We start from the raw sequence: 113,282 nt of genomic DNA on the forward strand, positions 1-113,282 counted from the left end.
ACCGGCCTCGAAGAGAGCGAATCCGTGCACGGCCTCGCCTCTGTCGGCGCGGTGAAAAACTATCGCGGCTTCATCTTCGCCCGCCTCAATGCGGAAGGGCCGGACTTCGAGAGCTTCTTCGGCGAGGCGCTGAGTTCCTTCGACAACATGGTCGACCGCTCGCCCGAGGGCCGTCTGGAAGTGGCCGGTCCGCCGCTGCGCTACATGCATCGCTGCAACTGGAAAATGCTGGTCGAGAACCAGACCGACACCTGCCATCCCATGGTCGCGCATGAAAGCTCCGCCGGCACGGCCATCGATCTGTGGGAGAAGATGGACAAGCCCGAGGGCACGCAAAAGCCCATGGCCATGGAAGTGATCGCTCCCTTCATGAGCCCCTATGAGTTCTTCGAGAACATGGGCATCCGCACCTGGCCGAACGGCCACGGCCACACCGGCGTGCATCACTCGATCCACTCCGACTATTCGGCCATCCCCGGTTATTACGAGCAGATGGTCGAGGCCTATGGCGAGGAGCGCACAAAGGCCATCCTCGGCGAGAACCGGCACAACACGGTCTATTTCCCCAACATCATGATCAAGGGGCCGATCCAGCAATTGCGGCTGTTCACCCCGATCGCCGCCGACAAAACCCTGGTCGAAAGCTACATTTACCGGCTGGTGGGCGCGCCCGACATGCTTCTGGAGCGCACCGCCATGTACAACCGCATGATCAACGCGCCCACTTCCATGGTCGGCCATGACGATCTGGAAATGTATGAGCGCGCGCAGGAAGGCCTGCACTCCGATGGCCTCGAATGGGTCAACGTCCAGCGCCTTTATCAGGAAGGCGAGAATTTCGACGAGATCGCCGTCGAGAACGGCACCACGGAACGGCAGATGCGCAACCAGTTCCACGCATGGGAAAAATACATGACGATGACGATGGAAGGAGACGCGTGATGAAGGCCCCCACCCGCGATGACCTGATCGATTTCGTCTATGAAGAAGCCCGCATGCTGGACGATGGCCGGTTCGACGAATGGCTCGATCTGTGGACCCATGACAGCTTCTACTGGATGCCGCTCGACTACAATCAGCAGGACGAGAAACACGTTACCTCCCTGCTGCATGAAGACGCCTTCATGCGCAAGCTGCGCGTCGAGCGCTTCAAGGGCGAGCGCACCTTTTCGCAGAAGCCGAAGACCCGCTGCCACCACGTTCTAAACCGCCCCTTCATCGACCTCATGGACGAGGAGAAAGGCGAATACGCGACCCACACGGCGTTTCACTATGTGGAGACGCGGCTCGACGACCAGATCCTGCTCGCCGCCACCGCGCGCCACGAGCTGAAGCTCATCGACGGCAGGCTGAAGATCACCCACAAGCGCGTCGATCTGCTCAATTCCGACGCCGCCTTCGGCAATATCCAGATGTTCCTTTAAAGGCGCAGCAGATGAAATCGCAGATCCCGCCGTTCGACACCGTGTTCGCGGCCTTTGCCGACACCGCCGGGCGCTGGCCGGACCGCCCGTTCCTGCACGTGCTGGAGGAAACGGCCACGGTCTACGACATTCCCGCCGGCGAACTCTCCTATGGCGCAGCCCTCGCCGAGATCGAGCGGTTGAGGAACGCCTATGCTGCCGGGGGCTATCGCGCCGGCATGCGCGTCATGCTCCTGATGGAAAACCGGCCGGGCTTCTTCCTGCACTGGTTCGCCCTCAATGCGCTCGGGCTCTCGGTCGTGCCGGTCAATCCCGACCTGCAATCGGCGGAACTGGAATACATGGCCGGGCACGCGCGCCCGGTTCTGGCCGTGGCGATCGCCAGCCGCGTGGCGGATCTCGAACAGGCGGCTGCCGCCTCCGGCGTCGGCTTTCCGGTCGTCACGCCCGAGGCGGACACCCCGCCGCTCGATCCACGCTTTGCCGGCATGGAGACGCCGCAGGGCGCATCGCTCACCCGCGAAGCGGCGATGCTCTACACCTCCGGCACCACGGGCAAGCCCAAGGGCTGCGTCCTGTCGAACCTCTATTTCCTGCATTCGGGCCGCTGGTACGCGAAATCGGGCGGCCTTTGCGCCATGAACGAAGACGGCGAGCGCATGATCACGCCACTGCCCATCTTCCACATGAACGCCATGGCGTATTCGCTGATGGCGATGGTCACGGTCGGCGGCTGCCTCATCGCGCTCGACCGTTTCCACCCGCGCAGCTGGTGGCAGAGCGTGCGTGACAGCCGCGCCACCTGCCTGCATTATCTGGGCGTCATGCCGTCCATTCTCATGAAGGCCGAACCCACGGAACAGGACAGGGCGCACAATGTGCGCTTCGGTTTCGGCGCGGGCATCGATCCCAAGCTGCACGGCCCCTTCGAGGAGCGCTTCGGCATCCCGCTGATCGAGGGCTGGGCGATGACGGAGACGGGGGCCGGCGCGGTCATCGTCGCCAATCACGAGCCCCGCAAGCGCGGCACAAACTGCCTCGGCCAGCCCGGCCCGGACATCGAGGCCCGCGTGGTCGCGGACGATGGCAGCGAGGCAGCCCCCGGCGCGCCCGGCGAACTTCTGGTGCGCCATGCGGGCGAGGATCCGCGTTTCGGCTTCTTCTCCGAATATTACGCCAACCCCGAGGCCACCGCCGAAGCGTGGGAAGGCGGCTGGTTCCACACCGGCGACATCGTCATGCGCGACGCCGATGGCGATTTCTTCTTCGTCGACCGCAAGAAGAACGTGATCCGCCGTTCCGGCGAGAACATCGCCGCCGTGGAAGTGGAATCCTTCCTCATGCAGCATCCCGACATCAAGGCCGCTGCGGTTGCCGCAGCACCCGACGAACTGCGCGGCGACGAGGTCTTCGCCTGTCTCGTGGTCGAGAGCGGCGAACGCGATGAGGCCCGCGCCCGCGAGATCGCCGAATGGTGTCTGGATCGCGTGGCCTATTACAAGGTTCCCGGCTACATCGCCTTTGTCGACGCCCTGCCCCTGACCTCGACGCAGAAGATCCAGCGCGGCGAACTGAAAACACTGGTCGCCCGGCTTCTCACCGATCCTGGAACGGTCGACACACGCTCCATGAAGAAAAGGCGCGCGGCCTGATGGCGGGCCGCACCTCAAGACGGATGGGCTATGAGGGCGTGGTGCTCGCCGCGCCCGCCACCGCGCCCTATCAGCGCTTCTCCAAGGAAACGGCGCATTGGTGGATCGCCCGCGCGCTGCGTCAGTCGCTTCAAAGCGCCGGCCTCAGCCCCCGCGATGTCGACGGCTTCTCGGTGGCAAGCTTCACGCTCTTTCCCGACACGGCGGTGGGCCTGACCCAGCATCTCGGCCTCACGCCACGCTGGCTCGATCACATCCCCATGGGCGGGGCGAGCGGCGTCGTGGCGCTCAGGCGTGCAGCCCGCGCGGTGCAGGCGGGCGACGCCGACATCGTCGCCTGCGTTGCCGGCGACACCAATCATGTCGACAGTTTCCGGCGCATGCTCTCAAGCTTCAGCCGCTTCGCGCAGGACGCCTCATACCCTTACGGAGCAGGCGGACCGAATGCCTGTTTCGCGCTCCTGACCGACCACTATATGAGCGCCTATGGTGCGACCCGTGAGGATTTCGGCCGCATCTGCGTCGCCCAGCGCGACAATGCGCTCCGGAACCCGCATGCGGTGATGAAAAAGCCGCTCACCATGGATCAGTATCTCGGCGCGCGCATGATCTCCGATCCCATCGCGCTGTTCGATTGCGTCATGCCCGTCAGCGGCGCAGAAGCGTTTCTCGTGATGCGGGAGGAGGACGCCCGCGCCGCCAGCCTTCCTTACGCACATATTCGCGGCAGCATCGAACGTCACAACGCCTTTCCCGAAGACCCGATCCAGATGCGCGGCGGCTGGGCCATGGATATCGACGAGCTTTACGCCATGGCAGACGCCACGCCCGACGACATGGACCTGTTGCAGACCTATGACGACTACCCGGTCATCTCCATGATGCAGTTCGAGGATCTGGGGTTCTGCGGGAAAGGCGAGGGCCCGGCCTTCGTGCGCGAGCGCGATCTCACCATTGTCGGCGACTTTCCGCACAACACGTCGGGCGGTCAGCTTTCAGCCGGACAGGCAGGAGCCGCCGGCGGCTTCATCGGCATGGTCGAGGCCATCCGCCAGGTCACCGGCGCAGCCGGCCCCACCCAGGTGAAAGGGGCGACGACCGCCATGGTCTCGGGCTTCGGCATGATCAATTACGACCGTGGCGTCTGCTCCAGCGCCGCCATCATTTCGGGAGCGGGCACATGACCGACGCCATCCTGCCACCGCCGAAGAAAGACCCACAGAAGCGCACCCGCACACAGACACTGCCTTCGGGCCTCAGAAGCCGCGCGGCGCTGGGGCTCACGGCGGCTGCCGCCGAGGGGCGCTTCATGCTGCAGGTCTGCGGCGAATGCGGCGCGCTGCAATATCCGCCGCGCGACGCCTGCTCCACCTGCCTGTCGACCGACCTGCCATGGCGCGACATCGACCCGGCGGGCGAACTCATCGCCGAAACCACCGTGCGCACCAGCACCAACACCTATTTCCGCGAACGCACCCCATGGCGTGTCGGCACCGTCCGGCTCGACGCCGGCCCCTCCGTCATGTGCCATGTCCATGGCGACGCGCCACGCGGCGGGCGGGTGCGCATCATCAACCGGCTCGACAAGTCGGGCCAGGGCGTTCTCTACGCCCTGCCTCCCGAAGGGACGCCCAACATGGAAGACGATCCGCAACTGCGCGAAATCACCGCCGATCCGAAATTCCGCCGCGTGCTCATCACCGACGCACGCAGCGAAAGCACACCGGCGCTGGCCGAGGCCTTCGCGAAGGCCGGCGCGTCGATCATCTTCATCGGCGAGCCCGAAGGCTGGCGGCCCTATCCGCACCGCGCCGCGCTCGAAGCGATCCCCAATGTCCAGATCGTGCCGCTCGACGTCACCGACACCGCGTCGGTCGCCGAGCTTGCCGGCGAGATCGGCGGCAAGACGGACATTCTCGTCAACAATGCCCGCTTCGTGCGCCCCGGCGGCATCATGGACCGTGGAGACACCGTGTTCGCCCGCGACGAGATGGAAGTGAATTATCTCGGCCTGATGCGGCTTGCCCAGTCCTTCGGCCCGGCCATGCGCGGGCGCGGCGCAGACGGCGACAACAGCGCCGCCGCCTGGGTCAACATCCTGTCGGTCTACGCTTATTCCAACATGCCGGCCTTTGGCGCGTTCTCCGCGTCCAACGCCGCCGCCTACTCGCTGTCACAGTGCCTGCGCGCGGAGATGCGGCCCGGCGGCGTGCGCGTGATGAACGTCTATACGGGCCCGACAGACGACGCATGGCACCAGCCCCTGCCGCCACCCAAGGTCGCGCCCGCAGCACTTGCCCGGGCCATCGTCTCCGGCCTCAAAGACGGGCTGGAAGACGTGTTCGTCGGCGATGTGGCGAAGGACCTGATCGAGCGCTGGCGCGCCAGCGCAAAAGTGCTGGAGCGCGAGATGAGCGAAACCGACGGAGGCGGCGCATGAACGTCCACGCAACCGACCCATCCGCCCTTCTGGGCAATCTGGCGGAGGCGCTCGCCACCGGCGCCATTGAGGTGGTGGACCTCACCCACACGCTCGATCAGGATTTTCCGGTCATCGTGCTGCCGCCCGAGTTCGGCCAGTGCGCCCGCTTCCGCATGGAAGAAGTGTCCGCCTATGACCATCGCGGCCCGGCGTGGAAATGGCACAACTTCACCTGCAGCGAGCACACCGGCACCCATTTCGATGCGCCCTCGCACTGGATCTCCGGCCGCGACGTGCCCAATGGCAGCGTCGACGAGATTGCCGCCGAGCGCTTTATCGGCCCGGTCTGCGTGATCGACTGTTCTGACGGCGCTGCCGCCGATGAGGATTTCGAACTCACGCCGGAGATCATCGAGGCGTGGGAGGCCGAGCACGGCCGCATTCCCGCCGAGAGCTGGGTTCTGATGCGCACCGACTGGTCGAAGCGCCGGGGCGCGGCCTATCTCAACATGCGCGAGGACGGCGCACATTCCCCCGGCCCCACGCCGGCGGCGGTCCGGCTTCTCGTGGATGATCGCGGCATTCGTGGTTTCGGCACAGAAACGGTCGGCACCGACGCCGGTCAGGGATCGCACTACACGCCGCCCTACCCGGCCCATTTCTATCTTCACGGCGCAGGCCGCTACGGGCTGCAATGCCTCAACAATCTCGACCGGCTGCCGCCCACCGGGGCCATGCTGATCGCAACCCCGCTCAAGATCAAAAACGGCACCGGCAGCCCGCTGCGCGTGGTGGCGCTCGTGCCCGGCAGGAACTGACACGATGGACAAAGAGCTGACAGCCGTCATCACCGGCGGCAACAAGGGCATCGGCGCGGACCTCGCCCGGACCATGCTGGATGCGGGCTACCGCGTCGTCTCGGTTGCGCGCCGCGCGCCGGAGTTTTCGCATGAACGGCTGAGCTCGGTCGAAGCCGACCTGCTGGACGACACAGCCGTCAGCGCGGCCGCAGCCGAGATCGCCGGCAGGCACGACGTCACCCATTTCGTGCAGAATGCAGGCCTCATCTGGCCGAACCTCATCGAAGACGCCAGCGCCGAAGACATTACCGGCCTCGCCCAGCTTCACCTGGGTTCCGCCCTCACGCTCCTGAAAGCCTTCCTGCCTGCCATGAAGGAACGCCGCTTCGGCCGTGTTCTCTTCAACGGCTCGCGCGCAGCACTGGGCGCACAGACCCGCACCGCCTATGGCGCATCCAAGGCCGGCATGGTGGGCATGGCGCGCACCTGGGCGCTGGAGCTCGCCCCCCACGGCATCACCGTCAATGTGGTGGCGCCCGGCCCGATCCAGACCGACAATTTCTGGGGCATCATCCCGAAGGGCAGCGAGCGGGAGGCAGAGCTTGCCAAACGCATTCCCGTTGGCCGGCTCGGCGCGGTGGAAGACGTCACCAACGCCTTCATGTTCTTCGCCGATCCGAAGGCAAGCTTCGTCACCGGGCAGACGCTCTATGTGTGCGGCGGCGCAAGCGTCGGCAGCATGCAGCTCTGACGCACCCTGTCGTCAGAGCGTGGCGGTGACGATGGCGTTGGCCGCGCGCAGAAGCGGGTCGTCCACGCGCTCCCTGAGGCAGGCGAAAAGAAGCCGCGTCGCAGCCAGAGCCTCGCAGATCAGCTCCACCTCGCCAGCCGCCTCGGCCTCGCGCGCGGCGTCCGCATGCAACAGCCCGACCCCCACCCCGCCGGCGATCAGCGTCCGCGTGACCTGCTCCCGGTCAACGCTGATGATGCGCTCGGGGCGAAAATTGTACCGGCAAAAGAGCGCTTCCGCCGCCTCGCCGCAACATGTGTCCGGGGCCGGGCAGATCCACGGAAAATCCGCCAGCCTGCGCCAGTCGGGACCGTCTTTCGCCACCGCCATTCCCGGCGGGCCCGCAAGATAGATGGCGAACCGCGAAATCTCGACAACGCTCAGATCTGCTTCCGGCTCACCCGTCTCATTGTAGAAACCGGCATCGAGGCTGCCATTGCGAACGCCCTCGGCAATCGAGCGCGATGTGCCGTGCCGCAGCACCACATCCACCTGCGGATAGCGCTCGGCAAACCCCGTCATCAGATGGCCAAGCGCTTCCGTCCCGGAATTGCACCCCATGCCAAGCCGCAGACGTCCGGTCAGGGTGCTCTTGATCCGCGCCGCCTCCTCGAGAAGCGCACGATGCGCGGCCAGCGTCTGCTCGGCCCTTTCCAGCAGGCGTTCGCCGTCGCGCGTCAGATCCATGCCGCGCGGGGTCCGCTCGAACAGCGCAAGCCCCAGCGTATCCTCCATCGCCTTGATGTGAGCGCTGACGGCGGGCTGGCTGAGATGAACCCGCTCCGAGGCGCGCGTGATGCTTCCCTCGCGCGCAACGGCGACAAATGTTCTCAGCTGCTGGATGTCCATCACCGCGCTCCGCGCCAGATTGGTCTGCATTCATTCCTATACCAGTCCGAGCACATGCCACCACACAAGATCAAGCGGCAGGAGCACGACAAGGCCGATGACGAACAGGGCAAGACACAGGCGCGCGACAGCACCCGCTGGCAGATTGCCCAGCTGCATCGCCATGATCAACGGCGGGGCCTGATAGGGCAGGAACACATTGGAGAAGGCGAGAACCTGCGTCATCAAAACCGTCGTCAGCGGCAATCCCGTCAGCACGGCCAGTTTCTCCGCCATCGGCGTCATGACAGCGGGAACCCCCGGCAGATTGGTGATCATCGCCACCACCGTCGAGATGCCGGTGAGCATCACCACATTCCAGACCGGCCGGTCGACCGAGAAATCCGCATGCCCGCTCAGCCCCGCCACCACCGCCTCGCCAAGCCCGGTGGACGAGATCACCGCGCCAAGCCCCAGAATGCCGGCAACGAAGAAGAGCGATGCGTAATTCACCTCTTCATTGATGCACTTTTTCGATGTCAGCCCTGAAGCAGGCCACAGGCAATAAAGCGCCGCCGCCAGTGCAATCCAGCCCGGCGATATCTGATGAAGCGCATCCGTCAGCCACAGCGCGAGGCACAGCGCCAAAACCAGCGCAAGCCGCTTTTCCGCAGGCGTCATGGCCGTCGCCCGGTCATGCGCCGCCGGCTGGCGTTGCGGATCGCCATCGGGAAACATCTTCAGGATCAGCACGACCAGCACCCCGGTCTTGAGCAGGCCAAGCACGGGAAAATGCGCCAGCAGGTAGCCCCAATAGGAAAAGCGCGCGCCATAAAGCGTTTCCGCCATGCCGGCCATGATCATGTTCGGCGCGTTTGCAGGCAGGATCGTGAAGGCCGGCAGAAACGTGCCGAAGGCCGCAGCCGCAATCATCCCCGTGCGCCCGTTCGCGCCCGCGCCATAGCCCATGTGATCGGCAAGCCCGATGACGATCGGCAGAAGCAGCACGATCCGGCCAATGGAAGACGGCATCACGAAAGCCAGCGCCAGACTGAACGCCGTCACCCCCATGATCACCGTGGAATAGCGCGTTCCAAGCATGCCCGAGAGCGCCGCCGCCATGCGCGCGCCAAGCCCCGTGTAACGGATCGAGGCGCCCAGAATGATCCCGCCGAACAGCAGCCAGAAGGTCGATGAATAAAACCCGGAAAACACCGTCCGGGGCGGCGCGACGCCCGACAGCACCGCCACCAGAAAAAACACAAGCGCGGTCCAGTATTCCGGCGCAGCCGCCGTCGCCCACATGCCGATGCAGAAGACGGCGAGCCCCGCCGCAAGCGCCATCGGAACCGGCAGGGAAGAAGCGGTCAGCAGTCCCACAGCGCCTGCCGCAACCGCGATGCCGATTGATTTCAGCGTATTCCGCGCGGGTCCCCCACCCGGCTGCGCCGCTGCGGGTGCCCGCCCGCTCGCCCGCGATAAAGTCTGCTCCGACATGAAATGAACGCGCCTCGTGAAAATACAACGCGGCGACACTGCTCATTTCCGGCCCGCTCAATCCAATCGATTGTTCAGAGGGCCGCCCTCACGAAAACCGAACGCCCGGCCTCAGCCTATCCGGCAACCCACCGCATCAGCGTCTCCACCGGCCCGCGTTTGAAGGCGCGCGACCAGACAAAGGCGAACACCGCCGAGGCCGCGCAGAAGATCAGCGCCGCCAGAACCGCCGCCCCCGGCGTCTGCCCGCCCAGCATGCCAAGCGCCTCCAGCGCGCCCATGCCCACCACGATATGCGCGATGTAGAGCGTCAGCGTCTGCCGCCCCGCAGGCACCACCGCCCGCATCACCGGAGCCATTGCCGGCCGCTCGGCCAGCGAGAGGCAAAGCCCGATGACCAGGGACGCCACGCCCATCCCCGCCAGCGTGTAGAGCGGCATGGGCGGCACCGGCCCCGTTGCGACCAGATAGGCAAGCTCCGGGTCGATTGCGCCCAGAAGCGGCTGAAGCCGCGCCGCCAGCACTTCCGCCAGAAGAAACGCCGCCAGCCCGCCCAGCGCAAGCGCATTGCGGACGCGCCTTTCGCCAAGATCAAGCCGGCTCAGGATCACGCCGAACAGCAGAAAACCAAGCCACGGAATGACCGGATGCCAGCCATTGAAGAAGAGGTTTCGTACAAAGCCCGCCGGCGTCCAGAAATCGGCATAGCTGTAATCCACCCAGTCGCGCCCGGTATCGTAATCCAGCACAAAGTTCATCCCCACAAAGGCGATGTTGAGCGCCACGATCACCCAGACCAGCGTCCATGTGCGCAATGGAAGAAGGAAGACGCCGAACAGGAAGTAGAACGCGTAGTAATGCAGAATGTCCGCATCGAAGATGAGGCTGTTCAAGAGGCCGACGACCAGCAGAAACAGCGCCCGCCTGATCGTGTCGGAAACCGTGCGCTCCATGCCCCGCGATGCGGCGAGCCCCAGTCCCAGCCCGGCGAGCACCACGAAGGTCGCCGCCGCCCGCCCTTCCAGCAGCAGCGTCATTCCGGCCAGAAGCCCGCCACCGCCTTCAACACCGGCCTCAGCTCCGGCCCCGGTCTCAGCCCCAGCCCCCATCACAATCGTGAAATTCACGATCACCATGCCGACAAAGGCCAGAAAGCGCGCAAGGTCGAGCCCTTCGAGACGGGCGCGCGACCGCGCCGTCTCCATCACAACAGCGTCAGCCATGCCCCGCCACCCCTGCGCCCTGCCGCCACAAACCCATAAGATCCATCACCGCTTTCTCCAGCCTGCCTGAAACCGATGCACCGCCGAAATCCTGTGGCTATCGCCCCGGATCCCTTGCCGGATCCCTTGCCTCGCCCACCGTCATCCACCAATATATGAACGGTCGTTCGTTCATTTAGAGATCAAAAGCCGGGACTGCAAGATGGCCGAGAAGACAAAACCCGCCGCACATCCGCGCAGGCTGCAGATCGTGGAGGCCGCGCTGGCCTGCTTTCTGGAAGCCGGCTATCACCAGACAGGCGTGCGCGACATTGCCCGCCGCGCCGGCATCAGCCTTGGCAATCTCTACAATCATTTTTCGGGAAAAGAGGCCGTTCTGGCCGAGATCGCGCGGCTCGAAGCCGATGAGCTTCGGCCATTCTGCACGATTTTGACCGAAGGGCGCGATCCGCACGCAACGCTCAGGCGCTTCGTCAGCGACTACGCCGCCTATGCGTCACGCCCGGAGAATGCGGTGCTTGGCCTGGAAATACTGTCAGAAGCCATCCGCGCCCCCCGGATCGCCGCTCTTTTCTCCGACAACCGCGCAGCGCTGATAACGGCCCTGGCCGACCTGCTCGCCCGCGGTTCCGAGAGCGGCGCGTTCCGCCCCTTCGACACCCCAAAAGAAACCGCCCGCCTCCTTCTGGATGTCATCGAAGGCCGCGCGCTCAGAACCCTGCTGGAAGAAAAGCCCCAAGCCGGCAAGGCCGCGCTCTGGAGCTTTATCGAGGGGGCGATGGGTGTTTAGGCGGAGAGCGAAACCTGAGCTGCGCTCCTCCAAATTAAGAGAAGGGCGAATGGCTCCTATGGGCGGGAAACAGAAGCTCGCTGCAGGCGCGAACATATCGTTGCAAAGTAGGCCGAGCGGACATCCAGACGCTTCTTGTCTTCATGCTTGGCTCGCCGACCGAGCCCACAAAAAAGTGGTTCAGGCGCCTAACCTATCATTCTAACTTTTCGGTGGTTTTTCGGATCGTAATGGGTACTATCTCGTTACATGAGAAGAGTGACCGGATTTGCACAGAGATTTTCTAAAACTTGGTAATCCGATGAAGTTGGTCGGAATTCTTGACGGCCTCATCGAACCCGATCAGATCGAGCTAATAAACGAGCAGCAAAAGCTGCAGGCGCAAGCGATGTTTTACCTTGGCGTGAAGCACTATCGCTTCGCTAAAGTCCAGAACCATTCTCACTGGCGGCAGCGAGTTTCCCGTTTCTACTATGGCGCTTACAACGGGTCCAAGGCGATAAGATACTTGGTTCAGGGAACTCACTCAACCGATTCGTCAGACCATAAAAAGATCGGCGACCTGCCATCAGATTTTAACAATCGAGCGACCTACAGCACGCGATTGAAAGAGCTTAGGGACGACCGAAACAAATGTGATTATGACCATAGCGCCAGAGCTCAAGATCTATTCATCAGACAAGTCGATGCGGAAACTCTCACAAGAGACTTCCTCAGAGAAACAAAAGCGTATCTGGAAAGGCGCGGATTGAATCTTAGGGGGCAAATATGAATATCGGAATCCCAAAGCTTCTTGAGATAAAAGCAGAATTCGAAAAGCTGTCTGGGCTAAGGGGGCTTGATCACCAATTCAAGCCAACTTCACAAGGGACTGCAATCGTCATTTTCGTAAGTAGCCCAGAAGACCGGCTTTTTGACGACCTCTCCAGAGCAACGACGAACGTACTCGGCTCTGAAAGCGAATATATCATCGCCACTTTGAAGCAAGTCTCCAGAGATAAGATCGTTTCTGGGCCAGAAGTGAGATTGCTGCTCAAGCTGCTCTCTGAGAGCCAAACTGTGCATAAGCACAGTTTTGGAGACGAACTATTTTCTCGCTACATTGAAACGGTTTCTGGCGCTGAGGAGCAAATTGTTTCTAACGCAAATCACATCGTTTTTGGCCGGCGCGGTGCTGGAAAATCGATGCTCCTCTTGTACAGCCTAACTTCAAGGGAGCGAGAGAATCGACCTTCAGTTTGGCTAGATTTTCAAGCGTATTCGAGACGGAACGATGATGGAGTTATTGGAGATGTGCTCTCCGATCTAGTTTCTGAAATTGAAGCCAAATTTGGTCAGAGCAATCGCCTGACCGAACTACAGAACCTAGTAGAAAGATGCGCACCAGAATTTCTCGAGTACAAAAAATTGGCCGTAAGACTACGGCGCGAACTCGGAAAACTGACAAGGGAATCAGAAATTTTCCTGTTCGTTGATGATATACATGTTCTTGGCCGCGCACTCCAATCAAGAATACTTGATATTCTTTACTCGATCGCAAGGGGAAACCAGATTTTTCTAAAGATCAGCGCGATTGAGAACCTTACAAGAACTTATGACACCACCGAACGAATTGGACTCGAGCTACCGCATGATGCGCAAGCCATACATCTAGATTACAACCTGACGACACCAGAGAAAACAACGAGCCACATTGAAGCGATTCTCGATGCCCACGCTCGGTTTGCTGGGCTTTCATCAATCAGACGTCTGTGTAGTTCTGCTGAGGTTATACCTCGATTGACATGGGTTTCAGCAGGTGTCCCACGCGACGCAATTTACCTATTCTCCCAGGCAATACAGAAGGCTAACATAGAAAATAGGGGAAGAGTGACGGTTTCCAATGTCAATCAGGCAGCATCGGAAGCCTTAACTATCAAGCACCGCGATTTGGAACAGGACGCATCGGAGCAAGCCGATGACCTTAAGGCTGCCTTGGAGATTATCAAAAACTTCTGCATTAAGGAGAAAAGGCAGAACGCCTTCCTGATTGAGATCGACAACTCATCCAATCTGTTTAAGCAGGTAACTAGCCTAGTTCAACTGCGCTTTCTCCACGTTATCAGTGAAGGAATTACGCCGCATGAAGCGGGGCGAAAGTACTTGGCCCTGATCCTGGATTATGGCTTGTACATTGGCATAAGGGCTGCTCAAAGCGTAGAGCTGTTTAACAAATCTTTTGAAGATTCATCATCTGCAGCCTTGAGAAAGCTCCCAATTCTTCGCGAGAAATGAGCGCTGACGCCCCCCCCCCTGGCCCATGGTGATTAGGTCATAAGAAGTGCATCAACCAGAAAGTCTTTGCGCCCCTCCCTGCAATTATGGCCGATTTGATTTGGAATCTTCCGATTGGGTTTGATTGCAGGGATGCTTTTCAGCGATCTCAACCAACCGCAGTGCTTATTTTTTGCAAGCACAGCGAAGGTCCGCCTCCGGCACTGCTTATGTCGATAGATGGGTGCCCCAGAAACGACAGCTTATGGGAAGCCGCAGTGACCATGGGATGAAAGAATCAGTATCGACTGCGTCGCCCCTAAACCTCAAGACAGACGATGTGCATCGCAGAAACCCCAGCTCTCTGCGTCACTTGAAGGCGGCAAGATGATCAATGATAGCATCGCGCCCCAGAAGGGCATCAGCGATGTATGGCGGAGAGGGAGGGATTCGAACCCCCGATACCCTTGCGAGTATGCCGCATTTCGAGTGCGGTGCTTTCAACCACTCAGCCACCTCTCCGCGAGATGCTGGTCTGCTGTTGCCAGCGCGGCGCACTAGATAACCGGTCATCGCCTCCGACACAAGGGCCAATCTGCGGCATTTTCAACCCGTCAACTTGACCTTGTGCCAAGCTTCCGTTATGGACACGCGTCCTGCGACGTGGGAAAGCCCTGCGCCGCATGGCGTTTAACCCTCAGGACTGACAAAAAGACGGCAGGCCACAAAGTCGTGGACCAAAGCCGGACCGGACACCGAAAGGAAAAAAGATGTTCGCAGTCATTAAAACCGGCGGCAAGCAGTACCGCGTTTCCGCCAACGACCTGCTTCAGGTCGAACTCATCGCCGGCGAGCCCGGTGAGATCATTCAGTTTGCAGACGTTCTCGCCGTTGGCGAGGGCGAAGACGTGGCGTTCGGCGCGCCGCTCGTTGAAGGCGCCAGCGTGGCTGCCGAAGTGGTCGAGCAGGGCCGCGGCAAGAAGGTCATCGCGTTCAAGAAGCGTCGCCGCCAGAATTCGCGCCGCAAGCGCGGTCATCGTCAGCTTCTGACCACCGTGCGGATCTCCGAGATCCTGACGGGCGGAGCGAAGCCGTCGAAGAAGGCAGCCGCCAAGAAAGAAGCCGCGCCGAAGAAGGCCGAAGCAAAGACGGAAGCGCCCGCAGCGGCAGCTCCGCTCTTCACCGCTCCGGCAGGCGAGCCCGACGATCTGACGAAGATCAAGGGCATCGGCCCGGTCGCAGCCGGCCAGCTCGCCGAGCAGGGCATCACCACCTACGCTCAGGTGGCCGCCCTCACCGACGAGGACGTGGTGCGCATCGATGAGGCCATGCCGTTCAGCGCCGACCAGATCAAGGACTGGCGCGAGCAGGCCGCAGAACTGGCGAAATAATCGCCGCAGGGTTGAAATCGGGCGCCTGACGGCGCAATAGGAATACGAGCGCTCTCAAGGGCGCAAAGGAGCAAGCGAAATGGCACACAAAAAAGCTGGTGGTTCGTCGCGCAACGGTCGCGATTCCGAGTCCAAACGCCTTGGTGTGAAGAAGTTCGGCGGCGAGCAGGTTCGCGCCGGCAACATCATCATCCGTCAGCGCGGCACGAAATGGCATCCCGGCACCAATGTCGGCATGGGCAAAGATCATACGATTTTTGCGCTTGAGGCTGGTTCCGTGTCCTTTGCCAAGAAGGCAAACGGCCGAACGTACGTATCTGTAAACCCAATTCTGGAAGCCGCGGAATAGCCGGTCCGCGCACCAAACACCGGCGACCCATCTCGGGGACCGGTGTCTGGACATTCCGGAAATAGGTTCAAAAAGGGGAGATGGGTCGCCATCTCCCCTTTTCTATTGTCCGGAGGAAAAAATGGTCGCCGAAAGTGAAGACATCGAGGGTGAAAGTCCCAGCGTCAGCATAGATTGTCCCGTTCTGGTCACGGAACGCCTCGTCCTGCGCATCCCGCGCGATGACGATGTGACCGAGCTGGTGGAACTCGCCAACAACCGGCATCTGGCCGAAATGCTCGGCCGTCTGCCCAATCCCTATCGCGTTGCCGACGCACACAGTTTTCTGTCCAGCATTCGCGCCGGCGCGATCAGCGGCTGCACCTATGCCATCACCCTGTCCGAAAGCGGCGCCTTCATCGGTTGCGCGGGCCTGGAAAACCGCGCCCACGGTCTTGAGATGGGATACTGGATCGGCGAACCCTACTGGGGGCGCGGCTACGCAACGGAAGCGGCCCACGCCCTGGTGGACCTCGCCTTCCGCGCCACGGATATCGACCGGCTCAATGTTTCCTGCCGCGTCACCAACACCGCCTCGCGCCGCGTCATTCACAAATGCGGCTTCCAGTTTGCCGGTCAGGGCATGATGGATTCCGTGGTGGCCGGCCGGGTGCCCGTCGAGCGCTACCAGCTCGACCGCCGCACCTGGGTCAGCCTCAGAAGCTGGGGCGCTTGAGAAATTGAGACGAGAGCAGGCAGGCACGCGCGCCCTGTCTGCTCTCGCACTTCAGCGCGCAATGCTGTAGACGGTTCAGCGCAACGTTACGGAAAGACGGTCCAAAACCATGAAATTTCTCGATCAGGCCAAAGTCTATATCCGCTCCGGCGATGGCGGCGCGGGTTCCGTTTCGTTCCGACGCGAGAAATATATCGAGTTCGGCGGTCCCGATGGCGGCGATGGCGGGCGCGGCGGCGATGTCTGGGTGGAGGCCGTTCAGGGTCTCAACACACTTATCGACTATCGCTACCAGCAGCATTTCAAGGCCCAGACCGGCGTGCACGGCATGGGCCGCAACCGCACCGGCGCGAAGGGCGGCGACGCCATCCTCAAAGTGCCGGCCGGCACCCAGGTCTTCGAGGAAGACAATGAAACGCTGATCTGCGATCTGACCGAGATCGGCCAGCGCTTCAGGCTGGCCAGCGGCGGCAATGGCGGCTTCGGCAACCAGCACTTCAAATCCTCCACCAACCAGGCGCCGCGCCGGGCCAATCCCGGCCTGCCGGGTGAGGAAGCGTGGATCTGGCTGCGCCTCAAGCTCATCGCCGATGCCGGGCTCGTCGGCCTGCCCAATGCCGGCAAGTCCACCTTCCTGGCCACGGTCACGGCAGCCAAGCCGAAGATTGCCGACTATCCGTTCACGACGCTGCACCCCAATCTCGGCGTGGTGCGCATCGACGCGCGCGAATTCGTCATGGCCGACATTCCCGGCCTGATCGAGGGCGCGCATGCGGGCGTCGGCATTGGCGACCGATTCCTCGGCCATGTGGAGCGCACCCGCGTTCTGCTGCATCTCGTTTCCGCTCGCGAGGAAGACCCGGCCGCCGTCTACAAGACCATTCGCGGCGAGCTTTCCGCCTATGGCCACGGCCTCACCGACAAGACCGAGGTGGTCGCGCTCAGCCAGGTGGATCTTCTGGATGAAGACGCCCGCGCCGAGAAGCAGGCCGCCCTTGCAGAGGCCTGCGGAAAGACGCCCCTCCTCCTGTCTTCCGCCACCGGCGAAGGCGTGCGGGAGGTGCTGCGCGCCCTGATGAAGATCATCCAGGACGCCCGCGCCGAAGAAGAAAACGCCGATGCGGTTGATGAGCGCTGGCAGAAATAGGCAGACCATGACCCGCCCCGCGCTCAACAGTCACCGTCGCATCACGGTCAAGATCGGCTCCGCCCTTCTGGTGGACCGCAAGAAGGGTTTGAAGCGCGAATGGCTTTCCGCGCTTGTCGATGACATCGCCAATCTCAATGCCGATGGCGTTGAGGTTCTGGTGGTGTCGTCCGGCGCCATCGCGCTTGGCCGCACCATCCTCGGCATTGAGCGGCGCACGCTGAAGCTGGAAGAAAGCCAGGCTGCGGCTTCCGTGGGACAGATCGCGCTCGCCGGCGCATGGGACGAGGAGCTGCGCAAACGCGGGCTCAAATCGGGCCAGATCCTCGTCACGCTCGGCGACACGGAAGAGCGCCGCCGCTATCTCAATGTGCGCGCCACCGTCTCCACCCTTCTCAAGATGGGCGTCGTGCCCGTCATCAACGAAAACGACACGGTCGCCACCAGCGAGATCCGCTATGGCGACAATGATCGCCTGGCCGCGCGCGTCGCCACCATGCTCGGCGCTGACCTTCTGGTTCTGCTCTCCGATGTGGACGGGCTCTACACCGCGCCGCCGGCCAGCGATCCCGATGCGCAGTTCATCCCCGTGGTCGACGCCATCACGCCGCAGATCGAGGCCATGGCGGGCGCTGCTGCTTCCGAGCTTTCGCGCGGCGGCATGCGCACCAAGCTCGATGCCGGGCGCATCGCCACGGCGGCCGGCACGTCCATGATCATCGCCTCGGGCACGCGGCTCAATCCGCTGGCCGCGATCGACAGCGACGCCCGCTCCACCCTGTTCAGGGCAAGCACGACACCCGTGCGCGCCTACAAGACATGGATCGCCGGCCAGCTTGAGCCCGCCGGCACAATCGGCGTGGATGCCGGCGCGGTTCTGGCGCTTGCCGCCGGAAACTCGCTTCTGCCGGCTGGCGTCACACAGGTTTCGGGCAGCTTCGCCCGCGGCGACACGGTTGCCATTCACGGCCCCGACGGGCGCGAGGTCGCCCGTGGACTGGTTGCCTATGATGCCGCCGATGCCGTAAAAATCGCCGGTCTGAAAAGCGGCGACATTGCCGAGGTGCTCGGATACGAAGCGCGTAGTTCTCTAATTCATCGAGACGACTTAGTATTGGGAAGGGGTTAACTGGAGTGTATCGGCAACCCAAATTAAACTTGGAACAAAGTGAACAAGCCGACGCAAAGGCACTTCGAAAGGCCACTGCAGCTGTAATATTTTCCACGTCAATTATTTTTTTAAAGAAAATAAAAGACGATAAAGACACAACTTCTTTTTTCGGATTTAATTTTGAATCACTTGAAAACAGTCACATTATAAGTCTTATTTTCTCAATTGTAATAATAAATATATTAATGTCAATTCACTATACGATTTCAACATTCGCGTTCGGACCATACAAAATATACCTTAGACTATCTGAAAGATTAATATTCTATATAAGAAGAAAAAAAAGGGGACAAGTATGATCCGATGTCTGCAAAGAGAATTGCGAGATTTATAACAACAACTGCAAAGATACCATCGGCTGTAGCTGTAATTTTGGGATTATACGTTATCTCCTTAGGCCTATATCTAGGATTTAACGACTTCATACAATTGATCGAAGCGGTACGGACATGAACCTATCTGGCACTCGAATTGAAGCACACCCGCCCAGAACAGAGGACATCGCCGCGCTGATGAACGATCTCGGTGCGCGCGCCCGCGCCGCCGCCGGCCCGTTGTCCATCGCCACGCCAGACGAGAAGAACGCCGCGCTGGAAGCCATGGCCGATGCGCTCACGCGCAATGAGGCGGCGATCCTCGAGGCCAACCGCGAAGACATGGCGCGCGGCGAGGAAGCAGGCCTGTCGCCCGCCCTCCTCGACCGGCTGAAGCTCGATCCCGCGCGCATCGCCGCCATTGCAGAGGGCATGCGCGCCATCGCCGCGCTGAAAGACCCGGTCGGGAGCGTAATCGCCGCATGGGATCGCCCCAACGGTCTTCAGATCGAGCGCGTGCGCACGCCGCTCGGCGTCATCGGCGTCATCTATGAAAGCCGCCCCAACGTGACCGCCGATGCCGGCGCGCTGTGCCTCAAGGCCGGCAATGCGGTGATCCTGCGCGGCGGTTCTGATTCCGCGCGCTCGTCCGCCGCCATCCATGCCTGCCTCGTCGAAGGACTTGAGAAGGCCGGCCTGCCCGCCGACGCCATCCAGCGCGTGCCGGTCACCGACCGCGCCGCCGTTGGCGAGATGCTGAAAGGCCTCGGCGGCAATGTCGACGTCATCGTGCCCCGCGGCGGGCGCAGCCTCGTCGAGCGCGTCCAGAGCGATGCGCGTGTCCCCGTTTTCTCCCATCTGGAAGGCATCTGCCACCTTTACCTCGACCGCTCGGCCGACACCGACATGGCGGTCTCCATCGCCGTCAACGCCAAGATGCGGCGCACCGGCATCTGCGGCGCGGCTGAAACGCTGCTGGTGGATCGCGCTGCAGCCGACCGCCTTCTCACGCCCGTTCTGACCGCGCTGCAAGAAGCCGGCTGCGCCATTCGCGGCGATGAAGAGGTCTGCGCCCGCTTTGCTTCGGCAACACCCGCGACCGAAGAGGACTGGGGCACGGAATATCTCGACGCCATCATTTCGGTGAAGCTGGTCGACGGGGTCGATGAAGCGATCCGCCATATCGGCACATGGTCCTCGCACCACACCGAGGCCATCGTCGCGGAAGATGCGGCAGCCGTTGAGCGCTTCTTCAACGAGATCGATTCCGCCATTCTGCTGCACAACGCCTCCACCCAGTTCGCCGATGGCGGCGAGTTCGGCATGGGCGCGGAAATCGGCATTGCCACCGGCAAGATGCATGCGCGCGGGCCGGTGGGCGTCGAACAGCTCACCTCGTTCAAATATCGCGTTCGCGGCTCCGGCCAGACCCGGCCCTGAGCGGCCGCTTCGCGATGCAGCAGTCCGACGAGAACAGCACGATCAGCACGCCGACGCCATCGGTGCCGGCGCGCTATCTGCGCATGCCGCATGTGGAACGCGGCATGGCGGTCGGCCTGTTTGGCGGCTCGTTCAACCCGCCCCATGCCGGTCATGCGCTGGTGGCGGAAATCGCCATGCGGCGGTTACGGCTCGACCAGCTCTGGTGGATCGTCACCCCCGGCAATCCGCTGAAGAGCCATCGCGAACTCGCACCTCTTGCCGAACGGATCGCCCTTTCGGAGAAATGCACCACCGACCCGCGCGTGAAGGTCACCGCATTCGAGGTCGGCCACCGCGTCCGCTTCACGGCGGATACGATCAAGCTGGTTCAGGCGCGCAATCACGGCGTGAACTTCGTCTGGATCATGGGGGCGGACAGCCTGCGCGACTTCCATCGCTGGGAGCGCTGGCGCGATATCGCGCAGTCCATGCCCATCGCCGTGATCGACCGTCCGGGCGCAACGCTCGCCTTTCTCTCATCCACCATGGCGAAGACATTCGACCATGCCCGCATAGACGAGGACGACGCGCCGATCCTCGCCAGAAGCAAGCCGCCGGCCTGGACATTCATCCATGGTCCGCGCTCCCCGCTCTCCTCGACCGCAATCAGAAATGCGGCAAAAGGGGCGCAATAACCGCTAAAGCTCGCAAAACATGTGATCGGCGGATGTCTTGAAACTGTAAGGAGACTCTGCCTATCTATTGGATACCGTAGGACATGCGTCCACGGTGAGCTTGTTCTTATTGGAAAGGAAAGACACTGAGAACAGCAACCACGAAGAAGGCCGACACCGTGCCTTCGCCGGCCGAGGCCAGCCGAAACCTGGTTTCCCAGGCCGTTGAAACAGCCCTCACGAGTCTTGAAGACTCGAAGGCGGAAAACATCGTCTCCATCGACATTCAGGGCAAGTCCCCGCTCGCCGATCACATGATCATCGCGTCGGGACGCTCGCATCGACACGTCGCTGCGGTCGCGGATCACCTGATCCGTGCCTTGAAGGAAGCCGGCTGCGGCAATGCAAAGGTCGAAGGCCTTGCAAGCGCCGACTGGGTTCTGGTCGATACGGGCGACATCGTCGTTCATGTCTTCCGTCCGGAAGTTCGGGAATTCTACAACATCGAAAAGATGTGGCAGACGCCCGATCTTGAGCCCGGTCTTGAGGATGAAACGGTTCACTGACCGCCGTCTTTTTTGACGGCGTTTGTGGGCTCCTCCGCCCACCGGGCAGAGAGGCTGGAATGCATATTGGGATTTGCGCCGTGGGCCGGATGAAAGCCGGCCCCGAGAGGGATCTGGCGGACCGTTATCTGGACCGCTTCTCGAAGGGCGGCCCGGCCATCGGGCTTGAATTCTCCGGCGTCAGCGAGATCGCTGAAAGCCGCGCCAAATCCACCGACGAAAGACGGCGCGAAGAGAGCCGCAAGATCGCGCAGATGCGCCCGGAAGGCTCGGCGCTCTTCCTGCTCGACGAACGCGGCAAGAACCTCTCCTCCCGGGAACTGAGCCAGGCCATCGCGGATTTGCGCGATGAAGGCCGGCGGCATCTTTCCATCGTCATTGGCGGGCCGGACGGGCACGATCCCGAGTTGCGGCGCATGGCAGACCGGACCATCGCGTTCGGCGCGCAGACATGGCCGCACCAGATCGTTCGGGTGATGCTGGCCGAACAGATCTATCGTGTTTCCACCATTCTTTCAGGCCATCCGTATCATCGGGACTGAACGGCTCCACGAACAGTTCGGTGCGGCCGGATGGGCGCTCAGACGGACGCACGGCAATCAGGCAAGCCAGCGCAACCCGCCTGCATTGACAACAGGGAAAACACAACCAAAAATTGCGCGGCAATTCCCGTATGGTTGATGCTTCCTTAAGAAAGCGTCGCCTATACTGCCCGAATGCGATTTCCCGACCGCGCGAAAACAGCAGACCAAGGATGATGAAAGCGCACATGCCGCGCCCGCCCTTTGCCAGGATCAGGACAGCAGCAGCCGCTGCGACCTGCCTTTGCGTCCTGACCGCCTACGCCGCGGCGCAGGACGGCATAGAGGTTCTGGAAACGCAGCATGGCAAGACGCAGACCGAATTTCAGGACATCAACCGCGAGATGGCGCTGACCGAACAGCGCCTCGCCGAAATCGCATCCGAGATCGACGCCATCAAGGATGACAATGCGGCCATCACCGCAGCCCTCATCCAGGCCGCCAAGACCGAGCGCAAGCTCAGCGAAGACATCGACGCCATTTCGCTGCGTCTCACGGAACTGCGCCATCAGGAAGGCTATCTGCGCGAATCGCTGCAATCGCGCCGCGGCGTTCTGGCCGAGGTTCTCGCAGCACTCCAGCGCATGGGCCTGAACCCGCCACCGGCAATTCTCGTGCGCCCGGAAGATGCGCTCGCCTCCGTGCGCAGCGCCATCCTGCTCGGCGCGGTCGTGCCGGAGCTGCGGGTCGAGACGGAAATCCTCATCGGCGACCTGAAAGACCTCTCGCGCATCGTCACATCCATCGAAAGCGAGCGCGACAAACTTCAAAAAACCGTGACCGAACAGGTCGAGGAAAAGAAACGCCTCTCGCTTCTGCTCGATGAAAAGAAGCGCCTGCAGCAGGATGCCGAAAGCCGCATGGCCACCGAGCAGCGCGAAGCCGAGGCGCTGGCCGCCCGCGCCACCAGCCTGCAGGAGCTGATCGGCTCGCTGGAAACCGAGATCGCATCCCTGCGCAAGGCCGAGGCAGAGCGCGCAAGACGCCTTAATCAGCCGACTTCGCCGGAACACCGGCTAAGTGCCGGCGCATCCTTTGCCAAGCGCACGGGCGGCGTGGCCCTGCCCGTGTCCGGCCAGTTCGGAGCGCGATTCGGTGAAGATGACGACACCGGGGCGCGCCTTCAGGGCGACATTCTAAGAACACAATCGGGCGCAATCGTTACCGCGCCTGCGGGGGCGACGGTTCTGTACGCGGGACCGTTCCGTTCCTATGGTCAGCTATTGATACTCAACGCCGGCGACGGTTATCATATCGTGCTTGCCGGCTTAGAGAAGGTAAGCGTGACGCTGGGGCAATCCGTTTTGGCGGGCGAACCAATCGGCATGATGGGGGATGCTCGCCTGGCAAGCATCGCAGGACCGGGGACTGAGAACGTCACACCGGAGCTGTATGTGGAGTTCAGGAAGAACGGAAAACCGATCAATCCTAAACCCTGGTGGGCTCCGGGACACTCTGGAAGGACAGGAAATGAAACGTAACTTGTCGCTATTGTTTGCCGGCGCCCTGATGGGCGCATCTGCGGTCTCGCTCCTTCACGGTACGAGTGGCTTCTCTGCGAACGCCGCCGGTTCCGAGACCTACCGGCAGCTCGCGATCTTCGGCGACATCTTCGAGCGTGTGCGCGCCCAGTATGTGACCCCGCCGGATGACAAGAAGCTGGTGGAGAGCGCCATCAACGGCATGCTCACCTCGCTCGACCCGCACTCCTCCTATCTCGACGCGGACGCCGCCAAGGACATGCGCGTGCAGACCAAGGGCGAGTTCGGCGGCCTCGGCATCGAAGTCACCATGGACAGCGAGCTGGTCAAGGTGGTTGCGCCCATCGATGACACGCCCGCCGCACGCGCCGGCGTTCTGGCCGGTGACCTGATCTCCGCCATCGATGGCGAGGAAGTGCGCGGCATGTCGCTCAACGACGCCGTCGACAAGATGCGCGGCGCGGTCAACACGCCCATCGAACTCACCATCATTCGCGAAGGTGCGGACAAGCCCATCGATCTCACCATCGTGCGCGACATCATCAAGGTGAAGGCGGTCAAGTACCGCGTCGAAGAGGATGTCGGCTATCTGAAGATCACCTCCTTCACGGAGAAGACCTTCGATGACCTGATGACCGCCATCGACACGATCAGCGAAGAAGTGCCGGACGATCAGCTCAAGGGCTATGTGCTCGACCTGCGCCTCAATCCGGGCGGCCTGCTTGATCAGGCGGTCAGCGTCTCCGACGCCTTCCTGGATCGCGGCGAGATCGTCTCCACCCGCGGCCGCGAGGCCAATGAGATTGCCCGCTTTGATTCGCGGCCCGGCGATGTTCTGAACGGCAAGCCGGTCATCGTGCTCATCAATGGCGGCTCGGCCAGTGCTTCGGAAATCGTTGCCGGCGCGCTGCAGGACCACCGCCGTGCGACGGTTCTGGGTACCCAGTCCTTTGGCAAGGGCTCGGTCCAGACGATCATCCCGCTCGGCGAGAACGGCGCTCTGCGTCTCACCACCGCGCTCTACTACACGCCGTCCGGCGAATCGATCCAGGGCAAGGGCATCACGCCCGACATCAAGGTCGATCAGCCCCTGCCCGAGGAATTACAGGGCCGGGATCTGCGCCGGGGCGAGTCCGACCTGCGCGGTCACATCAAGGGTGAGGAAGAAAGCGACGAGGGTTCCGGCTCCATCGCCTATGTGCCGCCGGAGCCCAAGGACGACATGCAGCTCAAGGCAGCCCTTGAACTGCTGCGCGGCGAGAAAACCGATCCCGCTTTCCCGCCAAATCCCGACAAGGCGGTCATGAACCGCTAGAGCCATCTCTGGAAAAGGGGAAACCGGATTCCACTTTTCGGTCCGATGCTCTAAACATCTTTTGTCACCGCCGGTTTCTCGCAAACCGGCGGTGACATTCTGGCGACACAGACCGCCAGTAACACGAATTTCGCGCATGGCTGCCTTCCGGCCGCCCTACGTTTGGAAAGACAGAATTTTGACGCCGCGTCCGCCTTCTTAGAAGATGAGGACCGGTCTGGTTTCTGGCCTCGGCCATCGTGACGGGTGGGTATGACTTCCGGGAAAAAAGACATCGATCGCCCGCTGGGCCACGACAAGCGCCCGAACAAGCGCCCAGACAAGCCTAAGCGCCGGAGCGCCTTCACCACCGGCCGCATCGTCACCGCTCTCGCCGCCATTGCGGTTCTCGGCACGTCCACGGCTGTCGCCCTGCGAGACCGCCCTTTCCGCAGCCCTTCTCCTGTCGCCGTCACGTCACCCATAGAAGAGACCGTCGCGCGGTCCTCCGGGTCTGACACGGCAACGGCCACGCCCGCATCCGGCGCGCCCGATGCGTCGATCACCCGTCTCCAGCCGGAAGACCCGTCCGAAAACGGCGTCATCATCATTCGCGATCCTTCGGCCATGGGCCAGCATCCGCGTCTGGCGCATCTGCCCGACCGGGCGCTGATCGAGGAGTCCGAGACAGGCCCCCTGCCCGTGCGCGATGCCGGCGGCCGGCGGCCCTTCGATGTTTATGCCCGCTCCTGGTCGGGCACGCGGGGCGCGCGCATCGCCATCATCATCGGCGGGCTGGGCCTTTCGCAGACAACCACGGAATACGCCATCGAGACGCTCCGCCCGGAGATCACCCTGGCGTTCGCACCGGCGGGCAACAGCCTGTCACGCTGGATGCAGCAGGCCCGCAAGGAAGGCCATGAGGTCATTCTGCAGGTGCCCATGGAGCCCTTCGGTTATCCGACGCAGAACCCGGGCCGCAACACGCTCACGCTGGATGCATCCCCCGGCCAGAACATGTCGCGCATGCGCTGGGCGCTTTCCCGCCTCACCAACTATACGGGCGTCATGAACTATATGGGCGGACGCTTCACGGCCGATGACGAAGCCATGGGCGATGTCATGGCGGAGCTTGGCCAGCGCGGTCTGATGTATATCGATGATGGCACATCCGCGCGCAGCGTCGCGCAGGATCTCGCCCTTCAGGAGGGCGTGCCTTTTGCCGCGTCCGACGCGCTCATCGATCCGACCGGCAAGAACCGTCGCCCCGAGCGCGCCGAAATCCTCAAGAAGCTTGATGAACTCGAGCGCATCGCACGCGCCAGAGGCTACGCCATCGGCACAGGCTCTGCATTCGACGAGACCATCGACGCCGTAGCGTCATGGTCCAATGAAGTCACCGGACGCGGAATCGAGCTCGTTCCCGTCTCGGCCGTCGCCGCCGACCCTCAACCACGATAGAAACGGAAATCGTCCGCATGGCCGAGAACACAAAGAACGCAGCCGATCTGCCCTATCGCCCCTGCGTGGGCATCATGGTGCTCAACGACAGGGGCCTTGCCTGGGCGGGCCGCCGCATCGTTCAGCCCGAAACGGATGAGTTATCCGGCGCAACACAACTCTGGCAGATGCCCCAGGGCGGCGTCGACAAAGGCGAAGAGCCCCGCGAGGCGGCCTATCGCGAACTCTATGAAGAGACCGGCATGAAGTCCGTGTCGCTTCTCGCCGAGACGCCTGACTGGATCACCTACGAACTGCCCGAACATCTCCTTGGCATAGCCCTCAAGGGAAAATATCGCGGGCAGAAGCAGAAGTGGTTCGCCTTCCGCTTTGAAGGCCCCGATTCGGAGATCGCCATCAACCCGCCGCCCGGCGGACATGAAGCCGAGTTCGACATGTGGGAATGGAAGCCGATGACCGATCTGCCGGGTCTGATCGTTCCCTTCAAGCGCAAGGTCTATGAGAGCGTCGTCTCCGCCTTCCGCCACCTCGCACCCTGAGACGTCCCGGCGCTTTCGCCGGCTACTTCAGGATAGCTTCAACGGCGATCACGGTCTGCCCGCGGACCGGCTCGCCGCGCAGCTTCAATGCTCCATTGGCGCGATAGTTCTGAAACTGCGCCGGCAAACCCTTTCCCGCACCCAATTCCGGTGTCGTCTGCATATGCACGTGAAGGTGGGGCTCTGACGAGTTCCCGCTATTGCCGCAGCGGCCAATCTCCTGCCCCTCATCGACATGCTGCCCGCCGCTCACGGCAACCGAGCCGTTGCGCAGATGCGCCAGGAAGATGAACTCTTCATTGCCCAGGTCGAGCACCACATGGTTGCCCGCCGGCCGGTCTGCATCCATCTCGCCCAGAGGCTGGTCCGGCAGCCCGTCAACACGGGCAACGACCGTGCCCTCTGCCGGTGCCAGAATGGGCTCGTCCCAGCAGTAATAGTCCGTGAGCGCCGTACCATCCCCCGTGTGGGTTTTGCCCGCGCGCTGGATTACGAAGTCATAGGCAAAGCGCTGGCCCGCATCTGCGGCATGGTAGTTTTCTTCCACCGTGCGCCCACCCCAGAAGACCTTCCAGTACCCGGCGAAGGGCAGACGCAGCGCAGCCTGTGTCTGATAGTCGAGATAGGCAGAATCCGCCTCCACGGGCACACGCCGCACGTAAAAGCCCTCGATCCCGTCATCCTGACCGAAGCTCCATTGCCAGATGAGATCCGAACCGTTCTCGTGCCCGGCACGGCGGCGGTAGGTCCGCAGTCCGTCTTTCTCTTCCGTCAGCTCTTCATGAACCGACACTTCGGGGCCGTAGGCGCTGTTGATGGACGCCTGAAACCCTTTCAGATGATAGAGATCGCCAAGCGCCGACTGCATTCGCTCCGACATGTGCTGCCAGACCTCTTCAGCGGACCCTTTCTGGAAGATGTCGGTAAATTGCCGGCCAAGCGTGGCCGTTTTCGGATCAAGTTCCTCCGCCACGCCCGGGCTCGCAGCCACAACGACCATGAGCCAGCAAAGAAACCGCGCCACCCTGCGCAATGCCATGAAGTATACCCCTGCCTTTCACAATAGAAAGCAGGCTAACAAAAAAGCCGGGCATTGGCCCGGCTGTTTTCGCACCATATACGCCTGCCGATCAGGCAGGCAGAATGGCACCCTCAAGGGTCGTCAGCTGATGCAGGAAGTCTTCGGCACGCAGGCGCGCCTCGTGATCCCCGGCATCTTCCAGATCCTCGCGGGCCTCCTGAATGCGGCGCGCGATATCTTCGCGGTTGATGTCATCCACATGCACAGCCGATTCGGCGAGAACCGTGCAGCCATCGGGCAGAATGTCGGCAAAGCCGCCAAACACCACATAGCGTTCGGTCTTGCCGCCAGCCGTCACCGCAACGACGCCCGGCTTGATGCTGGTCATCGTCGGCGCATGTGTGGCCATCACGGTCAGTTCGCCCTCAGTGCCGGGAATGACAACCGATTCGACGTCCTGGGAAACCAGGAGCCGCTCGGGCGAGACCAGATCGAATTTGAAGGATTGAGCCATCGTGTCCTACCGGTTTGGCATGAAGGCGGGAGGCCCGAACGGACCTCCCGGTCATTGCCTTGATCAGGCCGCTTCGGCGGCCAGCTTCTGGGCCTTCTCGACGGCCTGCTCGATGGTGCCGACCATGTAGAAGGCAGCTTCCGGCAGGTGATCGTACTCACCGTCACACAGACCCTTGAACGAACGGATCGTGTCTTCCAGGTCCACGAACAGACCCGGCGCGCCGGTGAAGACCTCGGCCACGTGGAAGGGCTGCGACAGGAAGCGCTCGATCTTACGGGCGCGGGCAACCGTGAGCTTGTCCTCTTCGGAAAGCTCGTCCATGCCGAGAATGGCGATGATGTCCTGAAGCGACTTGTAGCGCTGGAGGATCTCCTGGACCTGACGGGCCACGCGGTAGTGCTCCTCACCGACGATCATCGGGTCAAGCATGCGCGAGGTGGAGTCCAGCGGATCCACGGCCGGGTAGATACCCTTTTCCGAGATGGCGCGGTTCAACACGGTCGTTGCGTCCAGGTGGGCGAACGAAGCTGCCGGTGCCGGGTCGGTCAAGTCATCGGCGGGCACGTAAATGGCCTGCACCGAGGTAATCGAGCCCTTGGTGGTCGTGGTGATGCGTTCCTGCAGGGCGCCCATGTCGGTCGCCAGCGTCGGCTGGTAACCAACAGCCGAAGGAATACGGCCGAGAAGAGCCGACACCTCGGAGCCCGCCTGCGTGAAGCGGAAGATGTTGTCCACGAAGAACAGAACGTCCTGGCCCTGGTCGCGGAAATGCTCGGCAACCGTCAGACCGGTCAGAGCAACACGGGCGCGTGCGCCGGGCGGCTCGTTCATCTGGCCGAACACGAGGGCGCACTTGGAGCCTTCGGTGGAGCCGTTGTTCTTTGCCGGGTCCTGGTTCACGCCGGACTCGATCATCTCGTGGTAGAGATCGTTGCCCTCACGGGTACGCTCGCCAACGCCTGCGAACACGGAGTAACCGCCGTGCGCCTTTGCGACGTTGTTGATCAGTTCCTGAATGAGAACGGTCTTGCCAACGCCGGCGCCGCCGAACAGGCCGATCTTGCCGCCCTTCGCGTACGGTGCGAGCAGGTCAACGACCTTGATGCCCGTGACCAGGATCTCGGCTTCCGTGGACTGATCCACATATTCCGGAGCCGGCTGGTGAATAGCGCGAACGCCGTCGCCCTTGACCGGGCCGGCTTCGTCGATGTCTTCGCCAACCACGTTCATGATGCGGCCGAGCGTTGCGTCGCCAACCGGCACCGAGATCGGGCTGCCCGTGTCACGGACTTCCATGCCGCGCACCAGACCCTCGGTGGAGTCCATGGCGATGCAGCGAACCGTGTTCTCGCCGAGATGCTGAGCCACCTCAAGCACGAGGCGCGTGCCGTTGTTCTCGGTCTCAATTGCGTTCAGGATCGCCGGCAGGTGATCTTCGAACTGCACGTCGACGACGGCGCCGATAACCTGGCGGATCGTGCCGGCCGAGCCGGTTGCTTTCGTTGCTGCGCTGGACGATGCCGAGCGGGTGGAAGCCGCCTTGCGCGCCGGGGCCGCCTTCTTGGCGGCGGTCGCGGACGCCGTCTTCGGGGTCGCTGCTTTGGCCATTTTCGTTTAACCTCTTCGGTCCGTTAGAGCGCTTCCGCGCCCGAAATGATTTCGATGAGTTCCTTGGTGATCTGCGCCTGGCGCTGGCGGTTGTAGGTGATCGAAAGCTTGTCGATCATCTCGCCTGCGTTGCGCGTCGCGCTGTCCATGGCGGTCATCTTGGCACCCATCTCGCCGGCCGCGTTCTCCAGGAGCGCGCGGAAGATCTGAACCGCGATATTGCGCGGGATCAGATCGGCAAGAATGGCGGGCGCGTCAGGCTCGTACTCGTAGACTGCGTCAGAACCCTGGCCCTCGTCCCCGGCGGGAACGGCAGCCGGGATGATCTGCAGTGCGGTCGGCACCTGCGACATCACCGATACGAACTCGGAATAGAACAGCGTGCAGACGTCGAACTCGCCCTTTTCGAACAGGCCGATGACCTGACGGGCGACGTCGTTCGCGTTGTCGAAACCGATCTTCTTGACCTCGCGGAGATCCACGCGGTCCATGATCAGATCGCCATGATCGCGACGCAGGACATCATAGCCCTTCTTGCCGACGCACAGCACTTTCACCGTCTTGCCTTCGCCAAGCAGCGCGCGGATATGCTCGCGCGCCTTCTTGGCGATCTGGCTGTTAAAGCCACCGCAAAGACCACGCTCGGCGGTGCAGACCACCAGAAGATGCGTTTCGTCCTTGCCGGTACCTGCCATCAGCGGCGGCGCGTCGTTGCCCGACACGGCGCCGGCGATGTTGGTGAGCACGGCCCCCATGCGTTCCGCATAGGGCCGCGCAGCCTCGGCCGCCTCCTGGGCGCGCTTCAGTTTCGCCGCGGCGACCATCTGCATCGCCTTGGTGATTTTCTGCGTCGCCTTGACCGAGGCGATTCGGTTGCGAAGTTCCTTAAGGGAAGCCATGCTCGCTTAGCCTCAGGCGAAGTTCTTGGCGAATGCGTCGATCTGTGCCTTGAGCTTCTCACGCAGATCGTCGGAAAGCGCCTTTTCCTTGCGGATCGCATCAAGCACGTCCTTGCCGTCCGCACGCATGTGCGAAAGCAGGCCCTGCTCGAAACGGGTGACATCGGCAAGCGGAAGCTTGTCGAGGTAGCCATTCACACCGGCAAAGATCACGGCAACCTGCTCTTCCGTCTTCAGCGGCGAGAACTGCGGCTGCTTCAGGAGTTCGGTCAGGCGTGCACCGCGGTTGAGCAGGCGCTGGGTCGAGGCGTCGAGGTCAGAACCGAACTGCGCGAACGCAGCCATTTCACGGTACTGGGCGAGCTCACCCTTAATGGAGCCGGCAACCTGCTTCATCGCCTTGATCTGGGCTGCGGAGCCGACGCGCGACACCGACAGACCGACGTTCACGGCCGGGCGGATGCCCTGGAAGAACAGATTGGTCTCGAGGAAGATCTGACCGTCGGTGATCGAGATCACGTTGGTCGGAATGTAGGCCGACACGTCGTTCGCCTGCGTCTCGATGACCGGCAGAGCCGTGAGCGAGCCGGAGCCCTGCTCGTCGTTCATCTTCGCCGCGCGCTCGAGCAGGCGGGAGTGCAGGTAGAAAACGTCACCCGGGTAAGCTTCACGGCCCGGCGGGCGGCGCAGCAGGAGCGACATCTGACGGTAAGCAACGGCCTGCTTGGACAGATCGTCATAGGCGATCACGGCGTGCTTGCCGTTGTCGCGGAAGTACTCGCCCATGGCGCAACCGGCGAACGGAGCCAGGAACTGCATCGGAGCGGCGTCGGAAGCGGTAGCGGCGACGATGATCGAGTATTCGAGAGCGCCGCGCTCTTCCAGAACCTTCACCAGCTGTGCAACCGTGGAGCGCTTCTGGCCAACGGCAACATAGACGCAGTAGAGCTTCTGGCTCTCGTCGTCACCGTCGTTGAGCGGCTTCTGGTTGAGGAAGGTGTCGAGAACGATGGCGGTCTTGCCGGTCTGGCGGTCGCCAATGATCAGCTCGCGCTGGCCGCGGCCAATCGGGATCAGGGCATCAACGGACTTCAGACCGGTCGACATCGGCTCGTGAACCGACTTGCGGGGAATGATGCCCGGGGCCTTCACGTCAACGCGGGCGCGCGCTTTCGTCTTGATCGGGCCCTTGCCGTCGATCGGGTTGCCAAGCGCGTCAACAACGCGGCCGAGCAGCTCCGGACCAACCGGAACGTCCACGATGGCGCCCGTGCGCTTCACCGTGTCGCCTTCTTTAATGTCACGGTCGCTACCGAAGATAACGACGCCGACATTGTCGACTTCCAGGTTGAGCGCCATGCCGCGGATGCCGCCTGGGAACTCCACCATCTCACCGGCCTGGACATTGTCCAGACCATAGACGCGGGCAATGCCGTCGCCCACGGAGAGCACCTGGCCAACTTCTGAAACTTCGGCTTCCTTGCCGAAGTTCTTTATCTGATCCTTCAGAATTGCGGAAATTTCCGCCGCACGGATGTCCATCAGCCGACCTCTTTCAGTGCAAGCTTGAGCGAATTAAGTTTGGTTTTGAGCGATGTGTCGATCTGGCGCGAGCCCATCTTGACCACCAGCCCGCCGAGAATGGAGGGATCAACGGAAACGTTGATCGAAACGTCCTTGCCAGCCACTGCCTTGAGGGCGGCCTTCAGTTCCTTCTCCTGCGTCGCGTTGAGCGCGTGCGCCGCAACCACGTCCGCCGTCGTCTCACCGCGATCTTCTGCGGCGATATGGCGGAATGCGCGGATCATCTGCGGAACGGCGAACAAACGCCGGTTCTGCGCAACGACACGCAGGAAATTGCCGACCAGGCCCGAAACCCCGGCCTTGTCGAGAACGGCGCTGATCGCCTTCAGCTGGTCGTCAGCCGAGAACACGGGGCTCTCGACGAGACGCTGCAGGTCGTCGCTGCCTTCAAGAAGTTTCTCGAAGCGGTCGAGGTCAGCCTCGACTGTGGAAATCGCCTTGGCTTCCTTCGCCAGTTCAAAAAGCGAACCAGCGTAGCGCCCTGCCATTCCGGAAATCATGGAGCCAGATTGTGCCACGGGATGGTCTTCTCTCACGCCTAGAAGGCCACAAGATTTTATGCTGGAGCTACCTGCTCGGGCTAAATCTCTGACCTGATTGAATTTTTCCCCTCGCAAAAAGACATAGGACATGCCTTCCTGCTGAAAGCCGATTGCCGTCTAGCACAGGCTTCCGAGAGTCGCAACACGCATAGACCCCGCCATAACGGTTGCTTTGTCGCAGTTTCGACGCATTTTTATTCCGTCAGGCCACGAATCCCATGACAAATGCCAGCGGAAGCACCGCCAGAACGAGCGACAGAACAAGAAACACCCAGCTGTAGAGAGCCTTCGCTCCATCCGACAGCATCGAGATCACGCAGCCGAAGACCGACACGGTCCAGGCCGCGCCAAGCGCCAGATAGATGAAGGGCTGCGCCAGCATCATCGCCGCCAGTCCGAAGCCGATATAGAAACCGCCAATGATGGCGCGCGGCACCACAAGCATCTCGGTGCGTTCCGCCGCCGGCTGCAGCCTGAAAAGCTTCAGCGCCAGCCGCGGCATGAACATCACGAACAGGCCGATGAGAATCGTCACCGCCGCTGCGGACCATGCCAGCCATTCGCCCTGGGTTACCGGCCAGGGAAAGGACAACGCCATCAGAACCTCCTTGGTTGTGTTGCAGGCAAACATGCCCGCGTCGCGCTTTCGGCCCTCTTAAACCGTATTGCGGTCACAGCGGCATAGCAGCGATGCCACACTTCACAGGAAACTCTGCGGATCGATGTCCACCTGCACACGCACGGAGCCGCGCGGCTTCGGGCCGGCCTTCAAAAGGTCGCGCAGAAAACCCTGAATGTCCGAGCGGCGCGCGCCGTGCACAAGAAGCCGGAACCGATGCCGCCCGGCCACCACGGCAAGCGGCGCTTCGGCCGGTCCCAGCACATCGATTTCCGGGGCCTGTGGCGCTGCGCGGCGCAGACCCCGTGCGTGGCCTTCGGCCTCCATGCGCGTGGCCGCGCTCACGATAATGGCGGCCAGACGCCCGAAAGGCGGCAGGCCCGCACGCTCGCGCTCGGCGATCTCGCGGTCGTAGAACGCCTCCGCATCCCCCGTCACGATGGCCCGCATCACCGGGTGTTCCGGCTGATAGGTCTGGAGAAGGCCAAGGCTCTTTCGCCCCGTGCGCCCGGCGCGGCCAGTCACCTGCGCCAGAAGCTGGAATGTGCGCTCGGCCGCACGCGGATCGCCATTGGCAAGCCCCAGATCCGCATCCACCACGCCCACCAGCGTCATACCGGGGAAGTTGTGTCCCTTGGCCACGAGCTGCGTGCCGATGATGATGTCCGCCTCGCCCTTCTCGATGGCCTCCAGCTCCAGCCGCAGCCGCTTCACGCCGCCCATCATGTCTGACGACAGCATGATGGTGCGCGCATCCGGGAAAAGCCGGTCAACCTCTTCGGTGATGCGCTCCACGCCCGGCCCGCAGGCAACCAGATGATCGAGCGTTCCGCATTCCGGACAGGCCTCCGGGCGCGGTTCGTTATAGCCGCAGTGATGGCAGACGAGCTGCCCGCGAAAACGGTGCTCCACCAGCCAGCTCGAACAGTCGGGACACTGGAAGCGATGGCCGCACACCCGGCAAAGCGTCAGCGGCGCATAACCGCGCCGGTTCAAAAACAGCAGGGACTGCTCGCCGCGCGCCAGCGTCTTCTTCATCTCCTCGATGAGAACCGGCGAAAGAAAGCCGCCACGCTCGGGCGCGGCCTTGCGCATGTCCACCGTGGCAAGGTCCGGCAGGGCCGCATCTGCAAAGCGCGACGACAGAACGATGCACTCATAACGCCCCTGATTGGCGTTGACCCGGCTTTCCAGCGATGGCGTTGCCGAGGCCAGAACCACGGGAAACCCGCCGATATGCCCGCGCACCACGCCCATGTCGCGCGCATTGTAGAAGACCCGGTCTTCCTGCTTGTAGGCCGGGTCGTGCTCTTCATCGATCACGATCAGGCCGAGCTCGCGAAACGGCAGGAAGAGCGCCGAGCGCGCGCCCGCCACCACCCGCAGCTGCCCTTCGGCCACCTGCCGCCAGACACGCTCGCGTTTCTTTGGCGCAAGGTCGGAGTGCCATTCGGCGGGCTTTGCGCCGAATCGGTTGTGGAAGCGTTCCAGAAAGGCCTGCGTAAGCGCGATCTCGGGAATAAGGATCAGCACCTGCTTGCCGCGCTCCAGCGCCGCCGCCACCGCCTCGAAATAGACTTCCGTCTTGCCCGAGCCCGTCACACCGTCGATCAGCGTCACGCTGAAAGCGTCGGTCCCGGCCTTTTCCCGCAGGCGCGCGGCGGCTTCCGCCTGGCCATCGGTCAGGGTCGCGCGCCCGAAGGTCGGGTCGGGTGCGGCCACCAGCGGGCGCGGCGGGATCGAAACCGTCTCGAACACGCCCTGCGAACGCAAGCCTTCAATCACGCTGGAAGAAACGCCTGCCGCATGGGCAAGCCCGGCCCGCGTCCAGGCCTGGCCGTCGCCGGCCATTTCCATCACGCGTTCGCGCGCCGCCGTCAGCCGGTCAGGCCCCATCCCGTCGACGAGCCGCAGCCCCTCGGTCGGCGGCTCGGGGTCAAACGCCGCCGGCGCGCGCAACAGCATGCGCGCCACCATGCCGGGCGGCGAAAGCGTGTAGCTTGCCACCCAGTCGACGAAACGGCGCATCTCTTCGGGGATCGGCGGGCAGTCGAAAACCGCGCTGATGGCCCTCAGCCTCTTGGCGGCCACCGCCTCGCCCGGCCCATCCCACACGATGCCGGCCACCTCGCGCGGCCCCAGCGGAACGCGCACGATGGAGCCCGGCTCCACGCGCATGTCTTCCGGCACCGCATAGGAGTAAGGCCGCTCGGCGGGCATCGGCACCATGACCGGCACGACGGTGCTCATTGGCGAATCTTTTGTCATCGGGCGTGACCTTGCCCTGTTCTTGCATTAGAGCAAAGACCGAACATGTGGAGGATGTCGTCGCATCCTCTCAATCCCGGCCTTCCGACTGCCTTAAGGAGTTTGCCATGAAGTTCTTCGTCGACACCGCCGACGTAAACGAAATCCGTGAGTTGAGCGAAACGGGTCTGCTCGACGGCGTCACCACCAACCCGTCGCTGATCATGAAGTCGGGCCGCGACATCATGGAAGTGACCAAGGAAATCTGCGACATCGTCGATGGCCCGGTTTCCGCCGAAGTCACCGCGACGGATTTCGAAGGCATGATGAAAGAGGCCGAAATCCTCTCCAGGATCGCAGACAATATCTGCATCAAGGTGCCGCTCACCATGGACGGCCTCAAGGCCTGTAAGGCGATCACCTCTTCGGGCCGCCTCGTCAATGTCACGCTCTGCTTCTCGGCAAACCAGGCGCTGCTCGCCGCCAAGGCCGGCGCAACCTTCATCTCGCCCTTCATCGGCCGTCTCGACGACATGGGCATCGATGGCATGGACCTGATCGCCGAGATCCGCACGATCTACGACAATTACGGCTTCAACACCGAGATCCTCGCTGCATCGATCCGCACCGTGAACCACGTGAAGCAGGCCGCCCTGATCGGCTCCGACGTGGCAACCGTGCCGCCGTCCGTTCTCAAGGCGCTGGTCAAGCACCCGCTCACCGACAAGGGCCTCGAAGCCTTCCTCGCCGACTGGGCGAAGACCGGCCAGAAGATCGGCTGAGGCTTCTCACGCTCAAAACATCGGTGCAGGAAAATCACCGGCATCGAAGCCCCTTCTCCCCGCCCGCGGGGAGAAGGTGAGGATGAGGGGCGAGCGCCAGCAACAACAGCGTGCGCGCCCTTCTTCCCCGAAAACGGATTTCTACCATCGCACGCCCCTCATCCCCCTGCCGGGACCTTCTCCCCGTTCACGGGGAGAAGGGGGCTGTCACGATGTTCAGCACGCCCCTCGGCATGCGTCTCGCCAACCGTGGCCGCTAACCTTCAAAGGTCGCGTGCGGGTCTTCGCGAAGCCGGTGCACGGTGTGCTCCTGAAGGCGCGCGGCCATATCCGCCGGCTCCCCCTCACCCAGCGCATCCGGCCCTTCTTGTTCAGAAGCTCATGGAACAGCGTCATGTCGCGCAGTTCAGTGGAATAGCGCGGCAGTAGATGGAACCTAAAGTACCCCCCCCGGTGCAAGTCTTGTACCGACACAGGCGCCCCCTTCTCCCCGCCCGCGGGGAGAAGGTGAGGATGAGGGGCGAGCGTCAGCGCCAGCAGCAGGCGCGCCCTTCCTCTCCGAAAACTGTTTTCTGGAGCATTTTGCAGTCAGGTGATCTCACCTGACGTCCGCACAAATGCGGAAAAACCGATAAATTGAGCGGAGCGACGTTTCCGTGAAACGGTGAACCGCTCTAACGTCGCACGCCCCTCATCCCCCTGCCGGGACCTTCACCCCGTTCACGGGGAGAAGGGGGCTGTCACAATGTTCAGCACGCCCCTCGGCATGCGTCTCGCCAACCTTCGGCCACTAACCTTCAAAGGTCGCGTGCGGATCTTCGCGCAGCCGGTGCACCGTGTGCTCCTGAAGGCGCGCGGCCATATCTGCCGGCTCCCCCTCACCCAGCGCATCCGGCATGATCGGCTTGCCGATCACCATGTTGATCGCCCGGCCCTTCTTGTTCAGAAGCTCATGGAACAGCGTCATGTCGCGCAGTTCGGTGGAATAGCGCGACAGAAGATAGAACAGGCCCGAATTGCGCGCCGTCATGTTCATCGGCACGACGGGCACCTGATAGCGGCGCGCCAGCGCAACGACTGAAGGCTGCCACGGGCGCTCGGTGAGCTTGTCCCTGTTCCAGTAGGCAATGCGCCCGGACGGGAACAGAACGATGGCCTTGCCGCCGGTGAAGGCCTTGGCCGTCATCTCCAGCGTGTCGCGGCTCTTGGCGTGGGATTTTTCGCCCGCGCGCCATTCCACCGGAATGATGAGATCGCGGAACCGCGTGTTGACCCGCAGCGCATCCCGGTTGGCGAAGATTGCGAGATCCGGCCGCACGCCCTTCATCAGATCGTAGACGGCGATGCCGTCAGCGATGCCGGTCGGGTGATTCGGCGCGAGAATGAAACCGCCCTTTGCGGGGATGTTCTCCATCCCGCTCGCCGAAATCTCCAGCGACAGGAGCCTGCTGATGTAATCGAAAGACTCCCAGCCGGAGAGTTCCGCCACTTCGTCAGCCATCACCACCGCCTGGCGGTAGTGCAGGAAGCGGTAGAGGAATGGCTGCGCCAGCGGCCACAGCATGTTCTGCGAAAGATGGGTGGTGCGCTCGGCGATCAGCTGATCGACCACATGCGGGTCTTCGGGCGCGTGAACATCACGGCCCAGAACGCGGTTCCCCAGAACCGCGGCCACAGACGTCAGCGTCGTGTGCAGAGCCATGGACGAAGCGCTCCCTGAAGCATCTCGGTTCCTGTCATGACCGTCATCCCGCTCCTTCGTCTTACCCGAAGAGGATCTCTTACGGAAACTGGGCAACATTCAGAGATCACGCCTCGCAGGCTGTTTCACCGAATACTGTGACGACGCAATGACACGAACGCAAGAATGGGCTCCGTGGTTGCAACGATACCGCGAACATGCCGCCGGGTCGCGTTTACGATCCGGCCCCGGCGCGCGCCAGGTCCTGCCCGAGCGCCAGACGCAGCTGCTCGGCCAGTTCGCGGGCCGCACGGTCCTCGGCATTGCGCGCAGCGCGCAGCGCCGCAAACTCCTGACGCGGCACGTCATAGGCGGAAGAAATCTCACGCTTTCCGGTTGCGACAACCTTTCCGGTCTCGCCATCGGTCAGCTTGTAGACGGCGGTCATGGTGAGAAGGCTGGCGGTGGGCTCGTTGTCGGTGCGCACCTGAACGCGGGCCGCTGCGGAGCTCGAACGCGTGATCTTGAGATCAAGCGCGTAGCGCGCACTGGCCGGCTGACCGGATCCGCCGTTAAGCAGGAAAATCAGATGGTTGCGGACCTGCTGCCCATAGCGCGTGTCCACCGGCGCGATGGCGATGGACGACATCGCAGGTGATGAGGCAACGCCGCTCGACGTTACGTCCGGCGTCGCCATAAGGGGGCGCACCGTGCAGCCAGACGCCACGGCTAAAGACAAAGCCAGGCCGGCCAGAAGCGAAACACGAAACGTCGGGTTCAAGGTTTCCCCCTGTTTTCCAAACAGCATAAATCCGGGTTCCGCAGCATCAGGCAACGATGTTGACGATGCGCTGCGGAACGACAATCACCTTGCGCGGCTGCGAACCGTTCAGCACCTTCTGGACGAAATCGAGTTTGAGCACCGCATCTTCGACCGCAGATTGATCTGCGTCGCGCGCAATTGTCAAATCACCGCGCTTCTTGCCGTTGATCTGCACGGGCAGAACGATTTCATTGTCCACGACCAGCGCCGGATCGAATTCCGGCCAGGCGCTCGCGGCAACCATGCCTTCGCCACCGATCTGCGCCCAGCACTCTTCGGCCAGGTGCGGCATGAAGGGGGCAACCAGATGGATCAGGATGTCGACAGCCTCGCGCGCTGCGGCCTTCGCGGCCTCGTCGGCACCGGCGTCAAGCGCGGAAAGCGGCTCCTGCAGATCGTTGACGAGCTGGTGGACACGCGCGATGGCGCGGTTGAAGGCCAGCTTCTCGATGTCCTCGCCCACGGCCTTGAGCGCCTTGTGCGCTGCCTTGGAAGCAGCAAGCACCGGGCCGTCGGTCGCCGCCTTCGGCGTCACGCCGCGCACATGCTCCGCCGTTTCGCAGACCAGACGCCAGACGCGCTGCACGAAGCGGTGTGCGCCCGTCGCGCCGTCGTCGGTCCATTCCACGTCGCGCTCGGGCGGCGAATCCGACAGCATGAACCAGCGCGCCGTGTCCGCGCCGAAGGACTCGATGATGTCCTCGGGGCTCACCGTGTTCTTCTTGGACTTCGACATCTTTTCCAGCGCGCCGATCGTCGCCGGCTCGCCGGTCGAGATCTCGACAGCCGAACGCGCATCGCCCGAACCGGAGAATTCGATCTCGTTGGGAGCCAGCCAGCGGCCATCGGCGGCGCGGTAGGTCTCGTGCACCACCATGCCCTGCGTGAACAGGCCCTTGAAGGGCTCCGCCAGGCTCAGATGACCGGTGTCGCGCATGGCGCGGGTGAAGAAGCGCGAATAGAGCAGATGCAGGATCGCGTGCTCGATGCCGCCGATATACTGATCGACCGGCAGCCATTCATTGGCCGCTTCCGGGTTGGTCGGATCATTCTCCCACGGCGCAGTGAAGCGCGCGAAGTACCAGGACGAATCGACGAACGTGTCCATCGTATCCGTCTCGCGCCGCGCGTCCGAGCCGCATTTCGGGCATTTGACATGCTTCCAGGTCGGGTGACGGTCAAGCGGGTTGCCGGGACGGTCGAACTCGATGTCGTCGGGCAGCTTGACCGGCATGTCGGCCTTCGGCACCGGCACCACACCGCAATCGTCGCAGTGGATCATCGGGATCGGGCAGCCCCAGTAGCGCTGACGCGAAACGCCCCAGTCGCGCAGGCGGAAGTTCACCTTGCGCTCGCCCACCGGGCGGCCATTGATCGTCTCGGAGGAGAGGCGGTTGGCCACTTCCTCGAACGCCGCCTTCGGCTTCATGCCGTCGAGGAAGCGCGAATTGATCATCACGCCGTCGTCGGTGAAGGCTTCCTCGGTGATCTGGAAGGTCGCGGCATCCGCGCCCTCCGGCATCACCACCGGCGTCACCGGCAGGCCGTATTTGTTGGCGAAGTCCAAATCGCGCTGGTCGCCCGAAGGACAGCCGAAGATCGCGCCCGTGCCGTAGTCCATCAGCACGAAATTGGCGACATAAACCGGCAGCGTCCATTCCGGATCGAAGGGATGACGCACGCGCACGCCCGTGTCGAAGCCCTTCTTCTCGGCCGTTTCCAGCGCCGCTGCCGAAGTGCCCATGCGGCGGCACTCTTCGCAGAATGCGGCGAGCTCGGCATTGTCGGCGGAAAGCGTCTTTGCAAGCGGGTGATCGGCGGCAATCGCCATGAAGGATGCGCCAAACAGCGTGTCGGGCCGGGTCGTGTAGACCTCCAGCTCGTTCGTGCCCCCGGGCGCGCTCTCTTCCGTCAGCGCCCAGCGGACCAGCATGCCCTCGGAACGGCCGATCCAGTTGCGCTGCATCAGGCGCACCTTCTCCGGCCACTGGTCCAGATCGTCGATGGCGTCGACCAGATCCTGCGCGTAATCGGTGATCTTGAAGAACCACTGCGCCAGCTCGCGCTGCTCGACTTCCGCGCCCGAACGCCAGCCGCGACCGTCGATCACCTGCTCATTGGCGAGCACGGTCTGATCCACCGGGTCCCAGTTGACCTTGGAGGTCTTGCGCGTCACCAGGCCCTTTTCGAAGAAGTCGACGAACAGCATCTGCTGGCGGTGGTAGTAATCCACGTCGCAGGTGGCGAACTCACGGCTCCAGTCCAGCGACAGGCCGAAGGTCTTGAGCTGATCGCGCATCACCGCGATGTTCTGATAGGTCCACTCCTTGGGGTGCACCTTGTTCTGCATCGCGGCGTTTTCCGCCGGCATGCCGAAGGCGTCCCAGCCCATCGGGTGCAGAACGTTGTAGCCCTTGGCGCGCTTGTAGCGCGCAACCACGTCGCCCATCGTGTAGTTGCGGGTATGACCGATGTGAATGCGGCCCGAGGGATAGGGAAACATCTCGAGCACGTAGTATTTCGGACGCCCGTCATCATTGCTGGCCTCGAACAGCTTGGCCTCGTCCCAGGCCTTCTGCCAGCGGGGTTCTGCTACGCGGGGGTTATAACGTTCGGTTGCCATGGCCGGATTTTCACAAGATAAGAGCGGAAATTATGTTGGCGGACCTTCACCATGGTTTCGGCGAACCGTCAACTCCAAGAGGCCTTTTTGAAAGAGGGATCAGCGACAGGATGAGCCACGCCGTCGAAAATCTGCAGGACGTCAAAGCGAAGATCGCCGCCGCCGAAAAGGCCGCAGACCGCGCTCCGGGCGCGGTCACACTGGTCGCCGTTTCCAAGACTTTCGAGGCCGATCAGGTGCGTCCGGTCATCGAAGCCGGCCAGCGCGTTTTCGGCGAAAACCGTGTTCAGGAAGCCCAGGGCAAATGGCCCGCGCTGAAGGAAGCCTTCCCCGACATCGAGCTTCGCCTGATCGGCCCGCTCCAGTCCAACAAGGCTGCCGACGCCGTCGCCCTGTTCGATGTGATCGAGAGCGTCGACCGCGAGAAGATCGCCCGCGCACTTGCCGCCGAGATCAAGAAGCAGGGCAAAGCCCCGCGTCTTTATGTCCAGGTCAATACGGGGCTTGAAGAACAGAAGGCCGGCATCGATCCGCGCCAGACCGTCACCTTCGTCAAACATTGCCGCGAGGAATACGGCCTCGCCATCGAAGGCCTCATGTGCATTCCGCCCTTTGACGAACACCCCGGCCCGCATTTCGCGCTGCTCAGGAAGCTCGCGGCCGAAGCCGGCGTCGAAAAATGCTCCATGGGCATGTCCGGCGATTACGAGAAGGCCGTTGCCTTCGGCGCGACCAGCGTGCGCGTGGGATCGGCGATCTTCGGCGCACGCTAAAGCAATTCCAGGAAAAGTGGGAACCGGTTTTCCGTCCGGAATTGCGCAAGAACAGTGAACTGGAACGTTCTCGCAATTCCAGGAAAAGCGGGAACGCTCTAGACCTGCGCCTTCCGCCCATCACCCGCCGGAGGTCGCACGGCCCGTCGAGCGCGCCACGATTATCAGGAACAGAAGCGCGGAAAGCAGAACGAGGGTCGCGCCCGCCTTGGCGAGGCCTTCGCCGGCATTCATGATCGCCATCGCAATGCCCGGCACCATGATGATCACGCCCACTTCAGCGAGGATCACCTGCACCCCGGCCAGCCGGCTTTCGGCCGCCGTCGGCACGAGCGTGTAGAACGTTCCGTAAAGCGCGATGCTCGCCCAGCCCACCAGGTTGAGGTGCCCATGGGCCGGCGACAGGGTGTGATCCCCGGACGCCGCCATGTAGATGCCGAAACTCATTCCGAGCACGGCGTAAAGAGCCGCCGTCACCCAGCAGATTCTTGCAAGTGTTTTCATGTCTTTGCCCAATCTGCGCCCAATCTGCGCCCAATCTGCGCCCAATCTGCGCCCAATCTGCGCAGGCCGCGACACTGTTCGCGCCCTGCGCGTTTCCCCCCGCGTTATCTTTGCGGATCACAAATTTACGCCCCACGGGAGGTGGGTGAAAAGATCATCAAAAAGGCGTAGTTCCTTCAGACCCGGCACCTCAGCCATGGGCCTTACGCCTCAGTGCAGAACCAGCTCTCCCGCCAGGCTGCGCCATTCGCTCGGCGAAATCAGCTTCCTGTGCGTGTAGGTCACCGAGTGAAGCGGCCCGTCGAGGGTCTCGTTCCAGAAGTCGATGAACCGGTAGAGCGCGGGAAAGTCCGGCGCGGTGTCGTAGTGTTGCCAGATGAAACTCTGCAATATCGTCGGGTGGTCCGGCAGGTGGTAGAGAAATTCCGCCGTCGTCAGCCCATAGCCCCGGAGCATCAGCTCCATTTCGCCCGTTTGCTGCATGTGCTGCCTTTCCGAATCAGGTTCCGGATCAAAAAAGTGTCGGGCGAAAAGAAGCGGCCGTCCAGTTGAAAGCGCTCACGCAGACGTAAATTTATCGTGTTATTACATATTGTTAGCAGCCTTTCGGAATCGGTGCTAACGGTCTGGACCATGCGTTCTTTCGCCGCCGCACCCGTGCCGCCAAATGTCTAATGTTGTAGCAACAGGCAGAATGGTAATAATGCGCGCGAGCCAGGAGCCTCCGCGTCGCATGACGCGATTCCAGTCCCAGCAAGTGCCTACCCGGAGGAGGAAAAATGTCCGAAGTGCATGTTCACCGCGTCCAGCCAGCGTGGAAGGAAAACGCGCTCATCGACAATGAGACGTATCTTGAATGGTATGAGAACAGCATCAAGGACCCGGAGAAGTTCTGGGAAAAGCACGGCAAGCGCATCGACTGGTTCACGCCTTACACCAAGGTGAAGAACACCTCGTTCGAGGGCGACGTGTCGATCAAGTGGTTCGAGGACGGCGTCACCAACGTCTCCTACAACTGCATCGACCGCCATCTGGAGAAGCGCGGCGACCAGACCGCCATCATCTGGGAAGGCGACAACCCCTACGACGACAGGAAGATCACCTATCGCGAGCTGCACGACAGGGTCTGCCGGCTCGCCAATGTGATGAAGTCGAACGGCGTCAAGAAGGGTGACCGCGTCACCATCTACATGCCGATGATCCCGGAAGCGGCCTATGCGATGCTCGCCTGCACGCGCATCGGCGCGGTTCACTCGGTGGTGTTCGGCGGCTTCTCGCCCGATTCGCTCGCCGGCCGCATCGAGGACTGCAAGTCCGATTTCGTCATCACCGCCGATGAGGGCCTGCGCGGCGGCCGCAAGGTTCCGCTGAAGGAAAACACCGACAAGGCCATCGCGCTTGCCGAAGCAGCCGGAGCGAAGGTGCGTCACGTGCTGGTCGTGCAGCGCACCGCCGGCAAGATCAACTGGTTCGAGGGCCGCGACCTCTGGTACCACGAGGAAACCGCGAAGGCGGAGCCGGTGTGCGAACCGGAGAAGATGAACGCCGAAGATCCGCTGTTCATCCTCTACACCTCCGGCTCCACCGGCAAGCCGAAGGGCGTTCTGCACACCACGGGCGGCTATCTCGTCTACGCCTCGATGACGCATGAATATGTGTTCGACTATCACGAGGGCGACGTCTACTGGTGCACGGCCGATGTGGGCTGGGTCACGGGCCACAGCTACATCGTCTACGGTCCACTGGCCAACGGCGCCGTCACGCTGATGTTCGAAGGCGTGCCGAACTATCCGGACGCATCCCGCTTCTGGCAGGTGGTCGACAAGCACAACGTCAACATCTTCTACACCGCCCCCACCGCCATCCGCGCGCTGATGGGCGCCGGCGACGACTTTGTCACCCGCACCTCGCGCAGCTCCCTGCGCATTCTCGGTTCGGTCGGCGAGCCGATCAATCCGGAAGCATGGGAGTGGTATTACAACGTGGTCGGCGAGAAGAAGTCGCCCATCGTCGACACCTGGTGGCAGACGGAGACCGGCGGCATTCTCATCACGCCGCTGCCCGGCGCAACGGATCTCAAGCCCGGCTCGGCCACCCGCCCCTTCTTCGGCGTGCAGCCGCAGCTCGTCGATGGCGAGGGCAAGGTGCTCGAAGGCGCGACCAGCGGCAATCTGTGCATCACGGATTCCTGGCCTGGCCAGATGCGCTCGGTCTATGGCGATCATGAGCGCTTCATCCAGACCTACTTCTCCACCTACAAGGGCAAGTATTTCACGGGTGACGGCTGCCGCCGCGACGAGGACGGCTTTTACTGGATCACCGGTCGCGTCGATGACGTGATCAACGTGTCCGGCCACCGCATGGGAACGGCCGAGGTCGAGTCCGCGCTGGTCAGCCATGACAAGGTGTCGGAAGCCGCCGTCGTCGGTTACCCGCACGATGTGAAGGGTCAGGGCATCTACTGCTACATCACGCTGATGGCCGGCGAAGAGGGTTCCGAGGAGCTCAAGAAAGAGCTGGTTGCGCATGTACGCAGCGAGATCGGCCCGATCGCCTCGCCGGACAAGATCCAGTTCTCGCCGGGCCTGCCGAAGACCCGCTCGGGCAAGATCATGCGCCGCATCCTGCGCAAGATCGCCGAGGACGATTACGGCGCGCTGGGCGACACCTCGACGCTCGCCGATCCGGCCGTGGTCGACGATCTGATCGACAACCGTCAGAACAAGAAGGGCTGACGCCCTGCCCGGAGCCGGAAGCGGCTCCCGGGCGCATACAAACGGACCTTGGGCAGAACGCCGCGCATTCATCCGAATGCGCGGCGTTTTCTTTGCCCCTTGCATGAGACGACATCCATCTCCACATTGTGTTTATCGTCAACGAACCGAAAGGGGGTGATCCAATGTCGAGTGATTTCCGTTCAAACGTGGTCTCGATGGATTGCCTTCACGGGGAGCAGACTTCCCGCTGAAGCGCATGAAACGCGGACGGCCTGCTCCGGCAGCCTGACCATGACCGCGTGCGAATTCGAAAACACGGGGCCGTTCCTTCGGGAGCGGCCTTTTGTTTTTTGGGTATGGGTTCCCTGTCTGAAAGGAAGGCGCTCGCCCCTCATCCCCCTGCCGGGACCTTCTCCCCGCCAGCGGGGAGAAGGACGCCATGCTCGAGCGTCGAACCCGAATCGGCCTTAAACTCCAAGTTTGAATCAGGTCCTTTGTGCCTCCACATGAACGCACAACGACCCAGGAAGAAGACGCAGGCTTAAACGCCCCCTTCTCCCCGTGCACGGGGAGAAGGTGAGGATGAGGGGCGAGCGCCGACGCTTCAAAACCCGCCCCATCAGCAGACAAACGAAACCCGCCGGCCACCGCCATAGGCAGCCACCAGCTGCGCATCGAGCAGCCGCGCGGCCACATCGCCACCCGGCTCCGTCGCGACATCGGCCAGAACCCGCCCGTAATATTTGCCGCCGCTGATGGCGCTGATCCACACCGTTCCGCCATCCAGAAGCGCTTCAAGCGCAGCGCGCGCATCGCGGGCCGCCGCCTTCTCGGCGGTGCATCGGCTGCGAAGCTCCGGCGCGTCGACGCCGCGAATGCGCACACTCACCGTGATGCGCTGCCCCGGCCATATATGCGCCTCGGCGATGAAAGTGTCGCCGTCAACAACGCGCAGAACGCTCGCCCGCACGGGGCCCGGTATCGCATCTCTGCGCCCGGCAAGCGCAGCCGTCTGCCCGCTCCAGAAGAGCGCAAGCAAGACAATGACCATGCATTTCAGGCGAGACCGGATCATGGAAGGAATATATTCCTTCATTGAGATCCGGGCAACCCTGTCAGAAATCGGTGGCGATGCCCTTCACTTCCCAGTCGCCGTAGCGCGCCGGGTCATGGCCGCCGCGCCCGCCCAGCTCCTTCGGAGCCTCTGCCGCAGCAGCCTCGATGTCCTTCCGTCGCGCCTCGGCTTCCGCCAGCGCACGCTCGGCTGCCGGCGAGAGAACCTTTGCCGACGCATCTTCTTTTCGGTCCGTTTCGTCTTTCACCGCAACTTCCTCTCGAAAACCGGATTATTGAATACACGAAGCGCGTTCCCCATCATATAAGCGATTGGTCGCGCGGTCGAAAATGCCCGGCGCGGCCTGTTTCTGGAGCTTGGACAACAATGAACACGATACGCACCGCGATGCTCTTGGCCTTCATGACGGCCCTTTTCATGGGCGTGGGCTATCTGATCGGGGGCAGTGGCGGCATGATGATCGCCTTCCTGTTTGCCGCCGGCATGAATCTGTTCAGCTACTGGAGTTCCGACAAGATGGTGCTCAAAATGCACCACGCCGTCGAAGTGGACGAGCGCAACGCCCCGGAATATTACGCCATCGTGCGCGATCTGGCGGCCCGCGCCGGCCTTCCCATGCCGCGCGTCTACCTGATCAAGAACGACCAGCCCAACGCGTTTGCCACCGGCCGCAACCCGCAGAATGCCGCCGTCGCAGCCACCACCGGCCTGCTCGACCGGCTGAGCTATGAAGAGGTCGCCGGCGTGATGGCGCACGAGCTCGCCCATGTGCAGAACCGCGACACGCTGACCATGACGATCACCGCGACGCTGGCCGGCGCGATCTCCATGCTCGGCAATTTCGCCTTCTTCTTCGGCGGCAACCGCGACAACAACAATCCGCTCGGCTTCATTGGCGTGCTCGTTGCAATGATCGTCGCTCCGCTCGCCGCCATGATGGTGCAGATGGCCATCAGCCGCACCCGCGAATATTCGGCCGACCGGCGCGGCGCGGAGATCTGCGGCAATCCGCTGTGGCTCGCCTCCGCGCTCGACAAGATCGCCCGGCGCGCCAAACAGGTGGTCAATCAGGACGCCGAGCGCAATCCCGCCACCGCACACATGTTCATCATCAACCCGCTGTCGGGCGAGCGCATGGACAATCTGTTCTCCACCCACCCCGACACGGACAACCGCATCGCGGCCCTCTACGCCATGGCGGAGGAACCCCGTGGCGGCGGGCGGCAGGCCCGGCCTTCCGCCCCACAGCGCGATCCCGCACCCGAAGCGGATGCGAACCACGGCCCGTGGGGGGCAAGACCGGGGGCGAGACCGGACGCACGGCCAGACGAACCGCCTCAGCGACCAAAGCCCGCCCCAAAGCCCCAGCAGAAATGGGGCCGTGACGCCGATGGATCGAAAGGCCCCTGGTCGTGAGCCGCCCGAACGCACGCCGCACGGCCGGGAAGAAGCCGGCCGGTCAGAACCGCCCGACAAACCAAGAGCCAGACAAGCCCGGCCTTGAAACGCGCCGCGTGGCGACAAAGCTGCTCGCCGCCGTCGTGGATGCCCATGCCTCGCTCGACGGTCTTACCGACCCGGCCCATGGCCAGCCCAATTTCCGCGCGCTCGATGCACGCGACCGGTCGCTGGTGCGCGCCATCCTGATGAGCGCCCTGCGCCATCGCAGCACCATCGAGGCCCTGCTCGCGCGCCGTCTGGAGCGCCCCCTGCCGGCCAATGCCCGCGCGCTCTCTCACGCGCTGCATGTGGCGGCAGCACAGATCCTGTTTCTCGACGTTCCCGACAGCGCTGCCGTCGACCTCGCCGTCACCCAGGCGAAGAGCGACCCGCGCCTTGCCCGCTTTGCCGGTCTCGTCAACGGCGTGCTGCGCAATCTGATCCGCGTGAAGGCGCGCGCACTGCCCGCCGCCCTCGACCAGACGCGTGAAGCGCCGGACTGGTTTGCCGGGCGGCTGGAAGCGGCCTATGGCGCGGAGACCACCGCCGCCATTCTCGCCATGCATCGCGTCGAGCCGCCGGTAGACTTCACCGTCAAGGAAGCCCCGCAGCGCTGGGCCGAGGCGCTGGGCGGCATCGTTCTGCCCACGGGCACCGTGCGGATTGCCCGGCTCGAGGCCGGCGTCGACACGCTTCCGGGCTTCGAGGAGGGCGCGTGGTGGGTGCAGGACACGGCTGCAAGCCTGCCCGCAAAGCTGCTCGGCGACATTGCCGGCGCGCGCGTGGCGGATCTCTGCGCCGCCCCCGGCGGCAAGACCGCGCAGCTCATCCATACCGGCGCAAATGTCACCGCCGTCGACCTGTCGAAGAGCCGCCTGAAGCGGCTTGCCGAGAACCTGACGCGGCTTCGCCTCGACGCTGAGATCGTCGAGTCCGACATCCGCAAGTTCCAGCCGGACACGCCCTTCGACGCCATCCTCATCGACGCCCCCTGCTCGTCCACCGGCACGGTGCGCCGCCACCCGGATGTGCCGTGGACCAAGTCGCCTGAAGACATCGAGAAGCTCGCCGCCCTGCAGCGCGCCCTGCTCGACCATGCCGTCACGCTGGTGAAACCCGGCGGGCGGATCGTGTTTTCCAACTGCTCGCTCGACCGGGCCGAAGGCGAGGACATGCTTGAAGCCTTCCTGGCCGAAACGCCGGACGTGGCGCTCGATCCCATCCAGCCTGACGACGTGCCCGGCATCGCCGCCTTCGTCACGCCCGAAGGCTTCCTGCGCACCACGCCCGCCGACACGCTCGGCGAGGATCCGCTGGCGCGGGGGCTCGACGGCTTCTTCGCTGCACGCCTCATTCGCCAGCGCTGAGCCGGCCCTGCCATCTGTGCGTCCTGATATATTTCAACTTCGCACAAATCTTTGAATCATTTAGACTCTCGCCTGATTTGGGGTCACAGAAAGAAAACTCGGTCGTTGGATCAAGCACGAGGACATTCCCCCCACGAGCTGTGGGGCCTTGTTGCGCGGCAGGCGTGGGCGCGCCTGCGCCGCCGCTTGCGCGCGGGCCCAACCTATCGCTGGCGCTATTCCGGCCGCACGCCCGAGCGGGTGCTGATCGCCCCGCCTGATCTGCGCATCGCAGACCCGCAGGTGGCGCGCGACATCTATCACGGCCAGTTCCTGCTCGCCGGCCAGCTGGTCGAAACACGCGGCCAGTCGCCGTTCCGCGTTCCCGTCACCGACCGCCCCTGGCAGGAGGCCCTGCACAGCTTCCGCTGGCTGCGCCACATGCGCGCCGCCCAGAGCGACCTCGCCTCTGCCAATGCCCGCGCGCTGGTTGAAGAGTGGATGACGCTCTATGGCAAACGCATCTCCGGCACGCCATGGGAGCCCGGCACCACGGCCAAGCGTCTCATCGCCTGGCTGCAGCATTCCTCGGTGGTGCTGCAGGGGGCGGAGCTGCCCTTCTATCGCCAGTTCCTGAAAATGCTGGCCGTGCAGATGCGCTATCTGCGCACCAACACCCGCGAGATGCCCGATGGCGAAGACCGGCTGCGCGCCCGCATCGCGCTCGCCTTCTGCGCCCTTTCGCTGCCGGCCCCCGCCGCCGCAGTCAAGACGGCCAGCCGCAATCTCGCCCAGGAGCTCGAACGCCAGATCCTTGCCGATGGCGGCCATGTATCGCGCAATCCGCGCGCCATCATGGAGCTTCTGACCGACCTGTTGCCGCTCCGGCAAACCTACACCAATCAGGCCGAGCAGCCGCCGCAGGCGCTCATCGACGCCGTGGAGCGCATGCTGCCGGCGCTGCGCTTCTTTCGCCACCGTGACGGCTCGCTCGCCCGTTTCAACGGCATGGGCATCACCCAGCACGACAGCGTCGCCGCCATCCTGCGCTATGACGACACCGGCGGCGCGCCGCTCCTGCATGCACCCCATTCGGGCTATGAGCGGCTGGCGCTCGGCGCCACCACGGTCATCGCCGACACGGCCGCTCCGCCACCGGCAGACCTCTCCCATTTCGCCCATGCGGGCTGCCTCTCCTTCGAGATGTCGTCGGGCCGGCATCAGTTCGTGGTCAACAGCGGCATCGACAACTACGGCGATGACAGCTACCGCCCGCTTGCCCGCACCACGGCGGCCCATTCCACCATCACGCTCAACGACACGTCGCAGGCCCGCTTCAGCCTCTCCTCGCGCTGGAGCGAGCTGATCGGCACGCCGCTCATCGGCGGCCCGCGCAAGGTCGAATGCCAGCGCGACGACGCCAATGGCGTCCATCGCTTCACCGCCAGCCACAATGGCTATGTCTCGCGCTTCGGCCTCCTGCATGAGCGCGCCCTCTCCCTTTCCGAAGACGGCGCATTTCTCGAAGGCGTCGACCGCGTCATGCGCCCGGACGGCTCGCCGTCCACGGCTGTCGGAAACGATGCCGTGGCCGTGCGCTTCCACATCCACCCCGACATCGACATCTACCGCGATCCCGAAGGCCGCCACATCCTCGCCGGCGAGGCGACCGACACCTGGCTCTTCACGGTCGAGAACATCGTTCCCGTGGTCGAGGAATCGATCTTCTTCGCCGGCCTTGGCGGCCCCCGCAAGAGCCGCCAGATCGTGCTCTACACCACGGCTTCCGAGAACCCGGAAATCCGCTGGCAACTGCGCAAGACACACGCGATCAACGGCAACAGCTAGAGCAGCCCAGATTGGGCGTGGTTCGTGGTTCGACAGGCTCACCATGAGGGTGGTGGTGTCTGGCAAACCCGCCTCAAAGATTGTCGACCCGATCCACAGCGTCCCCGCCCCTCATGGTGAGCCTCCTGAGCTTGCCGAAGGGCGAACCACGCACGACGCCAATGCAGCCAAGTGTCACGCCCTGCTCAAAAACCGCACATGATCAGGCCGGATCAAAGCCCGGCAAACGCCGCGATCTCCTCGACAATCGCCTCGTGAACCGCCGCCCGGTCCGCGCCTTCCGGGTCGTCACACACCGGGTCGTCCTTCTCCTCGGCCAGCATTGCCGCCCCTTCCGGCTTGCACTCCGCAAGGAAGGTGAAGTGATGCGCCGGCGCAATCGTCTTCAACACGGCAGAGGGCAGCTTTCCGGCAAGATCGCTCCCGTCCGGCCCCACATCCGCAGCCTTGAACAGATGCGCCTCACCAAGATTGATGAGCAGCACCGGCATGTCGGTCCCCGCAATGCTCTCAGGCGTCGCCGCATAGGTCATGCCCGGATCGATCGCGATGGCCTGCCCGATGCGCTCATCGCGCAGTTCCGCGCCAAAGCCATCCGGCAAGGCATTCAGATCGACACCGCCTTTGGAGAAGAACACGCAGTCCTGACCACCATCACCGATCCAGGCGCAATAGTCGGCAAACCCATCAGGATCGAAGCGCACCCCGGCAAGGTTCAGCGCCGTCGCCCCGCCCAGCGAAAAACCCAGCGATGCGATGCGGGACCGGTCCACGTGATCAGCAAAAGCCGGCTCATCAAACAGCGCATCCAGCGCGGCGCTCAGATCGGCCGCCCGCTCATCGAGCCGCACCGAGCGGCGTGGCGAGGAATCGCCCGACGTGCTGCCCGGGTGGTTCACCGCCAGCACCATCGCGCCGCGCAGGGCAAGCGCTGAGGAAAGCCACGAGATGGCGTCCATATTGCCGCCCGAGCCATGCGACAGCACGAACAGCGGAAACCGCCCTTCCGCCACCCCCGCACCCACATAGGCGGACGTGCCCTGAAACACCGCATTGTCGCCCACCAGCCCGCGATAGGTCGGCGTGCCCGCCGGATACCATACCGAGGCCGCCAGAACCGACGGGCGGTGATCCGCCTTCACGGTCAGTCGATCATAGCCGGCAAATGGCTGGGCCATTGCCGCGCCCGTCAGACCCATGCCAATGAGAAAAGCAGAAAGCAGTTTTTTCATATCCGTCATCCTTTCATCTGGATGACGTCAATCTGCCCGGGCCACCGGCAATCCGCGTCCTTGAACCGGTTTCAGGTCGCGCCAAACCGAATTTCGCACCATGGGTTCTGGATGCCGTGCGTGGTTCGACAAGCTCACCATGAGGGATGGCATTGGTTGTGCCCCCCTCAACGGAAGCTCTTTGCAAAGCACCACTTCCCTCATGGTGAGCTTGTCGAACCACGCACAACGTCAACGCAGTGGAAACACCGCGTACCGAATTCGAACGCACAGAAGGCGTTTCACCCTACTGAACAAGCACCGGAGCAACGGAAACCCGGAGACCACTTTTTGATCCGATGCTTCGGCGGATATTGCCACCGGCCGGTGGCGATGCCACAACCCAAGCCCTTGCAGGAAACATGCAGACACCGACCATGCTGGTTCTTCCCATTCCGATGATCGTCGCACTCGTGCTCGGTGCGCTCCTCATCCGGATCGCCATTTCCGGCGAGCGCCCGCCATTCCTGATGGCGCTTCTTGCGGCCTGCGCACTGCAGAGCCTCATCGTTTCGCTGCGCCAGCATTACGGCATAGACGCACTCCTGCCCCTTCAGCCCGTCACCGCCACCTTCGTGCCGCCGCTCACATGGCTGGCATTCCAGACGGCCTCGTTCCGGCCATTCTCGCTGCCGCGCGATCTCGTGCATCTGACGGCGCCGGCCTTCGCCGCCTTCTGCGTCATCTTTGCGCCCGGCACGCTGGACGTTGTGGTGCCGGGCGTCTTCGTTCTTTACGGGGTCGCCATTCTGGTGAAGCTGCGCCGCAGCGGCGACGACCTGCCTCTGGCGCGGCTTGAGGCCGGTCGCCTGCCGGCCCGGCTCTGGGGCGGCATCGGCCTCGCTCTCATCCTGTCCGCGTTCAGCGACGCGCTCATTGCGCTCGCCGTCATGACCGGCCAGAGCTGGCTGCCGCCGCTCATCATCAGCGTCTTCTCGTCAGCCGCCCTGCTCGCCATCGGCCTGTTGAGCGTGTCGCCCAGCGCCACCGGCGAGCCAGAGCCGGAAACCATGGCCGAGCCCCCGCATCCAAGCGAAGAAGACGCCCATCTCGTCCAGCGGCTTGACGCGCTGCTTCAGTCCGAAACGCTCTATCTCGATCCCGCACTCACGCTTGCCCGGCTCGCCCGACGGCTTCACGTGCCGGTCAAGCAGCTCTCTGCGGCCATCAATCTGGTGAGTGGCGAAAACGTCTCGCGCTACATCAACGCGCACCGCATTCATCATGCCTGCCGCGCGCTGGAGGATGGCGCGAATGTCACCGACGCCATGCTCTCAAGCGGCTTCAACACCAAGTCCAATTTCAATCGTGAATTCCGGCGCATCACCGGCACGACGCCAAGCGAATGGAAACCCGGCCCCGCCGGTCAGAGATAGGCGAGCGCCACCGACCCGATTGCGAAAGCGGCGAACGCCAGAAGGATCACGCCGGAGATGCGCGACACCCAGCGTGACAGGCTGTCCGGCAGCCGCGTGCGCGCCAGCGCCACCCCGCCGCTCAGAATGAACCACCAGAGCAGCGAACCGAGGAACACGCCCACAACCACCACCAGCGCATCGGCGGGATGCGGAGAATCCGCCAGCCCGAGCCCGGCAAACATCGCCGCAAAGGCCAGAATGGTCATCGGATTGGTGATCGTCAGGAAAAAGGTCGCGGCAGCCGTTCCGGCGAGATCGCTCGCCCGCGCCTCCGCCGCAGCCCGAACGGGCGCAGGCGACAGGCTCTTCCAGCCCAGCCAGGCGAGAAACGCCCCGCCGACAAGCTTGAGCGGCACATCCACGACCGCCAGCGCGGCCGCGAAGGCCGCAAACCCGATGGCCGCCAGCGCGGCATAGACGGCATCGGCCAGCGCCGTGCCCAGCCCGCCGGCAACACCGGCCCACAGGCCATGCTCCAGCGTCCTGTTCACGCACAGGGCGCCAATCGGTCCAAGGGGCGCTGCCACGGCCAGCCCGAGCAGCAGGCTTTTGCCGAACAGCAGCGCGTCCATGTCAGGGCTTCTCGACCGGTGCGAAGGAGCCGGGCTCCACGGTCGACAGTGCGACGACAGACTCGCTGCGCGCCAGATAGCCATGCTTCTTCATGTCGTCCAGCACGCTCTCCACATCGGCCAGCTCCGGCACCCGCGCCTTGATGAGATAGGACCACGGCCCCGTCACATGGTGGCATTCCTCCACCGCCTTGTGCGCGGAGGCAAAGATCCGGAAGGCCTCTTCATTGACGTTCTGAACCAGCGACACCCAGATGAAGACCAGAACCGGGCAGCCAAGCGCGTCAGGATCGGCGTCCACCGTGAATCGCCGGATCACGCCGCTCGCCGTCAGCCGGCGGATGCGCTCATTGACCGCCGATGCGGAAAGCCCCACCACGCCGCCAATATCGGCAAGCGAGCGCCGGGCGTCTTCGGCGAGAAGAGTCACGATTTTACGGTCGATCTGATCCATGTCAGGCCCTGATCCTGAGAAACAAACTCAATACCATATATTTTATCGCAAAATGAATTGCAATATGCAAAATATACAGTTTTTAGAGTTTATGCCGCATAATTTGCGGTTCCGCGTCACTTCTCACGAACAGGCCGTCATGCTTGCCTTTGGCAAAACGGCAGCGCGTTTCTTTTTGCCACAGCCAAAGGCGCGGGTCGAGCGCCACCCCGTCCAGCGTCCATGCCCGGCTTCAGGGCAGGAGAATCATTTCTGCGGCCAGCGGTCTAGCGCTCCCGACCGTGCCAGAACGCATCGCTGATCCGGTTCATGCCGATGCGCTCGTAGAAGCCCACCGCATCCGGCACGGAAGCCAGCATCAGGCTCACCTCCGGGCCGAGTTCGCGGCGGGTCGCATCGATCAGCCCCTGGCCGATGCCAAGCCCCTGCGCCTTCGCAGAAACCGCAAGGTCGGAAAGATAGGCGCACCACGAAAAGTCCGTCACCGAGCGGGCCACGCCCACCAGCGGCTTTCCCTCCACATTGCGCCGCGCCGTCATCACCAGACCAGCGCCCGCAATCATGCGCTGAAGCCGCCCCTCGTCATCCACCGGGCGGATCGCATCCAGACCGGACTCGCGCAGCACCTGGGCAAACTCGGACACCGGTAAATCCGGCTCGCAGGCGTAAAGAACAGCGGGTTTATCCATCATGACGCGCAGCAATGCCGTTTTGCCCCGACAATGCAACCCGTTTCAGTGGCAAAAGCGCCCCGCAACCCGCGCCACGCTTGATTTGCATGCCGCCTGCCGGTACGTCCCCAGCATCCTTTCCCAAAGCCGGAGCCGCCTCGCATGTCCGTTGCAGCAAAGAACATTCCCGCACCCGATCTCGTTCCCGTCCGCCGTGCGCTCCTGTCGGTTTCCGACAAGAGCGGCATCGTCGATTTCGCCCGCGCGCTTTCGGGCCGCAATGTCGAGATCGTCTCCACCGGCGGCACGTCCAAAACACTCGCCGGCGAAGGCATCGCCGTGCGCGACGTTTCGGAGCTGACCGGCTTTCCCGAGATCATGGACGGGCGCGTGAAGACGCTGCATCCGGGCGTTCATGGCGGCCTGCTCGGCATTCGTGACGATGCGGACCATGCGAGCGCGATGAAAGAGCACGACATCGCGCCCATCGACCTTCTGGTCATCAATCTCTATCCGTTCGAAGAGGTGCGTTTCGGCGGTGGCGATTATGCAACCACGGTCGAGAACATCGACATCGGCGGCCCGGCCATGCTGCGCGCGGCAGCCAAGAACCACGCCTATGTGGCCGTGGTCACGGAGCCGGCAGACTATGCCCGCATCCTCGAGGCCCTGGCCGAAAACGACGGCGCACTGCCCTATCGCCTGCGTCAGGAACTGGCCGCCAAGGCCTTTGCCCGCACCGCAGCCTATGATGCGGCCATCTCCGGCTGGTTTGCTGAAACGCTCGAGGTCGACGCACCGGATTTCCGCGCTGTCGGCGGCAAGCTCAAGGAAGTGATGCGCTACGGCGAGAATCCGCACCAGAAGGCAGGCTTCTACGTCACCGGCGAAAGCCGCCCCGGCGTCGCCACCGCGACCCAGCTTCAGGGCAAGCAGCTTTCCTACAACAACATCAACGACACGGACGCCGCCTTCGAACTCGTCTCCGAGTTCTCGCCGGAGCGCTCCGCCGCCGTCGCCATCATCAAGCATGCCAATCCGTGTGGCGTGGCCGAGGGCGCGACGCTGCGCGAAGCCTATGAGAAGGCGCTCGCCTGCGACCCCGTCTCCGCATTCGGCGGCATCGTGGCGCTCAACCGCCCGCTCGACGCGGAAGCGGCCACCGAGATCGTCAAGATCTTCACCGAGGTCATCATCGCGCCCGACGCCACCGAAGAGGCGCGCGCCATCGTCGCCGCCAAGAAGAACCTGCGCCTGCTCGTCACCGGCGGCCTCGCCGACCCGCGCGCACCCGGCCTCTCCGTCAAGACCGTGGCCGGCGGCGTTCTGGTCCAGTCGCGCGACAATGGCGTGGTCGATGATCTCGACCTCAAGGTCGTGACCAAGCGCGCACCGAGCGAGAAGGAAATGGCCGACCTCATCGTCGCCTTCCGCATCGCCAAGCACGTCAAGTCGAACGCCATCGTCTATGTCCGCGACGGCGCGACCGTGGGTGTTGGCGCCGGCCAGATGAGCCGTGTCGATTCCGCCCGCATCGCCGCCCGCAAGGCGGAAGATGCAGCCGAAGCTGCCGGAAATGCAGAGCCGCTGACCAAGGGATCGGTCGTCGCTTCAGACGCCTTCTTCCCCTTCGCCGACGGACTTCTGTCCGCCGTTGAGGCCGGCGCCACCGCCGTCATCCAGCCGGGCGGCTCCATGCGCGACGACGAAGTCATCGCCGCCGCCGACGAGCATGGCATTGCCATGGTCATGACCGGCATGCGCCACTTCCGCCACTAGAGCAATTCCAGGAAAAGTGGGAACCGGTTTTCCGTCCGGAATTGCGCAAATGCAATAAGCTAGAGCGTTTTCGCAATTCCAGGAAAAGCGGGAACGCTACGCCTGAACGAACAGCTCAGGAGGCATCCGCCTCCTGATGCCTGCTCTTCACGAAGGGCACCAGAACAAGGCCGATGAGGAACAGCGCCAGGATCGGCGTCACGCCGAGACGCTGTGCATCCTCATTCGAAAAGCCGAAACTCTCCGAAGCGAAATAGCCCGTCGCGATGGCGATGGCGAACGGCCCGATAAAGGCCGTGGCCTTGCCCGAAAGGGCATAGAGCCCAAAGGCTTCCGTCACCCGCTCGCGCGGCACCTGGTCCACCAGAAGCGTGCGCGACGCCGCCTGTATCGAACCGCCCGCAGCCCCGATGAACGCACCCGCCACGAAGAAGGCGATGTCCGGCAGGCTGCTTGCCCCGCCGCCGCTGATCGGCATGAACAGGAGCTCGTCGCGCGTGGTGGAGATCACCAGAAGCGCGCACAGCGTCAGCACCACGATGGAGATGCTCACCACGAGTTTCGGCCCGAAACGCCGGTCCATCCGCCCGCCGAGCCACGCGCCCAGCGCGCCCGTCACATTGGCGAGAATGCCGAACAGGCCAATTTGCGTGATCGACCAGGACAGCACGCCCGCCGCATAAATGCCGCCAAAGGCATAGAGCGCGTTGAGCGCATCGCGATAGAACATGGATGACAGGAGGAAGCTGAAATAGCTGCGCTGTCCCGGCAGCCGCTTCAGCGTGCCGCCCAGCCGCTTCATCCCCTCGCGGATCGCTCCCGTCGCCGCCCTGCGGCGTGGCGCATCCGGCGTGAACAGGAACATCGGCAGCACGAACAGCGCATACCACAGGGCCGTCAGCGGCCCCGCCGCGCGGTCGCCCTCATGCGTCGCCGCATCAAGGCCGAAGATCGGCTCGAAGCCGAGCAGCGTGCGGCCCGTGTCCGGCTGCGCCGCCATGAAGCCAAGCACCAGCACCAGCGACAGAAGCCCGCCAATATAGCCAAGCCCCCAGGCCGAGCCCGAAAGCCGGCCAAGCTCGGAGCGCGGCACAAGGTCCGGCATCATCGCATTGTTGAAGACGGCGGCGAATTCCATGCCGAACACGGCCAGCGCGACGCCCATGAGAATGAGCATGACATGCCCGCCGCCCGGCGTGGCGAACCACAGCGAGGCACAGGCGATAATGCCGATCAGCGAGAACACGAAGATCCACGGCTTGCGCGGCCCCGTCGCATCGGCAATCGCGCCAAGAATGGGCGAGGAAAGCGCAATCGTGAGACCGCCGATCCCCGTCGCCAACCCCCACAGCTCCTGTCCGCGCGCCGCATCCGGCGCCACGGAGGCGGCGAAATAGGGCGCAAAGACGAAGGTGATGATGAGGGTATGAAAGGGCTGCTGCGCCCAGTCGAACAGCATCCAGCCCCAGATGCCACGGCGGGGCACAGTCCTGTGCTCCGCCTCTGGCCGGTTCATAACCGCGTCGTCCGGCGCCCCGGCTGCATCAGACACTCAGGTCACTCATCAGACCGGACGCGACGGTGAGACGTGACACGGTCAGGTCACCGCCCTCCACCAGCGAGTGCAGACGTTCGCGCACGCGCACGACATGCTCGCCGCCGGCCTCGACCCATTTCGCAGCCGGATCATCGTCCTTCGCGTAATCGGTGAGTGCTGCAATGCTCATGCCACGACGGGCCGCGCTGATCATGTCGGTGGCGCGGAACAGCGCCAGCCCGTCATAATAGTCCGACGGCACGATGGCATGCGCAGCATCCTCGATCCGGCCGATGCGGAAGGCCTCGGTGACACCGAAGAACGCCCTTGCGGCCTTCTCCAGCGGCGCACCGGATTTCTCCGCCACCAGTTCGATGTCCGGCACCATCTGCGCAACCGAGAGGAAGGCGAGACGCCTGGCCAGTTCCTCCGGCGCACCCGACGCCACAAGCTGCGCCTGACGGTTGTCCAGACGCTCGCGCATGAAGGCGGGCAGCATCGGCAGAAGCTTCGGCTCCAGCGCCTTGCGCGCGGCCAGCAGGCGCTCGATGCGCTGCCCGACGGTTTCCTTACCGCTCACATTCTTGAGCTGCCAGGAGGTCGCCGCGTAAATCAGACGCCAGACGAGCTGGTAGAGCTCGAGCTGCGCCATGCCGTCGATCTGGTTGTCCAGCGCGTCGATGGCCCTGTAGACGTCACGCAGTTCGAAGCCCTCGCGCACCACGGCAAAGGCGGCGACAATATCGGCAGCCGGCTGCCCCGTCAGATCCTGCAGGCGCGTCACGAAGCTCGGCCCGCCACGGTTGATCACATCGTTTGCCAGTTCGGTGGCGATGATCTCGCGCTTCAGACGGTGCGCACGGATTTCCGTTTCGTACTTCTTCGCCATGCGGTCGGGGAAGTAGGCGAACAGATCCTCTTCCAGATGCGGCGCATCCGGCACCGGGCTCGCAACGATCTCATCGAACAGCACGATCTTGGCATAGGCCAGAAGCACGCCGATCTCCGCACGCGTCAGCGGCTCGCCGCGGCTTTCGCGGTCGGCCAGCTCCTGCGGCCCGGGCAGGAACTCGACCGCCCGGTCGAGAAGCCCGCGCTGCTCGAGCAGCGTCATCATGCGCGCCTGGTGCGGCATTTCCGGCATGCCCCGCTTGACCACCTGCGAGATGGCCAGCGTCTGCTGGTAGTTGTTGGCAAGCACCAGCCCGGCAACCTCGTCGGTCATCTCGGCCAGAAGCTTGTCGCGCGCAGGCCGTTCGAGCCCGCCGCCACGCATCGCCGCCGCCAGCGCGATCTTGATGTTGACCTCCACGTCCGACGAGTTCACGCCGGCCGAATTGTCGATGGCGTCGGAGTTGCAGCGGCCGCCCTTCATGCCAAACTCGATGCGGGCAAGCTGGGTCATGCCCAGATTAGCCCCTTCGCCGACCACTTTCGCGCCCACTTCGCGCGCAGCCACGCGGATCGCGTCATTGGCGCGGTCACCCACATCCTGATCGCTTTCGCCAGCGCCGCGCACATAGGTGCCGATGCCGCCGAACCACAGAAGGTCCACCGGAGCGCGCAGGATCGCCATCATGATCTCGGTGGGAGACGCCGTCACCTTGTCGAGCCCGATCGCCTCAGCAGCCGCCTTGGGCAGCGTGATCGACTTCTGCGACCGAGAGACGATGACACCGCCCTTGGAGAGCTTGTCCTTGTCGTAGTCCTGCCAGCTTGAACGCCCCATGTCGAAGAGGCGCTTGCGCTCGGCATAGGAAACCGCCGTATCCGGATCGGGGTCGATGAAGATGTCGCGGTGATCGAATGCCGCCACCACCTTCGTGCAGGTGGAAAGCAGCATGCCGTTGCCGAACACGTCGCCCGACATGTCGCCCACGCCCACGGCGGTGAAGGGCTCCGTCTGGATGTCGCGGTTCATCTCGCGGAAATGCCGCTTCACGGCCTCCCACGCACCGCGCGCGGTGATGCCCATCTTCTTGTGGTCGTAGCCGGCCGAACCGCCCGAGGCGAACGCATCGTCGAGCCAGAAATCATGTGCCTGGCTGATGCCGTTTGCCGTGTCGGAGAACGTTGCCGTTCCCTTGTCGGCGGCCACCACGAAATACGGGTCGTTGCCGTCATGGCGGACGACGCCTTCCGGCGGCAGAACCCTGTCGCCGTCCAGATTGTCGGTCAGCGACAGCAGGCTGGAGATGAAGTTGATATAGGCTGCACGGCCCGCCTCGAAGACTTCCTGGCGGTTGCCGCCAACGGGCAGACGACGCGGGTAGAAGCCGCCTTTCGCGCCCACCGGCACGATCACGGCATTCTTCACCTGCTGCGCCTTCACCAGTCCCAGCACCTCGGTGCGGTAGTCCTGCGCACGGTCGGACCAGCGCAGGCCACCACGCGCCACCGGGCCGTAGCGCAGATGCACGCCCTCCACTTCCGGACCGTAGACGAAGATTTCGCGCCACGGGCGCGGCTGCGGCAGGCCGGTGATGGCGCGGGAATCGAATTTCAGCGCCAGCGACCGCACCGCCTCGTCCTCCTTCGGACGATAATGGTTCGTGCGCAGCGTGGATTCGATGAGGTTCAGGAAGCGGCGGATGATCGTATCATCATCCAGGTTCGGCACCGCATCCAGATCAGTCTCGATGGCCTTGCGCAGCGCTTCGGCCTCGTCCTTCGCGCTGGCCTTTTCGGCCCGCGCCGGGTCGAAACGCACCACGAAGAACTCGAACAGCCTGCGCGCGATCTGCGGATAGCGGTTCAGCGTCGCCGCGATGAAGCCCTGGCTCTGCGGAATGTTGGCCTGCGCCAGGAAGCGGCTGTAGGCGCGCAGAATGGCGATCTCGTCCACCCGCAGGCGCGCGGTCTGCGCCAGCGCGTTGAGGCGGTCGTCATCATGCTCGCTGCGCCAGACCGAAAGGAACATCTCCTCGAACAGCGCACCCTCGTCCGAAAGGTCGATGGCCCCGTCAAAGGCGTTCTCCAGCTCCATGTCATGCACGAAAATCTGGGCGCTGTCGGTGTCGTCGGCGTCGCCGACCTCGAAGGTCCGCTCGCTGATCACACGGAAACCCATGTTCTCCAGCAGCGGCACGCGCTCGGTCAGCGGCACCGGCGTATCGTAATGATAGATCTTCAGCGCGGCCTGCGCCTCGTCCTGATCTTCATGACGATGGAAATCGATGGCGATCGGGTTCTTTCTGGAGAGCCGGCTCATGCGCTCGGCATCGATCAGCGCCGTCTCCGCCGAGAAACCGTTGCGGTAGCTGTCGGGGAAGCCAACCGCCACCTTGGCGAGCCTGATGTCGGCGCCGGTTTCTTCCACCGCCTCCTGCAGCGCGTCGTCCCAGGTGCGCACGATCTTGCGGATTTCGGCTTCCAGCGTCTCCGTCTCGATGCGCGGGGTCTTGCCGCCCGAACGCCCGATGATGAAGTGAACACGCGCCAGCGTGCCTTCCGGGAAGGCCGGATAATAGGCGGAGACGCGGCCCTTGAAGACGTCCTTCAGGTAATTGCCGATTTCCACGCGCGCCTGCGAATCGTAGCGGTCGCGCGGCACGAAAACGATCACCGACACGAAGCGGTCAAACTGGTCGACGCGGTAGAGGGCGCGCACGCGCGGGCGCTCGCCCAGCGCAAGGATCGCCTCGGCATGCTTGCGCAGGATCGGCAGGCCGATCTGGAAAAGCTCATCGCGTGGATAGGATTCCAGCACATTGGTGAGCGCCTTGCCCGAGTGATCGGTGGGCGCAAAGCCGGATTTGGCGATCACGGCTTCCGCCTTGGAACGCAGATACGGGATCTTCATCACCGAGCGCGTGTAGGCGGTGGAGGTGAACAGGCCCACGATGCGCAGCTCGCCGGTCAGCTTGCCCTCATCGTCGAATGTCTTGATGCCGATATAGTCGAGATAGGCGCGGCGGTGCACCACCGTCTTGGCGTTCGCCTTGGTCACGATGAACGGATCGGGACCATGCAGAAAGGCGCGGATTTCCGGCGTCGTCGAAACGGTCTCATTGCCGCGACGCAGAACCAGAACGTCGGGATCGGACAGGATGCCGAGGCCCTTCTTGTCGGCGCGCTCCAGCGTGCCGCTTTCCTCACCGCCGGTGTAGAGGAATTCGCGCATGCCGAGGAAGGTGAAATTGTCGTCGCGCAGCCATTCCAGGAAGGCAATGGCCTCGGCCACGGCGTCTTTTTCCAGCGGCACCGGCGCGTAGCGCAGCTCGGTGATCTGCTGGTCGAGCCGGGCCAGCATCGGCTTCCAGTCGGCAACGGCCGCGCGCACCTGCGCCAGCGTCTTGTCGAGCTGCGCCTTCAGGCTCTCGCTCTGCTCGTCGGTCAGTTTCGGCAGGTGAACATGGATAAGGCTCACCTTGTCATCGTCGGGCCCGACCTTGGTGTTCGCCACGTCGCCGACGATTTCGTCCACACCGTTCTTGCCATGCCGGACCACCAGAACCGGGTGCAGCACCAGCGTCGCCTCGACGCCGAATTCGCTGAGTTCGCTCATCACCGAGTCGAACAGGAACGGCATGTTGTCGTTCACGAGCGTCACCGTCGTGACGCCCCGGCCGCAACGCTCCACGCCGGTGCTGTTGTCCACGCGAACCACGCTGGTGCCGGGCTTGTGCGCCGAAATCGCCGACGCTGCGTCCTCGGCCGCCAGCAGCAGTGCGGCGTCCTCATACGCGCGAAGGTCCTCCGCTGGTGCGCGCGACAGAATGATCTGATGCACGCTCTCCACGCCTCCAGTCTTGCCCTTGGCTCCGCCCTTCTTGGCGGTCTTGGAGGTCTTTGCTTTGGCTACCATGCCGAAAAATCCCTGTTGGTTTACCAAACTGGCCCATCGTATTCAGACAAAAGCGGTTTGACGACCCGTCATTCCACCATGCAGGCTCCATACACCTCTATTCCTATCGAAAGGGTGTTCGCAAAATGACGCAACCGGTCACTGCATTGCATTTTCCGCCTCTTGAAGGCTTGAGCGAAGAGACGGAAGCCTATTTCGCAAAGTGCCGCGAAAAGCTGGGCCTCGTTCCCAACGTTCTGCTTGCCTATGCCTTCGATGAGAACAAGCTCAGGGCGTTTACCCAGATGTACAACGACCTGATGCTGAGCGATTCGGGGCTTTCCAAGCTCGAACGTGAAATGATCGCCGTTGCCGTCTCCAGCGTGAACCACTGCTTCTACTGCCTGACTGCCCATGGCGCGGCGGTGCGCGAGCTTTCGGGTGATCCCGTGCTTGGCGAACTGATGGTCATGAACTACCGCGCGGCCCGGCTCGATCCGCGACAGAAGACGATGCTCGATTTCGCGGTGAAGCTGACCGAAACCCCTGACAAGATCGAGGAAAAGGACCGGCAGGCGCTTCGCGAGAACGGTTTTTCCGAGCGCGATATCTGGGACATCGCCGCCGTCGCCAGCTTCTTCAACATGACCAACCGCATGGCCGCTGCCGTCGATATGCATCCCAACCCCGAATATCATGCCGTGGCGCGGGAGCCCGCAGAGAGGTAACGGGCCCAGGGTCCTGCCCCTAGCGGTGAACCCTGATTCGGGTGCGCGGGCCGATCAGCGGCAGAATGCGGGCCATGGCCTGCGGCGAAACCGCGATACAGCCTTCGGTCGGCGGAAAACCGGGCCTGGCGATGTGGAAAAAGATCGCGCTGCCGCGATTGCGCATTGCCGGGCGCATGTTCCAGTCGGAGACCATGCACACATCATAGAGCCGGTCCTCGCGCTCCATCCGTTCATGGCTTGCCGGATAGGGCAGCCGGACGGGGCGGTTGTAATTGCGGTCGCCGGAAGCATCGCACCAGCCATCGCGCGGATCGATTCGCGTCATCGCAAGGCGGGATGCGGGCGGGCCGGCGCGGGCGCGGTCGCCGCGAAAATAACCGTAGAGCAGGCGCATCCGGGTGAGCGGCGTTGCGCCGTCGCCCTCGCGTTTCAGCATGGTCGTGCCGCCGCGCCCGAGCGCACAGGGAAAAACGAGCGGCCCGACCGTCAACAGCGCCTGGGTCGGTTTTCCCGGCCTGCGCCGCACCTCGATCAGATCAACCTTTTTGCCGGCTTTGTACTGCATTCTGGGAAAAACCCGCGTCTTCGAATATGTTGCCCTGTGGAACAAATGTTCGCCATGGTCTTTTCGCACTGTCACGTTCCGCATAAAGCTGGAATGGTCAACACTGCAATTCCATTTGAACCAGCAAACGTTTTCCTGGATAGTGGATCGAATTATGACGTCACGCACCATCCTAATCGTTGATGATGATGAAGACCTGAGGACGACTCTCGTTGAGCAATTGTCGCTCTATGAAGAGTTCGACATTCTTCAGGAAGAAACGGCAACGAAGGGCATACAGGCTGCGCGCAGCGCAATTGTCGATCTGCTCATCATGGATGTCGGCCTGCCCGACATGGATGGCCGCGAGGCCGTCAAGCTTCTGCGCAAGGGCGGTTACCGCGCGCCGATCATCATGCTGACGGCGCAGGATACCGATTCGGACACCATTCTCGGGCTCGAGGCCGGCGCCAACGACTATGTGACCAAGCCGTTCCGCTTCGCGGTGCTTCTGGCCCGCATCCGCGCGCAGCTTCGCCAGCACGAGCAGAGCGAGGACGCGACCTTCGCGGTTGGCCCCTACACGTTCAAGCCATCGCAGAAACTTCTCCTGGACGAGCGCGGCGGCAAGATCCGCCTGACGGAGAAGGAAGCCGCGATCATCAAATATCTCTACCGCGCCGAGCAGAAAGTGGTGACCCGCGACGTGCTCCTGGAAGAGGTATGGGGCTACAATTCGGGCGTGACGACGCACACGCTTGAGACACATGTTTATCGCCTTCGGCAAAAGATCGAGCGTGATCCTTCCAAAGCTGAAATTCTTGTGACAGAAAGCGGTGGTTATAAGCTCGTTCCGTGAGTCAGCGCGTAAGGCGTTTACAGATCGTCGGGGACGGGTCGGGGACGACGTAAATGGCGCTGGACGATGACATTCGCATTCTGTCCGGTGTGAGTCTTTTCGAAGGGTTCACGCGGGAGCAGTTGCGCCTCATGGCCTTCGGCGCCGAAAGCATGACGCTTTCCGCCGGACGGGATATCTATGGGGAAGGCGCTTTTGCCGACTGCGCCTTCATTGTCGCCTCGGGAAAAGTCGTCCTTTTCACCGAACATGACGACAGGCGGCAGATCATCGAAACGCTTGGGCCGGGCCAGATCATGGGCGAATTCGCGCTGATCGCGGAAGGCCGGCGCATGACCAGCGCGATGACCGAAAGCGAAACACGGCTGATCCGCGTCAGCCGCTCGACCTTTCACCGCATTCTCGAAGAATTTCCCGAAACGGCCATGCGCCTGCACCAGCGGATTTCGAAAAATCTGCAGGCGATGATCGCGCGCATGGAAGAGGCGGCATCGCGCCTTATCCGGTGATTCGCACGGTTTGGAGATTTTTCCGGAATTTGCTCTGAAACGGCCTCGTTTTACGCCGTTTCAGGAAAAAACCGGAAAAATTCCGAAAAAAGAAATCAGCCGAAATCGAAGCCGGCAATCACCGGCACATGGTCCGACGGACGCTCCCAGCCACGCGCCTCGCGCAGCACCTCGATCCGGCTGAGCGCCGGCGAGAGGTTGGGCGACGACCAGATGTGATCGAGCCTGCGGCCGCGGTCGGAAAGCGCCCAGTCCTTCGCGCGGTAGCTCCACCAGGTGAAGATCTTCTCTTCCGGCGGGATCTTCTCGCGCATCAGGTCCACCCAGCCGCCTTCCCTGCGCAGCCGTTCCAGCCCTTCGGTCTCGACCGGGGTGTGGCTGACCACTTTCAGAAGCTGCTTGTGCGACCAGACATCGGTTTCCAGCGGTGCGATGTTCAGATCGCCGACAAGGATCGAACCGGAGTTGCCGTCCTCTTCCGCCCGCAGGGCGTGCATCTCGGCGAGAAAGTCGAGCTTGTGGCGGAACTTCGGATTGATGTCCGGGTCGGGCTCGTCGCCGCCGGCGGGAACGTAGAAATTGTGCAGGAGCACGGAACGGCCGGGCGCGGCCTCGACGGAAACGGAGATGTGGCGGGTGTCGCCCATGCCGCAGAATTCGCGCTTCTCGACCAGTTTCAGCGGCCGGCGGGCAACGGTGGCGACGCCGTGATAGCCCTTCTGGCCATGGATCGCGATGTGTTCATAGCCGGCCTTGCGGAAAGCGGCGGCGGGGAACTGGTCGTCAGCGCATTTGGTTTCCTGCAGGCACAGGACATCCGGACTGTAGCGCTCCAGAAACTGCTCGACGAGCGGCATGCGCAGCCGCACGGAGTTGATGTTCCAGGTGGCGATGGAGAAGGGCATGAAACGGGTCCGGGATTGATCGCTTGCGAGAAGCGTAAAATTGCCCGGAAGCCGCCGCGAAGACAAGCGCGGCATTCTGCCGAAAAGGAAAAGGCCGGGCTGTCCACAGCCCGACCCCTCATAAAACGCGCAGAAACGCCCGGTCAGCGCTTGTTGCGGCTCATCTTGTCGACGCGGCGATAGTCGATCTCGAACACGCTCGGATCGAAGGTCACGCCCTGCTGGACGTTGAAGATCATGACCGTCGTGTCCTTGCCCTGTGCGTCGGTGATGGTCCACTGGCGCAAATCGTAGGAGGCGGAATCGAACATCATGGTGATGGTCGAGTTTCCGAAGACCGACTTGTCGGACATCTTGATCGTCGTCAGGTCATCGTCCTCGCGAACGGTCTGAACCTTGTCGCCGGACAGGTCGATGCGCTCGTCGAGCAGCAGCTTCAACGGCGTCTTGGACAGCGGATAGAGATCCGCCGTGTTGAGCTTCTTGTTCATGATCACCACCGAGCTGCCGTCGGAGGTAACGCGGAAGCCGGAGGGGGCTTCATAGTCGAAGCGGATCTTGCCCGGACGCTCGATGTAGAACTTGCCGCCGGTCTGCTCGCCACGCGGCCCGAACTGCACGAACTCGCCCATCATGGTGCGGACGCTGGAAAAATGCGCCGCAATCTGATCGGCGCTCTGGGCGGCCTGCGCCACCATCGGCGCGACAAGAGATGCCGCCAGAGCCAGTGCTGCAATGGCTGCGCGTCGCGCCAGAAAGTCGGTTGCCCGAAAAATCATCGTGTTCGATCTCCACATTTGCCCCACCGGTAACCAACCAGTAGGGCCGAATTTTGGCTGCCCGATAACGACCTGACGGGCCCCGGGTTCCAGCCTTGCGGGCCGGTGTCAGACCTCGTCCTGCTCGGTGGGCACGAGGATTTCGCGCTTGCCGGCGTGATTTGCCGGGCCGACGACGCCCTCTTCCTCCATGCGCTCGATGATCGAGGCGGCGCGGTTGTAGCCAATGCCCAGACGACGCTGGATGTAGCTGGTGGACGCCTTGCCATCGCGCAGCACCACGGCCACGGCCTGATCGTAAGGGTCTTCGGAATTGCCGAGATTGCCGCCGCCACCGGAGCTTGAGCCGCCGGAACCGCCATCTTCCTCGTCTTCATCCTCGGTCACGGCGTCGAGATAATCGGGAATGCCCTGCGTCTTGAGATGCGCGACGATGCTCTCCACCTCGCCATCGGACACGAAGGGACCGTGGACACGCTGTATACGGCCGCCACCGGCCATGTAGAGCATGTCGCCCATGCCCAGAAGCTGCTCGGCGCCCTGCTCGCCCAGAATGGTGCGGCTGTCGATCTTCGACGTCACCTGGAAGGAGATACGGGTCGGGAAGTTGGCCTTGATCGTGCCGGTGATGACGTCGACCGACGGACGCTGCGTGGCCATGATCACGTGGATGCCGGCGGCGCGCGCCATCTGCGCCAGACGCTGAACTGCCCCCTCGATGTCCTTGCCGGCGACCATCATCAGGTCGGCCATCTCGTCGATGATGACGACGATGAACGGCATCGGCTCGAGATCCAGCTCCTCGCTCTCGTAGATCGCCTCGCCGGTCTCGCGGTCGAAGCCGGTCTGCACCGTGCGCTTGATCGTCTCGCCCTTCTTCTTGGCGGCGACCACGCGCTGGTTGAAGCCGTCGATGTTGCGCACACCGACCTTGGACATCTTGCGGTAGCGGTCTTCCATCTCCCGCACGGTCCACTTCAGCGCGACCACGGCCTTTTTCGGATCGGTCACGACCGGGGTGAGAAGATGCGGAATGCCGTCATAGATCGACAGTTCGAGCATTTTCGGATCGATCATGATCAGGCGGCACTGCTCGGGCGTCATGCGGTAGAGCAGCGACAGGATCATGGTGTTGATGGCCACCGACTTACCCGAACCGGTGGTGCCGGCAACGAGGAGGTGGGGCATCTTGGCGAGATCGGCGATGACCGATTCGCCATTGATGGTCTTGCCCAGCGTGAGCGCCAGCTTGGCCTTGCTCGATTCGAAATCGCGGCTGGCCAGAAGTTCGCGCAGGAACACGGTTTCGCGCGTCGAATTGGGCAGCTCGATGCCGATGGCGTTGCGGCCGGGAACAACGGCCACGCGGGCCGCTATGGCGCTCATGGAGCGGGCGATGTCGTCTGCCAGGCCAATGACGCGCGACGACTTGATGCCGGGGGCCGGCTCCAGCTCGTAGAGCGTGACGACCGGGCCGGGCCGCACGTGAATGATCTCGCCCTTGACGCCGAAATCTTCCAGAACGCCTTCGAGAAGACGGGCATTCTGCTCAAGCGCGTCGCGGGAAAGCGACGGATCCTTGGTCGACGTCTTGGGCTCGGCCAGAAGGTGCAGCTCCGGCAGCTCGAACGTGCCGCTATCGAGGAAGGAAGGCTGGGCCTCGCGGCGCACCCGCGCGCCCTCGGCAGGCCGGGGAGCCGGGTTTTCCACGCGCTGCGGCGCAGCCGGCGCGGCAGCAGGAGCCGCCTGAGAGACAACGCGTCTCGGCGCGGCGGGCTGCTCCACGACACGGCGCGGAGCGGGCTCATCGAATTCTGGCTCCACATGGACGCGGGGAGCGGCCACGGGCGCATCATTGAAGTCCGGCTCGACGCGCGCTTCATCTCCGAAATCGTCGCCGAAATCGTCATTGAAATCATCGAAGGGAACATCGTCCTCGATCGGCTCGACGGCACGCGTGCGACGCCGCTCGCTCCGCTCGCCGCGCACAAGGTTGCGGCGGAAGAAGGCGCAGAACGACAGCCACCAATGGGCCATGTAGCCAAGAATGACCGAACCGCCGCTTTCTTCATCTTCATCAAGCGTGTCGAAGGGCGATTCGTCTTCCATCTCGTCGTCGAAGGCCTCGGCATCAGGACGCGAGAGAATGCCGGCGCCAAACGCAAGCAGCCAGCCCGAAGGCAGCGCCAGAACGGCGGCGATGACAAAGCCGAAAATGCCGCGCGGATAAGCACCGGTGAACTTGGCCGGAAGGGACAGGATCGCATCGCCGAGAACGCCGCCAAGCCCGGTGGGCAGTGGCCAGGTGGCGGGCGGCGCGAAAGCGCCGACAATGCCGGCAGCCAGAACCGCGCCCAGGAACCATGCGCCCGCACGCTTCAGGCCGCGGTCGATTTCACGGCCAAGCAGGAGCAGCGCGCCCCAGCAGACGGCCGGAACCAGACCGACCAGCGCGGCCAGGCCGTAGAACTGCATGGCGAGATCGGAGAACACCGCGCCGGGATAACCCATGGCGTTGGTGACCGGATTTGCCGTGGCGTGGCTGAAACTGGGGTCTGCGACATTCCACGTGGCCAGCGCGGCCACCGCGAAGGCCACAAACGCCAGAAGCGCCAAACCACCGATTCGCGCCGCCTGACGACGCAAAAATGCCTGCAGACCGTAGCTGTTTTCACTCATGGCCAGGAATGCCGAAGACCCGGAACTCATGCGCACAATTCTCCGCTCGCGCTTGGTTTCCGACGCGAACCGCGCCGTAATGACTCAAGGCCGACCCTAGCGGCCCGATGGTTAAGGCGGCATTAACCATGGAGGGGTGGGCGATGATTTCTCGCCGCCCGACAAAAAGGGCCCGGCGAACCGGGCCCATCAGGAAGGCAACCGGCCCGAAGGCCGATTGTCAGGCAAGGCATGCGACGACTTAAGTCATTGCTGGAGCATCGGATTTGCCCGAAAACCGGTTCCCACTTTTCGGTCCGATGCTTTTTCGGTCCGATGCTCATCTGCCATGCATGGGCATGAACTCGGGATAGGCTTCCACCCCGACTTCGGCCACGTCGAGACCGTTCATTTCATCCTCGGCGCTGACGCGCAGACCCATGGTCTGCTTGAGCACCATCCAGACCACATAGGAGACGACGAAGGTGAACGCGCCATAGGCGACGATGCCGACAATCTGCACGCTGAAGCTGGCGTCACTGTTGGTCAGCGGGACGGCGAGCGTGCCCCAGATGCCTGCAAGAAGGTGGACCGGGATGGCGCCGACCACATCATCGATGCGCAGCTTGTCGAGCAGCGGCACGGTGAGCACCACGATGATGCCGCCGACAGCGCCGATGACGATCGCCATGAACGGGCTGGGCGTGAGCGGCTCGGCGGTGATGGACACGAGGCCGGCCAGCGCGCCGTTCAGCACGAAGGTGATGTCGACCTTCTTGTAGAGCACCTGCGTGAGAACCAGCGCCGCCACCACGCCGGCAGCCGCCGCGAGGTTGGTGTTGGCGAAGATGCGGCTGATATCGGAGGCATCGGCATTGGTGCCCATGGCGAGCTGCGATGCGCCGTTGAAGCCGAACCAGCCGAGCCAAAGAATGAAGGTGCCAAGCGTGGCGAGCGCCATGTTGGACCCCGGGATCGGCGAGACACGGCCATCAGAGGCATATTTGCCATTGCGCGCACCCAGAAGAAGCGCGCCGGCAAGGGCTGCCCAGCCGCCAACCGAGTGGACCAGCGTGGAACCGGCGAAATCCTGAAAGCCCATGGCGTCGAGCCAGCCGCCGCCCCACTTCCACGACCCGGCGATGGGGTAGATGAAGCCGGTGAGAACGACGACGAAGATCAGGAACGGCCACAGCTTGATTCGCTCGGCCAGCGTGCCCGACACGATGGATGCCGCCGTGGCGACGAAAACCATCTGGAAGAACCAGTCGGAGGCGACCGAATAATCACCCTCATTGGCCGTGCCGGCGGCCGGCCAGCTGTAGGGCGCGAAGGAGCCGATATAGCCCGACACATCCACATACATCAGGCTGTAACCCACCACCCAGTACATGAGGCCGGCGATGGAATAGAGCGCGATGTTCTTGAGGAGCTGCATGGACACGTTCTTGGTGCGCACCATGCCGGCCTCGAGCATGGCGAAGCCGGCCGCCATCCACATGACCAGAAAGCCGCCCATCAGGAACAGCAGCGTGTTGAAAATGAAGGCCGTCTCGGAGGCCGAGGCGAATTCGGGCGCTGCTTCCTGCGCCAGCGCCGGCAGGGACATGGTCGCCAACATGGCCACCAGTGCGAGCCCGCCCAGCGCCAGCGGACGTGCGGCGCTTTTCAGTGTTCGATACATCATCTGATTCTCCATCGGAATATGCCGCCTAAAGCGCTTCGACGCCGGTTTCGCCGGTGCGGATGCGCACCGCGCGATCGAGCGCGTGGACGAAAATCTTGCCGTCGCCGATCTGGCCCGTGCGCGCGGCCTCGGCGATGGCCTCGACCGCCCGGTCAACCAGGTCGGAATCGACGGCCACCTCGACCTTGATCTTGGGCAGGAACGTCACGGCGTATTCTGCGCCGCGATAGATCTCCGTGTGTCCTTTCTGTCGTCCGTAGCCCTTCACCTCTGTCACGGTGAGACCCTGAATGCCGAGGCCGGTGAGCGCTTCGCGCACGGCCTCCAGCTTGAAGGGCTTGACGATTGCCATCACGATTTTCATGGCAGTTCACCTTTGCTGTTGCGGGGTTCCCGCGGGTTGCCTGCATCGCGCGAACCGCCATGCGGGCCGCGTCAGCAAAGGAGAAACAAATGCCGTGCCAGTTTGACGGCGCGATACGCAACGCGTTGAAAAAGATATGAAAAAAGAAAACCGGCGCTGAGAAAGCTCAACGCCGGCAAATCATAAATGAACAGAAATTAGGCAGAATATACGATTTGCCTATTTTGTGCGCAGGCGCACCAGACCTTCCTGGGCCACGGAAGCGACCAGCGTGCCATCGAGCGCATAGAGGCTGCCGCGCGAGAAGCCGCGCGCGCCCTGCGCGGACGGACTGTCCTGCGTGTAGAGCAGCCAGTCGTCGAGCCTGTGCGGGCGATGGAACCACATGGCGTGGTCGAGACTTGCCATCTGGATATCGGGATCGAAACCGTTTCGCCCATGGGCGAAGGTGGAGGTATCGAGCAGGGTCATGTCGGAGAGATAGGCGAGCACGGCGGCCTGAAGCGCGCGATCATCCGGCACAGGACCGGTGGTGCGGATCCAGACATCCTGGCGCGGCGGGAGCTTGTCGCGGCTGGTGTAGTGCTCGACGATGACGGGGCGCACTTCTATAGGACGCTCGCGCGCCCAGTAGCGGCGGATGTTTTCCGGCACGCTGTCGCCGAACTCCTGCAGGAATTCGCGCTGGGTACGCAGGTTTTCCGGCGGGGTGACATCCTGCGGCATGGGGATCTGGTGATCGAGGCCGGGCTCTTCCTTCTGGAAGGAGGCCGAAAGCGAGAAGATCGCATGGCCATGCTGGATGGCGACGACGCGGCGCGTGGTGAAGCTGCCGCCATCGCGGATGCGGTCGACCTCGTAGATGATCGGAACGGCGGGATCGCCCGGCCGCATGAAATAGCAATGGAGCGAATGGACATGGCGGGCGGCATTGACCGTGCGCTGCGCCGCGACAAGGGCCTGACCGATGACCTGACCGCCAAAAACACGTTGCCAGGCCGATTGAGGGCTGCGACCACGAAACAGATTGTGTTCCAATGTCTCAAGATCGAGTATGGCGAGTAGGTCTTGCATGGCCGACGACATTAACGGATCCCCTCCGGCAGCTTGAAACGATGGCTGACGGTTTCCAAGACGAAGGCGGGGGTCAAGTCAAGCCAAGCAGTGACACGCCCGGCGAATAGGGGCACAGAACCGGTGACGAACGAGGTAACGGCATGGCCAAGAGCACGAAACAGACTTCCACGCGGGAGCTGGACATCCTGATTGCCGGGGCGGGCTATGTGGGCCTGGCGACCGCCGTCTCGATCTGCCGCGCGCAGCCGAACCTGAAAGTGGCGCTGGTGGATGCCGCGCCCGAAGGCGTCTGGCAGCGCGACGGACGCGCATCGGCCATCGCCGCAGCGGCCTGCCGGATGCTGAAGCGCCTCGACTGCTGGGACGAGATCGAGCCGGAAGCACAGCCCATCACCGAGATGGAGATCACCGATTCGCGCACCGCCGACCCGGTGCGCCCCGTGCTCCTGACCTTTGGCGGCGAAGCCGAAGCGGGCGAGCCCTTCGCGCATATGGTGATGAACCGGCACACCAACGGGGCGCTGCGCGCCCGCGCCGCCGAATGCGGCATCGAGATCATCGAGGGCGTGGCGGTGGAGGGTTTCACCGATATGGGCGGCCATGTGGAGGCCAGCCTTGCCGACGGCTCCACCTGCCGGGCACGCCTGCTGATCGCCGCCGATGGCGTGCGCTCGCGGCTGCGCGACATGGCGGGCATCAAGACCGTGCACTGGGGATATGGCCAGTCGGGCATTGTGTGCGTGGTGGCGCATGAGCGCCCGCACAATGGCCGCGCGGAAGAGCATTTCCTGCCGGCCGGCCCCTTCGCCACCCTGCCGCTGAAGGGCAACCGCTCGTGCATCGTGTGGACCGAACGCACCGAGGATGCGGAGCGGCTGGTCAATGAGGACGACCTGGTGTTCGAGCAGGAGCTGGAGCTGCGCTTCGGCCTGAAGCTCGGCGAGATCCGCGTCGAGGGTCCGCGCCGGGCATGGCCGCTGGGACTGACGCTGGCGCGCGACTTCGTGAAGCCGCGCTTTGCGCTGGCGGGCGATGCGGCACATGGCATCCACCCCATCGCCGGACAGGGGCTCAATCTGGGCTTCAAGGACGCGGCGGCGCTGGCCGAGGTGATCGTCGAGGCCGAGCGGCTGGGCGAGGATATCGGTGCGCTCGACGTGCTGCAGCGCTATGAGCGCTGGCGGCGCTTCGACACGGTGCAGATGGGCGTGACGACCGACGTTCTGAACCGGCTGTTCTCCAACGACATCGCCCCGGTGCGGGCGCTGCGCGATTTCGGCCTCGGGCTGGTTGAACGAATGCCCTCCATGAAGCGTTACTTCATCCAGCAGGCCTCGGGCATCGCCCCCGGCACGCCGAGACTGCTGCGCGGAGAGGCAATCTAGGGCGATCTGGCCTTTCCGTCTCAACGCACTATTTCAACGAGGAGAAGACCATGGCTATGAAACGGCATGCGAACGTCACCTGGAAGGGATCGCTGGTTGAGGGCTCAGGCAGCCTCGACACGCAAAGCGGTGCGCTTTCGGGCCTCCCCCTCGGCTTCAAGGCCCGCTTCGAGGACGAAAGCGGCAAGACCGGCACCAATCCGGAAGAACTCATCGCGGGCGCGCATGCAGGCTGTTTCGCCATGCAGCTCTCGCACATGCTGGCCGGCAACGACACGCCGGCCGACAAGCTGGACGTGCGCGCCGATGTTTCGCTGCAGCCGGCCGAGGGCGGCGGCTTCGAGATTACCAAAAGCGCGCTGACACTGGTGGGCAGCGTGCCCGGCCTCGATGAAGCGAAATTCATTGAGATCGCCGAGAAGGCAAAGGCCTCCTGCCCCGTCTCCAAGGCGCTTGGCGCCATCGAGATCACGCTGGACGCCAAATACGGCTGACGACACTTTCGCGATGAAAACCGTCGGCCGACGCAACGGAAGGTCGTTCGATGGACACACTTCGCAACCAAAAACCGGGTGATACAGCTAGACTTTCCTTACGGAACAAGTCGTTCGGGAGGAATGGCATGCTGCAGACCCACACACCGCGGACCCTGAAAACCGCGGCGCAGAAATCGACACTCACAATCACCGACATCACGGCTAAGGCCGCGAAGCTGGACGCGTTCGACAATCACGAGCGCGTCTGGCACGGCCGCGATGAGGAACGCGGCCTGAACGCCATCGTGGCGATCCACAACACGGTGCTTGGCCCCGGGCTGGGCGGAACGCGCGTGTGGCCGCACGAAACCTTCGAGGCCGCCCTCACGGACGTTTTACGCCTCTCGCGCGGCATGACCTTCAAATCAGCCGTGGCGGGCATGGCGTTCGGCGGCGGCAAGGCGCTGATCATCGCCAATTCCAAGACCGACAAGACACCGGCTCTTCTGGAAGCCTATGCCGAGATGCTGGCCGCACTGGAAGGCCAGTTCTTCACCGGCGAGGATGTGGGCTTCACGGTCGCCGATGCGGACTTCCTGCGCGCCCGCACCCCCAATGTGACGGGCACCACGGTGGGCGGCAGCGGCAACCCCTCGCCCGTGACGGCGCATGGCGTTTTCCTGGGCGTGAAAGCGGCGCTGAAGCATCGCGGCGTCGACACACTTGAGGGCGTGCATGTGGCCGTTCAGGGGCTGGGCTCGGTCGGCTGGACGCTGTGCGAGAAACTGCATGCGGAAGGCGCGCGGCTTTCTGTGACCGACATCGACACGGCCCGCATGGAACAGGCGAAAGAGGCGTTCGGCGCAGAGCCTGTCGCGCTTGATGCGATCCTGCAGGTTGAGGCGGATGTGTTTGCGCCATGCGCGCTGGGCGGCGTGCTTTCGGCAGAAACAATCCCCCTGCTTGGGGCAAAGATCGTTGCGGGCGCGGCCAACAATCCGCTCGTGAACCATGAAGACGCCCGGCTTCTGATGGAGCGCGGCGTGCTCTATGCGCCCGACTATGTGATCAATGCCGGCGGGCTGATCAATGTGGCGGCAGAACTCGCGCCCGGCGGCTATGACCGCGAGGCGACCATGGCGAAAGTGGCGAAGATCCCCGAAACGCTGACCGACATCTTCGAGCGCGCGGAAGCGCAGAAGCGGCCAACCAATGACGTTGCGGCGGAGATTGCCTTTGAGCGCATCGACGCCGCGCGGAACGACGCTGCGGGATAAGGCTCTGATCCAAGCTTGGGCGACGGGCGGGGAACAACCCGCCCCGCCCTGCCGGATGAGAATTACTTTATGCCGGTGAAGGCGGCGTCGCCCCAGACCTGCTGGACGCGCGCATCGCGGCCACAGCCCTTGCGATACCCTTTATAGGCATCCTTCTTCTTCACCAGTCCGAAGCGGGAGAGAATGCGCTCGTCGCTCTGATAGTAGTTCTGGTGATAGTCTTCCGCCGGCCAGAAAGTGGCCGCGCCAAGAACCGGCGTGACGACCGCGCCGCCAAGCGCCGCATTGGCCTCTTCCTTTGCCTTTTCGGCAGCGGCCTTCTGTTTGTCGTTCAGCGCATAGACAGCGGTGGAATAGCTTTCGCCCCGGTCACAGAACTGGCCGCCGGCATCGGTGGGATCGACCGAGCGGAAGAAAATTTCCAACAACCGGTCATAGCTGACCTTCGCATCGTCAAAATCGATCTTCACCACTTCACGGTGCCCGCCCGAGGCGTAATTGCGGTAGGTGGGGTTCTCGGTCCTGCCGCCGGCATAGCCGGACACCGTGTCGAGCACGCCCGGCACCTTGTCGAAATCCGCCTCGACACACCAGAAGCAGCCGCCGGCGAAAATTGCCGTCTGCTTTTCAGCCGATGCCGGCTGCGACACCGCCACCATGGCGGTGAAGGAAAAGGCAGCAGCCAAAAGGGAACGTCGCAACATGAAAGTCTCTCCTGTGTTCCCGCACAGAGCTACCGCGCCGGGCGACGAATTCAAATCAAGCCGCTACACGCTTGCGTGAGGTGACGGGGTGGCGGGCCACCTTCCCGCAACGGCATGCCGCCATGGACACACAGGCTGCCGGGAGGCAGTATCGCGACCCGACGAACGCGCAGGCAGGAAGACGATGCTCGGCATTCTCAGAAACCAGACATATAGCCGGCTTTTCACCGCGCAGGTGATCGCCCTTCTGGGAACCGGGCTGATGACCGTGGCGCTGGGACTGCTCGCCTATGAACTGGCCGGAGCGGATGCGGGCGCGGTGCTGGGAACGGCGCTGGCCATCAAGATGATTGCCTATGTGGGCGTTGCGCCGGTGGCGCAGGCGCTGTCGGACAATCTGCCCCGGCGCGCGTTGCTCGTCTCGCTGGATGTGTTTCGCGCGGCGGTGGCGCTCTCGCTGCCCTTCATCACCGAGGTCTGGCAGATCTATGTTCTGATCTTCCTGTTGCAGGTGGCCTCGGCAAGTTTCACGCCCACTTTTCAGGCGGTCATTCCCGACATTCTGCCGGACGAGGAGGAATACACCCGCGCCCTTTCGCTTTCGCGGCTGGCCTATGATCTGGAAAACCTGATCTCGCCGATGCTCGCAGCCGCACTCCTGACCGTGATCAGCTTCCATTATCTGTTTGCAGGGACGGTGGCCGGCTTTCTGGTTTCGGCGGTTTTGATTCTCAGCATCACACTGCCCGCCGCCACGGCCAAAACGCGCCGCAGCTTTGCCGAACGCACGACACGGGGGATGCGGATCTATCTCGCCACGCCCAGACTGCGCGGCCTGCTGGCGATCAGCCTTGCCGTGGCTGCGGCGGGCGCGATGGTGATCGTGAACACGGTGGTTATCGTGCAGGCGCGGTTCGGCCTGAGCGAGGTGGAAGTCGCGTGGGCGTTCGCAGCCTTTGGCAGCGGCTCAATGGTGGCCGCGCTGGCGCTGCCGCAATTGCTGGACCGGGTTGCAGACCGGCCCGTGATGATCGCGGGGGCGGTTATCCTGACCGTCGGCACCGCACTCGGAGCGGCGGTGAACAGCTATGCGGCCCTGCTGCCGCTCTGGCTGGTGATCGGCATCGGCTACAGCGCCGCGCAAACACCCTCAGGCCGGCTGTTACGACGCTCGGCGCAGTCGGAAGACCGTCCGGCGATCTTTGCCGCACAGTTCGCGCTGTCGCATGCCTGCTGGCTTGTCTCATATCCGCTGGCGGGGCAGCTTGGCGCGCGCATCGGCCTTGAAGCCACCTTCCTGGTGATGGCCGCGATCGCGGCGGTCGCCATCGTGCTTGCCGTAAAATTCTGGCCGGCAGAGGAGGCAGCGGACATTCCGCATGAGCATCCGGAACTTGCGCCGGATCACCCGCATCTGCGCGAACACAGGACAGGCGGGAAGCACCGTCATGCCTATGTGATCGACGACCTGCACCCGCGCTGGCCGAGCGCGGCCTGACAGGGGGCCGGGATTCCGAGAAGCGGAAACGAAAACGGGCCGGCAAAAGCCAGCCCGTCAATCTGATCTGAAAGCCTTTCACCCATACGGGCAAAGGCAACCCGGTTGGACGCGGAACACCGTTTCATGGAAACGCCGCTCCGCTCTCTCTGTTTGTCTTCGCAATTCCGGACGGAAAACCGGTTCCCGCTTTTCCTGGAATTGCGCTAGACGCGGCGCTCCACCATCATCTTCTTGATGTTGGCGATGGCCTTGGCCGGGTTCAGGCCCTTCGGGCAGGCCTGCGTGCAGTTCATGATCGTATGGCAACGATAGAGCCGGAAGGGATCTTCCAGATTGTCGAGGCGCTCGCCCGTCTTCTCGTCGCGCGAATCGATCAGCCAGCGATAGGCCTGAAGCAGCACGGCAGGGCCGAGATAGCGCTCGCCATTCCACCAGTAGCTCGGGCACGAGGTCTGGCAGCAGAAGCACAGGATGCACTCGTAAAGCCCGTCGAGCTTGGTGCGGTCCTCATGGCTCTGCTTCCATTCGGTCGCGGGCTCGGGCGTGACCGTCTGCAGCCACGGCTCGATGGAGGAGAGCTGTGCGTAGGGCACGCTGAGATCCGGCACCAGATCCTTGACCACCGGCATGTGCGGCAGCGGGTAGATCTTGACCGCGTCCTGAGCAACCTCATCCATGCCCTTGGTGCAGGCAAGCGTGTTGGTGCCGTCAATGTTCATGGCGCAGGAGCCACAAATGCCCTCGCGGCAGGAACGGCGGAAGGTCAGCGTCGGATCGATCTTGTTCTTGATGTAGATCAGCCCGTCGAGGACCATCGGCCCGCAATCGTCCATGTCGACATAATAGGTGTCGACGCGGGGATTGGCTTCATCGTCCGGCGACCAGCGGTAGATCTTGTACTCGCGCAGGTTGGTCGCGCCCTCGGGCTTCGGCCAGACCTTGCCCTCCTGGACACGGGAATTCTTGGGAAGGGTGATTTCGACCATGACTTCCTCGGCTCAGTAAACCCGCGCCTTGGGCGCGATTTTCTTGGGATCGATGCCGCCGTCTTCCGGCTTCAGCATCGGGTCGGTGTGGACGGGACGATAGTCCAGCGTCACCTTGCCGCTCTCATCGACCCAGGACAGGGTGTGCTTGCGCCAGTCCTCGTCGTTGCGGCCGCCCATCGGACCATCCTTGTAGTCCTCGCGGGCGTGTGCGCCACGGCTTTCCTTGCGCGCCTCGGCGCCGAAGACGGTGGTGATGGCGTTGGCCATCAGATTTTCCAGCTCCAGCGCTTCCATGAGATCGGAGTTCCAGATCATCGAGCGGTCGGTGACCTTGATGTCGGGAAGCTCTTTCCAGACTGCAGTGATGCGCTCGCAGCCCTGCTCCAGCGATTCCTGGGTGCGGAACACGGCGGCGTCTTCCTGCATGGCGCGCTGCATCTTCTCGCGCAGCTCTGCCGTCGGCTGGGAGCCGTTGGCGTTACGCAGGCGGTCGAAGCGCTCCATGATCCTGTCGCAGGCGGCCTCGTTGAGCGCCGGAACCGGCGCATCGCGGTCGACAACCTCACCGGCGCGGATGGCGGCGGCGCGGCCGAACACGACCAGATCGATCAGCGAGTTGGAGCCGAGACGGTTTGCACCGTGGACGGAGGCGCAGGCGGCCTCGCCGACGGCCATCAGGCCCGGCGCGATCGCATCCGGATCGTCCTTCGTCGGGTTGAGCACCTCACCCCAGTAGTTGGTCGGGATGCCGCCCATATTGTAGTGGACGGTCGGCAGGACCGGGATCGGCTCGCGGGTCACATCGACGCCAGCGAAGATGCGGGCCGATTCGGCGATGCCGGGCAGGCGCTCGTGAATGACCGCCGGGTCCAGATGATCGAGATGCAGGTAGATGTGATCCTTGTTCTTGCCGACGCCGCGGCCTTCACGGATCTCGATGGTCATGCAGCGCGAAACCACGTCGCGGGAGGCAAGGTCTTTCGCCGACGGCGCATAACGCTCCATGAAGCGCTCGCCCTCGGAGTTGACCAGATAGCCGCCCTCGCCGCGCACACCCTCGGTGATGAGGCAGCCAGCGCCGTAAATGCCGGTAGGGTGGAACTGCACGAACTCCATGTCCTGCAGCGGCAGGCCGGCGCGGGCGACCATGCCGTTGCCGTCGCCCGTGCAGGTGTGGGCGGAGGTGCAGGAGAAGAAGGCGCGGCCATAACCGCCCGTCGCCAGAACCACCATCTTGGCGGAGAAGCGATGGATCGTGCCGTCTTCAAGGTTCCACGCCACGACGCCGGTGCAGACACCGTCGGTCATGATGAGATCGAGCGCGAAATACTCGATGAAGAACTCTGCGTGATTCTTGACGGACTGGCCGTAGAGCGTGTGCAGGATGGCGTGGCCGGTGCGGTCTGCCGCAGCACAGGTGCGCTGCACGGGCGGGCCGTCGCCGAAGTTCTGCATGTGGCCGCCGAACGGCCGCTGGTAGATCTTGCCTTCCTCGGTGCGCGAGAAGGGCACGCCGTAATGCTCGAGCTCGTAAACGGCGGCGGGCGCCTCACGGGCGAGATATTCCATGGCGTCGACATCGCCGAGCCAGTCGGAACCCTTCACCGTGTCATAGAGGTGCCACTGCCAGTGGTCGGGGCCCATGTTCTTGAGCGACGCGGCGATGCCGCCCTGGGCGGCGACCGTGTGCGAGCGGGTCGGGAAGACCTTGGTGATACAGGCCGTCTTCAGCCCCTGCTCGGCCATGCCGAGCGTGGCGCGCAGACCTGCGCCGCCAGCGCCGACGACGACAACGTCGAACTTGTGGTCGACATAGGTGTAGGCGTCTGCCGCCTTTTTATCTGTTGCCTTTGCCATAACCGGGTTCAGCCTCCGAAGGCGATCTTGAGAAGGGCGAAGAGGGAGACGACGCCCAGAATGAGGGTGAAGAAGATGTTGCCGATCATCAGGGCGACCTTGCAGCCCTCTGCGTGGATGTAGTCCTCGATGATGACCTGCATGCCGAGCTTCATGTGGTAGAGCACCGACAGGAGCGCGAACGCCAGAAGCACGGTGATGACCGGGTTGGCGATGGTCGCGCGGACCTCTTCATAGGATGCGCCATTGATGGCGATGACGAAGCCGATGAAGAAGATGACGAGCGGGACGTTGGCCACGGAGGTGAGGCGCTGACGCCAGAAGTGATCCGTGCCTTCCTTGGCGGAGCCGAGGCCGCGAACGCGGTTAAGCGGTGTGCGCATGTCGCTCATGATCAAAATCCTCCACGAACGGCGTAGCCGATGACCCACACGAGAATGGTGAGCACGATGGAAGCGGCGATGGTGGCCTTGGCCATTTTCGTCGCGGTGGCCTTTTCGAGGCCGCGGCCCGTGTCCCACACGAGATGGCGCAGGCCGCCGATCAGGTGATGGATCATGGCCCAGGTGAAGCCGAACAGGACGATGCGGCCAAACCAGGAGCCGTAAATGCCGTTGACCAGGTCGAAGGTTTCCTTCGAACCGGCGGCGGCGGCCAGCCAGATGACGAAAAGCACCATGCCGAAATAAAGCGCGCCGCCGGTGATGCGGTGCACGATCGACATGACCATCGTCGGAATCGGGCGATAGATTTGCAGGTGCGGTGAAAGCGGCCTGGCTTTGACAGTTGTGGATTTGCTCATGGCTTCCCCAATTCGATACCGGCGCGGCGGGGTGGCTGTTGCGAGAGCGATATCGTATCCCGAACTCGCGCCCTGCGGCTGTGGCTTTCTAATGCGGTTTTTGCAGTGCGTCAAAGCCGCAACAGCGTTCCCTTCAACGAATATATCGCAGGTGTAACGCGTGGCGAGCGGCATTGCGCGGCTTCAAACGATTGAAGAGGATTTTTCGCGCAGCGACTCCCGAAATCAGCGACGGCAGGTGATCGGCACCTTGCCGCTGACCATCCAGAGCGCCTCGCCGCCCTCAATCACGACGGCATAAAGCGACTCACCAAAACGAACGTGCTGGCCGGGCGGCGACGCCGGCAGCTCCAGCTCCAGCCCGCGCGGGCTGACGACGGAGATGCTCGAGCCCTTCGGGGTGATGCTCATCTGCATGCCGTCATCGCAGGTGAGCGTGACGGGACCGGTGAAGGCCGGCTTCGCGGCATCCGGCTTTTCAGGCGTTGCGGCGACACAGCCGGCGAGAATGCCCGCACAGCAAATGGCCACAAGCCCTGAAAGGCCGCGCTGGCGCAGCCGCATGAAGGTCGTTCCTGTAGATTTCATAATGCCTCTATTGCGCGTCCGAGCCGGGGGACCGATCCGCACCCTGGTCGAAACGAATGACATGCGTGGTCCAGTCGGCGGGGGCGGCCAGCGCCTCGTAGAGCTTGCGCCCTTCATCCGGCTGACGCGGCGCATTGAGCGCCAGACGGGCCCAGCCACGCTCTTCGGCCTGGTCGGCGATCACATCGACCAGCGCCTTGCCGATGCCCTTGCGGCGGTGATCGTGGTGCACGAACAGATGATCGACGAGGCCGTGGCGCATGCCCGACACCGGGTCCGGCAGGTCGTAGAACAGCGCAAAGCCGACCAGCGCGCCATCAAGGCTTGCGCCAACGACTTCGACCGCGCGGTCCTGCAGAAGCGTCTCGGCGTAATATTCGTCGGGGCGGCGCGGCGCACCGCGCTTCAGCGACTGCGTGTAAGCCGCCAGAAGCGGCGCCAGAACATGCGCATCCTTGAGACGCAGCGGATTGATGTCGATCTGATGATTCTCGCCCATGGAGCACCCTTCCCCGAAATTAACCACGTCTGTCAATCGGCATGTTCGCGCTGCATGCTCGACGTGACAAAGGTTAAGAAAAGCTTAATGTATGAGGATCGAGGGGGCCACGAGGATTTAAGGAGCGATGGCGCATGCCTTTACGATCTTTATTCGTGGCCGCGGCCCTTGCGGCCGCAGCGACGACTGCGCCGGCGCTGGCCGGCAGTTTTGATGGCGCAGGCCAGGGCCGCGTCTATGCGGACGCCTATGGCAATCTGGTGATCGAGAGCCGCGCGGGTTTCAAGCGCATCATGGTCGGCAAGGGCTATATGGCCGGCGACTATCAGGCGCTCGACCTCGAAACACCGCGCGAGACAGCCTATCTGGAGCGCGACGGCGGCAAGCTCTATCTGCGCCGGGCAAACCCGTGCACCGAGGGCGTGCTGATCAAGGGCCGCAGCTACATGTATGGCCTGCCAGACGGCGTGTTGCCGGTTCTGGTCGCGCCCTGCCGCTGAACCATTAAAACCGGAACAGGCGAGCACGGGAGGCCCCATGAGCCGAGAGGCCGAAACCGCCCGCGCGCTGCGCGGCCATATCGACCAGATGCAGACCATGACCCGCTTCGTGCTGGCGACGCTGGCGCTGGCAAGCGGTGTTTACACCTATCTCGGCGTGCGCAGCCTGCTGGACGGCACCGCGACGCTCGTGTTTCTCGCCGCCGTCATCTATTCGGCGGCGGTTTCGGTCGGCATTTACGGGTTCTGGACCTATCTCATCCGCTTTCTGCCGGAAATGCGCGACGCGGGCTCGCGCATGGCGCTGTTCGGCGTGATGGGCGTGGGCTGTTTGATGATCGTGGCCATGTCGTCCTGGCTGAACGCGGCCGCGCTGGCCGGCTCGGCTGCGGTGGAGCAGCATCTGGCGGAAACGCTGGAAGACTATACGGGCGATCTCGATCAGGCTCATTCCAATGCGCTGGGCGCGTTATCCCTGCTGCCCGACATTCAGCGCACGGCGGAACGCTTCTCGCGCCTTGCCGAAGAGGAGCGCAATTCCGGCGCGCTGACCGGCACGTCGGGCTCGGGCAGCGTGGTGCAGCTTTTGACCCAGATGTCTGCGCAAATGCGCGAGCTGGAAAGCACGATCCAGAATTCACGCGAAACGGTGAGCGAGCAGTTTCAGCGCGGGCAGGAACGGCTTGCGGAAATGCGCACGCTGGTTTCGGCCCCCGGCCCCATCCAGCCGCGCTCCGACCGTTTCGCGGAGGAAGCCGTGGCGCTGGCGGGCGTGATCGCGGCGCTGGAGCAGACCTCCATCGCGCCCTCCGTGGCGCGCGCGGCAGCGGATCTTTCCGCCGGCTTCATCGCGCCGGTTGCGGATGGCCGCTCAGGCGATCTGGCAGACCGTCAGGATGCGGTGATGGCGACGGTGCGCAGCTCGGTCGCCGCCCAGTCCAAGGCGCTGTCGGATGCGGCGGAGGAAATTCTCGCACAGCCGAAAGTGGCGGAACGCCGCTATGTGCCGCTTTCCTCGGCTGAAGCCGTGCTGCGCTACGCAGGCAGCTTCCTCCCGAGCTGGGCAGGCGCGATCTCCATCGACCTTTTGCCGGCTGTTCTGGTGGGCGTGCTTGCAGTGGTGTTCGCCTCGATCCGCCGGGGCGAGGCCGAGCTGACCCCGGCAGACCGGATCACGGCGGCGGACATGATGCGCTCGCTCGAGCTGCATGACGCGATCCTGGCCCGCAAGGCTGCTGCGGAGACGCAAACACCGCCCGAACCGACAGAAGCGCAGCCTGTTCCGCCCGAGGCCGAGCCGCAGCCGGCGCGCAACATCACCCCGCTTTCCACACTCACCGACCGCAAACGGCAGGAACCATGAGCGACCATCTGGCTTCCCTCGACGAGAAACCGCAGCGCGGCCTTCTGATGCGCTATTTCAGCCGCTTCGATGACGGCAAGCTGATGCGCTGGGCCTTTGTGGGCGTTTTGATTGGCTCGGCAGCCGTGCTGGGCATGGATCTGCGCGAGATGGTGGACCGCAATGGCGGGCTATGGCCGGCAGAGAGCGCCGACCCGATGAAGCGCAGCGTGACGGTTCTGCCGCCGGCGGTGGAAACGCATGGCGCGCGCGAACAGTCGGCCGATCCGCGCCAGTTCGTGCGGACGGATCGCGATGCGCTGCGTGACCCGATCAGCTTCACGCTGAAGGCGGGCGGCGTGCTGGCCGCCAATGGCGCAATCGACCAGGGGGCGGCGGCGCGCTTTGAGAGCGAGCTGGAGGCGCGCGGCGAATATGTGACGCATGTGGCGCTCAATTCGCCCGGCGGTTCGCTTGAGGACGCGATGGCGATTTCCCGCCTGGTGCGGGAACGCAATCTGGCGACCAGTGTTGCCGATGGCGCGATCTGCGCCTCGTCATGCCCGCTCATTCTGGCCGGCGGCGTGGAGCGGCAGGCCGGAGACAGGGCCGCCATTGGCGTGCACCAGTTCTATGCAGCGGAAGAAATGAACAACCCGGCGCAGGCGATGGCCGATGCGCAGATCATCACGGCCCGGATCTCCCGCCATCTGGACGAGATGGGCGTTGACCCGGCGCTCTGGCTGCACGCGCTCGATACGCCACCGCGCGCGCTCTACTATCTGACGCCCGAGCAGATGAAGGATTATCGCCTCGTCACCGGCCCGCTGAAACTGGCGCGGAACTAGAGCAATATGAGGGCTTCCTTCTCCCCGCCGGCGGGGAGAAGGGGGCGTTGAAGGCGGCGCCTGGACAGAGCCCCCTTCAACAGAAACGGGCGTGAACCCGGAGGTCACGCCCGCTGCGCTGTCTAAAGCCTGTCTTCTCAGCCTTCCTCGGGCGCAGGCTGATATTCGAGCAGGTCGCCCGGCTGACAATCGAGCGCCTGACAGATTTTTTCCAGCGTCTCGAAGCGCACACCGCGCACCTTGCCGGATTTGAGCAGGGACACATTCTGCTCCGTAATGCCGATCATCTCGGCGAGTTCCTTGGAGCGCATCTTGCGGCGCGCCAGCATGACATCCAGATTGACGACTATCGGCATGGCGATCACACGAAGTCGCGCTGTTCGGCGCGGACATCGGCCGCAACGGCCATGAGCCGGCCCGTCATGTACATGATGCAGGCAATGAGAAGCGTCAGCAGCTCCGAACTGCCGAAACCGAGTGTCAGCATCTTTTCTCCGGGCGGATTGCCCATGGTGAGCGCCAGGATCATCAGCATGCGCAGGAGAATGCCGCCGGCGGCCAAGGCGACAAAGGCCGTGCTGGCGCGCCCCATCCAGTGCGCGGATTCGCCCGAAAGCGGCTCTTCGGCAGAAAACGCACCGAACATGCGCCAGACGCTATAGAGCGCGGCAAACAGAAGACCAAGCTGGATGGCAATCAGCGCTGCGGTGATGGCAACCGCAGACGAGGTGAACACAAGCGGGCCTGACAGGTCGAGCTTCTCCCGCACCTGTTCCTCAAAGAACACTGCATCGTTCAGTGACGCGAAGAAGAACAAGGCCACCGCAAGGGCGATCAAAGCCCCGCACACCAGAACAATGCCCTGCATCAGCCGGCTGAGCCGCCGCAGGCGCGTCACGTCTTGCATACCAATCTCCGTTTGATTGAATTAATTAATGTATTACGATAATTAATTATCTCGATTCGTTTCTCATGAAAAGGGCCATACCGATGTTTTTTCGCAAACGCACCGTGACAAGCCTTGCCGGCGTCTTCTGCGCTGCCGCGCTTTCCGCCTGTGTTTCGGGCAATCCCCGCACGCTTTATGAACTGTCAAAGTTCGATCCGCTCAGCGCCGACCCGGCAGGCATCGCCGTGGCGGTCAAAACGGACAGGAAGCTTTATCTGAGGCAGGGAGACGTGATGCTGCGCATGGCGCTCGCGAGCGAGGACAAGAACAGGGCTTTCGATGAACGCTTCGTGTTGACGGTGATCGAAGACAAGGAGCCTGCGGGCTTCGGTCAGGCATTGAAGCCCAATGAGCATGTCCTCTCTGCCGCCATCGCGGCAGAAGACCGGCAGCGCTTCAGGGCTGCACAGGCCAGAGCCCGCGCGGCGCGGGCCGAAGATGCAACGGAAGGCAAGGGCTCGATCAGCGTCTCGATCAATGGCGGCTGCACAAGCGGCCCGCTGGACCTGAAGGAAACAACGGTGCGCAGCTATATGCGCACACAGGCCGGCGGGCGCTTCTTTCCGCTGACGGGGGAGATGAAAATCACAGAAGTTCTGGGAAATAAAAAATCGTCAGCGATTCGAATCCCCTCCTGCGAAATAAAATTATCGAAATAAAAAACAAAACAATCCTCTGAAGAATAAAATTACTCCCACAACCAAGGATTTAAAAAACGAAGTTTAAATCGATACAATTCACTGAATGAAAAAACATTACGTCGCGTTATGTTTTCTGGAGCAATAAATTGAAGTTGTTTGTCGAGCGGGCTCGTCCTAGGAGAGGAACATGCTGCCTTTCCCAGGCAGATTGATGTTCAACCCGCTGGCAGGACACCTTCCCATGACTGACATTCCCGGTCTGCCCAGCCGCAGAAGCTTTCTCAAAGGCTCTGCAGCTGGCGTGGCCCTTTCCGCGCTCGCGACCAGTGCAAGCGCCGAGAAGGCCGAAGCCCCGGTTTCCCTCGAAGACTACAAGCGTGAATTTCTGAACGACGCCGAATGGGCGTTCGTGATGGCCGCGACCGCGCGGCTCATCCCGTCCGAAGGCGACGGTCCCGGCGCGATCGAGGCGCGCGTTCCCGTCTTCATCGACCGCCAGCTCGCAGGCGACTATGGCAGCGCCGAAGACTGGTACATGGAAGGCCCGCACGATGCGTCCGCTTCGCCTCAACTGGGCTGGCAGACGCCGCTGACGCCTGCCGAAGTCTACCGTCAGGCCATTCCAGCCTTCGACGCCTGGTGCTCAAAAACCCATGGCGACATCTTCGCCGGGCTTGAAGCCAACCAGCAGGACGAGGCGCTGACTGCGCTGCAGAACGGCGATGTGGAACTGCAGCCGGAGGTGCGCGACTTCTTCTCCATTCTGCTTGCCAACACGAAGGAAGGCTATTTCGCCGACCCGATGTATGGCGGCAATCACGGCATGCAGTCGTGGGTCTATATCGGCTTTCCCGGCGCACGCGCCGCATTCCGCGAATGGCCCGAGCGCCACAACATCAGATATCCGCTCGGACCGGTTTCCATCAGCGGCGAGAGGGCTTGATCATGGCGCGTCAGGAAAAGAAGAAAGACGTCGTCATCGTCGGCCTGGGCTGGACCGGCGCCATCGCCGGCATCGAGCTGGCGCAGGACGGCCTTGAGATCGTCGCGCTGGAGCGCGGCCCGGACCAGTCGACCGTGCCGAACTTCAAGTATCCCAACCAGATTGATGAGCTGAAATACGGCGTGCGTCTGAAAATGATGCAGAAGCTGAGCCAGCAGACGGTGACGGTGCGTCGCAATGAAGACGAAACCGCCCGCCCCTACCGCAAGCTCGGCTCCTTCCTGCCGGGCAATGGCGTTGGCGGCGCAGGCACCCACTGGAACGGCCTCAACTGGCGTCCGATGCCGGAAGAGCTGAAGCTGAAATCCTACGTCATCGAAAACTGGGGCGAGGATATCATTGCCGAAGACATGACCATCGGCGATTACCCGGTGAGCTATGACGAACTCGAGCCGTATTTCACGCAGTTCGAGAAAGTGGCGGGCATTTCCGGCTATGCGGGCAATCTCAACGGCGAGATCCGCGAAGGCGGCAACCCGTTCGAGGGCTGGCGCTCCGAGGACTTCCCGATGCCGCCGCTGCCGCGCACATGGGACAGCCAGAAGTTCCACGATGCCTGTATCGCGTCGGGCTACCATCCCTTCCCTGCGCCGGCGGGCATCGCCTCCACCGCCTATGTGAACCCCTATGGCATGCAGATGGGGCCGTGCAATTTCTGCGGCTTCTGCGAGCGCTATGGCTGTTACCAGTATTCGAAATCTTCGCCGCAGACGACGATCCTCGATGCGCTGAAGCGCAAGCCGAACTTCTCCTACCGCACCCATTGCGAAGTGCTGCGGGTGGAAATGGCCGAAGACGGCAAGACGGCGACGGGCGTGACCTATTTCGATGAGGAAGCGCAGGAAGAGGTGTTCCAGCCGGCGGATCTGGTGATCCTGTCGAGCTATCAGCTGAACAATGTGCACCTGATGCTCGTCTCCGGCATCGGCGAACCCTATGACCCGGCCACGGGCAAGGGCGTTACCGGCAAGAACTATGCCTACCAGATGAATGGCGGCATCTCGATGTTCTTCGAGGACGACAATTTCAACCCGTTCGTCGGGCATGGCGCCAACGGCACCTGCATCGACGATTTCGCGATCAACCAGATCGATTTCGGCGAAGAAGGCTTCATTGGCGGCGCTTACTGGCGCTCGGGCACGTTCAACGGCCAGCCGATCCGCAACATGCCGCTGCCCAAGGGCACGCCCGCATGGGGCGCAGGCTGGAAAGAGGGCATCGGGCGCTGGTACGGCCACGCCATGTCGATCGGCTCGCACGGCTCGAACCTTGCCTATGCGAACAACTATCTCGACCTCGATCCGAACTATACGGACCGTCATGGCCGTCCGCTGATGCGCATGACCTTCGACTGGCACGACAATGATCTGCGCATGAACCAGTTCATGAAGAGCAAGATGGAGCCGCTCGCCAAATCCATGAACCCGGACATCATGCAGGTCGGCTTCAAGGGACCGGGCGCGCATTATGACGTGCGCCCCTACCAGACGACGCACAACACCGGCGGCCACATCATGTCGGAAACCCCGCAGGAAGGTGTCGTCAACCGCTACTGCCAGGCCTGGGACAAGCACAATGTCTTCGTCATGGGCGCAGGCAATTTCGTGCAGAACACGCAGTACAACCCGACGGGCCTGCTTGGCGGCCTGGCTTACTGGACGGTTCAGGCGATCCGCACCCAGTATCTGCCCAATCCGCGTCCGCTGGTCTGAGGAGCATACAGATGAAAACCTTTCTCAGAATCCTCGCCGGGCTCGTTGTGGTGGGCGTCATCGCCCTTCTGGCATTCGTGTTCGTTCCGGTGAAACGCTCCGCCCCCACCCAGAACCTGGCGGCCGACTGGCAGCCGGAAGAGGGCCAGGGCCAGTATGTGATGTATGCGGGCGACTGCGTGGCCTGCCACACGGCGGAAGGCGGCGAACCGCTGGCCGGCGGCCGCCCCATCGAAAGCCCCATGGGCACGATCTGGTCCACCAACATCACGCCCGATCCGAAGACCGGTATCGGCGGCTGGTCGCTTGACGATTTCCGCGCGGCCATGGTCGACGGCCTGATGCCGGACGGCACGCATCTCTATCCGGCCATGCCGTATGAGAACTTCCGCTTCATGAGCGAGGCGGACATCCGCGCGCTGTACGACTATCTCATGAACGGTGTGGAGCCGGTGGAGAACCGGGTGCAGGCGACGCAACTCGCCTTCCCGTTCAACCAGCGCTGGGGCCTGCGCGCCTGGAACTGGATGGCGCTCTCGCATGAGGCCGGGTTCAAGCCGCTGGGCGCATCGGAGATGCAGGATCGCGGGCAGTATCTGGTGGAGGGTGCGGGCCATTGCGCCGCCTGCCACAGCCCGCGCAACGATCTGATGATGCAGGACGGTGTGACGGCGAGCCAGAAGACGTTCCTCGCCGGCGGCGTGATCGACGGCTGGGAAGCGCCGGCGCTTTATGGTCCCAATTCGACCATTGCGGGCTGGAGCGTTGAAGAGACGGCAAACTATCTGGCCACCGGCCGCAACGCGCATTCTGCCGCCAATGGCGAAATGGCGCTGGTGGTGGAGCATTCGCTCCAGCATCTGACCGACGCGGACAATCTCGCCATCGCCGCCTTCCTTAAGGGCAAGGATGCGGAGACCACCGAGGTGGCCGGCGTGATGAAGGCGATGCCACAGCCGGAAGCGGATGCGGCAGGTGAAGAAACCGCAGCCATGCTGACGGAAGCCAGCCCCGACATGCCGCTCGGACCGCGCCTCTATCTCGACAATTGCTCGGGCTGTCACTTCGTGACCGGCAAGGGCGCGCCGGAGATCTTCCCGGAGCTCGAGAACAACCCGATGGTGGTGAGCGCCGAGGTTGGCCCGCTGATCTCCGTCATTCTGAATGGCGCAGAGGTTCCCTCGACCGAGAAGCGGCCAATGAAGCTCGTGATGCAGGGCTATGCAGAGCGTCTGGACGACGCGGAGGTTGCCGAACTCGTCAACTTCCTGCGCTCCTCCTGGGGCAATGACGCAGCCGCCATCTCGGCGGAGGACGTGGCCAAGGTTCGCGCGGCGCAGTCGACGCACTAGAGCAATTCCAGGAAAAGTGGGAACCGGTTTTCCGTCCGGAATTGCACGAAAACAATGAATTAGAGCGTTTTCAAGACTCAGCGAAAAGCGGAAACGCTCTAGAGCGGTTCATCGTTTCAAGACAGCAAAAGAAAAGGCCGGTCGCTGGGACCGGCCTTTTTTATTGGTGCGCGATGCGGTGCGCGGATCAGCCCTTCGGCCACTCGCGGATGTCGACGAAGTGACCGGCGATGGCGGCAGCGGCGGCCATGGACGGCGACACGAGATGCGTGCGGCCCTTGAAGCCCTGACGGCCCTCGAAGTTGCGGTTCGAGGTGGAAGCGCAGCGCTCGCCCGGCTTCAGGCGGTCGTCATTCATGGCAAGGCACATGGAGCAGCCCGGCTCACGCCAGTCAAAGCCGGCAGCCTTGAAGATCTTGTCGAGACCTTCGGCCTCGGCCTGCGCCTTCACGAGGCCGGAGCCCGGCACGATCATGGCGTTGACGCTGTCCTTGACCTTCTGGCCCTCGGCGACCTTCGCGGCTTCGCGCAGATCCTCGATGCGGCCATTGGTGCAGGAGCCGATGAAGACGCGGTCGACGGCGATGTCGGTGATCTTCGTGCCCGGCGTCAGACCCATATACTCAAGCGCGCGCTTCTTGGAGATACGCTTGGTCTCCTCGGCGATGTCGTCCGGGTTCGGCACGACGCCGGTGACGGAGATGACATCCTCGGGCGAGGAACCCCAGGTGACGATGGGCGGCAGGTTGGCGGCATCGAGACGAACGATGCGGTCATACTCCGCGCCCTCATCGGTGCGCAGCGAATCCCAGTAGGCAAGCGCCTTCTCCCATGCATCGCCCTTCGGCGCGCGCGGGCGGTCCTTGATGTAGGCGTAGGTGGTCTCGTCCGGCGCGATGAGGCCGGCGCGTGCGCCGCCTTCGATCGACATGTTGCAGACGGTCATGCGGCCTTCCATGGAAAGCGCGCGGATTGCCTCACCGGCATATTCCATGACGTGGCCGGTGCCGCCGGCGGTGCCGATCTCGCCGATGATGGCAAGGATGATGTCCTTGGCGGTGACGCCGGCAGGCAGCGCGCCATCGACCTGGATCAGCATGTTCTTGGCGCGACGCTGGATGAGCGTCTGCGTGGCCAGAACGTGCTCGACCTCGGAGGTGCCGATGCCGTGCGCCAGAGCGCCGAACGCGCCATGGGTGGAGGTGTGGCTGTCGCCGCAAACGATGGTCATGCCCGGCAGAGTGAAGCCCTGCTCCGGCCCGACGATGTGGACGATGCCCTGACGCTCGTCATTGGCGTCGTAATATTCGATGCCGAAATCGGCGGCGTTCTTTGCCAGCGCATCAACCTGGATGCGGCTTTCCTCGTTCTTGATGCCGAACTTGCGGTCGGGCGAGGTGGGCACGTTGTGGTCGACGACGGCGAGCGTCTTTTCCGGATGGCGCACATCGCGGCTGGCCATGCGGAGGCCCTCGAAGGCCTGCGGGCTCGTTACCTCGTGCACGAGGTGGCGGTCGATGTAGAGCAGGCAGGTGCCGTCGTCCTGCTGATCAACCAGGTGGTCGTCGAAAATCTTGTCGTAGAGCGTGCGTGCTTTGGTCATTTTGTTCATCCCTAGCGGAGCGAAATGGAAGGCTGGCCGGCTAATCTCTTGTCTCGTTGCGTTCCCGCGGCGCGTTGCGGACGGGAAGGCCGAGCCGGTTGGCGTGTCCGCCTAAGGCAGTCGGCTCAGAAGCGAGCCGGAAACCCGCGCAAAGAAGCGGCCCGGCAGGCGCTTGACGTCCTGCAGAACAAAGCCCTTGTAGGCCGGATTTCCAAAAAGTGCTTCCATGAGAGGGCTAATACCAGCCTTTCCCGGGCTCGGCAATCTATCCGTGCCGGGCGTCTTCGGCAGAAGGCAAATGCCTGCCGCTATGCGCGCATGAGGGCAGGAATTGCGCTACCGGGGCATGGGCGCGACAGCCAGCCCCGGTTGCGGTGGTCTCCAGGGTCAGGACCCTAACGCTTTGCCTGATTCTTGCGCAGGCGCTGTTCCAGCCCGCGCAGGGCCAGCGACAGGCCGATGGTCAGGATGAGATAGATATAGGCGACAATCGAGTAGGTTTCGAAGAAGCGAAACGAGCCCGAAGCGTAGATCTTGCCCATCTGGGTAATGTCGGCGACGCCGAGCACGGAGACCAGCGAGGAGTCCTTGACCATCGCCACGAAATCATTGCCGAGCGGCGGCAGGATGGTGCGGATCGCCTGCGGAAGGACAATGAGGCGGAAGCGCTGGAAGCGCGACAGACCGAGCGCCTTGGCGGCTTCGATCTGGCCTTCGTCAACCGACTGGATGCCGGCGCGGAAAACCTCGGCGATGAAGGCCGAATAACCGATGGTGAGCGCGATGATGGCACGCCACAGAAGCGAAATGTCGCGCACCCGTAACTCGCCGAGAACGCCCGCCTCCTGCAAAGGCGCGGTGACCGCATTCCAGCCGGTCACGATGATCGGAACACCGGCAAAGGCGATCCAGAACAGGAGCACCAGAACGGGGACGCCGCGAATGATCTCCACGTAGAAACGGGCGATCTGGCGCAGCACCAGAGATCCGGACAGGCTCATCAGCGCCATGCCAAGGCCGACGGCCGTGGCCAGCGCAAAGCCCACCACCGTGACGAAAACGGTGATGCCGATGCCCTTGGAAACGATGGAGAAGACCTGCGCGTAGAGTTCGCTGGTGGCAATGAGGATTGCGACGCCGACGGCGATGACCCCGGCGGCAACAAGCCACCAGGGGAAATCGCGTTTGGCGGCGGGTCTGGAACCGGACACCGCCATGGGCTCTAGAGTTTCCTCGACGGGCGGCCGGTCAGGCCGGCAGGACGCGGGGCAACCACGTCCTATTCACCCATCTTGTATTCAAGGAACCATTTCTTGTTGAGGGCGTCGAGCGTGCCGTCGGCCTTCATGGCGGCGATCGCTGCGTTGACGGGTTCGACCAGATCGGAGCCCTTGGCGAAGATGAAGCCGAAATCCTCGGAGCCGAGGGCCTCGTTGAAGAGCTGGAGAGCGCCATCGGAGGCATCGACATAGCCCTGGCCGCCGGTGCTGTCGGTCAGCACCATGTCGACATCGCCGGAGCGCAGCGCCTGAACGGACGCGCCAAAGGTCTCGAAAAGCTTGATGCGCGGATTGGCTTCATTGCCGTCGAGCACTTCATAGACGGCGGTGTAGAAGGGCGAGGTGCCGGGCTGCGCGCCCACCAGACCGTCTTCATAGGCCGCAAAGCTTTCCGCGTCGGAGAAGTTGTCTTCGTCGCTGCGCACCAGCATGAACATTTCGGAGCGCAGATAGGGGGCGGAGAAATCCACCTTTTCCTTGCGGTCGTCACGAATGGTGATGCCGGTCATGCCGATGTCGTACTGACGGTCGGCAACTGACTGGATCATCGCGTCCCAGCTCGTGTTCTGGTAGGTGAGCGAGAAATTGAGACGCTTGGCGATCTCGTTCATCGCATCGTATTCCCAGCCGATCTGCTCGCCCGACTTGGGGTCGATGAACTGAAGCGGCGGGTAGGCATTCTCCGTGACGACCACGACTTCACGACCCTCAAGGTCGGGCAGCGTATCGGCAGCGACGGCAAAACCGGAAAACATGAAAGCGGCAGCCGCGAAGGACGCAGCCTGAAGGGACGTACGCAACGTCATGGACCAATCTCCCTGTGGCGGACCGATGCTCGGCCGGGTGATGGTCTTTTCCTTAAAGCAGAGTGTTTCCCAGTAAAAGAGCCAGAATGGCGGCAAGCGCCGTAAAGGAAACCAATCAAAACAAAAAAGGCGCACCGAAGTGCGCCTTTCTTAAAAACCCAATGCCGGAGAGACTACTCGGCGTTGTTCTCTGCAGCAGCAGCTTCCTGCGCCTTGGCGGCTTCTTCAGCTGCCTTCTCGGCGGCCAGAGCCTCGGCAGCAGCGCGCTTCTCAGCTTCGATGCGCGCCTTTTCTTCGGCAGCAGCCTGACGCACGGAGTCGTTGAGACGACGGGCGCGGACGCTGGTGTTCTCGGTGATGCGTGCGGACTTACCGCGACGGTCGCGCAGGTAGTAGAGCTTCGCGCGGCGAACCTTACCGCGGCGGACCACCTCTACGCCCTCGACGAGCGGGGAGTAGATCGGGAACACGCGCTCGACGCCTTCGCCGTAGGAAATCTTGCGAACGGTGAAGTTCTCGTGGATGCCGGCGCCGGAGCGGGCAATGCAGACACCTTCATAGGCCTGCACGCGGGTGCGGGTGCCTTCGGTGATGCGAACCAGAACGCGAACCGTGTCGCCGGGCTGGAATTCGGGAATCTTGCGCTGAGCTTCGATTTTCTCGGCCTGCTCGGCCTCAAGCTGACGGATAATGTCCATCTCACTGTCCTCTTGTTCTTCTCGAACCGTCAGAGCGCTCATCCCAATGGCAGTTGTGCACCGCCTGAAGAGTGCCCTCCCAAAGGAGGAACAGGAGCGAATTCACGTGTTCTTTGGTTAGATCCAAACCGGCCGGAGCCGTTACGTTGGGTGCGCATACACGACATTGCGGGGAGAATCAATATGGAACGGCGGCTGCCGCGCCCGAAATCTCAGTCCGAACCGATCCGCCCCAGATGCGTATCACGAAACCCGCTCTCATGTTTCAGCCCGTAGCCAAGCGCGCGGTCTGCGCCGATATGGGCGGCGAGAATGAGCGCCAGATGCGTGGCGAGCGGCGCGTCCAGCACCAGTCCGACGAGATAGACGAAAACCGGAGCAGGCCAGGCATGGACGAGATTGTAGCACCATGCGCCGACGCGCGGGCCTGCGAGATAGCCCAGCATGGCGAGATCCGGCGCAAACAGAAGCATGGCGAACAGCCACCAGTTGCCGCCGGAAAGCTGATAGAGAATAAGGGCGAGAACCGCCAGAGATGCGCCCTCGAGCCGCAGAAGGCGTTTCACTTTCCGCCGTCCTTATAAGCCGCCCAGAGATCGGGACGGCGCTCGCGCGTCAGCCTTTCGGCCTCTTCGCGCCGCCAGGCGGCGATTTTCGCATGATTGCCCGACAACAGGATCTCCGGGATCGGACGATCCTCGAAGAGCTGCGGGCGCGTGTATTGCGGGTGCTCCAGAAGACCACCCTCGAAGCTCTCTTCGTCGCCGGACGCATCATTGCCCATGACGCCGGGCAGAAGCCGGATCACTGCATCGAGCAGAACCAGCGCTGCCGGCTCGCCGCCGGAGAGCACGTAATCGCCGATGGAAACCTCTTCGAGACCGCGCGCCTCGATCAGACGCTGGTCAACGCCCTCGAACCGGCCGCACAGAATGACCGCGCCCGGACCGGCCGCCAGCTCACGCACGCGCTGCTGGTCGAGCGGGCGGCCACGCGGGCTCATCAAAAGGCGGGGACGCGGATCATCGGCCGGCGCGGCGTCATCGATGGCGCGCGCCAGAACGTCGGCGCGCATGACCATGCCTGCGCCGCCGCCAGCCGGCGTGTCATCGACATTGCGGTGCTTGCTCGTGGCGTAATCGCGGATCTGGACCGTTTCCAGAGACCAGCGACCGGCCTCGCGCGCCTTTCCGGCAAGCGAGAGGTCAAGCGAACCGGGAAACATTTCCGGATAGAGAGTGAGGATCGTTGCGCGAAAACTCACGGCGCATCCCCATCGCCCGGCATATCGGGCCCGCCCGCATCGTCAAGACCATCGGCATCGTCCAGATCGTCGGCATCCTCATCATCGACAAGGCCGGCAGCGACGCGGTCGATCTCAACGAGCCCCTCGGAGACGCGCACCTGAGGCACGGCAGCCTGCGTAAAGGGAACCATTGCCATTCCGCCCACGGCCAGCGCGACTTCCATGATGTCGCCGCCGCCGAAATCATGCAGCGCCTGAACCCTGCCGACGCGCTCGCCCTCGCCGTCGATGACGGAAAGGCCGATCAGGTCGGCATGATAAAACTCGTCTTCCTCAAGATCGGCGGGCAGTGCGGCCCGCTCGACAAAGAGAGCCGTGCCGTTCAACGCTTCGGCGGCGGTGCGGTCGCCCACCTCGGCGAAGCGGGCCACCACCACATTCTTGGCGGGGCGCACATTCAGAACGGTCAGGGTTCGGCCATCCTCGGTGGAGAGCGGACCGTAATCGCCAATGGCCAGGGGATCGCCGGTGAATGTCTTCACCCGCACTTCGCCGCGCAGGCCCTGCGGGGCGCCGATGACGGCCAGCTGGACGCGGGTATCGTTCTTGCTTGGTTTCTTCATGTGCCTGACTTGCCATTGCCCAAATCGGGGAAAACAGGCTTATGCGTCGTTTTACGGCTTGCCGGCAAGCTTGTCGGCGAGAGTTTCCATGCGTGTGGCAAGATCGCCCAGCATGCCGGTGACGGCGGAATCGTTCCGGTCAGCCTGACTGACCGCCTCGTCGCGCGTCTTGCGGAGCGTGTTGATCTCGCCCTCCATGCCGCGCGTCTTCTTCTGCAGTTCCACCAGCTCGTCCATGACCATGATGCCGGCCATGACCGCAAGACGGTGGTCGCCGATCTCACCGAACGCGTCTTTCAGATGCGTGATGTAGCGGTCGAAACGCTGCGCGAGATTGACGAGATGATCTTCCTGCCCCTCATCGCAGGCCATGCGATAGGACTTGCCGTCAATGGTGACCGTAACCTGTGCCATCGCTTCGCCCTACCGATCCAGCACGGCACGGATCGTTTCCATGGCCGTGACCAAACGCCGCGAAACCTCGCGGTTCACCTCTTCGAGCCGCTGGGCCCGCGCTTCGGACTTGTCTATTTCCTGGGCCAGTCGCGCGCGATCGGCATTCATGCGCTGCACTTCGGCATCGGAATCGACAAATTCCCGATCCCGCTCCAGCCGGGCGTCAACCGCATCCTCAAGCGAGGACATGGCCTTGTCCAACCGACCGATCACCTCCTTGAGCGTGTTGTCACCACTCATGGCCGCCAACCCCAGTCCTGCATTTCCGGAAGGCGCCCGCCGCATATGCGACGCCGGCACGGATTGTCCGAAAATGTTTTGACACAGGCAATCTTGCTTACTCTCTCTCGCCAAACTGCGCGATGCGCCCGCCTCCCCCACGCAAACGCCACTGGCTGTCTGCCGGGACGGTGAACGCGAATCGCTGGCGTTACTATACAGTTACGCCCAAAAGATTAGGCGCCGGGTGAAGCCCCCGTCAACAAAACACGTCGGCTAATCCCCCAAATTGGTGTAACAAGGTTGATACATAACGCTCCTCCCCCAGCGGCAGACAATCTGGTGAAAACGGCCCCTTTGTTGACTTCAAGGCCGCAAATGCTATGTGTCGCCTGCTTTTTCCAAGGGGTCAGCGCTGCCCAGGCAGCGCCCCGATAACTGCCTTATGCGGACCAGCGAGCAATCATGATCTCACGCGACAAACACGACCGGATGGCCAATGCGATCCGCTTCCTTTCCATGGATGCGGTAGAGAAAGCCAAATCGGGCCATCCCGGACTGCCCATGGGCGCAGCCGATATCGCCACTGTGCTTTTCACCCGCTTCATGAAGCATGACCCGAAAAACCCGAACTGGGCCGACCGCGACCGGTTCGTTCTTTCGGCCGGTCATGGATCGATGCTGCTCTATTCGCTGCTCTACCTGCTGGGCTACGAAGACATCACGATCGATGAGATCAAGAATTTCCGCCAGCTCGGCTCGCGCACGGCCGGCCACCCGGAATTCGGCCACGCAGCCGGCATCGAGACGACGACCGGCCCGCTCGGCCAGGGTTTTGCAAACTCCGTCGGCATGGCGATTGCCGAGCGCGTTCTGAACGCCCGCTTCGGCAATGATCTGGTTGACCACTACACCTATGCGCTGGCCGGCGACGGCTGCCTGATGGAAGGCATCAGCCAGGAGGCACTGACGCTGGCGGGCCACCTGAAGCTCAACAAGCTGATCGTGCTGTTCGACGATAACAACATCTCCATCGATGGCGAGATCTCGCTGACCGATTCCACCGACCAGTGCGCCCGTTTCGAGGCCTCCGGCTGGAACACGATCCGCTGCGACGGCCATGACCCGGAAGCGATTGCTGCCTCGATCGAAGCCGCGAAGGCTTCCGACAAGCCGACCCTGATCGCCTGCCGCACGACCATCGGTTTCGGCGCTCCGACCAAATCGGGCACCGCGAAGGTTCACGGCGCGCCGCTGGGTGCGGAAGAGATCGCCGGCGCGCGCAAGGCGCTTGGCTGGGACGCAGAGCCCTTCACGATCCCCTCCGACATTCTCGACGACTGGCGCCTGGCCGGCCTGCATTCGGCAAAGGACCGCAAGGCCTGGGAAGACCGCCTTGCAGCAGCCGACGCCGAGACGCGCGGCGAGTTTGAGCGCCGCATGCGCGGCGACCTGCCGGAGAACTTTGACGCGGCCATGGTCGAGTACAAGGAGAAGCTTGCAGCCGAGCCGCCGAAAGTGGCAAGCCGCAAGGCCTCCGAAATGGCGCTGGAAGCAATCAACGCCGTGCTGCCGGAAACCATTGGCGGCTCCGCCGACCTGACCGGCTCCAACAACACCAAGACGAGCCAGACCGGCCCGATCAGCGCCGAGGACTTCTCCGGCCGCTACGTGCATTACGGCATCCGCGAGCATGCAATGGCCGCGGCCATGAACGGCATGACGCTGCATGGCGGCATCATTCCCTATGGCGGCACGTTCATGACGTTCTCGGACTATGCCCGTCCGGCCATGCGTCTGGCCTCGCTGATGCAGATCCGCTCCATCTTCGTGATGACGCATGATTCCATCGGCCTTGGCGAAGACGGCCCGACCCACCAGCCGGTGGAGCATCTGGCCGCGCTGCGCGCGATCCCGAACCATTTCGTGTTCCGCCCGGCCGATGCGGTGGAGACCGCCGAGTGCTGGCAGGTGGCCGTTGAAAGCCGCAAGACGCCTTCGACGCTCGCCCTGTCGCGCCAGAACCTGACGCCCGTGCGCACCAGCCACGAAGCAGACAATCTGAGCGCCCGCGGCGCATACGAGCTGGCCGGTTCGGAAGACGACGCCAAGGTGACGCTGTTCGCCACCGGCTCGGAAGTGGAAATCGCCATGGACGCCAAGGCGCTTCTGGATGCCGCCGGCCTCCCGGCCCGCGTCGTCTCGGTGCCGTGCTTCGAGCTGTTCGAGCAGCAGAGCGAAGACTACCGCAAGGCCGTGACCGGCAATGCGCCGGTGAAGATCGCCATCGAGGCCGGCATTCGCCAGGGCTGGGATGCGATCATCGGTTCCGACGGCGTGTTCATCGGCATGACCGGCTTTGGGGCAAGCGCGCCCGCACCGGAGCTCTACAAGCACTTCGGCATCACCGCCGAGGCCGCTGCCAGCGCCGCGCAGAAGCGGCTCGCAGAGCTCGATTGAGGCCGATAGCGGCCTTATCAGGGTTCGGGGCGGGCGAATGCCTGCCCCGCCATCTGGATTCTTGCCTCTTGCGCCGCTATGAAGCGGCGTCTCTTTCCGTGCCAGCGCACGGCCACCCACCTGCCGGAGGAAGTTCATGACCGTCAAAGTAGCCATCAACGGATTTGGTCGCATCGGCCGCAATATCGTACGCGCGATCTACGAGTCGGGCCGCAAGGACATCGACATTGTCGCGATCAACGATCTCGGCCCCGTCGAGACCAACGCTCACCTGCTGCGCTATGACAGCGTGCATGGCCGCTTCCCTTCCGAGGTGAAGGTCGACGGCGACACGATCAGCATCGGCTCCGACTCCTTCAAGGTGTTCGCCGAGCGCGACCCGTCCAAGCTGCCGTGGGGCGAGCTGGGCGTTGACATCGTGATGGAGTGCACCGGCATCTTCACCTCCAAGGAGAAGGCTTCGCTGCACCTGCAGGCCGGCGCAAAGCGCGTTCTGGTTTCGGCTCCGGCCTCCGGCGCGGACCTGACGGTCGTTTACGGCGTCAACCATGACAAGCTCTCCAGCGAGCACCTGATCGTCTCCAACGCTTCCTGCACCACCAACTGCCTGGCTCCGGTGGCCAAGGTCCTGAACGACGCCTTCGGCATCGAGAAGGGCTTCATGACGACCATCCACGCCTATACGGGCGACCAGCCGACCCTCGACACCATGCACAAGGACCTCTACCGCGCCCGCGCGGCAGCCATGTCCATGATCCCGACCTCGACCGGCGCGGCCAAGGCCGTTGGCCTCGTCCTGCCGGAGCTCAATGGCAAGCTGGACGGCGTCTCCGTGCGCGTGCCGACCCCGAATGTCTCGGTCATCGACTTCAAGTTCGTGCCGAGCAAGAAGGTCACCGTCGAAGAGATCAACAACGCGCTCGTGGCGGCTGCCGACGGCCAGCTGAAGGGCATTCTCGCCTACACCAACGAGCCGCTGGTCTCCATCGACCTGAACCACAACCCGGCCTCGTCCACCTTCGCGCTCGACCAGACGAAGGTGATCGACGGCGACCTGGTTCGCGTCATGTCCTGGTACGACAATGAATGGGGCTTCTCCAACCGCATGGCCGACACGGCGGTTGCGTTCGGAAAGACCATCTAACTCCATTCTCACGCCTTTTCAGAACGCCCGGCCATCGCGCCGGGCGTTTTTCTTTTGTCCATGCCCTTGCATCTCACTTCCGCCGCATCCTTTATGAAAAAGAACAGCAACTTGCGACGAAGTGGATGAAGAGAGGCGGATGGATCAGGGCATTTACGTCATAACGCTGGTGGGCACGGCGCTTGTGCTCTTTGCCGCGTTCTCGAGCCTGATCGCCTTTCGCTTCGGCGCACCGCTGCTTCTCATCTTTCTCGGCATTGGTCTGGCCGCCGGAACGGACGGGCTGGGCCTCGATTTCGACAATGCAGCCGTCGCCTATTTCATCGGCTCGCTGGCACTGGCGGTGATCCTGTTCGATTCGGGCTTCGGCACATCGGTGGCCGCCTTCCGACAGGCCGCCGCCCCTGCGCTCGTGCTGGCGACAATCGGCGTCTTGATGACCGCGGGGCTGGTCGGCGTCGCCGCCTATTACGTGACCGGGTTTGGCTGGCTGGAATCCCTCCTGCTCGGCGCGACCGTGGCCTCGACAGACGCAGCGGCGGTGTTCTTTCTGCTGCGGGTGGGCAACATCTCCGTGCGCGAGCGGGTGCGCTCCACGTTGGAAGTGGAGTCGGGATCGAACGACCCGATCGCCATCTTCCTCACGCTTTCGCTTGTCGGGCTGATCGCCAGCGGCGAGGCGATGCAGGCGGACACGCTGGCCGCCGATGTGGCCATCGGCTTTCTGCAGCAGATGGGCATCGGCCTGATGGCCGGGCTTGTTGGCGGCTGGAGCATCGTGCGGCTGGTGGTGAAGCTCAAGCTGGAACAGGGGCTGCTGCCGATTTTCGTGCTGGCGCTGTCGCTTCTGGTGTTTGCGCTGGCCGGCGCGATGGGCGGATCGGGCTTCCTCGCCGTGTATGTGGCGGGTCTGATCGCCGGCAATGCGAAACTGCGCTCGACCGCCATGCTGAAGCGCTTTCAGGACGGCGTGACCTGGCTGGCGCAGATCATCATGTTTCTCGTGCTCGGCCTCTTCGCCACGCCGTCGCAATTCGCCGACATCATTTTGCCGGCGCTGTTCATCGGCCTGTTCCTGATCTTCGTCGCCCGGCCGCTGGCCGTGACACTGTGCCTTGCGCCGTTCCGGTTCTCGCCCGCCGAGAGCGCCTTCGTCTCGTGGGTGGGCCTGCGCGGAGCCGTATCGATCCTGCTGGCGATCACGCCGCTGATCGATGAGCTGCCGAACGGGCGGGCGCTGTTCAACATCGTCTTCATCATCGTGCTGGTGTCGCTGATCGTGCAGGGCTGGACGGTGGGACCGCTGGCGCGCCGGCTGGGACTGACGCTGCCGCCGCGCATGGGGCCGCTGAACAAGGTGGAGCTGGAACTGCCCGGCTCCGCCCGCCACGAGCTTCTGGCCTATCGCGTGGTGGCGGGAAGCCCGGTGGAGCGTGGCCAGCGCATTCCACGCTGGGCCAAGCCCTCGCTCGTGGTGCGCGACGGGCGCTCCATGACCTATCAGTATGCGGGACGGCTTTCTGCCGGAGACCATGTCTACATCTTCGTGCCGGACCGCTATCCCCGCCTGCTCGACCGGCTGTTCGCAAGCCCGGTGGAAATGGACCCGGAGGATGCGGACTTCTTCGGCGCGTTCTCGGTCGATCCCGAACGCCCGGCCTCTGACATCGAGGCGGCTTATGCGCCGGGGCTGAGCGAGGACGAGCAGAAGAAGACCATTGCCGAACTGATGCGCGAGCGGCTTGGCGGGCGCGCTGAATATGGCGACCGCGCAACGCTTGGCGAGATCGAGTTGATCGTGCGCGATGTGGACGAGGACGGGCGCGTCATCGCCGCCGGACTTTCGGTGGAGCCGCAGGCCCCCGAGGTGCGCGTGCCGCTTCTGCTCAGCCCGCGCGACCTGATGCGCCGGATTTTCCGCAGGAAGCCCCGCCCCGACGCCGGCTCATAATCACTGCGCCATCTTGCGCCCGGCGCGCGGCGCTGTATGGTCGCCAGCGAATTTACATCACCGTTCCACCAGCGGTTCAGGCGGTCGACACAATGCACCGTTTCAGAACCCACACAGGAGACAGCGACGCGCCATGCCGGACTTCAAGACCCTTGACGACCTCAACGACATTGCAGGCAAGCGCGTGCTGGTGCGCGTCGATCTGAACGTTCCGGTGAAGGACGGCAAGGTCAGCGACACCACCCGCATCGAACGCGTGATGCCGACCATCACGGAACTGTCTGGCAAGGGCGCGAAGGTCATCCTGATGGCGCATTTCGGCCGCCCGAAGGGCAAGGCCGATCCGGCTGCCTCGCTGGAGCCCATCGCCTACGCCGTGGAGAGCGTGCTCGACCACCGCGTTCATTTCGCCAAGGACTGCATTGGCGCACCGGCGGCTGAGGCCATTGCCGAGATGGCCAATGGCGACATTCTGCTTCTGGAGAACACGCGCTTTCATGCCGGCGAAGAACAGAACGATGCCGAATTCGCCCGGGCGCTGGCCGAGAATGGCGACATCTATGTGAACGACGCCTTTTCGGCTGCACACCGCGCCCACGCCTCGACCGAGGGCCTCGCCCACCTGCTGCCGGCCTATGCGGGCCGCACCATGCAGGCAGAACTCGAAGCGCTTGAGAAGGGCCTCGGCCAGCCGGCGCGGCCGGTGCTGGCCATTGTCGGCGGTGCAAAGGTTTCCACCAAGATCGACCTCCTGATGAACCTGGTGAAGAAGGTGGACGCGCTGGTGATCGGCGGCGGCATGGCCAACACATTCCTCGCCGCGCGCGGCACGGAAGTGGGCAAATCGCTGTGCGAGCACGACCTGGCGAAGACCGCCAAGCAGATCATGATCGAGGCTGCGGAAGCCGGCTGCGCGCTGATCCTGCCGGTGGACGCCGTGGTGGCGCGCGAATTCAAGGCCGGCGCGGAAAGCGAAGTGGTGGCCATCGACAACGTTCCGGCGGACGCCATGATCCTCGATGTGGGCCCGAAGAGCGTCGAGAAGGTGAATGAGTGGCTGGACCGCGCCGACACGGTGGTCTGGAACGGCCCGCTGGGCGCATTCGAGATCGAGCCGTTCGATGCGGCAACCGTTGCCGCTGCAAAGCATGCAGCACACCGTACCGGCGAAGGACTGCTCGTCTCGGTGGCCGGTGGCGGCGACACGGTGGCGGCGCTCAACCATGCCGGTGTGGCAGACGCATTCTCCTACGTCTCGACCGCTGGCGGCGCGTTTCTGGAATGGATGGAAGGCAAGGCGCTGCCCGGAGTCGTTGCACTTTCGAAATCCGCTTAGATCGATTGAATTCGCTTCGTTTCACAGGTCAGGAGCCACTTTTCACCCCTGCGTTAAGCAAAGTGTGAATAGTCTGTCATTTCAATCGATTAGGGATTGAGAGGGCGCATTCCGTTTGCCGGGCGCATCTGCTATGCGCCCGGGTATGAACAGACAGGAGACCTGAAATGAGCGAACGGCTTGAGGATATTGCAGCCGCCATGGTGACCCCGGGACAGGGGATTTTGGCAGCGGACGAAAGCTCCGGCACCATCAAGAAGCGCTTCGACACGATCGGCCTCGAGTCGACGGAAGAGAACCGTCGCGACTATCGCGAGATGATGTTCCGCGCCGACGATGCGATGAAGAACTGCATCTCCGGCGTCATCCTCTACGACGAGACGATCCGCCAGAAGGCAGCCGACGGCACGCCGCTGGTCGATCTCATCAAGGCCTCCGGCGCAGTGCCGGGCATCAAGGTCGATGGCGGCGCGAAGCCGCTGGCCGGCTTTGAAGGTGAAACCATCACCGAGGGCCTCGACGGCCTGCGTGACCGCCTCAACGAGTATTACGGCCTTGGCGCGCGCTTCGCCAAATGGCGCGGCGTGATCTCGATCTCCAACGACCTGCCGCGCTGGGGCGCGGTGAAGCAGAACGCACAGGCGCTCGCGCGCTATGCAGCACTCTGCCAGGAAGCCGGCATCGTGCCGATCGTGGAGCCGGAAGTGCTGATGGACGGCAAGCCGGGCGATCACTCCATCGACCGCTGCTATGAAGTCACCGAGTGGGTTCTGAAGACCGTCTTCGACGAGCTCTACGACGCACGCGTTTCGCTTGAGGGCATGGTGCTGAAGCCGAACATGGTCATCGACGGCAAGAACGCCCGCAAGGCGAGCCGCGAAGAAGTGGCCGAGAAGACCGTGCGCTGCCTGAAGTCGACCGTTCCGGCCGCCGTGCCAGGCATCGCCTTCCTCTCCGGCGGCCAGTCGGACGAAGAAGCGACGGCGCATCTCTCGCTCATGAATGCCGGCTTCGACATGCCGTGGGCGCTGACCTTCTCCTATGGCCGTGCGCTGCAGGCCGCCGGCCTGAAGGCATGGGGCGGCAAGAAGGAAAACGTCGCTGCCGCGCAGCAGGCCTTCGGCCACCGCGCGAAGATGAACAGCCTCGCCGCCACCGGCAAGTGGGAGCCTGGCCTCGAAGCCGCCTGATCAGGCAGGTATCGAGAACGCATTGGAACGGCCCGTCGGCGACTGTCGGCGGGCCGTTTTTTTTTGGGTGCCAGGGTGGGTGCTGGGGTGGTGCAGGGCTGCTGCTCAGAGCAGTTCAGTGTTTCATGGAAACGCTGCTCTGCTCCATATGCCTGTTTCGCCGCATTTATGCGGACGTCAGGTGATTCCACCTGACTGCAAAATGCTCCAGAGCCGGCTCAGTGTTTCACGGGAATCACCTGCGCCCTACTCGCCGCCTCGTAGAAGAATGGTGAGCGAGACCGCGCCAAGCGCGATCAGGGCGAGCTTCCAGAAGTCGGCACGGCGCTTCAGGCCTGGAAGGCCGAGCGGCCGGATGATGTGCACGATCATCATCGCCAGAATGAGCAGGAGCAGGATCTTGGTCATGACGGTCCGATTCGGGAAACCATAGCCCCTTGTGCCCGCTGCCGGCCCCACCTGTCAAAACCATCGCCTTCACCGCAAGTCTGATTTACCTTTCCGCCAACGATCCGCTATCGTCGGGCGAGATCAGGCTCAAACCGCAGGGAGGAGGCGGGGTGATGTCGCGCTATCACGAGGTTTACCGGAGCTGGCAGCAGGATCCGGAGCGTTTCTGGGCGGAGGCTGCCGCCGAAATCGACTGGTACAGCCCCTGGGACAGGGTTTTCGACGCGGAGTCCGGCGTTTACGGGCGCTGGTTCCCCGGCGCGACCTGCAACACGTGTTTCAATGCGGTGGACCGGCATGTCGAGGGCGGGCGAAAGAACCAGCCCGCCCTCGTCTATGACAGCCCGATCAGCGGCCGCAAGAAGAGCTTCACCTATGGCGAGCTGAAGGACGAGGTAACGGCGCTGGCCGCCGTGCTGAGGGATTTCGGCGTCGGCAAGGGCGACCGCGTGGTCATCTACATGCCCATGGTGCCGGAAGCGGTGTTCGCCATGCTGGCCTGCGCGCGCATCGGGGCCGTTCATTCGGTCGTGTTTGGCGGGTTCGCCGCCCGCGAGCTTGCCGCTCGCATCGATGATGCGGCTCCGCGCGCGATCATCTCGGCCTCGTGCGGGCTGGAGCCAGGCCGCATCGTGCCCTACAAGCCGCTGCTCGACGAGGCGATCCGCCTCTCCTCCGCCAAGCCCGAGAACTGCCTGATCCTGCAGCGCGAGGAACAGGGCTGCGACCTGGTGCAGGGACGCGATCATGACTATGCGCGGATGGTGCAGGCGGCGCGTGCTGCCGGTCTTGCCGTGCCGTGCGAGCCGGTGCTCGCCACCGATCCGCTCTACATTCTCTACACGTCGGGAACGACGGGACGCCCCAAGGGCGTGGTGCGCGACAATGGCGGGCACATGGTGCGGCTCAAATGGTCGATGTTCAACGAGTTCGGCATCGAGCCGGGCGAGACGTTCTGGGCGGCGTCGGATGTGGGCTGGGTGGTGGGCCATTCCTACATCGTCTATGCGCCGCTGTTACACGGTTGCACGACGGTTCTGTTCGAGGGCAAGCCGGTGGGCACGCCCGATGCCGGCGTGTTCTGGCGGGTGATCGCCGAACACGGCGTGGCGGCACTCTTTACCGCGCCGACGGCGTTTCGCGCGATCCGCACGGCGGACCCGGATGCGGAGATGATGGCCGGACACGACCTCTCACGCTTCCGCACGCTCTTTCTCGCCGGTGAACGGGCCGACCCCGACACGGTGAAATGGGCGGAGAAGACGCTGGGCGTTCCCGTGATCGACCACTGGTGGCAGACGGAGACGGGTGCGCCAATCAGCCAAGATCCCGTCGGGCTTGGCATGCTGCCGGTGAAGTATGGCTCACCCGGCGTGCCGATGCCGGGCTATGACGTTCAGGTTCTGGACGATGCGGGACACCCCGTGCCGGCGGGCACGCTCGGCAATGTGGTGGTGAAGCTGCCGCTGCCGCCCGGCGCACTGCCGACGCTTTGGAACGACGACAAGCGGTTTCGCGAGGCCTATCTCAGCGAGTTTCCGGGTTACTACAAGACGGCGGACGCCGGCATGCTGGATGAGGACGGGTATCTCTTCATCATGGCGCGCACGGACGACATCATCAATGTGGCGGGACACCGGCTTTCGACCGGCGGCATGGAGGAAGTGGTGGCCGAGCACCCCGCCGTTGCCGAATGCGCGGTGATCGGCATTGCCGACCAGCTCAAGGGTCAGGTGCCCTGCGGCTTCGTGGTGCTGCACGGCAGGGCCGGGGCGGACATGAGCACGGTGGAGCGCGAGCTGGTGGCGATGGTGCGCGAGCGCATCGGGCCGGTTGCGGCGTTCAAGAAGGTGGTGCCGGTGAAGCGGCTGCCCAAGACACGCTCGGGCAAGATCCTGCGCGCCACCATGCAGAAGATCGCCGACCATCAGGAATGGGCGATGCCGGCCACTATCGACGATCCGGCGATCCTCGATGAAATCAGCGAGGCGCTGGACAAGTCCGGGAAGTGACGGGCGCTGCCCTTGACCTTGCCGTGCCCCCGGCGCAGGGTCCGGCCGATTTTTGGCATAAGGATTCATCATGGCACTGGACGGCAAGACAGCAATCGTAACGGGCGGCGCGAGCGGCATTGGCTATGCAATCGCCGAGCGGTTTCTGCGCCACGGCGTCAAGGTCGTGATCGCCGATGTGGATGGCGAAAAGGGTGCGCAGGCGCTTTCCGATCTGGAAAAACTGGGCGATGCGCGCTTCGTGAAGGCGGATGTGAGCAAGCGGCTGGACGTGCACAACATGCTGGCGGAAACCATCGACGCCTTCGGCGACGTGGACATTCTCGTCAACAATGCCGGCATCGTGCATGCGTCCGACTTTCTCGACCTGAGCGAAGAGGATTTCAGCCGCGTTCTCGACATCAATCTGAAGGGTTCCTTCCTCGCGGGGCAGGCCGTGGCCCGCTTCATGGTCGAGAAAGTGCAGAATGGCGGTGCGCCGGGCACGATCATCAACATGTCGTCGATCAACGCCGTTCTCGCGATCCCCGAGCAGATCGCCTATTCGGTTTCCAAGGGTGGCGTGAACCAGCTCACCCGCGTCATGGCGCTGGCGCTCGCGCCCTATGGCATTCGCGTCAACGCGATCGGGCCGGGCTCGATCATGACCGAGATGCTGGCCAAGGTGAACAGCGACCAGGCGGCGCGCAACCGCATGCTCTCGCGCACGCCGCTCGGCCGCGCCGGCGAGCCAGGCGAGATCGCCTCGGTGGCAACCTTCCTGGCCGATGACGATGCAAGCTATGTGACGGGACAGACGATCTACGCCGATGGCGGACGCCTGCCGCTGAACTACACGGTGGAAGTGAAGCCGGATATCTCCTGACAAAACGGCGTCAGCACCGGTCGGCGATGATGCCCTGCCCTTTTTTCTGCGTAGCGTAACGGCCCTCCTGACAGTGTGTTGTCAGGAGGGCTGTGTCATTCTGCAGGCATTGAAAATGGAGGGTTACCCAAGTGTCTGCCACTTTGCCGTTGCATGCTGTCGTCTGGGCGGAAATTCCGGTCACCGACCTGGACCGGGCGCGCGCTTTCTATGGCGCTGTCGTTGAAAATGAACTGGCGCTGCAGGAAGACGGGCCGAACCCGTTTGCCGTGTTCGCCTCGAAAGACCCGCAGGAATCCATCTCGGGGCACATCTACCCCGGCAAGCCAGCTCCCGAAGGCACCGGGCCGACCATTCATCTCGCAGTCGCAGCGCCGCTTGAAGACGCCATGAAGCGCGTGACGGACAATGGCGGCAAAGTGGTGTCGCCCATCGTCACTATTCCTGCCGGTCGTTTCGTGTATTGTCTCGATCCCGACGGAAACAGCTTCGGAATTTTTGCGTGAGGAGAACAACGCATGCGCCGTGCTGACCGACTTTTTCAAATCGTCCAGCATTTGCGGGGCGGGCGCCTGGTTACGGCGCGTTTGTTGAGCGAGCGTCTCGAAGTCTCGGAACGCACGATCTATCGCGATATCGCCGACCTGCAATCGACCGGGGTTCCCATCGATGGCGAGGCGGGCGTGGGCTATCTGATGCGGGAGGGGTTCGAGCTCCCCCCGCTCATGTTTACCCGCGACGAGATCGTGGCTCTGGTGGCCGGGGCGCGCATGGTGCGCGCCTTCGGCGGCGCAGCGATGGCGCGTGCCGCCGAAGAAGCGCTCATCAAGATCGGAACCGTGCTGCCGGAACCAGAGCGCGACCGGATTGCAAAAACCGAAATTCACACCCCGCGCTGGGTGGTGAGCGACATGGACCGCCAGACCATCGATGCGCTGGAGCGCGCGGTGGAAACGCGCGACGTGCTTGCCCTCGACTACCGCGACGAGGCAGGCCGGACATCGGAGCGCGATGTGCGGCCTCTGGGCCTGTGGTTCTGGGGAAAGGTCTGGACGTTGGTGGCCTGGTGCGAGCTGCGCGGAGATTTCCGCACCTTTCGCATCGACCGCATTGCGGCGATCAAACCGGCAGGGCGCGGGTTCCGGCCAGAGCGCGGCAAGCAGCTTGCCGACTTCTACCGCCGCATGGAAATTCATGAAGCCATGATCGGCAGGGCACAGGCCTGCTGAACCGGAAGCTCTTCTGCAACAGGACGTTCTGCCGCCATCACCCGATACGAAAACAGCCTGATACGAGATCAGGCTGCTCTAATTTCTCCCCGGCAATCCGGGGAGATTATCAGGTATCGCGAATCAGGACTGATCGTCCTCATCATCGTCATTGCTTTCGGTGGAACGCATCGACGAGAGCTTTGCGAAGACAGCTTCTGCGTCGAGTTCCTTCTCTTCCGAGGAGGACGAATCCTGCTCGCCGAGCGGCAGATGCTCGGTCTCGGATGCCGGCAGAAGCGTTTCGCCGGTGCTCTCCTGCGGCGGCAGGTAACGGGCAGCGCGCTGCACTTCCAGATCCAGATCGATCTGCGAGCACAGGCCCAGCGTCACCGGGTCCATCGGCACGAGATTGGGCGAGTTCCAGTGAGTGCGCTCGCGAATGGCCTCAATGGTCGACTTGGTGGTGCCGACGAGACGCGAAATCTGTGCGTCCTTGAGCTCCGGATGATTGCGCACCAGCCAGAGAATGGCGTTGGGGCGGTCCTGACGCTTGGAGAGCGGCGTGTAACGCGGCCCCTTGCGCTTGGTCTCCGGCACACGCACCTTCGGCTCGGAAAGCCGCAGCCTGTGGTTCGAATTGCGCTCGCCCATGGCGATCTCTTCGCGGGTGAGCTGGCCGGTCATGACCGGGTCCATGCCCTTGATGCCCTGAGCGGCGTCGCCATCGGCAATGGCACCAACCTCAAGCGGATGCAGCTTGCAGAACTCTGCAATCTGATCGAACGTCAGCGCCGTGTTGTCGACCAGCCACACGGCGGTGGCCTTGGGCATGAGAAGCGTGTTGGCCATAGTTCAAGAATCCTCTTCCTTCGCCCGCGTCCCTAGCGCGGGCGGTGGTTATAACCACCGATGTTGGGAAATTTCGTCCGCTTTATAAACTGAAACACCCCCCTTACGCAACAAATTGCGCAGCACCCCGGAACGGGGACGTCACCGAACCGTCATTGATCCGTCATCGGCGTGAAACCAAGCCCTCCGATTGTGCCGCTCCTACGGGACTTGAGGGAGTTTTGAACATGCAACGCAACGCGATCATTCTTGCTCTGCTGGCCAGCACGGCTGTCATCTTACCGGCTCAGGCAGAGATGAATTTCAACCGCATCGCCACTTTTGCAGTGGCCGAGAACCTGCCGGCCGATGCCGACAAGGCGACGGAGACCTCTTCGGAAATCATCGCCCGCAGTGCGGACGGCAAGACGCTGATCTATTCTGA

Annotated in this window: 106 protein-coding genes and 1 tRNA gene (2 of these 107 running past the window's edge); 55 read left to right on the top strand and 52 right to left on the bottom strand. The window is 63.1% G+C overall.

Features of this window, described 5'->3' with window-relative positions:
* The 7 genes in view from ACRTG1_RS20195 to ACRTG1_RS20225 are tightly spaced (at most 11 nt apart) and all read left to right on the top strand, a layout consistent with a single transcriptional unit that may run on beyond the window.
* On the top strand, positions 1-942 hold the 3' portion of the coding sequence (locus tag ACRTG1_RS20195; protein ID WP_432516978.1) for an aromatic ring-hydroxylating dioxygenase subunit alpha. 390 nt of this gene lie to the left of the window's left edge; 942 of the gene's 1,332 nt are visible here — the last part of the coding sequence; its start codon lies off the left edge, out of view; it ends in the stop codon at positions 940-942.
* Positions 942-1,424 (top strand): aromatic-ring-hydroxylating dioxygenase subunit beta, encoded by a 483-nt coding sequence (locus ACRTG1_RS20200; protein ID WP_206545725.1) that lies wholly within the window; start codon positions 942-944, stop codon positions 1,422-1,424. Before ACRTG1_RS20195 ends, ACRTG1_RS20200 begins: the two co-directional genes overlap by 1 nt.
* Before the next feature lie 11 nt (positions 1,425-1,435).
* Complete coding sequence (locus ACRTG1_RS20205; RefSeq protein WP_432516979.1) at positions 1,436-3,076, top strand: AMP-binding protein; 1,641 nt, start codon at positions 1,436-1,438, stop codon at positions 3,074-3,076.
* Complete coding sequence (locus tag ACRTG1_RS20210; RefSeq protein ID WP_432516980.1) at positions 3,076-4,260, top strand: thiolase family protein; 1,185 nt, start codon at positions 3,076-3,078, stop codon at positions 4,258-4,260. Before ACRTG1_RS20205 ends, ACRTG1_RS20210 begins: the two co-directional genes overlap by 1 nt.
* Positions 4,257-5,516 carry an SDR family NAD(P)-dependent oxidoreductase gene (locus tag ACRTG1_RS20215; protein ID WP_432516982.1) on the top strand — a complete coding sequence of 420 codons (1,260 nt, stop codon included), beginning with the start codon at positions 4,257-4,259 and terminating at the stop codon, positions 5,514-5,516. The genes ACRTG1_RS20210 and ACRTG1_RS20215 overlap by 4 nt, the downstream gene beginning before the upstream one ends.
* A complete protein-coding gene (locus ACRTG1_RS20220; protein WP_432516983.1) occupies positions 5,513-6,316 on the top strand; it encodes a cyclase family protein in 804 nt (267 codons plus the stop codon). Before ACRTG1_RS20215 ends, ACRTG1_RS20220 begins: the two co-directional genes overlap by 4 nt.
* 4 nt (positions 6,317-6,320) lie before the next feature.
* Positions 6,321-7,049, top strand: coding sequence for an SDR family NAD(P)-dependent oxidoreductase (locus tag ACRTG1_RS20225; RefSeq protein WP_113153410.1), 729 nt, complete (start codon positions 6,321-6,323; stop codon positions 7,047-7,049).
* A gap of 12 nt (positions 7,050-7,061) precedes the next feature.
* Here the strand turns inward: ACRTG1_RS20225 and ACRTG1_RS20230 are convergent, their stop codons facing one another.
* The 3 genes from ACRTG1_RS20230 to ACRTG1_RS20240 form a co-directional block, all read right to left on the bottom strand.
* Positions 7,062-7,937: a LysR family transcriptional regulator gene (locus ACRTG1_RS20230; RefSeq protein WP_432516984.1), complete on the bottom strand. Its 876-nt coding sequence runs from the start codon at positions 7,935-7,937 to the stop codon at positions 7,062-7,064.
* Between the two features lie 36 nt (positions 7,938-7,973).
* Positions 7,974-9,413 (bottom strand): SLC13 family permease, encoded by a 1,440-nt coding sequence (locus ACRTG1_RS20235; RefSeq protein ID WP_432516986.1) that lies wholly within the window; start codon positions 9,411-9,413, stop codon positions 7,974-7,976.
* A 116-nt stretch (positions 9,414-9,529) separates the two neighbouring features.
* Positions 9,530-10,636, bottom strand: coding sequence for a DUF418 domain-containing protein (locus ACRTG1_RS20240; protein ID WP_432516988.1), 1,107 nt, complete (start codon positions 10,634-10,636; stop codon positions 9,530-9,532).
* Positions 10,637-10,838: 202 nt separating this feature from the next.
* Between ACRTG1_RS20240 and ACRTG1_RS20245 the strand changes: the two genes are divergently transcribed.
* The 3 genes from ACRTG1_RS20245 to ACRTG1_RS20255 all read left to right on the top strand — a co-directional run bounded on the left by ACRTG1_RS20245 (position 10,839) and on the right by ACRTG1_RS20255 (position 13,700).
* A complete protein-coding gene (locus ACRTG1_RS20245; protein ID WP_432516990.1) occupies positions 10,839-11,426 on the top strand; it encodes a TetR/AcrR family transcriptional regulator in 588 nt (195 codons plus the stop codon).
* A gap of 301 nt (positions 11,427-11,727) precedes the next feature.
* The gene (locus ACRTG1_RS20250) at positions 11,728-12,198 is read left to right on the top strand and encodes a hypothetical protein (protein WP_113153414.1); all 471 of its coding nucleotides are present in this window, start codon (positions 11,728-11,730) and stop codon (positions 12,196-12,198) included.
* Positions 12,195-13,700, top strand: a complete 1,506-nt coding sequence (locus ACRTG1_RS20255; RefSeq protein ID WP_432516991.1) for a hypothetical protein — start codon at positions 12,195-12,197, stop codon at positions 13,698-13,700. Before ACRTG1_RS20250 ends, ACRTG1_RS20255 begins: the two co-directional genes overlap by 4 nt.
* Before the next feature lie 411 nt (positions 13,701-14,111).
* On the opposite strand, the gene ACRTG1_RS20260 is transcribed toward ACRTG1_RS20255, so the two are convergent.
* Positions 14,112-14,201, bottom strand: a tRNA-Ser gene (locus tag ACRTG1_RS20260).
* Between the two features lie 248 nt (positions 14,202-14,449).
* Here ACRTG1_RS20260 and rplU point away from each other — a divergent pair.
* The 13 genes from rplU (at position 14,450) to ACRTG1_RS20325 (ending at position 26,784) form a co-directional block, all read left to right on the top strand.
* Positions 14,450-15,070 (top strand): 50S ribosomal protein L21, encoded by a 621-nt coding sequence (rplU, locus tag ACRTG1_RS20265; RefSeq protein ID WP_113153416.1) that lies wholly within the window; start codon positions 14,450-14,452, stop codon positions 15,068-15,070.
* Positions 15,071-15,149: 79 nt separating this feature from the next.
* A complete protein-coding gene (gene rpmA, locus ACRTG1_RS20270) occupies positions 15,150-15,419 on the top strand; it encodes a 50S ribosomal protein L27 (RefSeq protein WP_113153417.1) in 270 nt (89 codons plus the stop codon).
* Between the two features lie 121 nt (positions 15,420-15,540).
* Entirely contained in the window at positions 15,541-16,134 is a 594-nt protein-coding gene (locus tag ACRTG1_RS20275) for a GNAT family N-acetyltransferase (RefSeq protein WP_206545716.1), read from the top strand.
* Positions 16,135-16,243: 109 nt separating this feature from the next.
* Positions 16,244-17,281, top strand: a complete 1,038-nt coding sequence (gene obgE / locus ACRTG1_RS20280; protein ID WP_432516992.1) for a GTPase ObgE — start codon at positions 16,244-16,246, stop codon at positions 17,279-17,281.
* A 7-nt stretch (positions 17,282-17,288) separates the two neighbouring features.
* Positions 17,289-18,410 (top strand): glutamate 5-kinase, encoded by a 1,122-nt coding sequence (proB, locus tag ACRTG1_RS20285; RefSeq protein WP_432516994.1) that lies wholly within the window; start codon positions 17,289-17,291, stop codon positions 18,408-18,410.
* 554 nt (positions 18,411-18,964) lie between these two features.
* A complete protein-coding gene (locus ACRTG1_RS20290; RefSeq protein ID WP_432516995.1) occupies positions 18,965-20,206 on the top strand; it encodes a glutamate-5-semialdehyde dehydrogenase in 1,242 nt (413 codons plus the stop codon).
* Between the two features lie 83 nt (positions 20,207-20,289).
* The gene (locus ACRTG1_RS20295; protein WP_432517063.1) at positions 20,290-20,883 is read left to right on the top strand and encodes a nicotinate-nucleotide adenylyltransferase; all 594 of its coding nucleotides are present in this window, start codon (positions 20,290-20,292) and stop codon (positions 20,881-20,883) included.
* A gap of 158 nt (positions 20,884-21,041) precedes the next feature.
* Entirely contained in the window at positions 21,042-21,428 is a 387-nt protein-coding gene (rsfS, locus tag ACRTG1_RS20300) for a ribosome silencing factor (protein WP_113153422.1), read from the top strand.
* 59 nt (positions 21,429-21,487) lie between these two features.
* A complete protein-coding gene (gene rlmH / locus ACRTG1_RS20305) occupies positions 21,488-21,970 on the top strand; it encodes a 23S rRNA (pseudouridine(1915)-N(3))-methyltransferase RlmH (RefSeq protein WP_432516998.1) in 483 nt (160 codons plus the stop codon).
* Positions 21,971-22,182: 212 nt separating this feature from the next.
* Entirely contained in the window at positions 22,183-23,490 is a 1,308-nt protein-coding gene (locus ACRTG1_RS20310; RefSeq protein ID WP_206553221.1) for a murein hydrolase activator EnvC family protein, read from the top strand.
* Positions 23,480-24,805, top strand: a complete 1,326-nt coding sequence (locus ACRTG1_RS20315; protein ID WP_113153425.1) for a S41 family peptidase — start codon at positions 23,480-23,482, stop codon at positions 24,803-24,805. Before ACRTG1_RS20310 ends, ACRTG1_RS20315 begins: the two co-directional genes overlap by 11 nt.
* Before the next feature lie 252 nt (positions 24,806-25,057).
* Positions 25,058-26,245 (top strand): divergent polysaccharide deacetylase family protein, encoded by a 1,188-nt coding sequence (locus ACRTG1_RS20320; protein ID WP_432517000.1) that lies wholly within the window; start codon positions 25,058-25,060, stop codon positions 26,243-26,245.
* Between the two features lie 17 nt (positions 26,246-26,262).
* Positions 26,263-26,784, top strand: coding sequence for an RNA pyrophosphohydrolase (locus tag ACRTG1_RS20325; RefSeq protein WP_113153427.1), 522 nt, complete (start codon positions 26,263-26,265; stop codon positions 26,782-26,784).
* A 22-nt stretch (positions 26,785-26,806) separates the two neighbouring features.
* Here ACRTG1_RS20325 and ACRTG1_RS20330 read toward each other — a convergent pair whose 3' ends face one another.
* The 8 genes from ACRTG1_RS20330 to ACRTG1_RS20365 all read right to left on the bottom strand — a co-directional run bounded on the left by ACRTG1_RS20330 (position 26,807) and on the right by ACRTG1_RS20365 (position 35,842).
* Entirely contained in the window at positions 26,807-27,823 is a 1,017-nt protein-coding gene (locus tag ACRTG1_RS20330; protein WP_432517002.1) for a M23 family metallopeptidase, read from the bottom strand.
* A gap of 91 nt (positions 27,824-27,914) precedes the next feature.
* Complete coding sequence (locus ACRTG1_RS20335; RefSeq protein ID WP_113153429.1) at positions 27,915-28,319, bottom strand: F0F1 ATP synthase subunit epsilon; 405 nt, start codon at positions 28,317-28,319, stop codon at positions 27,915-27,917.
* 63 nt (positions 28,320-28,382) lie between these two features.
* The gene (gene atpD / locus ACRTG1_RS20340; protein WP_113153430.1) at positions 28,383-29,930 is read right to left on the bottom strand and encodes a F0F1 ATP synthase subunit beta; all 1,548 of its coding nucleotides are present in this window, start codon (positions 29,928-29,930) and stop codon (positions 28,383-28,385) included.
* Between the two features lie 23 nt (positions 29,931-29,953).
* On the bottom strand, positions 29,954-30,829 hold the full coding sequence (locus ACRTG1_RS20345; RefSeq protein WP_113153431.1) for a F0F1 ATP synthase subunit gamma: 876 nt from the start codon (positions 30,827-30,829) through the stop codon (positions 29,954-29,956).
* Between the two features lie 12 nt (positions 30,830-30,841).
* Positions 30,842-32,371 carry a F0F1 ATP synthase subunit alpha gene (gene atpA, locus ACRTG1_RS20350; RefSeq protein WP_113153432.1) on the bottom strand — a complete coding sequence of 510 codons (1,530 nt, stop codon included), beginning with the start codon at positions 32,369-32,371 and terminating at the stop codon, positions 30,842-30,844.
* A complete protein-coding gene (locus ACRTG1_RS20355) occupies positions 32,371-32,931 on the bottom strand; it encodes a F0F1 ATP synthase subunit delta (protein WP_432517005.1) in 561 nt (186 codons plus the stop codon). Before ACRTG1_RS20355 ends, atpA begins: the two co-directional genes overlap by 1 nt.
* A gap of 226 nt (positions 32,932-33,157) precedes the next feature.
* Positions 33,158-33,553, bottom strand: coding sequence for a DUF4345 domain-containing protein (locus ACRTG1_RS20360; protein ID WP_113156064.1), 396 nt, complete (start codon positions 33,551-33,553; stop codon positions 33,158-33,160).
* A gap of 102 nt (positions 33,554-33,655) precedes the next feature.
* Positions 33,656-35,842, bottom strand: coding sequence for a primosomal protein N' (locus tag ACRTG1_RS20365; protein ID WP_432517007.1), 2,187 nt, complete (start codon positions 35,840-35,842; stop codon positions 33,656-33,658).
* Positions 35,843-35,949: 107 nt separating this feature from the next.
* Here ACRTG1_RS20365 and fsa point away from each other — a divergent pair, with 107 nt between their 5' ends.
* Positions 35,950-36,603, top strand: a complete 654-nt coding sequence (gene fsa / locus ACRTG1_RS20370; RefSeq protein ID WP_206545703.1) for a fructose-6-phosphate aldolase — start codon at positions 35,950-35,952, stop codon at positions 36,601-36,603.
* A 790-nt stretch (positions 36,604-37,393) separates the two neighbouring features.
* On the opposite strand, the gene ACRTG1_RS20375 is transcribed toward fsa, so the two are convergent.
* From ACRTG1_RS20375 to leuS, 3 genes are all read right to left on the bottom strand, one after another.
* Positions 37,394-38,305, bottom strand: coding sequence for a 1-acyl-sn-glycerol-3-phosphate acyltransferase (locus ACRTG1_RS20375; protein ID WP_206547992.1), 912 nt, complete (start codon positions 38,303-38,305; stop codon positions 37,394-37,396).
* A 214-nt stretch (positions 38,306-38,519) separates the two neighbouring features.
* Positions 38,520-39,065 (bottom strand): LPS assembly lipoprotein LptE, encoded by a 546-nt coding sequence (lptE, locus tag ACRTG1_RS20380; RefSeq protein ID WP_432517009.1) that lies wholly within the window; start codon positions 39,063-39,065, stop codon positions 38,520-38,522.
* 46 nt (positions 39,066-39,111) lie between these two features.
* Positions 39,112-41,730 carry a leucine--tRNA ligase gene (gene leuS / locus ACRTG1_RS20385; protein ID WP_432517011.1) on the bottom strand — a complete coding sequence of 873 codons (2,619 nt, stop codon included), beginning with the start codon at positions 41,728-41,730 and terminating at the stop codon, positions 39,112-39,114.
* 110 nt (positions 41,731-41,840) lie between these two features.
* On the opposite strand from leuS, the gene ACRTG1_RS20390 reads away from it, so the two are divergent.
* Positions 41,841-42,503: a YggS family pyridoxal phosphate-dependent enzyme gene (locus ACRTG1_RS20390; protein WP_206545699.1), complete on the top strand. Its 663-nt coding sequence runs from the start codon at positions 41,841-41,843 to the stop codon at positions 42,501-42,503.
* A gap of 120 nt (positions 42,504-42,623) precedes the next feature.
* On the opposite strand, the gene ACRTG1_RS20395 is transcribed toward ACRTG1_RS20390, so the two are convergent.
* Together ACRTG1_RS20395 and ACRTG1_RS20400 are read right to left on the bottom strand one after the other, a co-directional pair.
* Positions 42,624-43,007, bottom strand: coding sequence for a hypothetical protein (locus tag ACRTG1_RS20395; protein ID WP_113153440.1), 384 nt, complete (start codon positions 43,005-43,007; stop codon positions 42,624-42,626).
* A gap of 210 nt (positions 43,008-43,217) precedes the next feature.
* Positions 43,218-43,490 carry an usg protein gene (locus ACRTG1_RS20400; protein WP_113153441.1) on the bottom strand — a complete coding sequence of 91 codons (273 nt, stop codon included), beginning with the start codon at positions 43,488-43,490 and terminating at the stop codon, positions 43,218-43,220.
* 296 nt (positions 43,491-43,786) lie between these two features.
* Here ACRTG1_RS20400 and acs point away from each other — a divergent pair, with 296 nt between their 5' ends.
* A complete protein-coding gene (acs, locus tag ACRTG1_RS20405; protein ID WP_113153442.1) occupies positions 43,787-45,742 on the top strand; it encodes an acetate--CoA ligase in 1,956 nt (651 codons plus the stop codon).
* A 601-nt stretch (positions 45,743-46,343) separates the two neighbouring features.
* Here the strand turns inward: acs and ACRTG1_RS20410 are convergent.
* Both ACRTG1_RS20410 and ACRTG1_RS20415 read right to left on the bottom strand, forming a co-directional pair.
* On the bottom strand, positions 46,344-46,799 hold the full coding sequence (locus tag ACRTG1_RS20410) for a thermonuclease family protein (RefSeq protein ID WP_432517013.1): 456 nt from the start codon (positions 46,797-46,799) through the stop codon (positions 46,344-46,346).
* Between the two features lie 40 nt (positions 46,800-46,839).
* On the bottom strand, positions 46,840-47,046 hold the full coding sequence (locus tag ACRTG1_RS20415) for a DUF1674 domain-containing protein (RefSeq protein ID WP_432517015.1): 207 nt from the start codon (positions 47,044-47,046) through the stop codon (positions 46,840-46,842).
* A gap of 119 nt (positions 47,047-47,165) precedes the next feature.
* On the opposite strand from ACRTG1_RS20415, the gene htpX reads away from it, so the two are divergent.
* The 3 genes from htpX to ACRTG1_RS20430 all read left to right on the top strand — a co-directional run bounded on the left by htpX (position 47,166) and on the right by ACRTG1_RS20430 (position 51,433).
* Complete coding sequence (gene htpX, locus ACRTG1_RS20420) at positions 47,166-48,215, top strand: zinc metalloprotease HtpX (RefSeq protein ID WP_432517017.1); 1,050 nt, start codon at positions 47,166-47,168, stop codon at positions 48,213-48,215.
* The gene (locus tag ACRTG1_RS20425) at positions 48,206-49,606 is read left to right on the top strand and encodes an RsmB/NOP family class I SAM-dependent RNA methyltransferase (RefSeq protein ID WP_432517065.1); all 1,401 of its coding nucleotides are present in this window, start codon (positions 48,206-48,208) and stop codon (positions 49,604-49,606) included. The genes htpX and ACRTG1_RS20425 overlap by 10 nt, the downstream gene beginning before the upstream one ends.
* Positions 49,607-49,711: 105 nt before the next feature.
* Entirely contained in the window at positions 49,712-51,433 is a 1,722-nt protein-coding gene (locus ACRTG1_RS20430) for a heparinase II/III family protein (protein WP_432517018.1), read from the top strand.
* A 212-nt stretch (positions 51,434-51,645) separates the two neighbouring features.
* On the opposite strand, the gene ACRTG1_RS20435 is transcribed toward ACRTG1_RS20430, so the two are convergent.
* A complete protein-coding gene (locus tag ACRTG1_RS20435) occupies positions 51,646-52,665 on the bottom strand; it encodes an alpha/beta hydrolase family protein (RefSeq protein ID WP_432517019.1) in 1,020 nt (339 codons plus the stop codon).
* Positions 52,666-53,066: 401 nt separating this feature from the next.
* Between ACRTG1_RS20435 and ACRTG1_RS20440 the strand changes: the two genes are divergently transcribed.
* Complete coding sequence (locus tag ACRTG1_RS20440) at positions 53,067-54,080, top strand: helix-turn-helix domain-containing protein (RefSeq protein WP_432517021.1); 1,014 nt, start codon at positions 53,067-53,069, stop codon at positions 54,078-54,080.
* Here ACRTG1_RS20440 and ACRTG1_RS20445 read toward each other — a convergent pair.
* From ACRTG1_RS20445 to ACRTG1_RS20455, 3 genes are all read right to left on the bottom strand, one after another.
* Positions 54,071-54,694, bottom strand: coding sequence for a LysE family translocator (locus ACRTG1_RS20445; protein WP_206553231.1), 624 nt, complete (start codon positions 54,692-54,694; stop codon positions 54,071-54,073). The two genes, ACRTG1_RS20440 and ACRTG1_RS20445, sit on opposite strands and share 10 nt — an antisense overlap.
* A 1-nt stretch (position 54,695) precedes the next feature.
* Positions 54,696-55,148 (bottom strand): Lrp/AsnC family transcriptional regulator, encoded by a 453-nt coding sequence (locus ACRTG1_RS20450; protein ID WP_206548000.1) that lies wholly within the window; start codon positions 55,146-55,148, stop codon positions 54,696-54,698.
* A 266-nt stretch (positions 55,149-55,414) separates the two neighbouring features.
* A complete protein-coding gene (locus tag ACRTG1_RS20455) occupies positions 55,415-55,840 on the bottom strand; it encodes a GNAT family N-acetyltransferase (protein WP_206995339.1) in 426 nt (141 codons plus the stop codon).
* Positions 55,841-55,981: 141 nt separating this feature from the next.
* Between ACRTG1_RS20455 and purH the strand changes: the two genes are divergently transcribed.
* A complete protein-coding gene (purH, locus tag ACRTG1_RS20460; RefSeq protein ID WP_206995341.1) occupies positions 55,982-57,598 on the top strand; it encodes a bifunctional phosphoribosylaminoimidazolecarboxamide formyltransferase/IMP cyclohydrolase in 1,617 nt (538 codons plus the stop codon).
* Positions 57,599-57,713: 115 nt separating this feature from the next.
* Here purH and ACRTG1_RS20465 read toward each other — a convergent pair whose 3' ends face one another.
* Positions 57,714-59,114 carry an MFS transporter gene (locus ACRTG1_RS20465; protein ID WP_206545691.1) on the bottom strand — a complete coding sequence of 467 codons (1,401 nt, stop codon included), beginning with the start codon at positions 59,112-59,114 and terminating at the stop codon, positions 57,714-57,716.
* 28 nt (positions 59,115-59,142) lie between these two features.
* Positions 59,143-63,942 carry an NAD-glutamate dehydrogenase gene (locus tag ACRTG1_RS20470; RefSeq protein ID WP_432517022.1) on the bottom strand — a complete coding sequence of 1,600 codons (4,800 nt, stop codon included), beginning with the start codon at positions 63,940-63,942 and terminating at the stop codon, positions 59,143-59,145.
* A 125-nt stretch (positions 63,943-64,067) separates the two neighbouring features.
* On the opposite strand from ACRTG1_RS20470, the gene ACRTG1_RS20475 reads away from it, so the two are divergent.
* The gene (locus ACRTG1_RS20475) at positions 64,068-64,649 is read left to right on the top strand and encodes a peroxidase-related enzyme (protein ID WP_206545689.1); all 582 of its coding nucleotides are present in this window, start codon (positions 64,068-64,070) and stop codon (positions 64,647-64,649) included.
* Positions 64,650-64,668: 19 nt separating this feature from the next.
* Here the strand turns inward: ACRTG1_RS20475 and ACRTG1_RS20480 are convergent, their stop codons facing one another.
* Positions 64,669-65,217, bottom strand: a complete 549-nt coding sequence (locus tag ACRTG1_RS20480) for a L,D-transpeptidase family protein (protein WP_283800558.1) — start codon at positions 65,215-65,217, stop codon at positions 64,669-64,671.
* Positions 65,218-65,371: 154 nt separating this feature from the next.
* Between ACRTG1_RS20480 and ACRTG1_RS20485 the strand changes: the two genes are divergently transcribed.
* A complete protein-coding gene (locus tag ACRTG1_RS20485) occupies positions 65,372-66,055 on the top strand; it encodes a response regulator transcription factor (protein ID WP_113153456.1) in 684 nt (227 codons plus the stop codon).
* A 53-nt stretch (positions 66,056-66,108) separates the two neighbouring features.
* Positions 66,109-66,564, top strand: coding sequence for a Crp/Fnr family transcriptional regulator (locus ACRTG1_RS20490; protein ID WP_206548006.1), 456 nt, complete (start codon positions 66,109-66,111; stop codon positions 66,562-66,564).
* 95 nt (positions 66,565-66,659) lie between these two features.
* Here the strand turns inward: ACRTG1_RS20490 and ACRTG1_RS20495 are convergent, their stop codons facing one another.
* From ACRTG1_RS20495 to tesB, 6 genes are all read right to left on the bottom strand, one after another.
* Positions 66,660-67,469, bottom strand: a complete 810-nt coding sequence (locus ACRTG1_RS20495) for an exodeoxyribonuclease III (RefSeq protein WP_432517025.1) — start codon at positions 67,467-67,469, stop codon at positions 66,660-66,662.
* Positions 67,470-67,612: 143 nt separating this feature from the next.
* Positions 67,613-68,248 carry an outer membrane lipoprotein carrier protein LolA gene (locus ACRTG1_RS20500; protein WP_224924896.1) on the bottom strand — a complete coding sequence of 212 codons (636 nt, stop codon included), beginning with the start codon at positions 68,246-68,248 and terminating at the stop codon, positions 67,613-67,615.
* Positions 68,249-68,356: 108 nt separating this feature from the next.
* Positions 68,357-70,957 carry a DNA translocase FtsK 4TM domain-containing protein gene (locus ACRTG1_RS20505; RefSeq protein ID WP_432517027.1) on the bottom strand — a complete coding sequence of 867 codons (2,601 nt, stop codon included), beginning with the start codon at positions 70,955-70,957 and terminating at the stop codon, positions 68,357-68,359.
* Between the two features lie 289 nt (positions 70,958-71,246).
* A complete protein-coding gene (gene amt, locus ACRTG1_RS20510) occupies positions 71,247-72,593 on the bottom strand; it encodes an ammonium transporter (protein ID WP_432517028.1) in 1,347 nt (448 codons plus the stop codon).
* A 25-nt stretch (positions 72,594-72,618) separates the two neighbouring features.
* On the bottom strand, positions 72,619-72,957 hold the full coding sequence (locus ACRTG1_RS20515; RefSeq protein ID WP_113153460.1) for a P-II family nitrogen regulator: 339 nt from the start codon (positions 72,955-72,957) through the stop codon (positions 72,619-72,621).
* 219 nt (positions 72,958-73,176) lie between these two features.
* Positions 73,177-74,043, bottom strand: a complete 867-nt coding sequence (gene tesB, locus ACRTG1_RS20520) for an acyl-CoA thioesterase II (RefSeq protein WP_113153461.1) — start codon at positions 74,041-74,043, stop codon at positions 73,177-73,179.
* Between the two features lie 131 nt (positions 74,044-74,174).
* On the opposite strand from tesB, the gene ACRTG1_RS20525 reads away from it, so the two are divergent.
* From ACRTG1_RS20525 to ACRTG1_RS20535, 3 genes are all read left to right on the top strand, one after another.
* On the top strand, positions 74,175-75,419 hold the full coding sequence (locus ACRTG1_RS20525; protein ID WP_206545684.1) for a ubiquinone biosynthesis hydroxylase: 1,245 nt from the start codon (positions 74,175-74,177) through the stop codon (positions 75,417-75,419).
* A 56-nt stretch (positions 75,420-75,475) separates the two neighbouring features.
* Positions 75,476-75,913, top strand: a complete 438-nt coding sequence (locus ACRTG1_RS20530; RefSeq protein WP_113153463.1) for an OsmC family protein — start codon at positions 75,476-75,478, stop codon at positions 75,911-75,913.
* Between the two features lie 128 nt (positions 75,914-76,041).
* The gene (locus tag ACRTG1_RS20535) at positions 76,042-77,172 is read left to right on the top strand and encodes a Glu/Leu/Phe/Val family dehydrogenase (RefSeq protein WP_432517030.1); all 1,131 of its coding nucleotides are present in this window, start codon (positions 76,042-76,044) and stop codon (positions 77,170-77,172) included.
* A 62-nt stretch (positions 77,173-77,234) separates the two neighbouring features.
* On the opposite strand, the gene msrA is transcribed toward ACRTG1_RS20535, so the two are convergent.
* Positions 77,235-77,876 carry a peptide-methionine (S)-S-oxide reductase MsrA gene (gene msrA, locus ACRTG1_RS20540; RefSeq protein WP_394374062.1) on the bottom strand — a complete coding sequence of 214 codons (642 nt, stop codon included), beginning with the start codon at positions 77,874-77,876 and terminating at the stop codon, positions 77,235-77,237.
* Between the two features lie 184 nt (positions 77,877-78,060).
* Between msrA and ACRTG1_RS20545 the strand changes: the two genes are divergently transcribed.
* Positions 78,061-79,374, top strand: coding sequence for an MFS transporter (locus ACRTG1_RS20545; protein ID WP_432517032.1), 1,314 nt, complete (start codon positions 78,061-78,063; stop codon positions 79,372-79,374).
* 206 nt (positions 79,375-79,580) lie between these two features.
* Here ACRTG1_RS20545 and ACRTG1_RS20550 read toward each other — a convergent pair whose 3' ends face one another.
* The 6 genes from ACRTG1_RS20550 to ACRTG1_RS20575 form a co-directional block, all read right to left on the bottom strand.
* Positions 79,581-80,363 carry a succinate dehydrogenase iron-sulfur subunit gene (locus ACRTG1_RS20550; RefSeq protein ID WP_113153467.1) on the bottom strand — a complete coding sequence of 261 codons (783 nt, stop codon included), beginning with the start codon at positions 80,361-80,363 and terminating at the stop codon, positions 79,581-79,583.
* 12 nt (positions 80,364-80,375) lie between these two features.
* Complete coding sequence (gene sdhA / locus ACRTG1_RS20555) at positions 80,376-82,223, bottom strand: succinate dehydrogenase flavoprotein subunit (protein WP_113153468.1); 1,848 nt, start codon at positions 82,221-82,223, stop codon at positions 80,376-80,378.
* An 8-nt stretch (positions 82,224-82,231) separates the two neighbouring features.
* A complete protein-coding gene (gene sdhD / locus ACRTG1_RS20560) occupies positions 82,232-82,615 on the bottom strand; it encodes a succinate dehydrogenase, hydrophobic membrane anchor protein (protein ID WP_113153469.1) in 384 nt (127 codons plus the stop codon).
* A gap of 2 nt (positions 82,616-82,617) precedes the next feature.
* Positions 82,618-83,025: a succinate dehydrogenase, cytochrome b556 subunit gene (gene sdhC, locus ACRTG1_RS20565; protein ID WP_113153470.1), complete on the bottom strand. Its 408-nt coding sequence runs from the start codon at positions 83,023-83,025 to the stop codon at positions 82,618-82,620.
* A gap of 225 nt (positions 83,026-83,250) precedes the next feature.
* Positions 83,251-83,613 (bottom strand): hypothetical protein, encoded by a 363-nt coding sequence (locus ACRTG1_RS20570; protein ID WP_113153471.1) that lies wholly within the window; start codon positions 83,611-83,613, stop codon positions 83,251-83,253.
* A gap of 7 nt (positions 83,614-83,620) precedes the next feature.
* Entirely contained in the window at positions 83,621-84,112 is a 492-nt protein-coding gene (locus ACRTG1_RS20575; RefSeq protein WP_113153472.1) for a GNAT family N-acetyltransferase, read from the bottom strand.
* Positions 84,113-84,246: 134 nt separating this feature from the next.
* On the opposite strand from ACRTG1_RS20575, the gene ACRTG1_RS20580 reads away from it, so the two are divergent.
* The 3 genes from ACRTG1_RS20580 to ACRTG1_RS20590 are packed head-to-tail and all read left to right on the top strand — an operon-like array spanning position 84,247 to position 86,802.
* Positions 84,247-84,612, top strand: coding sequence for a hypothetical protein (locus tag ACRTG1_RS20580; protein WP_113153473.1), 366 nt, complete (start codon positions 84,247-84,249; stop codon positions 84,610-84,612).
* Positions 84,613-84,649: 37 nt separating this feature from the next.
* Positions 84,650-85,975, top strand: a complete 1,326-nt coding sequence (locus ACRTG1_RS20585) for a hypothetical protein (protein WP_432517033.1) — start codon at positions 84,650-84,652, stop codon at positions 85,973-85,975.
* A gap of 47 nt (positions 85,976-86,022) precedes the next feature.
* A complete protein-coding gene (locus ACRTG1_RS20590) occupies positions 86,023-86,802 on the top strand; it encodes a hypothetical protein (protein ID WP_206545759.1) in 780 nt (259 codons plus the stop codon).
* Positions 86,803-86,939: 137 nt separating this feature from the next.
* Here the strand turns inward: ACRTG1_RS20590 and ACRTG1_RS20595 are convergent, their stop codons facing one another.
* A complete protein-coding gene (locus tag ACRTG1_RS20595; protein WP_206553241.1) occupies positions 86,940-87,158 on the bottom strand; it encodes a helix-turn-helix domain-containing protein in 219 nt (72 codons plus the stop codon).
* 5 nt (positions 87,159-87,163) lie between these two features.
* A complete protein-coding gene (locus ACRTG1_RS20600) occupies positions 87,164-87,709 on the bottom strand; it encodes a DUF2975 domain-containing protein (protein WP_206548012.1) in 546 nt (181 codons plus the stop codon).
* Between the two features lie 83 nt (positions 87,710-87,792).
* On the opposite strand from ACRTG1_RS20600, the gene ACRTG1_RS20605 reads away from it, so the two are divergent.
* The 4 genes from ACRTG1_RS20605 to ACRTG1_RS20620 all read left to right on the top strand — a co-directional run bounded on the left by ACRTG1_RS20605 (position 87,793) and on the right by ACRTG1_RS20620 (position 92,459).
* Positions 87,793-88,410 carry a hypothetical protein gene (locus ACRTG1_RS20605; RefSeq protein ID WP_432517034.1) on the top strand — a complete coding sequence of 206 codons (618 nt, stop codon included), beginning with the start codon at positions 87,793-87,795 and terminating at the stop codon, positions 88,408-88,410.
* Between the two features lie 223 nt (positions 88,411-88,633).
* The gene (locus tag ACRTG1_RS20610; protein WP_432517035.1) at positions 88,634-89,335 is read left to right on the top strand and encodes a gluconate 2-dehydrogenase subunit 3 family protein; all 702 of its coding nucleotides are present in this window, start codon (positions 88,634-88,636) and stop codon (positions 89,333-89,335) included.
* 2 nt (positions 89,336-89,337) lie between these two features.
* Positions 89,338-91,107, top strand: a complete 1,770-nt coding sequence (locus ACRTG1_RS20615; protein ID WP_113153478.1) for a GMC family oxidoreductase — start codon at positions 89,338-89,340, stop codon at positions 91,105-91,107.
* A gap of 11 nt (positions 91,108-91,118) precedes the next feature.
* The gene (locus tag ACRTG1_RS20620; RefSeq protein ID WP_206995363.1) at positions 91,119-92,459 is read left to right on the top strand and encodes a cytochrome c; all 1,341 of its coding nucleotides are present in this window, start codon (positions 91,119-91,121) and stop codon (positions 92,457-92,459) included.
* 187 nt (positions 92,460-92,646) lie between these two features.
* Here ACRTG1_RS20620 and leuC read toward each other — a convergent pair whose 3' ends face one another.
* The 9 genes from leuC to ACRTG1_RS20665 all read right to left on the bottom strand — a co-directional run bounded on the left by leuC (position 92,647) and on the right by ACRTG1_RS20665 (position 99,411).
* Positions 92,647-94,062, bottom strand: a complete 1,416-nt coding sequence (gene leuC, locus ACRTG1_RS20625; protein ID WP_113153480.1) for a 3-isopropylmalate dehydratase large subunit — start codon at positions 94,060-94,062, stop codon at positions 92,647-92,649.
* Between the two features lie 395 nt (positions 94,063-94,457).
* Positions 94,458-95,279, bottom strand: a complete 822-nt coding sequence (locus ACRTG1_RS20630; protein ID WP_113153482.1) for an amino acid ABC transporter permease — start codon at positions 95,277-95,279, stop codon at positions 94,458-94,460.
* A 62-nt stretch (positions 95,280-95,341) separates the two neighbouring features.
* Positions 95,342-96,148, bottom strand: a complete 807-nt coding sequence (locus tag ACRTG1_RS20635; protein ID WP_299940679.1) for a transporter substrate-binding domain-containing protein — start codon at positions 96,146-96,148, stop codon at positions 95,342-95,344.
* Between the two features lie 173 nt (positions 96,149-96,321).
* Positions 96,322-96,846: a 50S ribosomal protein L19 gene (gene rplS / locus ACRTG1_RS20640; protein WP_113153484.1), complete on the bottom strand. Its 525-nt coding sequence runs from the start codon at positions 96,844-96,846 to the stop codon at positions 96,322-96,324.
* A 212-nt stretch (positions 96,847-97,058) separates the two neighbouring features.
* The gene (locus ACRTG1_RS20645) at positions 97,059-97,412 is read right to left on the bottom strand and encodes a DUF4260 domain-containing protein (RefSeq protein WP_206545672.1); all 354 of its coding nucleotides are present in this window, start codon (positions 97,410-97,412) and stop codon (positions 97,059-97,061) included.
* Complete coding sequence (gene trmD, locus ACRTG1_RS20650; protein ID WP_206545671.1) at positions 97,409-98,110, bottom strand: tRNA (guanosine(37)-N1)-methyltransferase TrmD; 702 nt, start codon at positions 98,108-98,110, stop codon at positions 97,409-97,411. Before trmD ends, ACRTG1_RS20645 begins: the two co-directional genes overlap by 4 nt.
* Positions 98,107-98,715: a ribosome maturation factor RimM gene (rimM, locus tag ACRTG1_RS20655; RefSeq protein ID WP_432517037.1), complete on the bottom strand. Its 609-nt coding sequence runs from the start codon at positions 98,713-98,715 to the stop codon at positions 98,107-98,109. The genes trmD and rimM overlap by 4 nt, the downstream gene beginning before the upstream one ends.
* A 51-nt stretch (positions 98,716-98,766) precedes the next feature.
* Positions 98,767-99,129 (bottom strand): cell division protein ZapA, encoded by a 363-nt coding sequence (locus tag ACRTG1_RS20660; protein ID WP_206545669.1) that lies wholly within the window; start codon positions 99,127-99,129, stop codon positions 98,767-98,769.
* A gap of 9 nt (positions 99,130-99,138) precedes the next feature.
* Positions 99,139-99,411 carry a DUF4164 domain-containing protein gene (locus ACRTG1_RS20665; protein ID WP_206545668.1) on the bottom strand — a complete coding sequence of 91 codons (273 nt, stop codon included), beginning with the start codon at positions 99,409-99,411 and terminating at the stop codon, positions 99,139-99,141.
* Positions 99,412-99,855: 444 nt separating this feature from the next.
* Here ACRTG1_RS20665 and tkt point away from each other — a divergent pair, with 444 nt between their 5' ends.
* The 5 genes from tkt to ACRTG1_RS20690 all read left to right on the top strand — a co-directional run bounded on the left by tkt (position 99,856) and on the right by ACRTG1_RS20690 (position 107,471).
* On the top strand, positions 99,856-101,850 hold the full coding sequence (gene tkt, locus ACRTG1_RS20670; RefSeq protein WP_206548017.1) for a transketolase: 1,995 nt from the start codon (positions 99,856-99,858) through the stop codon (positions 101,848-101,850).
* A gap of 136 nt (positions 101,851-101,986) precedes the next feature.
* A complete protein-coding gene (gap, locus tag ACRTG1_RS20675; protein ID WP_113153490.1) occupies positions 101,987-102,994 on the top strand; it encodes a type I glyceraldehyde-3-phosphate dehydrogenase in 1,008 nt (335 codons plus the stop codon).
* A gap of 139 nt (positions 102,995-103,133) precedes the next feature.
* A complete protein-coding gene (locus ACRTG1_RS20680) occupies positions 103,134-104,945 on the top strand; it encodes a potassium/proton antiporter (RefSeq protein ID WP_113153491.1) in 1,812 nt (603 codons plus the stop codon).
* Between the two features lie 133 nt (positions 104,946-105,078).
* The gene (locus tag ACRTG1_RS20685) at positions 105,079-106,281 is read left to right on the top strand and encodes a phosphoglycerate kinase (RefSeq protein WP_206553247.1); all 1,203 of its coding nucleotides are present in this window, start codon (positions 105,079-105,081) and stop codon (positions 106,279-106,281) included.
* 167 nt (positions 106,282-106,448) lie between these two features.
* Positions 106,449-107,471, top strand: coding sequence for a class I fructose-bisphosphate aldolase (locus ACRTG1_RS20690; protein WP_113153493.1), 1,023 nt, complete (start codon positions 106,449-106,451; stop codon positions 107,469-107,471).
* Positions 107,472-107,717: 246 nt separating this feature from the next.
* On the opposite strand, the gene ACRTG1_RS20695 is transcribed toward ACRTG1_RS20690, so the two are convergent.
* Positions 107,718-107,879, bottom strand: coding sequence for a hypothetical protein (locus ACRTG1_RS20695; protein WP_204360853.1), 162 nt, complete (start codon positions 107,877-107,879; stop codon positions 107,718-107,720).
* A 152-nt stretch (positions 107,880-108,031) separates the two neighbouring features.
* On the opposite strand from ACRTG1_RS20695, the gene ACRTG1_RS20700 reads away from it, so the two are divergent.
* The 4 genes from ACRTG1_RS20700 to ACRTG1_RS20715 all read left to right on the top strand — a co-directional run bounded on the left by ACRTG1_RS20700 (position 108,032) and on the right by ACRTG1_RS20715 (position 112,027).
* On the top strand, positions 108,032-109,933 hold the full coding sequence (locus ACRTG1_RS20700; RefSeq protein ID WP_432517040.1) for a propionyl-CoA synthetase: 1,902 nt from the start codon (positions 108,032-108,034) through the stop codon (positions 109,931-109,933).
* 70 nt (positions 109,934-110,003) lie between these two features.
* A complete protein-coding gene (locus ACRTG1_RS20705; RefSeq protein ID WP_113153494.1) occupies positions 110,004-110,798 on the top strand; it encodes an SDR family NAD(P)-dependent oxidoreductase in 795 nt (264 codons plus the stop codon).
* A 131-nt stretch (positions 110,799-110,929) separates the two neighbouring features.
* Positions 110,930-111,304, top strand: a complete 375-nt coding sequence (locus ACRTG1_RS20710; protein WP_206545664.1) for a VOC family protein — start codon at positions 110,930-110,932, stop codon at positions 111,302-111,304.
* A 12-nt stretch (positions 111,305-111,316) separates the two neighbouring features.
* Positions 111,317-112,027, top strand: a complete 711-nt coding sequence (locus ACRTG1_RS20715) for a helix-turn-helix transcriptional regulator (RefSeq protein ID WP_113153496.1) — start codon at positions 111,317-111,319, stop codon at positions 112,025-112,027.
* A gap of 123 nt (positions 112,028-112,150) precedes the next feature.
* On the opposite strand, the gene ACRTG1_RS20720 is transcribed toward ACRTG1_RS20715, so the two are convergent.
* Complete coding sequence (locus ACRTG1_RS20720) at positions 112,151-112,858, bottom strand: DUF1013 domain-containing protein (protein ID WP_283800574.1); 708 nt, start codon at positions 112,856-112,858, stop codon at positions 112,151-112,153.
* A 227-nt stretch (positions 112,859-113,085) separates the two neighbouring features.
* Between ACRTG1_RS20720 and ACRTG1_RS20725 the strand changes: the two genes are divergently transcribed.
* On the top strand, positions 113,086-113,282 hold the 5' end (the start) of the coding sequence (locus tag ACRTG1_RS20725; protein WP_432517042.1) for an esterase-like activity of phytase family protein. The gene runs 2,002 nt beyond the window's last position; only the first 197 of its 2,199 coding nucleotides appear in the window; its start codon is at positions 113,086-113,088; its stop codon lies off the right edge, out of view.

Origin of the sequence: Nitratireductor sp. PBL-C9 (assembly GCF_050877045.1) — a bacterium.
GTDB classification, from domain to species: Bacteria; Pseudomonadota; Alphaproteobacteria; order Rhizobiales; family Rhizobiaceae; genus Nitratireductor; species Nitratireductor aquimarinus.

Coding starts and splice junctions, on each gene's coding strand:
- ACRTG1_RS20720 (WP_283800574.1), bottom strand. CDS start 112,858: ATGGCCAACACGCTTCTCATGCCCAAGGCCACCGCCGTGTGGCTGGTC.
- ACRTG1_RS20335 (WP_113153429.1), bottom strand. CDS start 28,319: ATGGCTCAATCCTTCAAATTCGATCTGGTCTCGCCCGAGCGGCTCCTG.
- ACRTG1_RS20390 (WP_206545699.1), top strand. CDS start 41,841: ATGAGCCACGCCGTCGAAAATCTGCAGGACGTCAAAGCGAAGATCGCC.
- ACRTG1_RS20235 (WP_432516986.1), bottom strand. CDS start 9,413: ATGTCGGAGCAGACTTTATCGCGGGCGAGCGGGCGGGCACCCGCAGCG.
- ACRTG1_RS20580 (WP_113153473.1), top strand. CDS start 84,247: ATGCCTTTACGATCTTTATTCGTGGCCGCGGCCCTTGCGGCCGCAGCG.
- ACRTG1_RS20530 (WP_113153463.1), top strand. CDS start 75,476: ATGAAACGGCATGCGAACGTCACCTGGAAGGGATCGCTGGTTGAGGGC.
- ACRTG1_RS20485 (WP_113153456.1), top strand. CDS start 65,372: ATGACGTCACGCACCATCCTAATCGTTGATGATGATGAAGACCTGAGG.
- proB (WP_432516994.1), top strand. CDS start 17,289: ATGACCCGCCCCGCGCTCAACAGTCACCGTCGCATCACGGTCAAGATC.
- ACRTG1_RS20365 (WP_432517007.1), bottom strand. CDS start 35,842: ATGACAAAAGATTCGCCAATGAGCACCGTCGTGCCGGTCATGGTGCCG.
- amt (WP_432517028.1), bottom strand. CDS start 72,593: ATGATGTATCGAACACTGAAAAGCGCCGCACGTCCGCTGGCGCTGGGC.
- ACRTG1_RS20705 (WP_113153494.1), top strand. CDS start 110,004: ATGGCACTGGACGGCAAGACAGCAATCGTAACGGGCGGCGCGAGCGGC.
- ACRTG1_RS20615 (WP_113153478.1), top strand. CDS start 89,338: ATGGCGCGTCAGGAAAAGAAGAAAGACGTCGTCATCGTCGGCCTGGGC.
- ACRTG1_RS20325 (WP_113153427.1), top strand. CDS start 26,263: ATGGCCGAGAACACAAAGAACGCAGCCGATCTGCCCTATCGCCCCTGC.
- ACRTG1_RS20600 (WP_206548012.1), bottom strand. CDS start 87,709: ATGCAAGACGTGACGCGCCTGCGGCGGCTCAGCCGGCTGATGCAGGGC.
- ACRTG1_RS20585 (WP_432517033.1), top strand. CDS start 84,650: ATGAGCCGAGAGGCCGAAACCGCCCGCGCGCTGCGCGGCCATATCGAC.
- ACRTG1_RS20360 (WP_113156064.1), bottom strand. CDS start 33,553: ATGGCGTTGTCCTTTCCCTGGCCGGTAACCCAGGGCGAATGGCTGGCA.
- tesB (WP_113153461.1), bottom strand. CDS start 74,043: ATGTCGTCGGCCATGCAAGACCTACTCGCCATACTCGATCTTGAGACA.
- leuS (WP_432517011.1), bottom strand. CDS start 41,730: ATGGCAACCGAACGTTATAACCCCCGCGTAGCAGAACCCCGCTGGCAG.
- ACRTG1_RS20455 (WP_206995339.1), bottom strand. CDS start 55,840: ATGATGGATAAACCCGCTGTTCTTTACGCCTGCGAGCCGGATTTACCG.
- ACRTG1_RS20690 (WP_113153493.1), top strand. CDS start 106,449: ATGAGCGAACGGCTTGAGGATATTGCAGCCGCCATGGTGACCCCGGGA.
- ACRTG1_RS20220 (WP_432516983.1), top strand. CDS start 5,513: ATGAACGTCCACGCAACCGACCCATCCGCCCTTCTGGGCAATCTGGCG.
- purH (WP_206995341.1), top strand. CDS start 55,982: ATGTCCGTTGCAGCAAAGAACATTCCCGCACCCGATCTCGTTCCCGTC.
- ACRTG1_RS20475 (WP_206545689.1), top strand. CDS start 64,068: ATGACGCAACCGGTCACTGCATTGCATTTTCCGCCTCTTGAAGGCTTG.
- ACRTG1_RS20315 (WP_113153425.1), top strand. CDS start 23,480: ATGAAACGTAACTTGTCGCTATTGTTTGCCGGCGCCCTGATGGGCGCA.
- ACRTG1_RS20205 (WP_432516979.1), top strand. CDS start 1,436: ATGAAATCGCAGATCCCGCCGTTCGACACCGTGTTCGCGGCCTTTGCC.
- ACRTG1_RS20535 (WP_432517030.1), top strand. CDS start 76,042: ATGCTGCAGACCCACACACCGCGGACCCTGAAAACCGCGGCGCAGAAA.
- ACRTG1_RS20470 (WP_432517022.1), bottom strand. CDS start 63,942: ATGGTAGCCAAAGCAAAGACCTCCAAGACCGCCAAGAAGGGCGGAGCC.
- ACRTG1_RS20445 (WP_206553231.1), bottom strand. CDS start 54,694: ATGGACGCGCTGCTGTTCGGCAAAAGCCTGCTGCTCGGGCTGGCCGTG.
- ACRTG1_RS20375 (WP_206547992.1), bottom strand. CDS start 38,305: ATGGCTCTGCACACGACGCTGACGTCTGTGGCCGCGGTTCTGGGGAAC.
- ACRTG1_RS20500 (WP_224924896.1), bottom strand. CDS start 68,248: ATGATTTTTCGGGCAACCGACTTTCTGGCGCGACGCGCAGCCATTGCA.
- ACRTG1_RS20590 (WP_206545759.1), top strand. CDS start 86,023: ATGCGCTATTTCAGCCGCTTCGATGACGGCAAGCTGATGCGCTGGGCC.
- ACRTG1_RS20435 (WP_432517019.1), bottom strand. CDS start 52,665: ATGAAAAAACTGCTTTCTGCTTTTCTCATTGGCATGGGTCTGACGGGC.
- ACRTG1_RS20635 (WP_299940679.1), bottom strand. CDS start 96,148: ATGACGTTGCGTACGTCCCTTCAGGCTGCGTCCTTCGCGGCTGCCGCT.
- ACRTG1_RS20480 (WP_283800558.1), bottom strand. CDS start 65,217: ATGCAGTACAAAGCCGGCAAAAAGGTTGATCTGATCGAGGTGCGGCGC.
- fsa (WP_206545703.1), top strand. CDS start 35,950: ATGAAGTTCTTCGTCGACACCGCCGACGTAAACGAAATCCGTGAGTTG.
- ACRTG1_RS20200 (WP_206545725.1), top strand. CDS start 942: ATGAAGGCCCCCACCCGCGATGACCTGATCGATTTCGTCTATGAAGAA.
- ACRTG1_RS20440 (WP_432517021.1), top strand. CDS start 53,067: ATGCAGACACCGACCATGCTGGTTCTTCCCATTCCGATGATCGTCGCA.
- ACRTG1_RS20275 (WP_206545716.1), top strand. CDS start 15,541: ATGGTCGCCGAAAGTGAAGACATCGAGGGTGAAAGTCCCAGCGTCAGC.
- ACRTG1_RS20225 (WP_113153410.1), top strand. CDS start 6,321: ATGGACAAAGAGCTGACAGCCGTCATCACCGGCGGCAACAAGGGCATC.
- ACRTG1_RS20400 (WP_113153441.1), bottom strand. CDS start 43,490: ATGCAGCAAACGGGCGAAATGGAGCTGATGCTCCGGGGCTATGGGCTG.
- ACRTG1_RS20665 (WP_206545668.1), bottom strand. CDS start 99,411: ATGAGTGGTGACAACACGCTCAAGGAGGTGATCGGTCGGTTGGACAAG.
- ACRTG1_RS20310 (WP_206553221.1), top strand. CDS start 22,183: ATGATGAAAGCGCACATGCCGCGCCCGCCCTTTGCCAGGATCAGGACA.
- ACRTG1_RS20550 (WP_113153467.1), bottom strand. CDS start 80,363: ATGGTCGAAATCACCCTTCCCAAGAATTCCCGTGTCCAGGAGGGCAAG.
- atpA (WP_113153432.1), bottom strand. CDS start 32,371: ATGGACATCCGTGCGGCGGAAATTTCCGCAATTCTGAAGGATCAGATA.
- ACRTG1_RS20545 (WP_432517032.1), top strand. CDS start 78,061: ATGCTCGGCATTCTCAGAAACCAGACATATAGCCGGCTTTTCACCGCG.
- ACRTG1_RS20575 (WP_113153472.1), bottom strand. CDS start 84,112: ATGGGCGAGAATCATCAGATCGACATCAATCCGCTGCGTCTCAAGGAT.
- ACRTG1_RS20215 (WP_432516982.1), top strand. CDS start 4,257: ATGACCGACGCCATCCTGCCACCGCCGAAGAAAGACCCACAGAAGCGC.
- ACRTG1_RS20695 (WP_204360853.1), bottom strand. CDS start 107,879: ATGACCAAGATCCTGCTCCTGCTCATTCTGGCGATGATGATCGTGCAC.
- ACRTG1_RS20465 (WP_206545691.1), bottom strand. CDS start 59,114: ATGAACCGGCCAGAGGCGGAGCACAGGACTGTGCCCCGCCGTGGCATC.
- ACRTG1_RS20230 (WP_432516984.1), bottom strand. CDS start 7,937: ATGGACATCCAGCAGCTGAGAACATTTGTCGCCGTTGCGCGCGAGGGA.
- rplU (WP_113153416.1), top strand. CDS start 14,450: ATGTTCGCAGTCATTAAAACCGGCGGCAAGCAGTACCGCGTTTCCGCC.
- rplS (WP_113153484.1), bottom strand. CDS start 96,846: ATGGACATTATCCGTCAGCTTGAGGCCGAGCAGGCCGAGAAAATCGAA.
- ACRTG1_RS20240 (WP_432516988.1), bottom strand. CDS start 10,636: ATGGCTGACGCTGTTGTGATGGAGACGGCGCGGTCGCGCGCCCGTCTC.
- sdhA (WP_113153468.1), bottom strand. CDS start 82,223: ATGGCAAAGGCAACAGATAAAAAGGCGGCAGACGCCTACACCTATGTC.
- ACRTG1_RS20395 (WP_113153440.1), bottom strand. CDS start 43,007: ATGAAAACACTTGCAAGAATCTGCTGGGTGACGGCGGCTCTTTACGCC.
- msrA (WP_394374062.1), bottom strand. CDS start 77,876: ATGTTGCGACGTTCCCTTTTGGCTGCTGCCTTTTCCTTCACCGCCATG.
- ACRTG1_RS20525 (WP_206545684.1), top strand. CDS start 74,175: ATGGCCAAGAGCACGAAACAGACTTCCACGCGGGAGCTGGACATCCTG.
- ACRTG1_RS20245 (WP_432516990.1), top strand. CDS start 10,839: ATGGCCGAGAAGACAAAACCCGCCGCACATCCGCGCAGGCTGCAGATC.
- rlmH (WP_432516998.1), top strand. CDS start 21,488: ATGCATATTGGGATTTGCGCCGTGGGCCGGATGAAAGCCGGCCCCGAG.
- ACRTG1_RS20570 (WP_113153471.1), bottom strand. CDS start 83,613: ATGAAATCTACAGGAACGACCTTCATGCGGCTGCGCCAGCGCGGCCTT.
- ACRTG1_RS20290 (WP_432516995.1), top strand. CDS start 18,965: ATGAACGATCTCGGTGCGCGCGCCCGCGCCGCCGCCGGCCCGTTGTCC.
- obgE (WP_432516992.1), top strand. CDS start 16,244: ATGAAATTTCTCGATCAGGCCAAAGTCTATATCCGCTCCGGCGATGGC.
- ACRTG1_RS20630 (WP_113153482.1), bottom strand. CDS start 95,279: ATGGCGGTGTCCGGTTCCAGACCCGCCGCCAAACGCGATTTCCCCTGG.
- ACRTG1_RS20595 (WP_206553241.1), bottom strand. CDS start 87,158: ATGCCGATAGTCGTCAATCTGGATGTCATGCTGGCGCGCCGCAAGATG.
- ACRTG1_RS20250 (WP_113153414.1), top strand. CDS start 11,728: ATGAAGTTGGTCGGAATTCTTGACGGCCTCATCGAACCCGATCAGATC.
- ACRTG1_RS20320 (WP_432517000.1), top strand. CDS start 25,058: ATGACTTCCGGGAAAAAAGACATCGATCGCCCGCTGGGCCACGACAAG.
- ACRTG1_RS20505 (WP_432517027.1), bottom strand. CDS start 70,957: ATGAGTTCCGGGTCTTCGGCATTCCTGGCCATGAGTGAAAACAGCTAC.
- ACRTG1_RS20685 (WP_206553247.1), top strand. CDS start 105,079: ATGCCGGACTTCAAGACCCTTGACGACCTCAACGACATTGCAGGCAAG.
- ACRTG1_RS20605 (WP_432517034.1), top strand. CDS start 87,793: ATGTTTTTTCGCAAACGCACCGTGACAAGCCTTGCCGGCGTCTTCTGC.
- sdhC (WP_113153470.1), bottom strand. CDS start 83,025: ATGAGCAAATCCACAACTGTCAAAGCCAGGCCGCTTTCACCGCACCTG.
- htpX (WP_432517017.1), top strand. CDS start 47,166: ATGAACACGATACGCACCGCGATGCTCTTGGCCTTCATGACGGCCCTT.
- ACRTG1_RS20210 (WP_432516980.1), top strand. CDS start 3,076: ATGGCGGGCCGCACCTCAAGACGGATGGGCTATGAGGGCGTGGTGCTC.
- ACRTG1_RS20410 (WP_432517013.1), bottom strand. CDS start 46,799: ATGATCCGGTCTCGCCTGAAATGCATGGTCATTGTCTTGCTTGCGCTC.
- ACRTG1_RS20495 (WP_432517025.1), bottom strand. CDS start 67,469: ATGCCCTTCTCCATCGCCACCTGGAACATCAACTCCGTGCGGCTGCGC.
- ACRTG1_RS20295 (WP_432517063.1), top strand. CDS start 20,290: ATGCCGCATGTGGAACGCGGCATGGCGGTCGGCCTGTTTGGCGGCTCG.
- atpD (WP_113153430.1), bottom strand. CDS start 29,930: ATGGCCAAAGCAGCGACCCCGAAGACGGCGTCCGCGACCGCCGCCAAG.
- ACRTG1_RS20450 (WP_206548000.1), bottom strand. CDS start 55,148: ATGGATCAGATCGACCGTAAAATCGTGACTCTTCTCGCCGAAGACGCC.
- ACRTG1_RS20490 (WP_206548006.1), top strand. CDS start 66,109: ATGGCGCTGGACGATGACATTCGCATTCTGTCCGGTGTGAGTCTTTTC.
- acs (WP_113153442.1), top strand. CDS start 43,787: ATGTCCGAAGTGCATGTTCACCGCGTCCAGCCAGCGTGGAAGGAAAAC.
- ACRTG1_RS20660 (WP_206545669.1), bottom strand. CDS start 99,129: ATGGCACAGGTTACGGTCACCATTGACGGCAAGTCCTATCGCATGGCC.
- ACRTG1_RS20255 (WP_432516991.1), top strand. CDS start 12,195: ATGAATATCGGAATCCCAAAGCTTCTTGAGATAAAAGCAGAATTCGAA.
- ACRTG1_RS20515 (WP_113153460.1), bottom strand. CDS start 72,957: ATGAAAATCGTGATGGCAATCGTCAAGCCCTTCAAGCTGGAGGCCGTG.
- ACRTG1_RS20620 (WP_206995363.1), top strand. CDS start 91,119: ATGAAAACCTTTCTCAGAATCCTCGCCGGGCTCGTTGTGGTGGGCGTC.
- tkt (WP_206548017.1), top strand. CDS start 99,856: ATGATCTCACGCGACAAACACGACCGGATGGCCAATGCGATCCGCTTC.
- rpmA (WP_113153417.1), top strand. CDS start 15,150: ATGGCACACAAAAAAGCTGGTGGTTCGTCGCGCAACGGTCGCGATTCC.
- ACRTG1_RS20345 (WP_113153431.1), bottom strand. CDS start 30,829: ATGGCTTCCCTTAAGGAACTTCGCAACCGAATCGCCTCGGTCAAGGCG.
- ACRTG1_RS20610 (WP_432517035.1), top strand. CDS start 88,634: ATGACTGACATTCCCGGTCTGCCCAGCCGCAGAAGCTTTCTCAAAGGC.
- sdhD (WP_113153469.1), bottom strand. CDS start 82,615: ATGAGCGACATGCGCACACCGCTTAACCGCGTTCGCGGCCTCGGCTCC.
- ACRTG1_RS20680 (WP_113153491.1), top strand. CDS start 103,134: ATGGATCAGGGCATTTACGTCATAACGCTGGTGGGCACGGCGCTTGTG.
- gap (WP_113153490.1), top strand. CDS start 101,987: ATGACCGTCAAAGTAGCCATCAACGGATTTGGTCGCATCGGCCGCAAT.
- leuC (WP_113153480.1), bottom strand. CDS start 94,062: ATGACCAAAGCACGCACGCTCTACGACAAGATTTTCGACGACCACCTG.
- ACRTG1_RS20715 (WP_113153496.1), top strand. CDS start 111,317: ATGCGCCGTGCTGACCGACTTTTTCAAATCGTCCAGCATTTGCGGGGC.
- ACRTG1_RS20330 (WP_432517002.1), bottom strand. CDS start 27,823: ATGGCATTGCGCAGGGTGGCGCGGTTTCTTTGCTGGCTCATGGTCGTT.
- rimM (WP_432517037.1), bottom strand. CDS start 98,715: ATGAAGAAACCAAGCAAGAACGATACCCGCGTCCAGCTGGCCGTCATC.